This is a genomic window from Pseudomonas fluorescens, assembly GCF_002837185.1.
Classification (GTDB): domain Bacteria; phylum Pseudomonadota; class Gammaproteobacteria; order Pseudomonadales; family Pseudomonadaceae; genus Aquipseudomonas; species Aquipseudomonas fluorescens_AM.
Window position 1 is genome coordinate 1 of record NZ_KZ478009.1, and the last position, 80,829, is coordinate 80,829.

Genomic DNA, 80,829 nt, shown 5'->3' on the forward strand with positions numbered 1-80,829 from the left:
CCTACGACCGCCAAGGCAACCTCCTCAGCGTCGAAGACGGCCACTGGGCGCTGGCTTACGAGTACGACAAACAAAACCGCCTCACTGCTGAGCACCAGGGCTGGGGCACCTTGCGCTATGGCTACGATGCCTGCGGGCAATTAAAAGATCTGCGCCTGCCCGACAACAACCGCCTCACCTTCAACCACGATAAAGGCGGCCATCTCGCCACCGTCGAACTCAACGGTGACGTGCTCACCTCGCATCTATTCAACGCTGGTCGCGAACACCAACGCCAACAAGGCCAACTGCTCAGCCACTACCACTACGATGACCAAAACCGCCTGCACGCCCACGCCGTCACCCAGCAAGGAAACCACCTTTACCAACGCCAATACGACTACGACAAAGCCGGCAACCTCACCCGCCTGCTCGACACCCGCAAAGGCGAACACCGTTACCGCTACGATCCGCTCCAGCGCCTGACCCGCGCCGATCACTCGCAGGATGTGCAGGAGCGTTTCGGCCACAACCCCGCCGGTAATTTACTCATGCAAGACAGGCCGGGCCCGGACATCGTGGCGGGTAATCGGTTGATGATCCAAGGCGATCACCATTACGACTATGACGCCTTCGGCAACCTGATCCGCGAACGGCGTGGCAAAGGTCATTCACTCGTCACCGAGTACCGCTACGACTGCCAGCACCGGCTGATCGGCGTCACCAAGCCCAACGGCCAAACCGCGAGCTATCGCTATGACCCGTTTGGTCGGCGCATCAGCAAAACCATCGAAGAGAAAACCACGGAGTTCTTCTGGCAAGGCGACAAGCTGATCGCCGAACACCACGCCGATCACCATCGCAGCTACCTCTACGAACCGGACAGCTTCCGTCCGCTGGCACTGCTGGAAGGCTTCGGGCCGGAAGAGACCAAGCCCTACCACTACCAACTCGACCACCTCGGCACACCGCAGGAACTTACAACGCCCGACGGCGAAATCGTCTGGTCCGCCCACTACCGCGCCTACGGCGAAATCAGCCGCCTCGACGGCGGCAAAGTCGACAACCCTCTACGTTTCCAAGGCCAGTACTACGACCAGGAAAGTGGTCTGCACTACAACCGGCATCGCTACTACCACCCGAATATCGGTCGTTACCTGACGCCCGATCCGGTGAAGCTGGCGGGTGGGATCAATGGGTACCAGTACGTGCCCAACCCTACAGGCTGGGTAGACCCTCTAGGTCTGAACAATTGTCCAGGTGAAAACAAGTGCCAGCAGAGTAGTCGTGAAGGTCCAGAGGCACTGCCGCAGGCTAATGAATACAGCACACCCACACCTAAGAGCCCAAATGCGCGACCTGATATGGGCTACCACAAGGAGACCTATGCCAGTAAACCTGTAAATCCGGAAGAAACCGTTCATAAATGGGAAGAGTTTTTGGGACCTCCCCCTCATACGAATACCAACCCACGAACAGGCAAACCTGATAAAGACAGAATTGTTTCCAGCGATGCAAAAAGAAGCATCCGTTACGGCGCTCATGAAATGAACAGCAAGCCAAGCAAGCATCATTATCATGAGGAAACATGGACACTTGAACTGAAGACCAACACGATGAATATAGACAATACTGTCGTACGGGTCCCATTAACGAAGAAGTGAAATGAAAATACGAACGACTGACGTTTTTTCCGTCCAAGACACTTTATGTGTGGAGTTCAGCTCGCTTTTTGGAAATGGCATAGCTTTCTGGCATGGCACCAAGCCCAACATCGGTGATGTTTTGGATGTGGAATTAGAATTGGATGAAGTATTTTCCTGGAAGGAAAATATTGATCTTTCTTCTGACACAACGCCAAAAATCACGGTAAACGATGGCATACAGATAATAACTGGCGAGCTTATTAACGATGCAGACGGCTGTGCAGTACTAAAGATAGGGGATTCAGTAATCCTCGTAGAGCTAGACCAGCCAATGCCGCACGAGCTCGGCTTCGTTGATGTCAGAGCTACCGCCATTCATCTTTACCCAACTAATATCTAAAAATTTTAGACACTCAAACATCCAATCATCGGCTTGCCCCCTCGACAGTGAGCCGAATGACCAGCACAATCGGCTCACCATATGAGCCGAATAACCCCTACATTCGACTCAGTACCTAGGTACTCCTTCCATGGATCACCCCCGCTGGATCTGGCAACACCTCGACTGGCCCCATTTCCACTGGCAGCCCGGACGCTTGGCTGCTTTGCTGCGCGAATGCAGTCACTCCCAGGGCAAACTCCTGGGCATGCTCGGCTCCGCTGGTCAGGCAGCCAGTGCGCAGAACGAACTGGACGCGCTGCTGCAAAACATCCTGACCTCCTCCGCTATTGAAGGCGAGCAACTGAATGTCGGCTCGGTGCGGTCCTCCCTGGCGCGACGGTTAGGCCTGGAGGCCACGAAAGCCGGTCAGGTAAGCCGCCGTAGCGAAGGCCTCGCTGATCTGATGATGGATGCCACCGAGCAATTCGCCAAACCGTTCACCTATTCGCGTCTGATGCATTGGCACCATTTGCTGTTTCCAACTTCGCAAGCGAGCGTTTCCACGCGCGCGATGAATGTCGGGGAGCTGCGGGGGGATGAGCAGATGCAGGTGGTATCGGGCCGTCTTGACCACCCTACCGTGCATTTTGAGGCGCCGCCACGCGCGGGGCTGAAGCAGGCGCTCGATGACTTTCTTGAGTGGTTCGAACTGAGCCGCAGTCAACCTGAACTGGACCCCTTCATACGTGCCGGCGTTGCGCATTTCTGGTTTATCACGCTTCACCCGTTCGATGACGGCAATGGTCGCCTGACACGCGCCATCACTGACTTGGCCTTGGCCCAGGGCGACCATCACGCGATACGCTTTTATGCGATGTCAGCCAGTATCCTTGAGGACCGCCAGGGCTATTACAACGCATTGGAGTCCAGCCAAAAGGCCACGCTCGATATCACGGATTGGCTCGAGTGGTTTCTGAGAACGTTGTTGCGCAGCCTGCACCAGGCAATGACGCGGATAGATCGTGTGTTGAGCAAGACGCGATTCTGGGACCATCACCGCAGCGCTGCTTTGTCTGTCGAACAGACCAAGGTGCTCAACCGCCTGCTCGACGGCGGTGAAAGGGGTTTCGAACAGGGCATCAGCGCCGCGCAGTACCAGGCGGTGGCCAAGGTATCCAAGGCAACGGCCACGCGGCACCTGGCTGACCTGCTGGAAAAAAACTGCCTGATCCGTCTGCCCGGAGGCGGTCGCAGTACGCGTTATCAGATTAATACTGCGGGCGAGTAAGCCCCCACTCATTTGCCCCAATCCCCCATGTCTGCTAGTGTCGCGCCGGTTTACCGTCTACCGGAATTGCCGCCATGGCCCGCAAAAAAGTTGCACTCGATTTCGAACAATCCCTCGCCGACCTGCAAACCCTGGTCGAGCGTCTGGAGAACGGCGAGTTGTCGCTGGAAGACTCGTTGACGGCGTTTGAGCAAGGCATCGGCCTGACGCGTGACTGCCAGAGCGCGTTGGCGCAGGCTGAGCAAAAAGTGCAGGTGTTGCTTGAGCGCGACGGGGAGTTGGCCGAAGAACCTTTCGATGCGGAACAACCCGAATGATCGATGCGTATCAGGCCAGTAGCCAAGCCCGGGTAAATGCGGCGCTGGAGCCCTTGTTTGTTGCGCCGAGCCCGGAAATGAAGCGGCTTTACGAGGCCATGCGCTACAGCGTGATGAATGGCGGCAAGCGTGTGCGCCCGTTGCTGGCGTACGCCGCGTGTGAAGCGCTGGGGGCGCCGGCCGAACAGGCCAATGGCGCGGCCTGTGCGGTAGAACTGATTCACGCCTATTCCCTGGTACATGACGATCTGCCGGCGATGGACGATGACGATCTGCGTCGCGGCCAGCCGACCACTCATAAAGCCTTTGATGAAGCCTATGCGATCCTGGCCGGTGATGGCCTGCAGAGCCTGGCGTTCAGCGCATTGCTGGACCCGGCGCTGAGCAGCGTCAACGCCGAGATCCGCCTGCGCATGGTCACCGCCCTGGCCCTGGCCGCAGGCCCGGCCGGGATGGTCGGCGGGCAGGCGATCGATATGGGTTCGGTCAGCCTCAAGCTGGATCAACAAGCCCTGGAACACATGCATCGTCACAAGACCGGCGCGCTGATCGAAGCCGCCGTGCAACTGGGCGCCCTGGCCAGTGGCCGGGCTGAAGCGGGGCAATTGGCGGCGCTGCAAACCTATTCACGGGCGATCGGCCTGGCCTTCCAGGTGCAGGACGATATCCTCGACGTGGAAAGCGACACCGCGACCCTGGGCAAACGCCAGGGCGCCGATATCGCACGGGACAAGCCGACCTATCCTGCGCTGCTCGGGCTTGCGGCCGCCAAGGCCTACGCCCTGGAACTGCGCGATCAAGCCCTGGACGCCCTGCGACCTTTCGACGCGGCAGCTGGGCCGTTGCGTGATCTGGCGCGGTATATCGTCGAACGTCGCCACTGACTCGTGCGGCCATAAGCGCCGCAAATTGGCCAAGTTCGCCCCTCTGCGTGGGCAGTTTGCAATGCTTGAGGTAAACTGCCGCCTCTTCTATACCTATAACGATTCGCCTGATGCCCACGACGTTCCTAGAGATTCCCCGCAAGCGCCCGTCCACGCCTTTGCTCGACCGTGCTGCCACGCCGGACGGCCTGCGTCGACTGGGTGAAGCCGAGCTGGAAACCCTGGCCGATGAACTGCGCCTGGAATTGCTCTACACGGTCGGCCAGACCGGTGGGCATTTCGGTGCCGGGCTGGGCGTGATCGAGCTGACCATCGCCCTGCACTACGTATTCGACACCCCGGACGACCGGCTGGTGTGGGACGTGGGCCACCAGGCGTATCCGCATAAAATCCTTACCGGCCGTCGCGAGCGCATGGCCAGCCTGCGCCAGAAGGACGGTATCGCCGCCTTCCCACGCCGCTCGGAAAGCGAGTACGACACCTTTGGCGTCGGCCATTCCAGCACGTCCATCAGCGCAGCGCTGGGCATGGCGATTGCGGCCCGCCTGCAAGGCAGTGAGCGCAAGGCGATCGCGGTGATCGGTGATGGCGCGCTGACTGCGGGCATGGCCTTCGAAGCGCTGAACCATGCACCGGAAGTGGATGCCAACATGTTGGTGATCCTCAACGACAACGACATGTCGATTTCGCGCAATGTCGGTGGCTTGTCCAACTACCTGGCGAAAATCCTCTCCAGCCGCACCTACGCCAGCATGCGCGAAGGCAGCAAGAAAGTGCTGTCGCGTCTGCCCGGCGCGTGGGAAATTGCCCGTCGCACCGAAGAATATGCCAAGGGCATGCTGGTGCCCGGCACCTTGTTCGAAGAATTGGGCTGGAATTACATCGGCCCTATCGACGGCCATGACCTGCCCACCCTGATCGCCACGCTGCGCAATATGCGTGACCTCAAGGGCCCGCAGTTCCTGCATATCGTCACCAAGAAAGGCAAAGGCTTCGCCCCGGCGGAAGTCGACCCGATCGGTTACCACGCGATCACCAAGCTCGAACCCCTGGACGCCCCCGCCGCAGCGCCGAAAAAGGCCAGCGGCCCGAAGTATTCCGGCGTGTTTGGCGAATGGCTGTGCGACATGGCCGCCGCCGACCCGCGCCTGGTAGGCATTACCCCGGCGATGAAGGAAGGCTCCGATCTGGTGGCCTTCAGCGAGCGTTTCCCGCTGCGCTATTTCGACGTGGCGATTGCCGAGCAGCACGCGGTGACCTTCGCCGCCGGCATGGCCTGTGAAGGCGCCAAACCGGTGGTCGCGATTTACTCGACCTTCCTGCAGCGCGGTTATGACCAATTGGTGCATGACGTGGCGGTGCAGAACCTCGACGTATTGTTCGCCATCGACCGCGCCGGTCTCGTCGGCGAAGACGGCCCGACCCACGCCGGCAGTTTCGACCTGTCCTACCTGCGCTGCATCCCCGGCATGCTGGTGATGACGCCGAGCGACGAGAACGAATTGCGCAAGATGCTCAGCACCGGCCACCTGTACAACGGCCCCGCCGCCGTGCGCTATCCGCGCGGCAATGGCCCGAATGCGGTGATCGACAAAGACCTGGAGGCGATTGAAATCGGCAAGGGTATCGTGCGTCGCCAGGGCAGCAAGGCGGCCTTCCTGGTGTTCGGCGTGCAACTGGCCGAGGCCCTTAAAGTCGCTGAGAAAATCGATGCCACCGTGGTCGACATGCGGTTCGTCAAACCACTGGATGAAGCCCTGGTGCGCGAGATTGCCGGTAGTCACGAGCTGCTGGTAACGGTCGAAGAAAACGCCATCATGGGCGGCGCCGGTGCGGCGGTCAGTGAGTTCCTGGCACGGGAGAATATCCTCAAGTCGGTGCTGCACCTGGGCTTGCCGGATGTCTACGTCGAACATGCCAAGCCAGCGCAGATGCTGGCTGAGTGCGGGTTGGATGAAGCCGGCATCGAAGCGTCGGTGCGCCAGCGTTTGGCGCTCTTGAATCCGTAACCGGATCCAAGTGTGGGAGGGGGCTTGCCCCCGATAGCGGTGTATCAGTTGTAGCTATTGTGACTGAACCACTGCAATCGGGGGCAAGCCCCCTCCCACATTTGATCTGTGCAACCTTGAAACGCTATGGACAGCCCATGAAACGCCTGTACGTTGCACTGCTGCTTCTGCCTGCCTCGAACCTGCTCGCCGACACCCGCGACCAGGCCTTGAAGCTCTCCGACGTGCTCATCAGCGCCAACCGCCAGGTACAGGCGCGTAACGACAGCAGCGCCGCCAACACCGTATTCACCCGCGCCGATATCGACCGCCTGCAGCCCGGCAGCGTCACCGACCTGCTCAGCCGCGTGCCCGGCGTGCAAGTGGCGCCCACCGGTGGCCGTGGCAGTCTGCCGGGCATCTACATTCGCGGTACAAAATCTGCGCAGAGTCTGGTGCTGGTGGACGGCCAGCGGATCGCCAATACCACCTCGGGCGACAGCGGCCTGCAATACCTCAACGTCGACCAGATCGAGCGTGTGGAAGTGCTGCGCGGCTCACGTTCGGTGATTTACGGCAGCGATGCGATTGGCGGGGTGATCCAGGTGTTTACCCGGCGCAACGCCGAGCAAGGCTTGCAACCGCGCTTGAAACTGGGCGTTGGCAGCAATCAGACCTGGGAGCGCAGCCTGGGCCTGTCGGGCGGCGATGAACAGACGCGCTTCAACCTGGGCGCCAGCCTGGATGAAACGGCCGGCATCAACTCGACCCATCAGTCGTTTCCCAGCGACGGCGACCACGACGCCTACCGCAATCAGTCCCTGAGCCTGAACCTCAGCCACTCGTTCAGCGATGCGCTGGAGCTGGGCTTCAACCTCTTGGATAACCGCGGCAAGTCGGAGTACGACAACAGCTTCGGGCGCTACGACTTCGCTACCGGGCAAAGCTTCGGCCAGAAACCCTACACCGATTACACCGTCAGCAGCGCCAGCGGCTATGTCGCCGCCACCCTCAGCGAAGCCTGGCAGTCGCGCCTGGAGGTGGGCCACAGCGAAAACCGTGACACCAAGCGCGATACCCTCAGCGATGATTTCAGCGTGTTCAACACCTACCGCGATTCGGTCAACTGGCAGAACGACCTGACGCTGAACGAGCGCAACAGCCTGATCGTCGGTGGCGACTGGTACCAAGACCGCTTCCACGGTTCCACCGCGTTTACCGAAGACAGTCGCTGGAACCGTGCCGCTTTCGTGCAGCATCGCTTTCATGCTCAATGGTTTTCCACCGAACTGGGCCTGCGCCGCGACCAGAACCAGCAGTTCGGCGGTCAGAACAGCTGGAGCGGCACCCTGACAGTGCCGATCAACCCTGACAATGACGTGTTGTTCAGCTACAGCGAAGGCTTGCGTGCGCCAACCTTCAACGATCTCTATTACCCCGACACGCAGTACAGCAATCCCAACCTGCAGCCTGAGACGTCAAAAAGCTACGAGGTGCAATGGCGCAGCCAACTGGCGCAGAGCACGCGCCTGGAAGCCTCGCTGTACCGCACCGACCTGAGCGATGCGATCATCCTCGACGCAGGCAAGCCTCAGAACGTAGCGTCGGCGCGAATCAATGGTGTTGAAGCGGCGCTCAAACAAGAGTTGTTTGGCTGGCAGGGCAACCTGGGCGTGTCGCTGATCGACCCGCGTGACCGCGACAGCGGCCATACCCTGGCGCGTCGCGCACGGCGCACGTTGAACCTGGACCTGGATCGGCAGTTCGATAAGGTCGGTGTGGGCGCGAGCTGGCAGGCGATCAGCAGCAGTTACGATGACGAAGCCAATCGTAATCGTCTGGGCGGGTATGCGTTGCTGGGGCTGCGCAGCCGTTGGGCGTTGAACCGCGAAGTTTCGTTGTCGCTGAAGGTCGATAACGTGCTGGACACGTCTTATGCGCGGGCGAAGTACAGCTACCTCGAGGGGTATCAGAATTATCGCGAAGCAGGCCGGACGTGGATGCTCGGGGTGACCTGGGCACCTGAGATTTGAGTTGTCTGAAGCGGCGTCATCGCAGGCAAGCCAGCTCCCACATTTGACATGCATTCCCCTGTGGGAGCTGGCTTGCCTGCGATAGCGATGTCAGAGGTTCGGCGCAATCACCTGACACAACCGCGCCACCGCCTCCAGCATCTGCCCACTGGGCCGCTCCAGGCCCTTGTCCGGTACCAACCGAACGCGCTCGAACAGGGTCGGCCAGACCTTCCAGGCCTCGCGCTGCGCCTGATCGCCTACCAGGATCAGTTGCGGATCACGCTGCAACACTGACTCGATACTGACCTGCGGCGCTGGCAGCTTGAGGTCGTCGAACACATTACGCGCCCCGCACACTTTCAACGCATCACTGATGATCTGCTCACCGCCCACGGTGTACAGCGGTTGGTTCCAGACCTGGTAAAACACGCGCAACGGCTCGGCGCGCTGATAGCGCTGGCGCAGTTCGGCGAGGCGCCGGCGCAGTTGGTCGGCCAACCCCAGGCCGGTGTCGGCTCGGCCCAATTGCTCGGCAATGGCCTGGACCTGGCGGGTCAATTGTTCGAGGTTATGGGGTTCGGCAACGTACACCGGGACATTCAGGCGCTGCAACTGCTCGCGCTGGGCCGGGCCGACGCTGCCGGGCCACAGCAGGATCAGGTCGGGCTTGAGGCTGAGCAGACGCTCCATGTCCAACTGGCCGTAACGCCCCACCGACGGCACGTTAACCAGCGCCGCCGGACGGTCGCCGCCATCGAGCACACCGACCACTAAGCCAGCGGCACCCAATTCGACCACGATTTCAGAGAGCGACGGCGCTAGACTGACAACGCGCTCGACCGCCCAGACCTGAGTGCTGAACACCAGCAGCAGCGCCAGCCAGTGGCGTCTCATCCCAGCTGACGCGGAATGCGATAGAGGTAAAACAGCACCGTCGTCGACAGCGCCAGCAAGAACAGCGGCACCGCTTCCAGGCCGACGAACACCGCCAACGCGCCGATCCAGGCCGGTAGCGCAGCCACCAGCAAGGCCGTGCGTCGGCGCGCCGCAAGGGTGATCCAGGCGGCGGGCTCTTCGGCAGTATCGAGGGCTTTGGACGTGGCGATCAGCGCGTGTTTATAGCCATGAAAATAACGCAGGCTGAGAAACATCGAGGCCACGCCGGCGATAAACAACGGCATGGCCAGTACGGGAAGCAAGGACCCGGCACGGCCGAACACCAGGTTGATCACAAACAATGGGAGCAATGCCAGGGCCAGGTACTGCCACCAGTTGAAGGACAGTCGCCGTTTCACCTGGCCGCGGGTCACGCGCGGTCGGCCTCGCCCTGATGCTCGTTGCCCATCATGTGGTCGAGCTTGCTGGCTTTGGTGGCCAGGTACAGTTTGTTATGCGGGTTGTGCCCGGTATGCAGCGGCACGCGCTCGGCCACAGTGATGCCCATTTCGGTCAAGGCTTTGACCTTGCGCGGGTTGTTGGTCATCAGGCGCAGCGACTTCACGCCCAGATGCTCGAGCATCGGCAGGCAGATGGCGTAGTCACGCTGGTCGGCGGCAAAGCCCAGGCGCTCGTTGGCCTCCACGGTGTCGGCACCGCCATCTTGCAATTCATAGGCGCGGATCTTGTTCAGCAGGCCGATGCCACGGCCTTCCTGACGCAAGTAAAGCAGCACGCCACGGCCCTCACGGGCGATAGCCTGCAACGCGGCTTCCAATTGCGAACCGCAGTCGCAACGCTGGCTGAACAGCGCGTCGCCGGTCAGGCATTCGGAATGCACGCGGCCCAGCACCGCTGCACCATCAGCGATATCGCCCAGGCTGAGCACAACGTGCTCGCGCCCGGTGGCCTCTTCGAGAAAGCCATGCATGGTGAATGTGGCAAAGGGGGTAGGCAGCTTGGAAGCGGCGACGAAAACGACGGGCACCGTGTGCTCCTGATTTCAGATTTCACAGAGGCAGGCATTGTAACAGCCTGTTCCTACACACGCTTAAGCTGAATTATCGCTGATAAAGATCAATGCGTTCGATTGGCCTTCGGCTTGGTTCTATGCAGGTCAGAACGGATACGGCTGCTTCCAGCGTTGAAAGATCGGTTTCAACTCGCCGGTTTTCACCAGCACGCCCATGCGCTGGTCATACAAGGTCCTCAGTATCTGCCCACGTTCGTTATCGGCAAAGCCTATGTAGAGCGGCAGTTGCGCGAGGTGGGTGAGTGTGAACCGCGACGGATCAGCGGCCTGACTGAGCACATACTCGGCTTCGGTGCGCGACTCGATGTAGAAGTCTGCATGGCCATGCTGCAGCATCGACAGGATACCGTCGCGGCGCTGGACCTGGTTGAAGCGACGCACGTTCGGCAGGTATTTCTCGTATTTGTAGCCACGCACCCAGGCCAGGCGGTAATCGCCGAGCGTCGCCAGGCTCGGCGTGGGCATCGTTACCAGGCCAAGGGCGTAGATCTGATCGGAGTCAAAGTGCCAGCGCGGATAAAGCACGTGCTCAGCTTCGTCGCGGTAGGAACCGACCCAACCGTCAACCTCGCCGCGCTGGGCCAAGCCGACCGAGCGGGTATAGGGCGCGCTGCGGATTTGCAGGGCGACGCCGGCCGGTTCGAAAACCCGACGTAACACGTCCCAGGCCAGGCCGCTGCCATCATTGTTGGTGTAGTCGCTCCACTCTTCGCTGACCAATATGATCTTGCCGGGCACTGGGGCTTCATGCGCCTGAAGCACAGTGGAAAAGACACACAGCATGATCGGCAGCCAGCGGCGCACACTCATTGTGAGGGGCTTCCTACGTGGAGATATTCATATGAAGGGTAGCGCAGGACGCCAGCTACGGCAGCTCGCGAAAATGCTGATAGCCGCGCACGACCGGTGTAATGTCTTGGCCATGCGCGTCGAGCAGTGTCACGCCCTGCCCCGCTTCGACCCGACCGATCACATGAACCGGCCAGCCGCCGGCCCGCAACGATGCCAGTTCGGCCGGCGGCAAGGTGAACAGCAGCACATAGTCATCGCCGCCACTCAATGCGGCTACGTGAGCCTCGTCGCGATCGACAAACGCCAGCAATGCCGCAGACAACGGCAAGGTGTCGCGTTCGATCAACAGGCTGACAGCCGATGCCCTGGCGATATGCCCGCAATCGGCCAGCAGCCCGTCGGAGATATCCATGGCCGAAGTCGCTTTACCCCGCAGCGCCAGCCCCAAGGCCAGCTGCGGTTGCGGTGACCAGTAGTGGGCGAGCAGCGGCTCGGCGATGGCCGCTTGCGCGCTGCGCTGGCCCAATACCAGCGGCAAGGCACCGGCCGCGTTGCCCAATTCGCCACCGACACACAGCAAATCACCTGGCCGTGCACCGCCGCGCGTCAAGGCCAGCCCGGCCGGCACGCGACCGAATACGGTCAAGGTCAGGCTCAGCGGCCCGCGCGTGGTATCGCCGCCCACCAGGCCCACACCGCAGCGTAGCGCCATGGCGTTCAAACCTTGGGCATAGCGTTGCAACCAGTCGGCTTCGACGGCCGGCGTGGTCAGGGCAAGGGTAAACGCGAGGGGATGGGCGCCCATGGCGGCCAGGTCGCTCACCGCCACGGCCAGCGAGCGCTGGCCGAGCAGGAACGGGTCACACGGGTCGGCAAAATGTACGCCGGCCACTAACGTGTCAGTGGAGACTGCCAGTTGCTCCCCGGCGGGGAGCGCCAGCAAGGCGCAGTCGTCGCCGATCCCCAGTGCAATGCCTTCGCCGCCTTGCGCGCAGGGCGCGGCGGCGAAATAGTTGCGGATCAGCTCGAACTCACCCATCGAGGACTCAAGCGCGACTTAGCGCTTGTGTTCCTTCACTTCGGCTTCACGCAGGCGCGGGGCCAGCTTGTCGAGCACGCCATTGACGAACTTGTGGCCGTCGGTCGAACCGTAGACTTTCGCCAGTTCGATGCCTTCGTTGATCACCACGCGGTACGGTACGTCGACGCGCTTGAGCAGTTCCCAAGTGGACAGGCGCAGCACGGCCAGTTCAACCGGGTCCAGCTCCTCGAGGGTCAGGTCCAGGCAGGGTGCCAAAGCCTTGTCGATCTCGTCCAGGTTGGCCGGCACACCGTGCAGGATGTCGTGGAAGTAGCTCTGGTCGGCGAAGGTGAAATCGTTATCGACGCGAAATTGCGCTTCGATTTCGTTCAGCGCAGTGCCGGCCATGTGGCGCTGGTACAGCGCCTGGGTCGCCAGCTGGCGCGCCGCACGACGCTTTTCGCTTTTCGAAGGCTTGCCGGCGTCGGCTGGACGCTCGTCGCGCGGGTTGAAACGATCGCTCTCGTCGGAAATCACTTGGCCTCCAACTGCGACAGCAGGCTGACCATTTCCAGGGCGGACAGGGCAGCTTCAGCGCCTTTGTTACCGGCCTTGGTGCCGGAACGTTCGATGGCTTGCTCGATGGAATCAACGGTCAGCACGCCGAAAGCGACGGGCACGCCAAACTCCATGGACACCTGGGCCAGGCCCTTGGTGCATTCGCCGGCCACGTATTCGAAGTGCGGGGTACCGCCACGAATGACCGCGCCCAGGGCGATGATTGCCGCGTATTCACCCTGCTGGGCAACTTTTTGCGCAACCAGTGGAATTTCGAAGGCGCCAGGGGCACGGATAAGGGTGATGTCGCTCTCGCTCACACCGTGGCGAACCAGGGCGTCAACGGCACCGCTTACCAGGCTTTCAACCACGAAGCTGTTGAAGCGGCCAACCACCAGGGCATAGCGGCCTTTGGGGGCGATGAAGGTACCTTCGATGGTCTTCAGGGTCATTCGACAAATCTCTTAAAGAGCCGGGACGCGAAAAGTGCGTCCCTCAGTGATGATTTAACCGCGAACAAGGGGCAAAAATCGCCAGCCTTTATTCGGAGGGCACGTATTCTACAACTTCCAGGTCGAATCCGGATATCGCATTAAATTTCATCGGTGCGCTCATCAGGCGCATTTTGCGTACACCGAGGTCGCGCAGGATCTGCGAACCGGCACCGACGATGCTGTAGGTAGTCGGTTTTTTCACCGGCACGTGGTCGGCTGTTTCGCGGATATGCGCCAGCAGTACATCGCCATCCAGCGGGTGGCCAAGCAACAGCACCACGCCACTGCCCGCCTCGGAAACCGCGGCCATGGCGGCGCGCAGGCTCCAACGCCCGGGTTGCTTGACCATCAACAGGTCGCGTAGCGGGTCCATGTTGTGCACGCGCACCAGGGTCGGCTCTTCGGCGCAGATGGTGCCCAGGGTCAGGGCCATGTGCACATCGCCTTCCACTGAATCACGGTAGGTCACCAGATTGAATTGGCCCAGTTCGCTGTCCAGCGGCTGCTCGGCAATCCGCTGAACGGTACGTTCGTGGATCATGCGGTAGTGGATCAGGTCGGCAATGGTGCCGATCTTGAGGTTGTGTTCGGCGGCAAAGGCTTCGAGCTCACTGCGACGGGCCATGGTGCCGTCGTCGTTCATCACCTCGCAGATCACTCCGCTGGGCTCGAACCCGGCCATGCGCGCCAGATCGCACGCGGCTTCGGTGTGACCGGCACGCGCCAGGGTGCCGCCCGGCTGGGCCATCAAAGGGAAGATGTGGCCCGGGCTGACGATGTCTTCGGCCTTGGCGTCTTTCGCAGCGGCGGCCTGCACGGTGCGGGCGCGGTCAGCGGCGGAAATGCCGGTGGTGACGCCGGTGGTGGCTTCAATCGATACGGTGAACTTGGTACCAAACCCCGAGCCATTGCGCGGCGCCATCAGCGGCAGCTTGAGCAATTCGCAGCGTTCACGGCTCATGGGCATGCAGATCAGCCCACGGGCGTGCTTGGCCATGAAGTTGATGTGCTCGGGCTTGCACGCCTCGGCGGCCATGATGATGTCGCCTTCATTCTCGCGATCTTCGTCATCCATCAGGATGACCATCTTGCCTTGGCGGATGTCTTCAACCAGTTCTTCGATGCTATTGAGCGCCACGCGGCACCCCCTTGGTCAGGATTTCAGGTAGCCGTTAGCGGCCAGAAAACTTTCGGTGATGTTGCCTGATGCAGGCTCTGCGGCCTTTTCGCCCATCAACAGGCGCTCCAGGTAACGGGCAAGCAAGTCCACTTCCAGGTTCACCCGCCGGCCTGGCTGGTAGGAGGCCATGATGGTTTCGCTGAGGGTGTGGGGAATGATGGTCAGTTCGAATTCGGCGCCATTGACGGCGTTCACGGTCAGGCTGGTGCCGTCGACGGTGATCGAGCCTTTATGGGCGATGTACTTGGCCAGCTCTTTCGGCGCACGGATACGAAATTCCACGGCGCGTGCGTTTTCGCTACGGGCCACCACTTCGCCAACGCCGTCGACATGGCCGCTGACCAGGTGGCCGCCCAGGCGCGTGGTCGGCGTCAGGGCTTTTTCCAGGTTGACCGGGCTGCCGGCCGCAAGATCGCTCATTGCAGTGCAGTCCAGGGTCTCGCGGCTGACATCGGCGGCAAAGCCATTACCCGGCAGCTCGACGACGGTCAGGCACACACCGCTGACGGCGATGCTGTCGCCCAGCTTGACGTCGCCCAGGTCGAGCTTGCCGGTTTCAACCAGCAGGCGAATGTCGCCGCCTTTGGGGGTCATTGCACGGATGCTGCCGATGGACTCGATAATACCGGTGAACATGTCGTTCTCCTGAAAGCGGGGGGCTGACGCTCAAGCGCAGGCCCGGAATTATACGCACGCTGGCGCAAGCGGGACGGCGGTGACTCGCCAGTCGTCGCCCACAGCGCGCATGTCAGTGATCTTGAGTTGGGGAGCATCGGCCAGCTTCTCAAGCGGCCAGTCCAGCAAAGGCCGGGCAGCGGAGCCGAGGAACTTGCCGGCGACAAAAATCACGTACTCGTCGACCAGCCCTTGCTGGGCAAACGCGCCCGCCAGGCTCGGGCCGGCTTCCACCAGCACTTCGTTGACGCCACGGTTGGCAAGCGCCACCAGTGCCGAACGCAGGTCGACCTGGCCCTCCACACCCGGTACCACCAGGCACTCGGGGCCACGGGGGAACTGGTTTTCCGCGGTCACGCACGTGATAACCAACGCCGGGCCCGCCTTGAAGAACGGCGCATCGAGCGGCACCCGCAGACGGCCGTCGATCAACACACGCAGCGGCGGGCGCGACATGGCCAGGGCGGTGGTCTCTGCATCCAGGCCCAGCTCGGCGGCGCGCACGGTCAGGCGGGCACCGTCGGCCAGCACCGTATCGGCACCGGTCAGCACCACGCTCGCTTCGGCGCGCAGGCGCTGCACGGCGGCACGCGCGGCGGGGCCGGTGATCCATTGGCTTTCGCCGCTGGCCATGGCGGTGCGCCCGTCCAGGCTCATCGCCAACTTGACCCGCACAAACGGCAGGCCGTGTTCCATCCGCTTGAGAAAGCCTGGGTTCAGCGCTCGCGCTTGAGCTTCCAGCACGCCGCTGCGAACCTCGATGCCGGCCTGGGCCAGGCGCTGCATGCCGCGCCCGGCCACTTCCGGGTTGGGGTCCTGCATGCCTGCCACCACACGCGCCACACCGGCTGTCACCAGCGCATCGGCGCACGGCGGCGTACGGCCATGGTGGCTGCAGGGCTCGAGGGTGACGTAGACCGTCGCGCCACGGGCCTTGTCACCGGCGGCGCGCAAGGCGTTGGGTTCGGCATGGGGCTCGCCGGTGCGCTCATGCCAGCCTTCGCCGACAATCTGCCCGTCACGCACAATCACGCAGCCCACCCGTGGGTTGGGGTGAGTGGTGTACAGGCCCTTGCGCGCCAATTCGAGGGCGCGGGCCATGTAATGGGCGTCGAGAATTGCCTGTTCAGAGGTCATTGTTTGGAGGGCTCACGGGCCAGTCGGTCGATCTCTTCGCGGAACTCATTGAGGTCCTGGAAGCGTCGATACACCGAGGCGAAACGGATATAGGCGACTTCGTCGAGCTTTTGCAGCTCGCCCATCACCAACTCGCCGACCACCAGGCTCTTGACCTCGCGCTCGCCGGTCGCGCGCAGCTTGTGCTTGATATGCGCCAGCGCCGCCTCCAGCCGCTCGACACTCACCGGGCGTTTTTCCAGGGCGCGCTGCATACCGGCGCGCAGTTTGTCTTCGTCGAAAGGCTGGCGGCTGCCGTCGGACTTGATCAGACGTGGCAATACCAGTTCGGCGGTTTCGAAGGTGGTGAAACGTTCACCGCAGCCAGAGGCCAGGCATTCGCGCCGGCGACGCACTTGATCGCCCTCGGCGACCAGACGCGAGTCAATGACCTTGGTGTCGTTGGCACCGCAGAAGGGACAGTGCATGGTTGGCAGGCAACAAATAAAGGGAGGGCCATGGTAGCGCATCCCCGTCGCAAGACAAGCCATAGCCTTTACGGTATATAGGCAGGCTTATATGTTTCTATTTTTTAAGCCACGGATTTTGCCCTCTCTGGAGCCGTACATGCAGTTACGACCACTTGCTCTCCTCGCCCTGTTCAGTTTTCTGGTCGCCTGCAGCAGCGAAGCCCCCAAGCCGGCCGCGCCTCAGCCAACACCCGCACAAGAGAAAAAAGTCCCCGGCATCGAAGACCTCGGCCCCCTGCCCGCCTACCAGCGGGAAATCAGCGGCAACCTGACCAATGTGCCGGCCGGCGCCGAAGTCGAGTTGGCGCTGCTGGTGATCGACGAGCGCTCGCGCCCGCAGCAGTTGCTCGCCAGCAGCGTGCTGACCGGCAATGGCAAGCCCCTGGCCTTTCGCCTGCGCTTCAACCCCGAAGCGTTCCCGGCCGGTGCACGGGTTGAATTGCGCGGTCGCGCCAGCCAGTCCGGCCAGTTGATCCTGCACCTGCCCGCCGTGCGCATCACCCAGGCGATCACCCAGACCACCGGCCCCCTGCAACTCGTCAAGGCGCCATGACGCCACCGCTGCACCTGCAACGCGCCCTGAGTGAACTGATCGGCGACGCACACTTGGTGCCCTGCCCGCTGCCGGGCACCGAGCTGTCGTTGTGGTTGCTCGACGCCGACAACATGGACCGTGCCTTCAGCCAGGAAGAAACCCGGCGCATCCTGCATGAACCGCCCTACTGGAGCTTCTGCTGGGCCAGCGGCCTGGCACTGGCGCGCTATCTGGCGGCGAACCCCGAATGGGTGGCGGGCAAGCGCGTGCTGGATTTCGGCGCCGGCTCCGGCGTGGCCGCGATTGCGGCCGCCAAGGCCGGGGCATTGGAGGTGGTGGCGTGCGACCTTGACCCGCTGGCGCTGGCGGCTTGCCGGGCGAATGCCGAGCTCAATGCTGTGGCACTGAGTTATTCAACCGATTTCTTTGCAGAGGCTGATCGTTTCGACCTGATTCTGGTGGCCGACGTGCTTTACGATCGCGCCAACCTGCCGCTGCTGGATCAGTTCCTGACCCGTGGCCGCGAAGCGCTGGTGGCGGACTCGCGGGTACGCGATTTCCAGCATCCGGATTATCGGCGGCTGGACATCCTCGAGGCGCTGACCCTGCCGGACCTGGCCGAGCCGTGGGAGTTTCGCAAGGTGAGCCTGTACCATTCGCGGCGCCCTTAAGGCCATCGCGGGCAAGCCCGCTCCCACAGGGGAATGCAGTTCAAAATCGGCGAACGGGTTCGTCTGCCAAAGCGGTCTCGAGTCCACGATGCTTTCGGCCAACCGCGCCAGCCCTTATAGTTGCCCCCATTCCCGCTTTATTCGAGACGCCTCATGAGTGAGCCCACGCCGTACATCTTCGACGTCACCACCGCCAACTTCGAGCAGGCGGTGATTCAGAACTCTTTCGAAAAACCTGTGCTGGTGGACTTCTGGGCCGAGTGGTGTGCGCCGTGCAAGGCGCTGATGCCGATGCTGGCGCAGATTGCCGAGAGTTATCGCGGTGAGTTGCTGCTGGCCAAGGTCGATTGCGAAGCCGAGCAGGACATCGTTGCGCGTTTCGGTATTCAGAGCCTGCCGACGGTGGTGCTGTTCAAGGACGGTCAGCCGGTGGATGGGTTTGCCGGGGCGCAGCCGGAGTCGGCGGTGCGAGCGATGCTCGAGCCCCATGTGCAGATGCCGCCACCGGCTGCGGCCGATCCACTGGAGCAGGCACAAGCGCTGTTTGCCGAGGGCCGCATCAGCGATGCCGAAGCCCTGCTGGTAGCGCTGCTGGGCGAAGACAACACCAACGCCGCCGCGCTGATCCTGTACGCGCGTTGCCTGGCCGAGCGCGGTGAACTGGATGAAGCCCAAACCGTGCTGGACGCCGTAAAAGGCGACGACCACAAGGCCGCTCTCGCCGGAGCCAAGGCGCAAATCACCTTCCTGCGCCAGGCTGCCGACCTGCCGGACGCCGCCGACCTGAAAAGCCGCCTGGCGCAGAACCCGCAGGATGACGAAGCGGCCTATCAGTTGAGCATTCAACAACTGGCGCGCCAGCAATACGACGCCGCGCTGGAAGGCCTGCTCAAGCTGTTTATCCGCAATCGCAGCTACAGCGAAGGCTTGCCACACAAGACCTTGCTGCAGGTGTTCGAACTGCTGGGCAACGATCACCCGCTGGTCACGGTGTACCGCCGCAAATTGTTCGCCGCGCTGTACTAACCCTCGCCCTGTAGGAGCGAGCTTGCTCGCGAAGGCCGTCAACGATAACGCGAACATCCTGGATGAACGCGGCGCCTACGCGTTTTTCGCGAGCAAGCTGGCTCCTACAAAGCGTCGATCCAGGTGTACAGCGGCGTGTCTGCGCCGCTGGTCACTTTCACTTTGGCGCTGTGGCGCAGGCGCACCAGCAGGCGCTTGCCCGCGGCGGCATCGCCGGCCAACCCTTCCAGTTGATCGAGCAATTCCAGGCCGCTGAGCTGCCCGGCGTTGCGTAACAGATCCTGGGCGTTCTGCCACAGATCCTCACTTTGCCTGACCGGTACCGCCGTCGACTCGGCCGGCACCGGGGCGGCCTGCAATTGTGCGCCCAGTCGCGCCCAATCGCCGTCGTCCAGTTCCAGGGTCAAGTCCACCGGCAGGTCGCCGACGGTTCCACGAATTCGCAACATCGTCCTTACTCCCGCATTTTTTCTGACGGACATGCTCCCATGCAGCTTGCGCAACGCCAAGCGGACGGTCAAACTCTCGGCACTATTGTTATAAGATCACATAACAAAACTTTCATCTGTGGAGTCCTGTCATGCGCCGTCTGCTGCTTGCTTTGCCGTTTGCCCTGCTGCCTCTGGCTGTCGCTCACGCCCATGAAGATCATGATCATGAGCATGGCAGCCTCGGCGCTCACGAACACGGTGTGGGCCGTCTCAATGCAGTGCTGGACGGCCAGAGCCTGGAGCTTGAGCTGGACAGCCCGGCGATGAACCTGGTGGGTTTCGAACATGTCGCGACCAGTGCCGCCGACAAAGCCAAAGTCGCCGCCGCGCGCAAACAGCTGGAAAGTCCGCTGGCACTGTTCAACGTGCCCAAGGCCGCCGGTTGCGTCGTCAGCGCCCAGGCACTCAACAGCCCGCTGTTCGGCGACAAGCCCGAGGCCGATCATGATGGCGACAACGGCGATGATGGCGATGACAATGACCATGCCACCGACGGCAAAGGCGCTGCCGCCCATGAGCATCATCATGACCACAGCGACATCCATGCCCACTACCAGTTCACCTGCGCCAAGCCAGAGGCACTGAGCAACCTGGACCTGAGCCAAGTGTTCAAGACCTTCCCTGCCACCCGGAAAATTCAGGTACAACTGATCGGCCCGAGCGGCCAGCAAGGTGCTGACGCGACCGCCACTGCAGCCACCCTGAAGTTCTGAGTTGACATGACCGAAGCATTGATCGAACTGTCCGACCTGGGCTTCAACTGGCCCGGTCACCCCCAGTTGCTGGACATCCCCGCGTTCCGCCTGGAGCCGGGGCAAACCCTGTTCCTCAAGGGTCCGAGCGGCAGTGGCAAAACCACCTTGCTCGGGCTGCTTGGCGGTGTGCAGAAACCCAGCCGAGGCAGTATCCGCCTGCTCGGCCAGGAGCTGACCGAACTGTCTGCCGGTGCCCGTGACCGTTTTCGCGTAGACCACACCGGCTACATCTTCCAGCAGTTCAACCTGCTGCCGTTTTTGTCGGTGCGCGAAAACGTCGAGCTGCCTTGCCACTTCTCCAAACTGCGGGCACAGCGCGCGGCCCAGCGCCACGGCAGTGTCGACCAGGCCGCAGCGACCTTGCTTGCGCACCTGGGTTTGAACGACCCGGACTTGCTCGAGCGCCGCGCCGATTCGCTGTCCATCGGCCAGCAACAACGGGTGGCCGCCGCCCGCGCGCTGATCGGTCAGCCGGAACTGGTGATCGCCGACGAGCCCACCTCGGCTCTGGACTACGACGCCCGCGAGGCATTCATCCAGCTGCTGTTCGCCGAATGCCGCGAAGCGGGTGCCAGCCTGTTGTTTGTCAGCCACGACCAAAGCCTGGCCCCGCTGTTCGACCGCAACCTGTCGCTGGCCGAACTCAATCGCGCCGCCACGCCCGCAGAGGTTTGAGATGTATCTGTTTCGTCTGGCCATGGCCAGCCTGGCTAACCGCCGCTTTACCGCCATCCTCACCGCCTTCGCCATCGCGCTTTCCGTCTGCTTGTTGCTGGCGGTGGAGCGCGTGCGCGTTGAAGCGCGCAACAGCTTCGCCAGCACCATCAGCGGCACCGACCTGATCGTCGGGGCGCGCTCGGGCTCGGTGAACCTGCTGCTGTACTCGGTGTTTCGCATCGGCAACGCCACCAATAACATCCGCTGGGACAGCTACGAGCACTTCGCCGCCAACCCCCAGGTGAAATGGGCGATTCCGATTTCCCTGGGCGATTCCCATCGCGGTTACCGCGTGATGGGTACCAACGAGTCCTACTTCGAGCATTACCAGTACGGTCGCAAACAGAACCTCGAACTGGCCAGCGGCCGCGCCTTTGCCACCGACCCGTTCGAAGTGGTGCTTGGCGCCGAGGTCGCCGACGCCCTGCACTACAAGCTCGGCGACAAGCTGGTGCTGGCCCACGGCGTGGCGGTGGTCAGCCTGGTCAAGCACGATGACAAGCCCTTCACCGTGGTCGGCATCCTCAAACGCACCGGCACGCCGGTGGACCGCACGCTGCATATCAGCCTCGGCGGCATGGAAGCGATCCACATCGACTGGCACAACGGTGTCCCGGCCCAGGGCAAAGGCCGTATCAGCGCCGATCAGGCGCGCAATATGGACCTGACCCCGCAAGCCATCACCGCGTTCATGCTCGGTTTGAACAACAAGATTTCCACCTTCGCCCTGCAACGGGAAATCAATGAATTCCGTGGCGAGCCGATGCTGGCGATTCTGCCGGGCGTGGCATTGCAAGAGCTGTGGAGCATGATGGGCACGGCCGAAAAAGCCTTGTTCGTGATCTCGTTGTTCGTGGTGCTGACCGGTTTGATCGGCATGCTCACAGCGATTCTCACCAGCCTCAACGAACGCCGCCGAGAGATGGCGATCCTGCGCTCGGTGGGCGCACGGCCTTGGCATATCGCAACACTTTTGATCTTCGAGGCCTTCGCGCTGGCGCTGTCCGGCGTGGTGGCAGGTCTTGGTTTGCTGTACCTGTGCATCGGCGCATCGCGCGGTTATTTGCAGGCCAACTACGGGCTGGACCTGCCGATGGCATGGCCGAGCGAATATGAATGGACGTTGCTCGCCGGTATCCTGGCGGCGGCGCTGTTGATGGGCAGCGTGCCTGCATGGCGTGCCTATCGCCAGTCGTTGGCCGATGGGCTGTCGATTAGGCTGTAGAACTGCAGCTGCAGGTTTTTAGCTGCAAGCTGCAAGCTGCAAGCAAATCGGCTTTTACTTGTAGCTTGCAGCTTGTAGCTTGCCGCTTGCAGCTACCCACTAAGGAGTCTTCATGCATCGTGCCCTGTTTGCCCTGTTGCTGCTGGTGGCCGTACCTGCCTGGGCCGAGGAGCAGCCCCGGGATTTGTCCTGGCAGGAAATGATCCCGCCGGATGCGCCACCGGAAGTGCCCAATATGAAACCGCTGCACGACCTGTCGAACATGGCCGATGCCTTGTCCGTCGAGGCCGCGCCCGCCGCCAAACAGGACTTGCCCAACGCGCCGGTGGTGCAGAGCCTCGACGGCCGGCACATTCGTTTGCCGGGGTATATCGTGCCGCTGGAGGTGAGCGAAGAGGGCCGCACCACCGAGTTCCTGCTGGTACCGTATTTCGGCGCGTGCATCCATGTGCCGCCACCGCCGTCGAACCAGATCGTGCACGTGAAAAGCGAAGTCGGCGTGAAACTCGACGAGCTGTACCAGCCGTACTGGATCGAAGGCGCGATGCAGGTCAAGCCGTCGTCCAGCGAATTGGCCGACGCCGGTTACCAGATGGATGCCGAGAAGATCTACATGTACGAGCTGGAGGAATAATCCCTCCCCTCAAACACACCGAAGATCAAATGTGGGAGGGGGCGTGCTCCCTCCCACAGTTTTTTGCGGCGTGGTTAGCCTTTCATTGAGCTGAGTCAAAAGATCGAGCGGAACGATCTTTACCATTGGACGTACAACTTTTAACGTCCTTCTGGAGCTCCCATGAACAAGTCTCTGCTCGGCGCGTCCCTCTTCGCGCTCGCCCTCGTCGTCCCTGTCGCCCACGCCCACCAGGCGGGCGACATTCTGGTTCGCGCCGGTGCAATCACCGTGAACCCGAAGGCCGACAGCAGCAGCGTCAAGGTTGACCAGGGCCCATTGGCCGGCGCCAACCTGGGCGGCAAGGCGACCATGAGCAGCGACACCCAACTGGGCTTGAACTTCGCCTACATGATCACCGATCACGTCGGTATCGAACTGTTGGCCGCCACGCCGTTCGAGCACGATGTAAAGATCAAGAACACCGCCCTCGGCGCCGCCAACGGCAAGCTCGGCACGCTGAAACACTTGCCGCCGACCCTGAGCGTCGTGTACTACCCGCTGGACCACCAATCGGCGTTCCAACCGTATGTGGGCGCCGGCATCAACTACACCTGGATCTATGACGAACACGTCGGCAGCCGCGCCGAGCAAGCCGGTTTCAGCAACTTCAAGGCCGAAAACTCCTGGGGCTGGGCCGCGCAGATCGGCGCCGACTACATGATCAACGACAAATGGATGATCAACGCCCAGGCGCGCTACATCGACATCAGCACCAAGGCGACTGTGGATAACAACGCGTTGGGCCAGGGCACTCGGGCCAAGGTCAATGTGGATGTCGACCCGATGGTCTACATGGTGGGTATCGGCTACAAGTTCTAAATAACACGGCATAACAATGTGGGAGGGGGCTTGCCCCCGATAGCAGAGTGTCAGTCAAAGACTTATTGACTGGTCCACCGCTATCGGGGGCAAGCCCCCTCCCACATTTGGTTTTGCAGTGTGTCAGGTGTGGCGGTAGAACCGGTCGAGCAACGCCGGCAACCCCGCCCGCCATGCCCGTGGCTTGATGCCAAAGGTATGCAGGATTTTCTTGCAGGCCAGCACCGCGTGCTGGGGTTCATCCGCCGCATCCGGCCGCGCTGCGTGAGCCTGGGCGGTCGGTGACTCGATGGCCAGGGGGTGGAAGTTGCGCGCTTCGGTGAGGATCGCCTGGCCCAGCGCCAGCGGCGTGGTCGCCTCGTGACCGGCGTAGTGATAGGTGCCCCACAGCGGCGCCGCGCAATCGAGTTGCTTGAGCACGGAAATGATCACCCGCGCCGCATCGTCCACCGGCGTCGGGTTGCCACGACGGTCGTCGGCCATCAACAACTCATCCGGCTGTTCGGCCCGGGCCAGGAAGCGCCCGAGGGTGCCGTCGACGCTGTCATCGAGCAGCCAGCCGAACCGCAGCAGCACATGCTGCGGGCAGGTGGCGCGTACGCTCTGCTCGATACGCCACAACGCCTGGCCGCGCAGGCCCAGGGGCACCGGCTCGTCTTTTTCGCTGTAGGCGGTGGCGCGTGAACCATCGAACACGCGGTAGCTGGACGGTTGCACCAGGGTAATGCTGTGGTGCTGGCACAGTTCGGCCAGGCGTTCGATGGCAAACTCCTGGGAAGCCAGGCGGGTTTCGCTGACGGCTTCGGCCTGGAACCAGTCGAAATAGTAGGCGAGGTTGATCAAGGCGTCGGGACGGGTGTCGTCGAGCAATTGGGTGAGACTCGCGGCATCCCAGCCGTCTTGGGGCGGTTTGGGGGCGAGGAAACCGATGTCTTCCTCTGCACCGAGGCGAATCAGCGCCTGCCCGAGGGCATTCCCGCCGCCCAGTAACATAAGGCGCATTCGCATAGATTGAGCAGGCCCGGTCTGTTTGGAACGATGGTTGTTGTCGGCAGGCGCGTGAGCCTTGCCGTAGGTTTATTCCAGAATCGTTGCATTTTGCGGGTTTGTAGCGCAACCGTCACGGACAAAGTAGGTGTTTGCAACTTGTTGGAGCGGCCGGCATCAATCACTACATGAACCTTCCCGACTCAACAGACAAGGCACTGGACGGCTTCCACCCCGCCGTCAGCACCTGGTTTCGCAGCACCTTTCCCTCGGTGACCGACGCGCAGGCCCAGGCGTGGCCGCTGATCCGTCAGCGCCGTTCGACGCTGATCGCCGCGCCGACCGGTTCGGGCAAGACCCTGACCGCCTTTCTCGCGGTGCTGGACGACCTGGTCCACCAGGGTCTGACCAACGGCGGCCAACTGCCCGATGAAACCCTGGTGGTCTACATTTCGCCGCTCAAGGCGCTGTCCAACGATATTCAACTCAACCTGCAAAACCCGCTGGCCGGCATCACCGAGCATCTTGAACAATCGGGCCTGCCGCCGTTGGTGATCCGCACCGCGGTGCGCACCGGCGACACCCCGCAAAAAGACCGTGCACAGATGCGCAAGCGCGCGCCGCATATCCTGGTCACCACCCCGGAATCGCTGTATGTGCTGCTCGGCTCGGACTCGGGCAGGCAGATGCTCGCCAGCACGCGCACGGTGATCGTCGATGAAATCCACGCGATAGCCGCCGGCAAGCGCGGCAGCCACCTGGCGTTAAGCCTGGAGCGCCTGCAAGCCTTGTGCGCCGAGCCGCTGACGCGCATCGGCCTGTCGGCCACGCAAAAGCCCATCGACGCGGTGTCGCGGTTTTTGGTCGGTACCGGCCGCGAGTGCGCCATTGTCGACATCGGCCACGCCCGCCCGCGCGACCTTGCTATCGAAGTGCCGCCGGTGCCGCTCTCGGCGGTGATGGCCAATGACGTGTGGGAACTGGTGTACGACCGTCTCGCCGAGTTGGCGCGCGAGCATCGCACCACGCTGATATTCGTGAACACCCGGCGCCTGGCCGAACGCTTGGCGCGCCACCTGAGCGAGCGCCTGGGCGAGACGGCGGTGGCCGCCCACCATGGCAGCCTGGCCAAGGAAATGCGCCTGGACGCCGAGCAACGCCTCAAGGCCGGTGCGCTGCAAGTGCTGATCGCGACCGCGTCACTGGAGCTGGGGATTGATATCGGCGATGTGGACCTGGTCTGCCAGATCGGCTCGCCCGGTTCAATCAACGGGTTTCTGCAACGGGTCGGCCGCTCCGGGCACCAGGTCGGCGGTACGCCCAAGGGCCGCCTGTTTGCCACCACCCGCGACGACTTGATCGAATGCGCAGCCCTCCTCGACTGCGTGCGCCGTGGCGAGCTCGACACCTTGCACATCCCCGTGGCGCCGCTGGACGTGCTGGCCCAGCAGATCATCGCCGAGGTCAGTGCGCGCGAATGGTCGCAAGCGCCCCTGCTGACGCTTATCCGCCGCGCCGCGCCGTATGCCGTGCTGGACGAGCGCCATTACCAGGCGCTGCTGCACATGCTCGCCGACGGCTACAACGGCCGCCAGGGTATGCGCAGCGCTTACCTGCACCGGGACGCCGTGACGCACACCCTGCGCGGCCGCCGTGGCGCCCGGCTCACGGCCGTGACCAGCGGCGGCACCATCCCCGACAACGCCGACTACAGCGTGCTGCTCGAACCCCAGAGCCTGAACATCGGCAGCGTCAACGAAGACTTTGCGGTGGAGAGCATCGCCGGCGATATTTTCCAGCTCGGCAATACGTCCTACCGCATCCTGCGGGTGGAAGCCGGCAAGGTGCGCGTCGAGGACGCCCACGGTCAGCCGCCGACCATTCCGTTCTGGATGGGCGAAGCGCCGGGGCGCAGCAACGAGTTGTCGGCGGCGGTGGCCCGTTTGCAGGGGCAGTTGGACCACCTGCTCGGCGCCAGCCCGGGTGACCTGCAACCGGCGCAGACGTGGCTCACCGACACCCTCGGCCTGAACCGCGCCAGCGCCGAACAACTGTTGGATTACCTGGCCCGCACGCGCCTGGCCCTCAGTGCCTTGCCGTCGCGGGACACCTTGATCATGGAGCGGTTTTTCGACGCGTCCGGCGGCACCCAGTTGATCATCCACACGCCGTTTGGCAGCCGCATCAACCGCGCCTGGGGCCTGGCCCTGCGCAAGCGCTTTTGCCGCACGTTCAACTTCGAGCTGCAAGCGGCGGCCAGCGAAAATGCGATTGTGCTGTCGCTGTCCACCAGCCACAGCTTCGCGCTGGATGACGTGTGGCGTTACCTCAACAGCAACAGCGCCGAACACCTGCTGATCCAGGCCGTGCTGGATGCGCCGCTGTTCGGCGTGCGCTGGCGCTGGAACGCCGGCGTGGCGCTGGCATTGCCGCGCTACACCGGCGGGCGCAAGGTAGCGCCGCAGATCCAGCGCATGAAAAGCGAAGACCTGATCGCCAGTGTGTTTCCCGACCAGATTGCCTGCCTGGAAAACCTCGCCGGCGAACGCGAAGTGCCCGACCATCCGCTGGTGGAACAAACCCTCGATGACTGCCTGCACGAAGCCATGGACAGCGAGGGCTGGCTGGCCCTGTTGCGGCGCATGGAAGCGGGCGACGTGCGCATGGTCAGCCGTGACCTGCCCGCGCCCTCGCCGATGGCCGCCGAAATTCTCAGCGCGCGCCCCTACACTTTTCTCGATGACGCGCCATTGGAAGAACGCCGCACCCAGGCGGTGCTCAACCGCCGCTGGAGCGACCCGCAGAGTACCGACGACCTCGGCGCACTGGATACCGAAGCGATTGCCGGCGTACGCGAGGAGGCGTGGCCCGCGCCCCAGGGGCCGGATGAAATGCACGAAGCGCTGATGAGCCTGGCTTGTATTGCAGAGCAGGAGGTCACGCCGCAATGGGCCGAATGGTTGCAGACGCTGAACAAGGCCGGACGCGCTTATCCATTGCCCAACGGCCTGTGGGTAGCCGTGGAACGCTTGAGCTGTCTGCAGGCAATCTACCCGCACAACCTGCCGCTGCTGCCAGGTTTCGACGAGCCCTGGACATTCGATGAGGCCTTGGCGGAAGTGCTGCGCGCGCGCCTGGGCGGTTTCGGCCCATTGACGCTGCCCGAGATTGCCGCGCCCCTGGCGTTGCCCCCCGCCACCGTGGCCCAGGGGTTGACGCGGCTGGAGCAGGAAGGCTACGTGCTGCGCGGGCACTTCAGCCCAGGCTGTAGCGCTGAGCAATGGTGCGAACGGCACCTGCTGGCGCGTATTCATCGCTACACGGTCAAGCGCCTGCGCCGGGAAATCGAACCGGTGGCGCTGCAGGATTTCATGCGTTTTCTGTTCGACTGGCAGCACCTTTCCGACAGCACGCGCGGCCAGGGCAGCGCGGTGTTGCCGCAAATAGTCGCCCAGTTCGAAGGCTACGCCGCCGCCACGTCGGCCTGGGACAGTGACCTGCTCAGTGCGCGTATCAAGGATTACGCCTCGACCTGGCTCGACGACCTGTGCCGCAGCGGCAAGCTGGTGTGGACGCGCCTGAGCCACAAAGCCGGCGCCATCGCCTTGCGCAGCACGCCGATCGTGCTGTTACCGCGCAGCCAGGTGCCGTTGTGGAGCGGGCTGACCGAACAGACCGACAGCACGACGCTGTCGCCCAAGGCGCAGAAAGTCCATTTGGCCCTGCGCGAACAGGGCGCGCTGTTCTTCGATGAACTGGTGCATGAAGCCCATCTGCTGCGCAGCGAGCTGGAAACCGCCTTGCAGGAGTTGGTCGGCGCGGGGTTGGTGAATGCCGACAGCTTCGCCGGGCTGCGCGCCCTGACCACGCCCGCCAGCAAACGCCAGGCGCGCAGCAGCCGGCGTGGACGCGGCGCCTTTATCGGCGGCATGGATGATGCCGGGCGCTGGGCACTGATACGTCGCGCGCCAGGCGAGCCCGGTGCGCATTCGGCCGAGACGCTGGAGCATGTCGCGATGACCTTGCTGCGCCGCTATGGCGTGGTGTTCTGGCGCCTGCTCGAGCGCGAGGCGGACTGGTTGCCGAGCTGGCGGGAATTGCTGCGCACCTACCAGCGCCTGGAAGCGCGGGGCGAGATTCGCGGCGGGCGGTTTGTCAGTGGCTTGGCGGGGGAACAGTTTGCACTGCCGGAGGCGATCCCGTTGCTGCGTGAGGTGCGGCGCCGGCCCCATGACGGCAGCTTGATCGCAGTGTGCGGGGCCGACCCGCTGAACCTTGTCGGCACGCTGCTACCGGGAAGCAAAGTGCCGGCGGTGAGTGGCAATCGGATCGTGTACCGGGATGGCGTGCCGGCGGGGGTGATGGTGGGCGGTAAGCAGCAGGTGTTGCTGGAGGTGGATCAGCAGGCGATTCAAGAGAAATTGCTCAGGCGGTGAGTTTGAGGGCCTCATCGGGGGCAAGCCCCCTCCCACACTGGATGTGTGAACACAGTTCCAATGTGGGAGGGGGCTTGCCGCCGATGGCGCCGGTTCAGGCACCACAATCACTCGGCACGCGGCTGCTCGGTCATCTCCACCTCATGCTCCTGCCCCACCCGCTTGGGCAACACAACCTGCTGTGGATAAGTCTGCGCGAAATGCACTTCATCGCAGTTATCCACAAGCTTCTTCAAGCGCTGGTTAAACGCACGACTCACCGCATACTGCCCACCCGACACAGTACGGAACTGCGCCGTCAGCACCACGCCGTTGAGGTCCATCTTGTCGACGCCGAACACCTCCAGCGGCCCTTGCAGGTTGTACTTGAGGAACACGTCGTCGCGAATCGACTGGCCGGCCTCGCGGATCAGTTCCACGGCTTTGTCCACATCGGTGTCGTAGGTGAACTGCACCGAGAAGAACGCGTAAGCGAACTGGCGCGACTGGTTGGTGACCGCCTTGATCTGCCCGAACGGCACCGAATGCACGAAGCCCTTGCCATCGCGCAGGCGCAGGGTGCGGATGGTCAGGCCCTCGACGGTGCCGGCATGGCCGGAGTCGAGCACCACCCAGTCGCCGATCGACAAGGTGTCTTCGATGATGATGAACAGGCCGGTGATCACGTCCTGCACCAATTGCTGCGAGCCAAAACCGATGGCTAGGCCGACCACACCGGCCCCCGCCAGCAGCGGCGCGACGTTGATGCCCAGGTTGGCCATGGTGGTGATCGCACAGATCACCACCAGGATGATTTTCACGGCGTTGCGCAACAGCGGCAGGATGGTTTTCACACGGGTACTGGGCTGGCGGCTGGAGCGCTTGTTGACCGGCGGTTTGAGCGCTTCCTGAATCGCTGTATCGAGCACCACCCAGAACAGCCACGTCATCAACAGGATCAGGCCGATGCTGCTGAGGGAATCGCTGATTGCCCGGCCTATTGAGTTGCGCTGGGCAAACTCGAACAACGACACGCCCCAGATACGCCCGAGAATTTCGATAAAGGCGATGGCCATGACGATGCGCAATATCGCGTGCAACAGGCTGAGGAAGCGCTCCTTGTAGGCGCTGCTACGCTGGATCGCCACCTGGCTGCGAGACTTGAACAGGTGTTGCAGCACAGTGCTGAGGAACACCGTGCCGATCAGCAGGATGGTGGTGAACAGGGCACAGCGCAGGGCCTTTTGATTGTCGTCGCCCGCACCGATCAGGTTGATTGCCGATACCAGCACCATCAGCAGAATCGGCCAATACCAGAGCCCGGAAAATACTCGCAATGATTGCTGCAACGCCGGTTGTTTGAGCCGCTGGGCCAGCGGCCGATTGCGGATCAGATGCGCAACCGGACGCCGCAGGCGCACCACCAGCACGCCAAAGATCACCGTCGCAAACAGGCCGGTAAACACCGCGATACTGCTGGTGATATTGCCACCGAGCTGACGGGCGATCTGCGGACTGGTCAGCGCATCGCTGAGGGCGGCCAGGAAGCCAATCAGGAACAGCGGCTTGGGACAATAGCCGCAAATTATCCGCACCGCCGGGCGCTTGTGGCCGACGTTGAACATGACGATGACGCACAACAGCATCGAGGTGGAGAAAATGCCGCTACTGGTGGCGTAGGCAAAACACAGCGCCAGCGCCCGGCCCACGGAGGTGGCTAAAAAGTGGCTGACATACAGCGTCAACGGCAGGCAGATAATGGCCGGGAGGGTATAGGGCACCACATACCCGAGCACCGCCAGCAGGCGCGCGCGGCGCTGGAAAAAACCACGCAGGCCCAGGCGCCGCACGATCAGGCGGCCCAACAGCGTCAACACGGCAAAGGCACCGATCCACACAGCGGACAGCAACAGGAAATCCCCGGCCACGCTCCATGGCGAGCGCGCCGCCGTCTGGTCGACCAAACGCCCGACTTCATTCGCGGCCCGGTCGGCCCGCAGGCGCCACTCGTCGATGAAATTCTGATTGAGGTCCAGCTTCTGTTGCACATCATCGATGCTGGAACTGATGGCCCCGAGCAGGCCGCCCTCCACCAGCAACTCCGGCTTGGCCGGGGCTTCGGGTTCAGGCGCGGTGGCCGCGGCTTGCAGTGCGCCGTTGCCGCACAACAGCAGCGCGCCGAGCAGTAATGCAGTCTTTAGATTCAGCAAAACACCGGGCTCCTTCAGGGGGTCTGTAAGGAACTGACGGGTTTGAGCCGTGATCGTTCCCCTGATTCGCCCGGCCCCTCTCCCACACCCTGGCCTCTACCGCCTGCGCTACCGCCCGCTCTACCGCCTGTAGAAATGTGGAAACTTTCGGCCAAAGATCGTAGTCATCCCAAAACGCGGGGCAATCGACCCTGGATCAACGGGAGTAAGCATGGCGGCGATTCACATCGGCATTTCCGGCTGGCGCTATACGCCCTGGCGGGGCGATTTCTACCCCGAAGGCTTGACCCAGAAACGCGAATTGCAGTTTGCGTCACGCGCCGTCAACGCGATCGAAATCAACGGTTCGTTCTACGCGTTGCAAACCCCCAAGCGCTACGCCGAGTGGTATGCCGACACGCCCGAAGGGTTCATGTTCAGCGTCAAGGCCCCGCGCTATATCACCCATATCCTGCGCCTGCGCGATGTGCACAAGCCCATGGCGAACTTCTTCGCGTCCGGGGTGCTGGAGCTCAAAGACAAGCTTGGGCCGATCCTCTGGCAGTTCCCGCCCAGCTTCAAGTTCGACCCGCCCCTGTTCGAAGCCTTCCTGGCCGAACTGCCCACCACCACCTTGCAGGCCTCCGCCCTCGCCCATCAGCATGAGCCACGCCTGAACGGCAAAGCGAGCATGAAGGCCTACGGCAAGCAGCCGTTGCGCCATGCGGTGGAAATTCGCCACCAGAGCTTTGCGGTGCCTGAGTTTGTGCAGTTGCTGGACAAGTACGGCGTCGCCCTGGTGGTGGCGGACACTGCTGGCAAGTGGCCGTATGTCGAAGACGTCACCGCCAACTTCCTGTACCTGCGCCTGCATGGCGACAAGCAGTTGTACGCCAGTGGCTATACCGACGAAGCCCTCAAGCGCTGGGGCGACCGCATCGAGCGTTGGCGTCACGGCAAACAGCCTGCGGATGCGCATTTGATCGCCCCGCAGCACAAGCCACGCGCGCGCAAACAGCGCGACGTATTCTGCTTTTTCGATAACGACATCAAGGTGCGTGCGCCTTTCGATGCCCGTCAATTGTTACAGCGTTTCGGTCTGGACAAGCACTTGGCGACAGCGCCGGGGCAATTGCCGGAACCTGGAGTGCTGCCATGACACAGCCGGAGTTGATCCCCATCACACCCACTGCCCCCATTACTCGCTTTACCGTGCTGACGGTGAATATCCACAAGGGTTTCACCGCCTTGAATCGGCGTTTCATCCTGCCCGAGTTGCGTGAAGCGGTGCGCAGCGTTGGCGCCGACATGGTGTTCCTGCAGGAAATCCATGGCACCCACGAACAGCATCCGCAGCGCTACAGCGACTGGCCGAAGATGCCGCAGTACGAGTTCCTCGCCGACAGTATCTGGCCGCAGTTCGCCTACGGGCGCAACGCGGTCTATCCCCATGGCGACCACGGCAATGCGCTGCTGTCGAAATTCCAGATCATCCGTCACGACAACCTCGACATCTCCCAGAGCGGCCATGAAAACCGCGGCCTGCTGCATTGCGTTCTGCGCCTGCCGGGCAGCGGGCAGCAAGTGCATGCGATCTGCATCCACCTGGGCCTGCGTGAAGTGCATCGCCAGCAGCAACTGCGCTTGCTGGAGCAGCGCATCAGCGAGATTCCGGCCGACGCGCCGGTGGTGGTCGCCGGCGATTTCAACGACTGGCGCCAGCGTGCCGACCTGAGCCAAAGCGGCCTTGAGGAAGTCTTCGTGCAGACCCAGGGCAAACCTGCACGCACGTTTCCCGCGCGCCTGCCGTTGTTGGCGCTGGACCGCATCTACGTGCGCAATCTGAAGGTGCATAACCCCCGGGTGCTGACCACACGCCCCTGGTCCCATTTGTCTGACCATGTGCCGCTGTCGGTGGAGATTGAGCTATGAACGTTGCTGTAGAACATATCGCCACCGACCAGCCGCCGGATGATGCCAAGGCGCGTGACCTCGATTACGGCTGGCAGAGCGGCAACCGCATCGAGTTGCTGGAAAATGGCGAGGCCTACTTTCCCAAGGTGTTCGAGGCCATGCACGCGGCGCAGCGCGAGATTCTGCTGGAGACGTTTATCCTCTTCGAGGACAAGGTCGGCGTTGAGCTCAAAGGCATCCTGATCGAAGCCGCGCAGCGCGGGGTGAAGGTGGTGGCCAGCCTGGATGGCTTTGGTTGCGGCGAACTGAGCCGCGCATTTTTGCGCGAGCTGGCCGAGGCCGGGGTGGTGGTGCAGATGTTCGATCCGGCCTCGAAGACGCTGGGTATCCGCACCAACTGGTTCCGTCGCCTGCACCGCAAAATCGTGGTGGTGGATGCCAGCGTGGCGTTCATCGGCGGTATCAACTTTTCCGCCGACCATCTGGGTGACTTCGGCCCTGAAGCCAAGCAGGATTATGCGGTGCAAATCGTTGGCCCGGCGGTGGCCGACCTGCACCACTTCGCCCTGGCGCAAAGTGGTCGCCAGGTGCGCACGCGGCGTGGATGGCGGCGGCGCCAGCAACGTCCGACGCCATGGGCAACGTCTGACGAAGACGGCCTGGTACGCCTGATCTATCGCGACAACGTGCAGCATCGCGATGACATCGAAGAAGCCTATATCCACGCGTTGAGCAAAGCCCGTACGCGCGCCGTGATTGCCAACGCGTATTTCTTCCCCGGTTACCGCCTGCTGCGGGAAATCCGCAACGCCGCGCGCCGTGGCGTGCACGTGCAATTGATCATGCAGGGCCAGCCGGATGTGCTGCTCGCCAAGCTGGCGGCGCGCATGCTCTATGACTATCTGCTCAAGGACGGCGTGGTCATTCACGAGTATTGCCAGCGCCCGCTGCACGGCAAGGTGGCCTTGGTGGACGAGGACTGGAGCACCGTCGGTTCAAGCAACCTGGACCCGTTGAGCCTGGCATTGAACCTTGAAGCCAATGTGTTGATCCGCGACCGGGCGTTCAATCAGCAGTTGTACGAAAGCCTGGAAGCGCTCGCCAGGGACCATTGCCAGACCATGCCGGCAAAACGCAAACCGCGCCTGTGGTTGTGGCGCCTGACCGTGGGCTTCCTGGTATTTCATGTGATGCGTCACTTCCCCGCCCTGACCGGCTGGCTGCCGGCACACAAGCCGCGTTTGAAACCTATTGAGAGTCCGGCCCATGACGTCTGAAAAAAGCGGCTCCCGGTTCCAGCGCTGGAAGAAGCCCCTGACCCTTGCGTTCTTCCTGCTGCTGATCGTGCTGTTCACTTTGCTTGCCCGACGCATCGACTGGAGCGAAGTGGTACAGACGTTGAGCGAATTCAAGGTGCGCACCCTGCTGATCGCCGGCGCGCTGACGGTGTGCAGCTTTATTGTGTATGCCTGCTTCGACCTGATCGGTCGCACCTACATTCGCCAGCCCTTGCGCTGGAAGCAGATCCTGCCGGTGGGCATCATCAGCTACGCGTTCAACCTCAACCTGAGCGCGTGGGTGGGCGGCATCGCCATGCGTTATCGGCTGTATTCGCGACTGGGGGTGAGCACCGGCAATATCGCCAAGATCCTGGGGCTGAGCCTGGCAACCAACTGGTTCGGCTATATGGCGTTGGCCGGAGCGGTGTTCAGCAGCGGCCTGGTCACCATGCCGCCGGGCTGGAAAGTCAGCACCACGGCATTGCAAGGCATCGGTGCGCTGTTGGTGCTGGCGAGCCTGGGCTACCTGGTGGCGTGCCAATTTTCGAAAAAGCGCGCGTGGACGATTCGCGGCATGGAAATCAACCTGCCGTCGCTGCGCATGGCGTGTTTGCAGTTGCTGCTGGGCGCGTTGAACTGGTCGCTGATGGCGGCCGTGATTTTCACGCTGTTGCCGGCGAAACTGGATTATCCGCTGGTGCTGGGGGTGCTGCTGATCAGCGCGATTGCCGGAGTGCTCACGCATATTCCTGCCGGGCTCGGCGTGCTGGAAGCGGTGTTTATCGGGCTGCTGCAGCATGAGGCGTCACGCGGCAGTTTGCTGGCGGGATTGATTGCCTATCGGGCGATCTATTTTATCTGCCCGTTGTTGATCGCGCTGGTGATGTATTTGGGGGTGGAGGCGAAGGCCAAGGCGTTGCGGGTGAAGAAAACACCCGCTTAGCGGGTTAGCGCGATTGAATGATGCTCAGCCGTTCACCCACTACCATCTCAGTGATCCAATCCACCAGGATCGAGGTGTACGCCTGCTGCGACACCGGATCGCTCAATGAGTGGTCGGCGCCGTCGATGATGCGGTGGGTCAGCGAATGGGTCTGCTGGCACGCCGCGCGGTAACTCATGATGGTGGCGTGGGGCACGTGGTCGTCGGTTTCCGATTCGACGATCAGTACATCTCCGGTGAATTTCGCGCAGGCATGCAAGGCACGATTGGTTTGAGCATGAACCAGCGTGCTGCGGTAATCCATCAGGTCGGCTTTATCCAGCTCACGCTTGGGCTTGAGCCACTCCTGGTCCCGGTACAGCGCAGGCACCCGCAACGCCAGCCAGCGCACCGGGCGCAATGAGGTGAGGATCGCCGCCAAGTAGCCGCCATAGCTGGTGCCCACCACCGCTACCGCCGAGGTGTCGATCGCCGGGTGGGCCAGCAGCCGGTCGTAGGCGGCCAACAGGTCGCGCAGGTTGTCTTCACGGGTCACGCGGGACAGCGGGATACCGGTGCCGGCATGGCCGCGAAGGTCGAAGGTCAAACACACGCAACCGAGCCCAGCAATGCCCTTGGCCCGTTCCAGGTCGCGTTCCTGGCTACCGCCCCAGCCGTGCACGAACAACACGCCCGGCACTTTGGATTTAGGGCTCAGGAAGGTCCCGCTCATCTGTTCGTCGTCTATATCGATCGCAATGCTCTCGCTTCTAGCCGTCATAAGAATCTACCGTCACATATTTGAGGAGAAAGTCGCTGTTTTCAGCGGGACCTCGGTACACCTCGATGGCACCCGCCGGCAGTGTCTGATCCACGTAGGTTTCCACCGAAGACACCTGAATCGCGCGCAGGCCGGGATGGTTGATGAAACTCTGCAGCGCTGCGACCTCCGCGCTGCTGGCCCCGCCCATGCGCCAGGATTGCTCCAGCACGCCACTACGGCGTTGACCTTCGCTGTCCAGGCCCTGAGCGATGTCGTAGTTGCGCCGCGAGGCGTAAAAGCCGGGGTAGGCTTCATCGGCAGCCCTGTCGAAGACCTGCGCTTGCCTGACGGCTTCACGTACATCGTCAGGCAGATCCAGCCTGAGCAGGTCATCATAGTTGCCGGGCACCGCCAGCAGCTTGGAACCGCCATAGACCTCTTCGCCCAGCCCGTCCCGGGTCAGGTATTGCTCGCCGCAGTAGCTGAACAGGTGATCACCAATAAAGCTCTGGCCCACACTGTGAGTGACTACGTCCTGCAGGTCTTGTTCCAGCACCACCCCATCGTTGAACATTGCGGCGGCTTCGGGACGCGCCAGCAGGGCATCGAATTCGTCGAGGCTGCGGATAACCTGTTGCCCGCGCCCCGCGCAGGCGTGCACGGGCTTCAAGCGAATCGGCCCGCTGTAGAGCAAGCGGGTAGCGGCGGGCCGTGCATCTTCCAGCGCAAAGACGCTCAAGCCATCGAGGACGACATCGCGCACCCGCTCACAAAACAGCGGCGACCAGCCTTGCGGCGCCTTGGCTTGCGGGCTTGACAGGCCATGAGTGATGGCTTTGGTACAAATGAACGCGTGCTCGACATACCCCCCCCACAGGTCTTGCGGGCCTTTGATGTCGAGCGCTTGTGCCTGAGCGGCCCCCACCAGCGTTTGTGTGGGCAGCAGGTACAGATCGCGGCCGGCGTGCTTGAGCGGATCGTAGCTGCCGCCGAATTTGAGCCCCAGTATCTGCGCCAGCCAGCGCGCCAGGGCGCGATTGGTCTGGACTTCATGTTGCGGTGCGCCCTCTCGTGTTGAGTGAGCGACCACCCACTTTTTACGTGAAATCGGGGTCATGCGTCCCCCTGGACATCCGGCCATGTGTGTAGGGCAAGCGTAGCAGGGATCAGGCCAAGGTCGTGTTGAGGAGCAGCGCTTGATATTCAGTCAGTTGCCGCAAACGCGATAGCACTTAGCCTGCGCCATTCTGCACGACGCTGCGCCGGGCACGCGGCGTTCTGCACGATTCACACACCGAAGCGGTTGCGGTAGTCACTGGGGGTCAGGCCGGTGATTTTCTTGAAGGTGGCGCGAAAGGCGCTGGGGTCCTGGTAGCCCACCGTCCAGGCGATGTGGTCGATGGTGCCGTTGGTGAACTCCAGCATTTGTCGCGCCTTGCCCACGCGCAGGTGCTGACAGTACTCGGTAGGTTTCAAACCGGTGGCGCTGCGAAAGCGGCGCAGCAAGGTACGTTCTTCAAGGCCCGCCTCTTGTGCCATGGCCGCGATGGACACCTCCACCGCGCCGCTGGCTTGCAGCCAATGCTGAACCTTGAGAATGGCAGCGTCACCATGCCCGAGGATCGGTGCGAAGTTGCTGCCGCATTGGCTGGCGCTGTCACTGTGTTCAATCACCAGAAAACGCGCGGTATCAGCGGCGATGCTCGGCCCCAGCAAACGCTCGACCAGGCGCAGCCCCAACTCGGACCAGGCCATCAGCCCGGCGGTGGTGATCAGGTCGCCGTCATCGACGATGGGTTTATCCGCTTCCAGGCGCACGGCCGGAAAGCGAATGGCGAAGCTGTCGGCGGACGACCAGTGGGCGGTGGCGCTACGCCCATCCAGCAGGCCGCTGCGCGCGAGCATGATCGACCCGATGCACACGCCCGCGAGCACAGTGCCCGCCGCGTGCTGCTGGCGCAGCCATTCGAGCAACGCCGGGGGCGTGTGTTCTTCGCTGAATTCGCCCACCGAGGGAGGCACTAGCACGGCAGCCAAAGGGTGGTCGGGGCCAGGCTGAGTGTCGAACCCCCGCACAGGCTTGCCCTGGGTATCCACCTGCCAATGGCTGACGCGCAACGTCGGCAACTGCGGCGATTGGTGCTCGGCGGCAATGCGATTGGCGACGCCAAACAAATCGGTCAAGCCATGCACGGCGGCCAACTGCGCGCCCTGGTAGATCACTATGCCCAGTTCAACCACGGCCATTGTCAGTTTTCCCCCCGTTATTGTCGGTGCAGCCAATGTCCGGCGTCGGCGCCAGCTAAGATACTGGGCCCATCTACCCATCAGGAGGCAACCCACATGGCCAAGCAAGCACTCATCCTAATCGATATCCAGAACGACTACTTCCCCCAGGGCAAGTGGCCGCTTGACGGTGTTGAAGCCGCCGCGGATAAAGCTGCGCAGGTGCTGCAGGCCTTTCGTCAGGCCGGGGATGCCGTGATTCATGTGCGTCATGAGTTCGCAGGCGATGACGCGCCGTTCTTCACAGCGGGATCCGAAGGTGCGCGTTTGCATGCCAAGGTGCTGAACCAGGGCAATGAGCCGGTGGTGCTCAAGCACTTTGTGAATGCATTTCGCCAGACCAATCTGCGCGAATTGCTTGAACAGCGCAGCATTACCGACGTGGTCGTGGTCGGCAGCATGAGCCATATGTGCATCGACGCCGTGGTGCGGGCGGCGGCAGACCTGGGCTACAAGGTCACGGTGATTCATGACGCATGCGCTACCCGCGACCAGGAGTTCAATGGGCAGGTGATTCCCGCCGCGCAGGTGCATGGCGCGTACATGGCTTCGCTGGCCTTCGGGTATGCGGGGGTGGTGTCGACAGAAGAATATTTGCAGGCCCAAGCGGCGGCTTGACCGCCGCTCGGCGCGGTCAGCGAGTGGCTATGATGAACAGACGCGGGAATGGCAGCAGCACCGTGCCATCGACCAGGGCTGGATAGGCCTGGGCAATCCGTGCCTGGTACTCCTGCAGAAAAGCGGCTTTTTCGTCATCGTTCAGGGGTGCCAGGAAGGGCCGCAGCGCTGAAGCCTTGAACCACTCCACCACTGCCGCGTGGTCCGCCAACGGATGGTGGTAGGTGGTACGCCAGACATCAACGGTGCTGCAATGCCGGTTCAGCAGTTCGAAGTAATAGCTCGCCGAATGCCGCTCGTTATGCCTGACCGCGCCGATCTTCGCGGCCCATGGGCCCTCGGCCGCAACTTCACGGGCGAGCCGGTGGGCAGGCTCGTCGAGGTTGTCCGGCGTCTGTACCGCCAGCGTGCCACTGGGTGTCAGTTGGTTGACCAAGTGCGGATAGAGCGTGGCGTGGTCAGGCAACCATTGCAGGGAAGCATTGGCGAGAATCACGTCAAACCGCTGCGCCGGACGCCAGGCGCCGATATCCGCCAGTTCGAAGCTCAAGGCCGGCAGGCGCTTGCGGGCGTCACGCAGCATGTCATCGGAGCTGTCCATGCCGGTAATGTGAGCGTGTGGAAAGCGTTCGGCCAACACTTGGGTGGAATTGCCGGGGCCACACCCTAAATCGACGGCCGTGCCCACATCGGTATTGGGAATCGCGGCCACCAGATCGCGGACGGGGCGGGTGCGCTGCTGCTCGAACATCGTGTACTGCTTGGCGGACCAGGTCATCGGGGTTTCTCCTTCTCTTGGTGGTTAAGCATCGCCCATAAAAAAACCCCGAAGCCAGGGCTATCGGGGTTTTTTTTGGGTTCTGGGGTTTTAAACCCTAGAACGGAATATCGTCATCAAAGCTGTCGAAATCCGGAGCCGGCTGCGGGGCGGCCTGTTGTGGCGCGGGACGCGACTCACGCTGAGGCTGCTGGCTTGGCTGCGGACGCGATTGCTGTGGACGTGGTGCCGAGTTGGACATGCCGCCCTGGCCCTGTTGGTCGCCCTGTGGACGGCCGCCCAGCAATTGCATGGTGCCTTGCATGTCGACCACGATTTCAGTGGTGTAACGCTTGATGCCGTCTTTTTCCCACTCGCGGGTTTGCAGTTTGCCTTCGATGTAGACCTGCGAACCTTTGCGCAGGTACTCACCGGCGATCTCGGCCACTTTGCCGAACATCGACACGCGGTGCCATTCGGTTTTCTCGACCTTCTGGCCAGTCTGCTTGTCGGTCCACTGTTCGCTGGTCGCCAGACTCAGGTTGGTCACGGCGTTACCGTTAGGCAGGTAGCGAACTTCGGGATCCTGGCCGCATGTACCGACCAATATGACTTTGTTAACCCCACGGGCCATAACGTTCTCCTAGGCTGGGCGCGCTGTCGGCACTGGGTTGACCAGGTGCTCGAGCGTCGCGCGATCCAATAATTCGGTGTCCAATTTGATGTAAATCGCAGCTTCTTCTGCGACCACTACTGCGTCCGTTACTCCAACGACGGCCTTCAGGCGCTCGGCCAAGCCAGCTTCGCGCATCGCTTCAGGCGATAACGGCAGGCGTAGGCTCGTCACATACGGAGGTTCGCGCATGGTAACAGCAAAGACCAGCCAAAGTGCAGCCAGCCCGGCGCATCCGAGGAACACAACCGACAAACCGCCATGCTGGAACATCCAGCCGCCCATGATTCCGCCCAGCGCCGAACCGAGGAACTGGCTGGTGGAATAAACGCCCATTGCCGTGCCCTTGCCGCCAGCCGGTGAAACTTTGCTGATCAGCGACGGCAATGACGCCTCCAGCAGGTTGAACGCGGTGAAGAACACCACCGTGCCGACCACCAGCGCCCGCAAGCTGTCGCCGAACTGCCAGAAGAATAGTTCAGTGAGCATCAATGTCGCGACGGCGCCGAGCAGAACTCGTTTCATTTTGCGTTTCTTCTCGCCGTAGATGATGAACGGAATCATGGCGAAGAACGAAATCAACAGTGCGGTAAGGTAGACCCACCAGTGCTGCTCCTTGGGCAAACCGGCTTTCTGCACCAGCGCCAGGGGCAAGGCGACGAAGCTGCACATCAGCATTGCGTGCAACACGAAGATACCTAAATCCAGGCGCAGCAGGTCCGGATGCTTGAGCGTCGGCAACAGCGCCTTGCGCGCGACGCCGGACTCACGGTGCTGCAGCGTGCCGGTCGAGCGCGGCACCATGAAGGCCACGATCACGATCCCGAACAACGCCATGCCGCCGGTGGCCAGGAACAACCCGTGCAGGCCGAAAGCGCGAGTCAGCAGCGGGCCGACCACCATCGCCACGGCAAACGACAAACCAATGGTCATGCCGATCATGGCCATGGCCTTGGTGCGATGTTGTTCGCGGGTAAGGTCCGACAGCAAGGCCATCACCGCAGCGGAAATCGCCCCGGCGCCTTGCAGGATCCGTCCGGCGATCACGCCCCAGATCGAATCGGACTGCGCCGCGAGCACACTGCCGAGGGCGAACACGATCAACCCCAGGTAAATCACCGGGCGACGGCCAATACGGTCGGAAATGATGCCGAAGGGTATCTGGAAGATCGCCTGGGTCAGGCCATAGGCGCCAATCGCCAGGCCGATCAATGCGGGGGTCGCGCCTGCGAGATCCATTCCATAGGTCGCCAGCACCGGCAACACCATAAACATGCCCAGCATACGGAAGGCGAACACCAGGGCCAGACCGCTTGCCGCTCGGGTCTCGCCGCTACTCATGCGTTCGCTGTGGGGATCGTGCATGGAAAAACCTCGTGTGAACCGGCGGCGATTCTACCAGTCCCATCGATTGAGAGGGTATATGCGGCGCTTTGCCGCGCAGCTTTCATGTAAGGCTGCAAGCGGCCTTTTGACAGTGTATATTCATCCAGTCTTTAGCCGTATACTCCGGCATTATTTACGCCCGCCGTGCGAGGCCATCTTGGACAAGATCCTGATTCGTGGGGCTAGAACCCACAACCTGAAGAACATCGACCTGACCCTGCCCCGGGACAAACTGATCGTCATCACCGGCCTGTCCGGTTCGGGCAAATCGTCCCTGGCGTTCGACACGCTGTATGCCGAAGGCCAGCGGCGCTATGTGGAATCGCTGTCGGCCTATGCCCGGCAGTTCCTGTCCATGATGGAAAAGCCCGACGTCGACACCATCGAAGGTTTGTCGCCGGCCATTTCCATCGAGCAGAAATCGACGTCCCATAACCCACGCTCCACCGTGGGCACCATTACCGAAATCTACGATTACCTGCGTCTGCTGTATGCACGCGTGGGTATTCCGCGCTGCCCGGACCACGATATTCCGTTGGAAGCCCAGACAGTCAGCCAGATGGTTGACCTGGTGCTGACCCAGCCGGAAGGCGCCAAGCTGATGCTGCTGGCGCCCGTCATCCGCGAGCGCAAGGGTGAACATCTGTCGGTCTTTGAAGAGTTGCGGGCGCAAGGTTTCGTGCGCGCTCGCATCAACGGCAAGCTTTATGAGCTGGATGAAGCGCCGAAGCTCGACAAGCAGAAGAAGCATTCCATCGACGTGGTGGTTGACCGTTTCAAGGTGCGTGCCGATCTGCAGCAACGTCTGGCGGAATCCTTCGAGACCGCGTTGAAGCTGGCCGACGGTATTGCCCTGGTCGCGCCGATGGACGATGAGCCGGGCGAAGAGATCATCTTCTCCGCACGCTTTGCCTGCCCGATCTGCGGCCATGCCATCAGCGAGCTGGAACCCAAGCTGTTTTCCTTCAACAACCCGGCCGGCGCCTGCCCGACCTGTGACGGCCTGGGCGTCAAGCAGTTCTTCGACATCAAGCGCCTGGTCAATGGCGACCTGACGCTGGCGGAGGGGGCGATTCGTGGCTGGGACAGGCGCAACGTCTACTACTTCCAGATGCTGGGGTCGTTGGCGTCGCACTACAAGTTCAGCCTCGAAGTGCCGTTCAACCAACTGCCGGCGGACCAGCAGAAGGTCATCCTCAACGGCAGCGGCTCGCAGAACGTCGACTTCAAGTATCTGAACGACCGTGGTGACATCGTCAAGCGTTCCCACCCGTTCGAAGGCATCGTGCCGAACCTTGAGCGCCGTTACCGCGAGACGGAATCGGCCAGTGTGCGTGAAGAACTGGCGAAATTCCTCAGCACCCAACCTTGCCCTGATTGCCGTGGCACTCGCCTGCGCCGTGAAGCGCGGCATGTGTGGGTTGGCGAGAAGACATTGCCGGCGGTGACCAACCTGCCAATCGGCGATGCCTGTGAGTACTTTGGTGTGCTCAAGCTGACCGGCCGTCGTGGGGAGATTGCCGACAAGATCCTCAAGGAAATCCGCGAGCGTTTGCAGTTCCTGGTCAACGTTGGCCTGGACTATCTGTCCCTGGACCGCAGCGCCGATACCCTGTCGGGCGGCGAGGCCCAGCGGATTCGCCTGGCCAGCCAGATCGGCGCGGGACTGGTGGGCGTGTTGTACATCCTCGATGAGCCATCAATCGGCTTGCATCAACGCGACAACGATCGCCTGCTGGGTACGCTGAAACACCTGCGGGATATCGGCAACACGGTGATTGTGGTCGAGCACGACGAGGACGCCATTCGCCTCGCGGATTACGTCGTCGATATCGGCCCGGGAGCTGGCGTACATGGCGGGCATATTGTTGCCGAAGGCACGCCTGCCGAGGTGATGGCTCACCCGGACTCCCTGACCGGTAAATACCTGTCTGGCCGGGTAAAAATCCAGGTGCCGGCCAAGCGCACGCCGCGCAACAAGAAGATGGCGTTGCACCTCAAGGGCGCTCGTGGCAACAACTTGCGCAATGTGGATCTGGAAATACCCCTGGGCCTGCTGACCTGTGTGACCGGGGTGTCCGGCTCGGGCAAGTCGACGCTGATCAACAACACGTTGTTCCCCCTCAGTGCTACCGCCCTGAACGGCGCCACCACCCTGGAAGCAGCGGGCCACGACAGCATCAAGGGCCTGGAGCATCTGGACAAGGTGGTCGACATCGACCAGAGCCCGATTGGCCGTACGCCGCGGTCCAACCCTGCGACTTACACCGGGCTGTTCACGCCGATTCGCGAGTTGTTCGCCGGTGTTCCGGAGTCCCGCTCACGCGGTTACGGGCCGGGCCGGTTCTCGTTCAACGTCAAGGGCGGCCGCTGTGAAGCCTGCCAGGGCGACGGCTTGATCAAGGTCGAGATGCACTTCCTGCCGGATATCTATGTGCCGTGCGACGTGTGCAAGAGCAAGCGCTATAACCGCGAAACCCTGGAAATCAAATACAAGGGCAAGAACATCCACGAAACCCTGGAGATGACCATCGAGGAAGCTCGGGTGTTCTTCGATGCGGTTCCGGCGTTGGCGCGCAAGCTGCAGACGTTGATGGATGTAGGCTTGTCTTATATCAAGCTGGGGCAGTCGGCGACCACGCTGTCGGGTGGTGAAGCGCAGCGGGTTAAACTGTCGCGTGAGTTGTCCAAACGGGATACGGGCAAAACCCTGTATATCCTTGATGAGCCAACCACTGGCCTGCACTTTGCCGATATTCAGCAACTGCTGGACGTACTGCATCGCTTGCGCGACCACGGTAATACAGTGGTGGTGATTGAACACAACCTGGATGTGATCAAGACCGCCGACTGGTTGGTCGACCTGGGACCGGAAGGCGGCTCCAAGGGCGGGCAGATCATTGCGGTCGGTACGCCGGAGCAAGTCGCCGAGATGTCGCAATCCCATACTGGCTACTACCTGAAGCCGCTGCTGGAGCGCGACCGGGCCTGATTTATCGGGCCCGATAAAAAGCCCCTGTCACCTCATCGGCGGCAGGGGCTTTTTCGTAGCCGGAATCAGAACTGCGATTGCAGGTAGTTTTCCAGGCCAATCAGCTTGATCAGACCCAACTGCTTTTCCAGCCAGTAGGTGTGATCTTCTTCGGTGTCATTCAATTGCACCCGCAGGATCTCGCGAGTGACATAGTCGTTGTGCTGCTCGCACAGCTCAATGCCCTTGCAGAGAGCGGCACGGACCTTATATTCGAGACGAAGGTCGGCAGCGAGCATTTCCGGCACTGTGGTGCCCACATCCAAGTCGTCGGGACGCATGCGCGGCGTGCCTTCGAGCATGAGGATACGACGCATCAGTGCGTCAGCGTGCTGCGCCTCTTCTTCCATCTCATGGTTAATACGTTCATAGAGCTCGGTAAAGCCCCAGTCTTCGTACATACGCGAATGGATGAAATATTGGTCACGAGCTGCCAGTTCGCCCGTCAGCAACGTGTTGAGGTAATCGATTACGTCGGGGTGACCTTGCATCGCCCTACATCTCCCTGCTTGAAAGTCTGTAGTTTGAACCATGCTGACCTGAAGGTCACGGGATCAACGGCAGAAAAGCGAAGATTTCCGGAGAAAAGTAGCTGAAATAACGCAAAAACCGCCCAAATGAGGGCGGTTCTGCTTATCGTTTAGAGTCAGTTAAGCGATACACCCAGTGCATTTGCGATTGCTTCTCCATAAGCGGGATCCGCTTTATAGAAATGCTGCAACTGACGCTGGACCACATCACTGGAAACACCGCCCATCGCGCCGGCAATGTTGCTGGTCAGCAGCGCTTTTTGCTCGTCATTCATCAAGCGGAACAGTGCACCGGCGTGGCTGTAGTAATCCGTGTCTTCGCGATGATCATAACGATCAGCTGCACCGCTCAAGGCCAGTGCAGGCTCAGCGTACTGTGGCGCCTGCTTTGGCGCATCCGCGTAGCTGTTTGGCTCATAGTTCGGCGCAGCGCCACCATTACTGCCAAAGGCCATCGAACCGTCACGCTGGTAGCTGTTGACCGGGTTCCGTGGAGCATTCACCGGCAGTTGCTGATGATTGGTGCCAACACGGTACCGGTGAGCATCTGCGTAGGCAAAGACTCGACCTTGCAGCATGCGGTCCGGCGACAGGCCAACGCCTGGAACCATGTTGCTTGGGCCGAAAGCGGCCTGCTCCACTTCGGCGAAATAGTTCTGCGGGTTGCGGTTGAGTTCCAGCTCGCCCACCTCGATCAGTGGGAATTCTTTTTGCGACCAGGTCTTGGTTACGTCAAACGGGTTTTCGTAGTGAGCGTTCGCTTGAGCCTCGGTCATGATCTGGATGCAAACGCGCCATTTCGGGAAATCACCACGCTCGATGGCGCCGAACAGATCGCGCTGGGCATAGTCTGGATCGGTACCCGCCAGGCGCGCGGCCTCAGCTGGCGCCAGGTTCTTGATGCCTTGCTGGGTCTTGTAGTGCCATTTCACCCAGTGACGCTCGCCTTTGGCATTGATCAGGCTGTAGGTGTGACTGCCGAAGCCGTGCATGTGGCGATAGCCATCGGGGATGCCACGGTCCGAGAACAGGATGGTGACCTGGTGCAGCGCCTCTGGGGAATGCGACCAGAAGTCCCACATCATCTGTGCGCTTTTCAGGTTGCTTTGCGGCAAGCGCTTTTGGGTGTGGATGAAATCCGGAAACTTCAGCGGATCACGGATGAAGAACACAGGCGTATTGTTGCCAACGATGTCCCAGTTGCCTTCCTCGGTGTAGAACTTCAAGGCGAAGCCGCGTGGGTCGCGCTCAGTGTCAGCGGAACCACGCTCACCTCCTACAGTGGAGAACCGCAGGAAGGTCGGGGTTTGCTTACCCACTGACTCGAACAGCTTGGCGCTGGTGTAGTGAGTAATGTCCTGGGTGACTGTGAACGTACCGTAGGCGCCCGAACCTTTGGCGTGTACACGGCGCTCTGGAATATTCTCACGATTGAAGTGAGCGAGCTTCTCGATCAGGTGAAAGTCGTCGAGCAGCAGCGGGCCACGAGGACCGGCGGAACGGGAATTCTGATTATCCGCAACGGGAGCGCCGCTGGCGGTGGTAAGGATTTTATTCTGGCTCATGCGCAATCTTCCTCAGGTGAGACTTGAAACTGCCGGCTAATCGGCTTGGTGGAAGTATTAATCAACAGCATGACACCCACAAATTTATTAAATTGCAGGCTTCAATAGAAAATTACTACCAAACAAGCCGGCGTCCATCATGCCCACCGTCGCCTCGGGAAACTTGTACCTATCGCGCTTTTATGACGCGCACAAAAAACCGGGCACTAGGCCCGGTTCTTCGTTGCAGACTGTCGTCTTACTCGGCGCTTACAGCTTCGCCGGCAGTAGCACGATCAACCAACTCGACGTACGCCATAGGCGCGTTGTCGCCAGTGCGGAAGCCGCACTTGAGGATGCGCAGGTAGCCACCCTCACGGGTAGCGTAACGCTTGCCCAGGTCGTTGAAGAGCTTACCAACGATAGCTTTCGAACGAGTACGGTCGAAAGCCAGACGGCGGTTAGCCAGGCTGTCTGTCTTGGCCAAAGTGATCAGCGGCTCAGCAACGCGACGCAGTTCTTTAGCTTTCGGCAGTGTAGTTTTGATCAGCTCGTGCTCGAACAGCGACACCGCCATGTTTTGGAACATGGCCTTGCGGTGCGAGCTGGTACGGCTCAGGTGACGACCACTTTTACGATGACGCATGGTTCATTCCTTACCAAACTCACGTTCGGTGATTACGACGATCAGGCAGTCGCCTTGTCGTCCTTCTTAAGACTTGCAGGCGGCCAGTTGTCGAGGCGCATGCCGAGGGACAGACCGCGGGAGGCCAGAACGTCCTTGATTTCAGTCAAGGATTTCTTGCCCAGGTTCGGAGTCTTCAACAGTTCTACTTCGGTACGCTGAATCAGGTCACCGATGTAGTAAATGTTTTCCGCCTTAAGGCAGTTAGCCGAACGTACAGTCAGTTCCAGATCGTCAACCGGGCGAAGCAGGATCGGATCGATCTCGTCTTCCTGCTCGATTACCACTGGTTCGCTGTCACCTTTGAGGTCGACGAACGCAGCCAACTGCTGTTGCAGAATGGTTGCAGCGCGGCGGATAGCCTCTTCAGGATCCAGAGTACCGTTGGTTTCCAGATCAATAACCAGCTTGTCCAGGTTAGTACGCTGCTCGACACGGGCGTTTTCCACCACGTATGCGATACGGCGAACCGGGCTGAACGAAGAGTCAAGCTGCAAGCGACCAATGCTGCGGCTTTCGTCTTCATCGCTCTGACGCGAGTCGGCCGGTTCATAACCACGACCACGAGCTACAGTGAGCTTCATGTTCAGGGCGCCGTTAGACGCCAGGTTAGCGATTACGTGATCGGGATTAACGATCTCGACATCATGATCCAGCTGAATATCGGCAGCGGTAACCACCCCCGAACCCTTCTTCGACAAGGTCAGCGTAACTTCGTCACGGCCGTGCAGCTTGATAGCCAGACCTTTAAGGTTCAACAGGATTTCAATTACGTCTTCCTGTACACCTTCGATGGCGCTGTACTCGTGGAGCACACCGTCAATCTCGGCCTCGACTACTGCACAGCCGGGCATTGAGGACAACAGGATGCGGCGCAGCGCGTTGCCCAGGGTGTGGCCAAAACCACGCTCGAGAGGCTCGAGAGTAATTTTAGCGCGGGTTGGACTGACAACCTGCACATCAATGTGGCGGGGTGTCAGGAACTCATTTACCGAAATCTGCATGGATGCACCTATTTTCTAGCCCTTACTTGGAGTAGAGCTCGACAATCAGGCTTTCGTTGATGTCGGCGGACAGATCACTGCGAGCAGGAACGTTCTTGAAAACGCCCGACTTCTTCTCAGTGTCTACTTCTACCCATTCTACGCGGCCACGTTGGGCACACAGATCGAGAGCTTGGACAATGCGAAGTTGGTTTTTTGCTTTCTCGCGAATCGCGACCACGTCACCAGCACGAACCTGGTAAGACGGTACGTTAACGGTTTGGCCGTTTACGCTGACGGATTTGTGCGATACCAGCTGACGGGATTCGGCGCGAGTCGAACCAAAGCCCATACGGTATACAACGTTGTCCAGACGGCATTCGAGCAGTTGCAGCAGGTTTTCACCGGTTGCACCTTTCTTGCCAGCAGCTTCTTTGTAGTAGCCGCTGAACTGACGCTCGAGAACGCCGTAGATACGACGGACCTTCTGCTTTTCACGCAGTTGGGTGCCGTAATCGGACTGGCGACCGCGGCGTTGGCCGTGGATACCAGGTGCTGCTTCAATGTTGCACTTCGATTCGATCGCGCGCACGCCGCTCTTCAAGAAGAGATCGGTGCCTTCACGACGAGCGAGTTTGCATTTTGGACCAATGTAACGAGCCATTCTTTACAATCTCCTGGATTACACGCGGCGCTTCTTCGGCGGACGGCACCCGTTGTGCGGGATTGGCGTCACGTCGGTGATGCTGGCGATCTTATAGCCACAGCCGTTCAAAGCACGGACAGCAGACTCACGACCTGGACCTGGACCTTTGACGTTAACGTCGAGGTTTTTCAGGCCGTATTCCAGCGCAGCTTGACCAGCACGTTCAGCAGCTACTTGAGCAGCAAACGGGGTGGACTTGCGGGAACCGCGGAAACCCGAACCACCGGAGGTAGCCCAAGAAAGCGCGTTACCTTGACGGTCGGTGATGGTCACGATTGTGTTGTTAAAAGAAGCATGGATGTGGGCGATGCCATCAACCACTGTCTTTTTAACTTTTTTACGAGGACGAGCAGCAGGTTTTGCCATGATAATTTTCCTGTCGATTCGCGTGGGCGATTACTTGCGGATCGGCTTACGCGGACCTTTACGGGTACGCGCGTTAGTCTTGGTACGCTGACCGCGCACTGGAAGACCACGACGATGACGCAGACCACGGTAGCAACCGAGGTCCATCAAACGCTTGATTTTCATGTTGATTTCGCGACGCAGGTCACCTTCAGTGGTGAACTTCGCCACTTCGCCACGCAACAGCTCAATCTGCTCGTCGCTCAGATCCTTGATCTTTGCGGCTGGGTTTACCCCAGTGTCTGCGCAAATTTTCTGCGCAGTAGTGCGACCAACACCATAGATGTAGGTCAGCGAGATAACAGTGTGCTTGTTATCTGGAATGTTAACGCCTGCAATACGGGCCATTCAGTGGGACTCCAATTGACAGCTACCTACGCCCCGGAAGCCAAGAAATAGGGCGCGAGATAATATCGCTGTAATAACAAATAATCAACCCGGCAGCGCACTAGCTGCCGGGCTTCAAGCGGATCACACTCAGCCTTGGCGCTGTTTGTGACGCGGTTCCGCGCTGCAAATTACTCGAACAACACCTTCGCGGCGAATAATCTTGCAGTTGCGGCACAGCTTTTTCACCGATGCACGAACTTTCATCACCAACTCCTCGAACCTTATGGGGTACTCAGCGCAACATGCCGCTGCCGTAGCCCTTCAGGTTGGCTTTCTTCATCAGGGATTCGTACTGGTGCGAAACGAGGTGCGATTGTACTTGGGACATGAAGTCCATCACAACCACGACCACGATCAGCAACGAGGTCCCGCCAAGGTAGAACGGAACGTTTGCCGCAACCACCAGGAACTGGGGAAGCAAACACACGGCCGTCATATATAGAGCACCGAACAGGGTCAAACGAGTCAGAACGCCATCAATGTAGCGTGCAGACTGCTCACCCGGACGAATACCCGGAATAAAGGCACCGGACTTCTTCAGGTTTTCCGCTACGTCTTTCGGATTGAACATCAACGCCGTATAGAAGAAGCAGAAGAAAATAATCCCTGCACTAAACAGCAGAATATTCAACGGCTGACCAGGAGCGATCGACTGAGAGAGGTCCTGCAGCCAGCCCATATTTTCAGACTGACCAAACCAGGTACCCAACGAAGCCGGAAACAGCAAGATGCTGCTCGCGAAAATTGCCGGAATAACGCCGGCCATATTCACCTTCAGCGGCAAGTGGCTGGTCTGCGCAGCAAAGACCTTACGGCCCTGCTGACGCTTGGCGTAGTGAACAGCAATACGACGCTGACCACGCTCAATGAACACCACGAAACCGATAATCGCTACTGCCAGCAAACCGATGGCAACCAGGGCGAAGATATTGATATCACCCTGACGCGCAGACTCGAAAGACTGCCCAATTGCTCTCGGAAGACCGGCGACGATACCTGCGAAAATCAACATCGAGATACCGTTACCAACACCACGCTCAGTAATCTGCTCACCCAGCCACATCATGAACATCGCACCAGCCACAAACGTGGATACCGCGACGAAATGGAAGCCAAAGTCACCAGTGAACGCAACGCCCTGCCCTGCCAGGCCAACGGACATGCCGATAGCTTGAACCAGAGCGAGGACGACAGTGCCGTAGCGGGTGTACTGGCTAATCTTGCGACGGCCAGCTTCACCTTCCTTCTTCAACTGCTCCAGCTGCGGGCTGACGGCGGTCATCAGTTGCATGATGATCGATGCCGAAATGTACGGCATGATCCCCAGTGCAAAGATGCTCATCCGCTCCAGCGCGCCGCCGGAAAACATGTTGAACAAGCTAAGAATGGTCCCCTCATTCTGTCGAAACAGGTCTGCGAGTCGGTCCGGGTTGATACCTGGAACCGGGATGTGTGCGCCTATTCGGTAGACGATAATCGCCAGGAACAGAAAACGCAGACGAGCCCAAAGTTCAGACATACCGCCTTTGCCGAGCGCTGAGAGAGCACCTTGCTTAGCCATTTATTCCTCGAACTTGCCGCCAGCTGCTTCGATAGCCGAACGCGCACCTTTGGTGGCGCCGATTCCCTTGCCGATAGTGACAGCGCGAGTCACTTCACCGGACAGCATGATTTTCACACGCTGTACGTTGACGTTGATCACGTTGGCATCTTTCAGGGTCTGCACAGTAACGATGTCGCCTTCCACTTTAGCCAGCTCGGACAGACGCACTTCTGCGCGGTCCATGGCTTTCAGGGATACGAAACCGAACTTAGGCAGGCGACGATGCAGCGGCTGTTGACCGCCTTCAAAGCCTGGAGCAATGGTGCCACCGGAGCGGGAGGTCTGACCTTTGTGGCCACGGCCACCGGTCTTACCCAAACCACTACCGATACCACGGCCCGGACGATGCTTTTCGCGACGGGAACCCGGCGCTGGACTCAGATCATTGAGTTTCATCGATTAACCCTCTACACGCAGCATGTAGTAAGCCTTGTTGATCATCCCGCGATTCTCGGGAGTATCCTGGACTTCTACAGTGTGACCGATGCGACGCAGACCCAGACCTTTAACACACAGCTTGTGGTTAGGAATGCGGCCGGTCATGCTTTTGATCAGCGTTACTTTAACGGTAGCCATGATCAGAAGATCTCCTTCACAGTCAGGCCACGCTTGGCAGCGATGGACTCAGGAGATTGCATAGCTTTCAAACCTTTGAAAGTGGCGTGAACCACGTTTACCGGGTTAGTCGAGCCGTAGCACTTGGCCAGAACGTTCTGAACGCCAGCAACTTCGAGGACAGCACGCATAGCGCCGCCAGCGATGATACCGGTACCTTCAGAAGCAGGCTGCATGTACACCTTCGAAGCGCCATGGGCGGACTTCATTGCGTACTGCAGGGTAGTGCCGTTCAGATCAACCTGGATCATGTTGCGACGAGCAGCTTCCATTGCCTTCTGGATCGCGGCAGGCACTTCACGTGACTTGCCACGGCCGAAGCCAACACGCCCTTTACCATCACCCACCACGGTCAACGCGGTGAAAGTGAAGATACGGCCGCCTTTAACGGTTTTGGCTACGCGGTTAACTTGAACCAGCTTCTCAATGTAGCCTTCGTCGCGCTTTTGGTCGTTATTTGACATAACTTAGAACTCCAGCCCAGCTTCACGAGCAGCATCAGCCAGCGCTTTAACGCGGCCGTGGTACTTGAAGCCAGAGCGGTCGAAAGCCACTTGCGAGACGCCCACGGCCTTAGCACGTGTAGCGACCAGCTGGCCAACCTTAGTGGCCGCGTCGATGTTGCCGGTGGCACCATCACGCAGTTCTTTATCCAAAGTCGAGGCGCTTGCCAGGACTTTGTTGCCGTCGGCCGAGATGACCTGGGCGTAGATGTGCTGCGACGAGCGATACACGCAGAGACGCACGACTTCGAGTTCGTGCATTTTCAGGCGTGCTTTGCGAGCGCGACGCAGTCGAGTAACTTTTTTGTCGGTCATTTGCTATGCCCTACTTCTTCTTGGCTTCTTTACGACGGACGACTTCGTCCGCGTAGCGCACACCTTTGCCTTTGTACGGCTCTGGTGGACGGAAGTCGCGGATCTCAGCGGCCACCTGACCTACCAGCTGCTTATCGATGCCCTTGATCAGGATATCGGTTTGGCTAGGGGTCTCAGCGGTGATGCCTTCCGGCAGTTCGTAATCCACTGGGTGCGAGAAGCCAAGGGCCAGGTTCAAAACCGTGCCTTTTGCTTGCGCTTTGTAACCAACACCGACCAGCTGGAGCTTACGCTCGAAGCCTTGGCTTACGCCTTGGACCATGTTGTTTACCAACGCACGCGTGGTACCGGCCATTGCGCGAGTTTGTTGATCGCCATTGCGAGCAGCGAAACGCAGCTCACCAGCTTCTTCAACGATCTCAACGGACGAATGGATATTCAGTTCAAGAGTGCCCTTGGCACCCTTCACCGAAAGCTGTTGGCCTGCGAATTTGACTTCGACACCGGCTGGCAGCTTAACGGGGTTCTTAGCGACGCGAGACATGCTTATCCCCCCTTAGAACACAGTGCAAAGAACTTCGCCGCCGACACCGGCAGCGCGCGCAGCACGATCCGTCATCACACCTTTGTTGGTGGAGACGATAGACACGCCCAGACCGCCACGAACTTTCGGCAGATCTTCAGCGGACTTGTACTGACGCAGGCCTGGACGGCTAACGCGCTTCACTTCCTCGATGACCGAACGGCCTTCGAAGTATTTCAGCTCGATGGACAGCAGTGGCTTGATTTCGCTGCTGATCTGATAACCCGCAATGTAGCCTTCGTCTTTCAGGACTTTGGCAACAGCTACCTTCAACTTGGAAGATGGCATGCTTACGACGGACTTTTCAGCCATCTGGGCATTACGGATACGAGTTAGCATGTCCGCTAACGGGTCCTGCATACTCATGGGCTAGACGCTCCTAATACAAAAAAATTAGCCTTGCGGCTACATATGTCGCCGAGAATCTTCCGAGCGTAAAAAACACGGGCTCAGGCGAGCCGCGTATTTTAGACACAGTCCGGAAATGAAACAAGCCCCAAAAGGGGCTTGTTCCAGATTCAAGGCCACCGGCGGTCAGTATCTTGCGAACCCGACCACCTTGGCGTTGAAAGTACTTACCAGCTGGCTTTAACCAGACCTGGGACGTCACCACGCATTGCCGCTTCACGCAGTTTGTTACGGCCAAGGCCGAACTTGCGGTAAACGCCGTGTGGACGACCGGTCAGGCGGCAGCGGTTACGCATGCGCGAGGCGCTTGCGTCACGTGGCTGCTTCTGCAGAGCAACTGTAGCTTCCCAACGCGCTTCTGGACTTGCGTTCAGATCAACGATGATTGCTTTCAGTGCTGCACGCTTCTTGGCGTACTTGGCAACCGTGAGCTGACGTTTCAGCTCGCGGTTTTTCATGCTCATCTTGGCCATGGTCCTACTCCAATCAGTTGCGGAACGGGAATTTGAAAGCACGCAACAGGGCGCGACCTTCATCATCGTTCTTGGCAGTGGTGGTCAGGGTGATGTCCAGACCGCGGAGAGCATCGATCTTGTCGTAGTCGATTTCCGGGAAGATGATCTGCTCTTTCACGCCCATGCTGTAGTTACCACGACCATCGAAGGACTTGGCATTCAGGCCGCGGAAGTCGCGAACCCGAGGCAGGGAGATCGACAGCAGACGATCCAGGAATTCATACATACGCTCACGGCGCAGAGTCACTTTGACGCCGATCGGCCAGCCTTCGCGGACTTTAAAGCCAGCGATGGATTTCCGAGCGTAAGTCACAACGACTTTTTGACCGGTGATCTTTTCCAGGTCAGCAACAGCGTGCTCGATGACTTTTTTGTCACCGACCGCTTCGCCCAAACCCATGTTCAGGGTGATTTTGGTAACGCGTGGAACTTCCATCACGTTCGAAAGCTTAAGTTCTTCCTTAAGTTTCGGTGCGATTTCTTTCCAGTAAATCTCTTTTAGTCGTGCCATGGTCTTCTACCTAGCAGTGTTCAAGCATCAACCGCTTTTTGGGTCGACTTGAAGACACGAATTTTCTTGCCATCTTCTACTTTGAAACCAACGCGGTCAGCCTTGTTGGTTTCGCCGTTGAAAATGGCGACGTTAGAAGCGTCCAGTGGAGCTTCTTTTTCGACGATACCGCCTTGCACGCCCGACATCGGGTTAGGCTTGGTATGACGCTTGACCAGGTTCAGACCACCGATAACCAGACGGTTATTAGCGAGAACCTTAAGCACCTTACCGCGCTTACCTTTGTCTTTGCCGGCGATCACGATGATCTCGTCGTCACGACGAATCTTTTGCATGTCGGATCTCCTTACAGCACTTCTGGGGCGAGCGAGACGATCTTCATGAACTTCTCAGTACGAAGTTCACGGGTCACTGGCCCAAAGATACGGGTGCCGATAGGCTCTTGCTTGTTGTTCAGAAGAACAGCAGCGTTGCCATCAAAGCGGATAATGGAGCCATCAGCACGACGTACGCCGTGACGAGTGCGGACTACAACAGCAGTCATCACTTGGCCTTTTTTCACTTTACCGCGAGGAATTGCTTCCTTGACGGTCACTTTGATGATGTCACCGATACCAGCGTAACGACGATGGGAGCCACCCAGCACCTTGATGCACATAACGCGGCGAGCGCCGCTGTTATCGGCCACATCGAGCATGGATTGAGTCTGAATCATATAATTTCTCCGACCCCTAGTCCTTAGACTTCCACAGCGCGTTCGAGAACATCAACCAGCGCCCAAGACTTGGTCTTGGCCAGCGGACGAGTTTCACGAATAGTGACCTTGTCGCCGATGTGGCACTGATTGGTTTCGTCGTGCGCGTGCAGCTTAGTCGAACGCTTAACATATTTACCGTAGATCGGGTGCTTAACGCGACGCTCGATCAAAACGGTGATGGTTTTGTCCATCTTGTCGCTGACAACACGGCCAGTCAGCGTACGGACAGTCTTTTCGGCTTCAGCCATGATCACTTACCTGCCTGCTGGTTGAGCACAGTCTTCACGCGAGCGATGTCACGCTTAACTTGCGAGAGCAGATGAGACTGCCCCAACTGGCCAGTTGCTTTCTGCATACGCAGATTGAACTGGTCGCGCAGCAGGCCGAGCAGTTGCTCGTTCAGCTGCTGTGCGGATTTTTCACGAAGTTCATTCGCTTTCATCACATCACCGTCCGTTTAACAAAGGAGGTGGCGAGCGGCAGCTTTGCAGCAGCCAGGGCGAAAGCCTCACGCGCCAGCTCTTCAGAAACGCCCTCGATTTCATACAGGACTTTGCCTGGCTGAATCTGGGCTACCCAGTATTCCACGTTACCCTTACCTTTACCCATCCGAACCTCGAGAGGTTTTTTGGAGATCGGCTTGTCCGGGAATACACGGATCCAGATCTTGCCGCCACGTTTTACGTGACGGGTCAGAGCACGACGCGCTGACTCGATCTGACGAGCGGTGAGACGACCACGAGCTACAGACTTCAGCGCGAACTCGCCGAAGCTGACTTTGCTACCGCGCTGAGCCAGACCACGGTTGTGGCCTGTCATCTGCTTGCGGAACTTCGTACGCTTAGGTTGCAACATTTGGCGTACCCCTTACTTAGCAGCTTTTTTACGAGGCGCTGGTGCTTGTGGTTTCAGTTCTTCTTGGCGACCACCAATTACTTCGCCTTTGAAGATCCAAACCTTTACACCGATCACACCGTAGGTGGTGTGAGCTTCGTAGTTGGCATAGTCGATGTCGGCACGCAGGGTGTGCAGTGGCACACGACCTTCGCGATACCATTCAGTACGTGCGATTTCAGCACCGCCGAGACGACCGCTCACTTGGATTTTGATGCCTTTGGCACCAATGCGCATGGCGTTCTGTACAGCGCGCTTCATAGCGCGACGGAACATTACGCGACGCTCCAGCTGCTGAGCTACGCTCTGCGCAACCAGCATACCGTCGAGCTCCGGCTTGCGGATCTCTTCGATATTGATGTGCACAGGCACACCCATTTGCTTGGTCAGGTCCTGACGCAGCTTCTCAACATCTTCACCTTTCTTCCCGATAACGATACCTGGACGAGCAGTGTGGATGGTGATACGTGCGGTTTGCGCCGGGCGATGGATATCGATACGGCTTACGGACGCGCTTTTTAGTTTGTCTTGGAGATACTCACGCACCTTCAGATCAGCGAACAAATAGTCCGCATAAGTCCGGCCGTCTGCATACCAGACGGAGGTGTGTTCCTTGACGATTCCCAGGCGAATGCCAATGGGATGTACTTTCTGACCCATCTCTTCGACTCCGTTACTTGTCAGCAACCTTGACAGTGATATGGCAAGACCGCTTGACGATGCGATCAGCACGGCCTTTGGCACGTGGCATGATGCGCTTCAGCGAACGCCCTTCGTTGACGAAAACGGTGCTGACCTTCAGGTCATCAACGTCTGCGCCTTCGTTGTGCTCGGCGTTGGCTACGGCCGACTCCAGCACTTTCTTCATGATCTCGGCGGCTTTCTTACTGCTGAAAGCCAACAGGTTGAGCGCTTCGCCCACCTTCTTCCCGCGGATCTGGTCGGCGACCAAGCGGGCTTTCTGGGCGGAGATTCGAGCGCCCGACAACTTAGCGGCTACTTCCATTTCCTAACCCCTTAACGCTTGGCTTTCTTGTCTGCCACGTGCCCACGATAAGTGCGGGTACCGGCAAACTCGCCCAGTTTGTGGCCGACCATGTCTTCGTTAACGAGAACTGGGACGTGTTGACGACCGTTGTGTACTGCGATGGTCAGACCGACCATTTGTGGCAGGATCATCGAACGACGCGACCAGGTCTTAACTGGTTTGCGATCGTTCTTTTCCGCCGCCACTTCGATCTTCTTCAGTAGGTGAAGATCAATAAAAGGACCTTTTTTCAGAGAACGTGGCACTGTCGTATCCCTCTATTTACTTGCGACGACGGACGATCATTTTGTCGGTACGCTTATTACCACGAGTCTTCGCGCCCTTAGTCGGGAAGCCCCATGGCGATACCGGATGACGACCACCAGAGGTACGACCTTCACCACCACCGTGTGGGTGGTCAACCGGGTTCATGGCAACACCACGAACGGTTGGGCGAACGCCACGCCAGCGTTTGGCACCAGCTTTACCCAGCGAACGCAGGCTGTGCTCGGAGTTCGAGACTTCGCCCAGGGTCGCACGGCATTCAGCCAGCACTTTACGCATCTCACCAGAACGCAGACGCAGGGTCACGTAGACACCTTCACGAGCGATCAGCTGAGCCGAAGCACCAGCGGAACGAGCGATTTGCGCGCCTTTACCTGGCTTCAATTCGATGCCGTGTACGGTGCTACCAACTGGAATGTTGCGCAGTTGCAGAGCGTTGCCCGGCTTGATCGGTGCCAGGGCACCTGCGATCAGCTGGTCGCCAGCGCTCACGCCTTTAGGGGCGATGATGTAGCGACGCTCGCCATCTGCGTACAGCAGCAGAGCGATGTGAGCAGTACGGTTTGGATCGTATTCAATACGCTCGACAGTGGCGGAGATGCCATCTTTGTCGTTGCGACGGAAATCGACCAGACGATAATGCTGCTTATGGCCACCACCGATGTGACGAGTGGTAATGCGACCATTGTTGTTACGACCACCAGTCTTCGATTTTTTCTCGAGCAGCGGTGCGTGAGGAGCGCCTTTATGCAGCTCCTGGTTGACCACCTTGACCACAAAACGGCGGCCAGGGGAAGTCGGTTTGCATTTAACGATTGCCATGATGCACCCCTTCCTTACTCAGCACTGCTGCTGAAATCGAGATCTTGGCCTGGCTGAAGGGAGATAACTGCCTTCTTCCAGTCATTACGCTTGCCCAGACCGCGAGCAGTGCGCTTGCTCTTACCCAGAACATTCAGGGTAGTAACACGCTCTACTTTCACGCTGAACAGGCTTTCGACGGCCTTCTTGATTTCCAGCTTGGTTGCGTCAGTTGCAACCTTGAAAACGAACTGGCCTTTCTTGTCAGCCAGAACCGTAGCCTTTTCGGAAACGTGCGGGCCAAGCAGAACTTTAAATACGCGTTCCTGGTTCATCCCAGCAGCTCCTCGAATTTCTTCACGGCCGACACGGTGATCAACACCTTGTCGTATGCGATCAGACTAACTGGATCGGAACCTTGCACGTCACGTACATCAACGTGTGGCAGGTTGCGAGCAGCCAGGTACAGGTTCTGATCAACAGCTTCAGACACGATCAAAACATCGGTCAGGCTCATGTTGTTCAGTTTGCCCAGCAGATCTTTGGTTTTTGGACTTTCAACAGCGAAGTCCTGAACCACGACCAGACGATCGGTACGCACGAGTTCAGCAAGGATGGAGCGCAGTGCTGCGCGGTACATCTTCTTGTTGAGCTTCTGCGAGTGATCCTGTGGACGAGCTGCGAAAGTGGTACCGCCGCCACGCCAGATTGGGCTACGGATAGTACCGGCACGAGCACGGCCAGTGCCTTTCTGACGCCAAGGGCGCTTACCGCCACCACGTACGTCGGAACGGGTCTTTTGCTGCTTGCTACCTTGACGGCCGCCGGCCATGTAGGCCACGACTGCTTGGTGAACGAGCGTCTCGTTGAATTCGCCGCCAAATGTCAGTTCGGAAACTTCGATCGCTTGAGCGTCATTTACATTTAATTGCATGTCAGCTTCCCCTTAACCGCGAGCCTTGGCCGCTGGACGTACAACCAGGTTGCCGCCAGTAGCGCCAGGAACAGCACCCTTGACCAACAACAGATTGCGTTCAGCGTCGACGCGCACTACTTCGAGGGACTGCACGGTCACGCGCTCAGCGCCCATATGACCGGACATTTTTTTGCCCTTGAATACACGACCAGGAGTCTGGCACTGGCCAATAGAGCCCGGGACGCGGTGGGAAACGGAGTTACCGTGAGTGTTGTCTTGACCACGGAAATTCCAACGCTTGATCGTACCCTGGAAGCCTTTACCCTTGGACTGACCGGTTACATCAACCAGTTGACCAGCGGCGAAGATTTCAGCGTTGATCAGATCGCCAGCCTGGTAGTCGCCGTCTTCAAGACGGAACTCCATGACGGTGCGACCAGCTGCAACGTTTGCTTTAGCGAAGTGACCTGCTTGAGCAGCAGTCACGCGCGAAGCACGACGCTCGCCGACAGTGACTTGCACTGCACGATAGCCATCGGTCTCTTCAGTTTTGAACTGGGTGACGCGATTCGGTTCGATCTCAATGACCGTGACCGGAATGGAGACACCTTCTTCGGTGAAAATACGGGTCATACCGCATTTACGACCGACTACACCAATAGTCATGTTGTAAACCTCATGAGTGTACGGGGCTTTCACCCGCTATGGCCGCCCATTTCAGAGCGTTACACGACTAAGACCCAAGTCTTAGCCGAGGCTGATCTGTACTTCCACACCGGCCGCCAGATCAAGCTTCATAAGTGCATCAACGGTTTTATCCGTTGGCTGGACGATGTCCAGTACGCGCTTATGAGTGCGGATCTCGTACTGGTCACGCGCGTCTTTGTTGACGTGCGGGGAGACCAGAACGGTGAACCGCTCTTTACGGGTAGGCAGTGGAATTGGACCACGCACTTGAGCACCAGTACGTTTCGCGGTTTCCACGATTTCCTGGGTGGATTGGTCGATCAGGCGATGGTCAAAAGCCTTCAACCTGATACGGATTTGCTGATTTTGCATTGGATTTCAGACTCCGGCTGCTATTCCCAGCGAGCGCAATACGCCCGTTAAAAGGAGGCGCAATTCTATAGACGGCCCTGATAGGTGTCAACCCAATAAAAAAGGCCCCCGCTGAGCGGGGGCCTTTTCAAAACATCAGAGCTATCTCAGAAGAGATAATTACTCGATGATTTTAGCTACAACACCAGCACCAACGGTACGGCCGCCTTCACGGATTGCGAAACGCAGACCGTCTTCCATAGCGATGGTTTTGATCAGGGTGACAACCATTTTGATGTTGTCGCCTGGCATTACCATTTCTACGCCTTCCGGCAGTTCGCAGTTACCAGTTACGTCGGTAGTACGGAAGTAGAACTGTGGACGGTAGCCTTTGAAGAACGGAGTGTGACGGCCGCCTTCTTCTTTGCTCAGCACGTACACTTCAGCTTCGAACTTGGTGTGCGGCTTAACCGAACCTGGCTTGACCAGAACCTGGCCACGCTCAACGTCGTCACGCTTGGTACCACGCAGCAGAACGCCGCAGTTCTCGCCAGCACGACCTTCGTCGAGCAGCTTACGGAACATTTCAACACCGGTGCAGGTGGTGACGGTAGTGTCACGCAGACCAACGATTTCCAGTGGATCCTGAACCTTGACGATACCGCGCTCGATACGACCAGTTACAACAGTACCGCGACCGGAGATCGAGAATACGTCTTCGATTGGCATCAGGAACGGCTTGTCGATAACACGGACTGGATCTGGGATGTAGCTGTCCAGAGTCTCAACCAGTTTACGAACGGACGTGGTGCCCATTTCGTTATCGTCTTTGCCTTCCAGAGCCATACGAGCAGAACCGATGATGATCGGAGTGTCGTCACCTGGGAAGTCGTAAGTGCTCAGCAGGTCGCGCACTTCCATCTCAACCAGTTCCAGCAGCTCAGCGTCGTCTACCAGGTCAGCCTTGTTCAGGTAAACCACGATGTACGGAACGCCAACCTGACGGGACAGCAGGATGTGCTCACGGGTTTGTGGCATCGGACCATCAGCGGCCGAGCAAACCAGGATTGCGCCGTCCATCTGGGCAGCACCGGTGATCATGTTCTTCACATAGTCAGCGTGACCTGGGCAGTCAACGTGAGCGTAGTGACGGATCAGCGAGTTGTATTCAACGTGCGCGGTGTTGATGGTGATACCACGAGCTTTCTCTTCTGGTGCGCTGTCGATTTTATCGAAATCAACGATTGCGGAACCGAATACTTCGGAGCAAACGCGAGTCAGAGCAGCAGTCAGAGTGGTTTTACCGTGGTCAACGTGACCGATGGTGCCAACGTTGACGTGCGGTAGGGAACGATCAAATTTTTCTTTAGCCACGACAATTAACTCCTTGCCTAAAGGACTGAATCAGCCTTGTTTTTTGGATACAGTTTCAGCGATGTGCGCCGGAGCTGTGTTGTATTTTTTGAATTCCATAGAGTAGCTTGCGCGACCCTGGGACATGGAGCGAACGTCGGTCGCATAACCGAACATCTCACCCAACGGAACCTCGGCGCGAATCACTTTGCCGGAAACCGTGTCTTCCATACCCAAGATCATGCCGCGACGACGGTTAAGGTCGCCCATGACATCACCCATATAGTCTTCAGGTGTAACAACTTCTACCGCCATGATTGGCTCAAGCAACTCACCACCGCCCTTCTGGGCCAGTTGCTTGGTTGCCATGGAGGCAGCCACCTTAAACGCCATCTCGTTGGAGTCGACGTCGTGGTAAGAACCGTCAAAAACGGTTGCTTTCAGGCCGATCAGCGGATAGCCGGCAACAACACCGTTCTTCATCTGCTCTTCGATACCCTTCTGGATAGCAGGGATGTATTCCTTAGGAACAACACCACCTACTACTTCGTTCACGAATTGCAGACCTTCCTGACCTTCGTCAGCAGGAGCAAAACGGATCCAGCAGTGACCGAACTGACCACGACCGCCGGACTGACGAACGAACTTGCCTTCGATTTCACAGTTCTTCGTGATGCGCTCACGATAGGAAACCTGAGGCTTACCGATGTTGGCTTCGACGTTGAACTCACGGCGCATCCGGTCAACCAGGATGTCCAGGTGCAGCTCGCCCATGCCGGAGATGATCGTTTGACCAGTCTCTTCATCAGTCTTGACGCGGAAAGATGGATCTTCCTGAGCAAGCTTGCCCAGAGCGATACCCATTTTTTCCTGGTCATCCTTGGTCTTTGGCTCTACGGCAACCGAAATAACCGGCTCCGGGAAGTCCATGCGAACCAGGATGATTGGCTTGTCAGCGTTGCACAAGGTTTCACCGGTGGTGACGTCCTTCATGCCGATCAAGGCCGCGATGTCACCAGCGCGCACTTCCTTGATTTCTTCACGGGCGTTTGCGTGCATTTGCACCATACGACCCACGCGCTCTTTCTTGCCTTTAACCGAGTTGATCACGCCGTCGCCGGAGTTCAACACGCCCGAGTAAACGCGGACGAAGGTCAAGGTACCCACGAATGGGTCAGTGGCAATTTTAAATGCCAAAGCGGAGAACGGTTCTGCGTCGTCTGCGTGACGCTCCAGCTCGATAGTCTCGTCATCCGGGTCAGTACCCTTGATGGAAGGAATATCAACCGGTGCCGGCAGGTAGTCGATCACAGCATCGAGAACCAGGGGAACGCCCTTGTTCTTGAACGAGGAACCGCAAACAGCCAGGACGATTTCGCCAGCGATAGTACGCTGACGCAGAGCGGCCTTGATTTCCGCGTTGGTGAGTTCTTCACCTTCGAGGTACTTGTTCATCAGCTCTTCGTTGGCTTCAGCCGCAGCTTCAACCATGTTGTTGCGCCATTCGTCAGCCAGTTCCTGCAGTTCAGCAGGGATAGGCTTGCGAACAGGAACCATACCTTTGTCAGCGTCGTTCCAGTAAACAGCTTCCATGGTCAGCAGATCGATCTGGCCTTGGAAATTGTCTTCGGAACCGATAGCCAACTGGATTGGCACCGGGGTGTGACCCAGACGCTGCTTGATCTGACCGATCACGCGCAGGAAGTTCGCACCGGCACGGTCCATCTTGTTTACGTAAACAAGACGTGGAACACCGTATTTGTTGGCTTGACGCCATACGGTTTCCGACTGAGGCTCAACGCCCGAGGTACCGCAGAACACAACGACAGCGCCGTCGAGTACCCGCAGGGAACGTTCAACTTCAATGGTGAAGTCTACGTGGCCCGGGGTATCGATTACGTTGAAGCGGTGCTCATCCTTGTACTGCTTCTCGGAACCTTTCCAGAAGGCGGTAATGGCAGCAGAAGTAATGGTAATACCACGCTCCTGCTCCTGAACCATCCAGTCTGTGGTCGCGGCGCCATCATGCACCTCGCCCATCTTGTGACTTTTGCCGGTGTAAAACAGTACGCGCTCAGTAGTGGTGGTTTTACCAGCATCCACGTGAGCGACGATACCGATGTTACGGTAGCGGCTAATCGGAGTAGTACGAGCCATAAAGCCCTCGCAAAATTAGTGAAGCTAAAATTAGAAGCGGTAGTGCGAGAAAGCTTTGTTGGCTTCAGCCATACGGTGCACGTCTTCACGCTTCTTAACAGCAGCACCTTTACCTTCAGCAGCGTCCAACAGTTCGCCGGCCAAACGCAGAGCCATAGACTTCTCGCCGCGCTTACGGGCGAAGTCTACCAACCAGCGCATTGCCAGAGCGTTACGACGGGACGGACGAACTTCAACCGGAACCTGGTAAGTAGCACCGCCTACACGGCGCGACTTCACTTCGACCAGCGGAGCGATGGCGTCGAGAGCTTTCTCGAAGATTTCCAGGGGGTCGCTGTTCTTGCGTTCTTTAACCTTTTCCAGCGCGCCATAAACGATACGCTCGGCAACGGCTTTCTTGCCGCTTTCCATCACGTGGTTCATGAACTTGGCCAGAATTTGGCTTCCGTATTTTGGATCGTCAAGCACTTCGCGCTTGGCTGCTACGCGTCTTCTTGGCATGGATAAGCCCTCAAACGGTCTTCAGGTTCGCTCGGAATCGGTGCCCTTTCGGGACGCCTCCGACCTTACTCTTATCGACTCAGAAAATAAGATGATTCAGTTTTACAAAAAGCCGCTACTACTTAGGCTTCTTGGTACCGTACTTCGAACGACCCTGGTTACGACCTTTAACGCCGGAAGTATCCAAGGAGCCGCGTACGGTGTGATAACGAACACCTGGCAAGTCTTTTACACGACCGCCGCGGATCAGTACCACGCTGTGCTCTTGCAGGTTGTGGCCTTCACCGCCGATGTACGAGGAAACCTCGAAACCGTTGGTCAGGCGCACACGGCATACTTTACGCAGTGCCGAGTTAGGTTTTTTCGGCGTGGTGGTATACACACGGGTGCATACGCCACGACGTTGCGGGCAGTTCTGCAGCGCAGGCACGTCGGATTTCTCGACGATACGCTTACGCGGCTGACGTACCAGCTGGTTGATAGTTGCCATCTACTAGCTCCACTGTTGTCTTGCGACGCTATTGTCTTGCAAGAAAAGCAAAATGGCAGGAACGAATTCCCGCCAAATTTAGGGGTACAAGAGTCTAAAGAGGATCTTGTCCCCAGTCAAGGCAAGGCCCCGACCTCCCCACTCGTCGAACCGGTGCATATATGCCTCGATCCGACGAATGGGGGTGTCAGGGCCCAGTCTCATCTATCGCAGAACTCAGTTACCGCTTGAGTTCAGCGCTTCGGTCAGTGCAGCTTCCACTTCACTGGCGCTTACGCGCAACGGCTTGTCAGCATCACGGCGGCGCTTGCGCTCGCTGTGGTAAGCCAAACCGGTACCAGCCGGGATCAAACGACCCACGACTACGTTTTCCTTCAGGCCGCGCAGGTAATCGCGCTTGCCGGTTACCGCTGCTTCGGTCAGTACACGAGTGGTCTCCTGGAAGGAGGCCGCCGAGATGAACGACTCAGTGGACAACGACGCCTTCGTGATACCCAGCAGCACGCGAGTGAACTTGGAAACGAATTTCTCGTCGTTCGCCAGGCGCTCGTTTTCTACCAGTACGTGAGTCAGCTCCATCTGGTCGCCCTTGATGAAACTGGAATCGCCGGATTCAGCGATTTCAACTTTACGCAACATCTGACGCAGGATGGTCTCGATGTGCTTATCGTTGATCTTCACGCCTTGCAGACGGTAAACGTCCTGGATCTCGTTAACGATGTACTTGGCCAGCGCGCTCACACCCAGCAGACGCAGGATATCGTGCGGATCGCTCGGGCCGTCGGAGATAACTTCGCCGCGGTTTACCTGTTCGCCTTCGAAGACGTTCAGGTGACGCCACTTCGGAATCAGCTCTTCGTACGGATCGCTACCGTCGTTCGGGGTAATGACCAGACGGCGCTTGCCCTTGGTCTCTTTACCGAAGGCGATGGTGCCGCTGACTTCAGCCAGAATCGACGCTTCTTTCGGACGACGCGCTTCGAACAAGTCGGCAACACGCGGCAGACCACCGGTGATGTCGCGAGTTTTCGAAGTTTCTTGCGGGATACGCGCGATAACATCACCGATCGCGATCTTCGCACCATCCGCTACACCGACCAGGGCGTTGGCTGGCAGGAAGTACTGAGCGATTACGTCAGTACCTGGCAGCAACAGATCCTTGCCGTTGTCGTCGACCATCTTCACGGCAGGACGGATGTCTTTACCGGCAGCTGGACGATCTTTGGCGTCAAGTACTTCAATGTTGGTCATACCGGTCAATTCGTCAGTCTGACGCTTGATCGTGATGCCTTCTTCCATGCCCACGTAGGTCACGGTACCTTTCATTTCGGTAACGATTGGGTGGGTGTGCGGATCCCACTTGGCAACGATTGCGCCAGCGTCGACCTTGTCACCTTCCTTCACCGAAATCACAGCACCGTACGGCAGCTTGTAACGCTCGCGCTCACGACCGTAGTCGTCAGCGATTGCCAGCTCACCGGAACGGGACACAGCAACCAGGTGGCCATCCACTCGCTCAACGTGCTTGAGGTTGTGCAGGCGGACGGTACCGCCATTCTTCACCTGAACACTGTCAGCTGCGGAGGTCCGGCTTGCCGCACCACCGATGTGGAACGTACGCATGGTCAGCTGGGTACCCGGCTCACCGATGGACTGGGCAGCGATAACGCCGACCGCTTCACCGATGTTCACCTGGTGGCCACGAGCCAAATCACGGCCGTAGCACTTGGCGCAGATGCCGTAGCGGGTTTCGCAGCTGATCGGCGAGCGAACGATCACTTCGTCGATGCTGTTGAGTTCGATGAACTCGACCCACTTCTCGTCTACCAGGGTGCCGGCAGGAACGATAACTTCCTCGGTACCTGGCTTGAACACGTCACGGGCAATCACACGACCCAATACGCGCTCACCCAGTGGTTCTACAACGTCACCGCCTTCAATGTGCGGTGTCATCAGCAGGCCGTGCTCGGTGCCGCAATCGATCTCGGTGACAACCAGATCTTGTGCAACGTCTACCAGACGACGCGTCAGGTAACCGGAGTTAGCGGTTTTCAACGCGGTATCCGCCAGACCCTTACGAGCACCGTGAGTGGAGATGAAGTACTGAAGTACGCTCAAACCTTCACGGAAGTTCGCAGTAATCGGGGTTTCGATGATGGAGCCATCCGGCTTGGCCATCAGGCCACGCATACCGGCGAGCTGACGGATCTGCGCAGCAGAACCCCGTGCGCCCGAGTCGGCCATCATGTACATCGAGTTGAAGGACTCCTGATCAACTTCGTCGCCATGACGGTCGATGACTTTCTCTTTCGAGAGGTTGGCCATCATCGCCTTGGACACTTCGTCGTTCGCCTTGGACCAAAGGTCGATCACTTTGTTGTACTTCTCGCCCTGGGTTACCAGGCCGGAGGCGTACTGGCTCTCGATCTCTTTCACTTCGTCAGTGGCAGCACTGATGATGCGAGCTTTTTCATCCGGGATAACGAAGTCGTTAACGCCGATGGAAACGCCAGAGATAGTCGAGTAAGCGAAACCTGTGTACATCAACTGGTCAGCGAAGATCACGGTCTCTTTCAAACCAACCACGCGGTAGCACTGGTTGATCAGCTTGGAGATCGCCTTTTTCTTCATCGGCAGGTTGACGACGTCGTACGACAGACCTTTTGGCACAACCTGGTACAACAGCGCACGGCCGACGGTGGTGTCGACGATACGAGTGTTGCTCACGCTGCCGCCGTCACGGTCGTTGACGGTTTCGTGGATCCGCACTTTGACCTTGGCGTGCAGTGCGGCTTCGCCGGCACGGAACACACGGTCAACTTCTTGCAGGTCAGCGAACACACGACCTTCGCCTTTGGCGTTGATCGCTTCACGGGTCATGTAGTACAGACCCAATACAACGTCCTGCGACGGAACGATGATTGGCTCACCGTTGGCTGGCGACAGAATGTTGTTGGTCGACATCATCAACGCACGCGCTTCCAACTGGGCTTCCAGTGTCAGCGGTACGTGCACGGCCATTTGGTCGCCGTCGAAGTCGGCGTTGTACGCAGCACAGACCAGAGGGTGCAGCTGGATAGCCTTACCTTCGATCAGTACCGGTTCAAACGCCTGGATACCCAGACGGTGAAGGGTCGGTGCACGGTTGAGGAGAACCGGGTGTTCGCGAATCACTTCAGCGAGAACGTCCCAAACTTCTGGCAGTTCGCGCTCGACCATTTTCTTGGCCGCTTTGATGGTGGTCGCGAGACCGCGCATTTCCAGCTTGCCGAAGATGAACGGCTTGAACAGCTCGAGTGCCATCTTCTTGGGCAGACCGCACTGATGCAGACGCAGGGTCGGGCCTACGGTAATTACCGAACGACCGGAGTAGTCAACACGCTTACCGAGCAAGTTCTGACGGAAACGACCCTGCTTACCCTTGATCATGTCAGCCAGGGATTTCAGAGGACGCTTGTTGGAACCGGTGATCGCACGGCCACGACGACCGTTGTCGAGCAAGGCGTCGACGGCTTCTTGCAACATACGCTTTTCGTTGCGCACGATGATGTCCGGAGCGGACAGATCAAGCAGGCGCTTCAAGCGGTTGTTACGGTTGATCACGCGGCGGTACAGGTCGTTGAGGTCGGACGTCGCGAAACGACCACCGTCCAACGGTACCAGCGGACGCAGGTCTGGCGGCAGAACCGGCAGAACGGTCAGCACCATCCACTCTGGCAGGTTGCCGGAACCCTGGAAGGCTTCCATCAACTTCAGACGCTTGGACAGCTTCTTGATCTTGGTTTCGGAGTTGGTTTGCGGAATTTCTTCGCGCAGACGACCAATCTCGTGCTCCAGGTCGATAGCGTGCAGCAGTTCACGGACAGCTTCGGCACCCATGCGGGCATCGAAATCATCACCGAACTCTTCCAGCGCTTCGAAGTACTGCTCATCGTTCAGCAGCTGACCTTTTTCAAGGGTGGTCATGCCTGGATCGATAACGACGTAGCTCTCGAAGTAGAGAACGCGTTCTATATCACGCAGGGTCATGTCCATCAGCAAGCCGATACGGGACGGCAGCGATTTCAGGAACCAGATGTGGGCAACCGGCGAAGCCAGTTCGATGTGCGCCATGCGCTCACGACGAACCTTGGCCAGCGCAACTTCAACGCCGCACTTCTCGCAGATCACACCACGATGCTTCAAGCGCTTGTACTTACCGCACAGGCACTCGTAATCCTTTACCGGGCCAAAGATCTTGGCGCAGAACAGGCCGTCACGCTCAGGTTTGAACGTACGGTAGTTGATGGTTTCCGGCTTTTTAACTTCACCGAACGACCACGAACGGATCATCTCAGGCGATGCCAGTCCAATACGGATGGCGTCGAACTCTTCGACTTGACCCTGGTTTTTCAGCAAATTCAGTAGGTCTTTCAAGGCCTTTCCTCCTGGCGGAGCAGAGAGCGGGCCAAACGGCCTCGCTCTCGATTCGCGTCACGTGTTATTCGGTTTCCAGATCGATATCGATGCCGAGGGAACGAATTTCTTTGATCAACACGTTGAAAGACTCGGGCATGCCCGGCTCCATACGGTGATCGCCGTCCACGATGTTTTTGTACATCTTGGTACGACCGTTCACATCGTCCGACTTCACTGTGAGCATTTCTTGCAGAGTGTATGCAGCACCGTATGCTTCCAGTGCCCAGACCTCCATCTCCCCGAAACGCTGACCACCGAACTGAGCCTTACCACCCAGCGGCTGCTGGGTAACCAGGCTGTACGAACCGGTAGAACGAGCGTGCATCTTGTCGTCTACCAAGTGGTTCAGCTTCAGCATGTACATGTAGCCAACAGTAACCGGGCGCTCGAACTTGTTGCCGGTACGGCCGTCGAACAGCTGCATCTGGCCGCTTTCCGGCAGGTCTGCCAGTTTCAGCATGGCCTTGATTTCGCTTTCCTTGGCACCGTCGAACACCGGGGTAGCCATTGGAACGCCGCCGCGCAGGTTCTTCGCCAGATCCAGGATTTCCTGGTCGGTGAAGGTGTCCAGCTCTTCGTTGCGACCGCCGATCTCGTTGTAGATCTCGTGCAGGAACTTACGCAGGTCAGCGACCTTGCGTTGCTCTTCGATCATACGGTTGATCTTCTCACCCAGACCCTTGGCCGCGAGGCCCAGGTGGGTTTCAAGGATCTGACCAACGTTCATACGCGAAGGTACGCCCAACGGGTTGAGGACGACGTCGACCGGGGTGCCATTGGCATCGTGCGGCATGTCTTCAACCGGCATGATCACGGAGACCACACCTTTGTTACCGTGACGACCGGCCATCTTGTCGCCCGGCTGGATGCGGCGACGGATTGCCAGGTAAACCTTGACGATTTTCAGCACGCCTGGAGCCAGGTCATCGCCCTGCTGCAGTTTGCGCTTCTTGTCTTCGAACTTGTCGTCCAGCAGACGGCGGCGATCAACGATGTAGGCCTGGGCCTTCTCGAGTTGCTCGTTCAGAGCATCTTCAGCCATGCGCAGTTTGAACCACTGGCCATGCTCGAGACCGTCGAGGATTTCGTCGGTGATGTCCTGACCTTTCTTCAGACCTGCGCCGCCTTCAGCCTTGTGGCCTACCAGAGCGGAACGCAGACGTTCGAAGGTCGCGCCTTCAACGATACGGAACTCTTCGTTCAGATCCTTGCGGATCTCGTCGAGTTGGGTCTTCTCGATGGACAGTGCACGAGCATCACGCTCAACGCCGTCGCGGGTGAAGACCTGTACGTCGATGACAGTACCCTTGGTACCGGTAGGTACGCGCAGGGAGGTGTCTTTAACGTCGCTGGCTTTTTCACCGAAGATGGCACGCAGCAGTTTCTCTTCCGGAGTCAGTTGGGTCTCGCCTTTCGGAGTGACCTTACCGACCAGAATGTCGCCTGCGCCAACTTCAGCACCTACGTAAACGATACCGGCTTCGTCCAGCTTGTTCAGTGCAGCTTCACCCACGTTAGGGATGTCTGCAGTGATTTCCTCTGGCCCAAGCTTGGTGTCACGTGCCACACAGGTCAGTTCCTGGATGTGGATCGTGGTAAAGCGATCTTCTTGAACAACTCGTTCCGACAGGCAGATGGAGTCTTCGAAGTTGTAACCGTTCCAGGCCATGAACGCGATGCGCATGTTCTGACCCAGTGCCAGCTCACCCATATCGGTGGACGGGCCGTCGGCCATGATATCGCTACGCTGAACGCGGTCACCCTTACGCACCAGCGGACGCTGGTTGATGCAGGTGTTCTGGTTCGAACGGGTGTATTTGGTCAGGTTGTAGATGTCGACACCAGCTTCACCGGTTTCAACTTCGTCATCGGCAACACGAACCACGATACGGCTGGCATCAACGGAATCGATCACGCCACCACGACGAGCCACGACGCAAACGCCGGAGTCACGGGCTACGTTACGCTCCATGCCGGTACCTACCAGCGGCTTGTCGGCGCGCAGGGTCGGTACAGCTTGACGCTGCATGTTGGAACCCATCAACGCACGGTTGGCGTCATCGTGCTCCAGGAACGGGATCAGCGACGCTGCAACCGACACGACCTGCTTGGGCGATACGTCCATCAGGGTGACGTCTTCCGGCGCCTTGACGGTGAACTCGTTCAAGTGACGAACAGCTACCAGCTCGTCGATCAGGACTTTCTTGTCGTTCATCGTGGCCGAAGCCTGAGCGATCACGTGATCAGCTTCTTCGATGGCGGACAGGAAGACGATTTCGTCAGTGACCAGACCCTCTTTCACAACACGGTACGGGCTCTCGAGGAAACCGTACTGGTTGGTGCGCGCATAAGCGGCCAGGGAGTTGATCAGACCGATGTTCGGACCTTCCGGCGTTTCGATCGGGCATACACGACCGTAGTGCGTCGGGTGTACGTCACGGACTTCGAAGCCTGCGCGCTCACGGGTCAGACCGCCCGGGCCCAGTGCGGAAACACGGCGCTTGTGGGTGATCTCGGAGAGCGGGTTGTTCTGGTCCATGAACTGCGAGAGCTGGCTGGAACCAAAGAACTCTTTCACCGCCGCAGCCACTGGCTTGGCGTTGATCAGGTCTTGCGGCATCAGGCCTTCGCTTTCAGCCATCGACAGGCGCTCTTTGACCGCACGCTCAACACGTACCAGGCCAACGCGGAACTGGTTCTCTGCCATTTCGCCTACGCAGCGAACACGACGGTTACCCAGGTGGTCGATGTCATCGACGATGCCTTTACCGTTACGGATGTCGACCAGGGTCTTCAGTACCGCGACGATGTCTTCCTTGCACAGCACGCCCGAACCTTCGATCTCGGTACGACCGATACGACGGTTGAACTTCATCCGGCCGACCGCAGACAGGTCATAGCGCTCAGGGCTGAAGAACAGGTTGTTGAACAGGGTTTCGGCAGCATCTTTGGTTGGTGGCTCACCAGGACGCATCATGCGATAGATCTCGACCAGCGCTTCCAATTGGTTGCTGGTGGAGTCGATCTTCAGGGTGTCGGAGATGAACGGACCGCAGTCGATGTCGTTGGTGTACAGGGTCTCGATGCGAACGACTTGAGCCTTGGCGATTTTGGCCAGGATCTCGGTGTTCAGCTCGGTGTTGCACTCAGCCAGGATTTCGCCTGTCGCCGGGTGAACGATGACCTTGGCAGTAGTGCGGCCCAGGACGTAGTCCAGCGGCACTTCCAACTCTTTGAGACCGGCTTTTTCGATCTGGTTGATGTGGCGCGCGGTGATACGGCGGCCGGCTTCAACAATGACCTTGCCCTTTTCATCCTGGATGTCCAGGACGGCAATTTCACCACGCAGACGCGATGCGATCAGCTCCAGCTTGAGGGTTTCATCCTTCAGGCTGAATACGTTGGTGGTGTAGAAGGCATCCAGCACCTGCTCAGTGGTATAGCCGAGCGCGCGCAGCAGTACCGAGGCCGGCAGCTTGCGACGACGGTCGATACGCACGAACACGCAGTCTTTAGGGTCGAACTCGAAGTCCAACCACGAACCACGGTACGGAATGATCCGCGCGGAGTACAGGAGCTTGCCGGAGCTGTGCGTCTTGCCGCGGTCGTGGTCGAAGAACACGCCCGGGGAACGGTGCAGCTGGGAAACGATTACGCGTTCGGTACCATTGATAACGAAGGTACCGTTTTCAGTCATCAGTGGGATTTCGCCCATGTAGACTTCTTGCTCTTTGATGTCCTTGATCGCTTTGTTCGACGATTCTTTGTCGAAAATGATCAGACGGACTTTTACCCGCAAAGGTACGGCGTACGTAACACCGCGCAACACGCATTCTTTGACATCAAATGCCGGTTCGCCCAGGCGATAACCGACGTACTCCAGCGCAGCATTGCCGGAGTAGCTGATGATCGGGAAAACGGATTTGAAGGCCGCATGCAGGCCCACGTCGCGGAACTGATCTTTGGTCGCTCCCGCCTGCAAGAATTCACGATACGAATCCAGCTGGATAGCCAGAAGGTACGGGACATCCATGACGTCCGGCAACTTGCTAAAGTCCTTGCGGATACGTTTTTTCTCAGTATATGAGTAAGCCATCAGCGTTCCCCAGCTTGGTCACCTGCTTGTTTGGCCCTCCCGACGGGAGCAGCCAGAAAATCTTGCAAACCCCATGGTTTGCACCACCGCATCGGGTGGCTACAGCGCGTTAATGGCGGCGACCGAGTCGACAGCCAAGAACGGAAAAAGGCCGGTGGCAAGAGCCACCAGCCATCAGCCTTCAGCTTAAAGCTTGGGCTGGAGACGCAAGGTCGATGCTTACTTCAGCTCGACTTTAGCGCCTGCTTCTTCCAGAGTAGCTTTGGCTTTGTCAGCGGCGTCTTTCGACACAGCTTCCAGAACCTGGGCAGGAGCGCCGTCAACTACTGCCTTGGCTTCTTTCAGGCCCAGACCGGTCAGTTCACGTACTGCCTTGATCACGTTTACTTTCTTCTCGCCAGCTTCCAGCAGCATGACGTTGAATTCGGTTTGCTCTTCAGCAGCGACAGCAGCAACAGCTGGGCCAGCGGAAGCAGCGGCAGCGGAAACGCCGAATTTTTCTTCGAAAGCTTTGATCAGCTCAACAACCTGCAGAACCGACATTTCAGCTACGGCGTTGAGGATATCGTCTTGGGAGATAGACATTGCTGTATTTCCTGAATTGGGGGACGGCCTACGCGGCCATCGAAATAAACAAAAATACGCGAGAGAATTTGCTCAGCCTTAGGCTGCGGCAGCTTCTTTTTGCTCGCGAACTGCAGCCAGAGTACGAGCCAGCTTGCTGGTAGCGCCTTGAATCACGCTCATCAGCTGCGAAATAGCTTCGTTACGGGTCGGCAGTGTTGCCAGTACGTCGATTTGGTTAGCTGCGAGGAACTTGCCCTCGAACGCAGCTGCCTTGATGTCGAACTTATCCTGACTCTTGGCGAATTCCTTGAACAAACGGGCAGCAGCGCCTGGATGATCCTTGGAGAACGCGATCAGAGTCGGGCCAGTGAACACGTCGTTGAGAACACTGTATTCAGTGTCAGCAACAGCGCGCTTGAGCAGGGTGTTACGTACAACACGTACGTATACGCCAGCTTCACGAGCCTCTTTACGGAGTCCGGTCATAGCGCTTACTGTCACACCACGGGCATCAGCCACGACAGCGGACAGAGCAGCTTTGGCAGCCTCGTTGACTTCAGCGACGATGGCCTTCTTGTCTTCGAGATTAATTGCCACGGGTTTAACTCCTGCTTGTTACCGTTTCATCCGGCCTAAGCCTGATGTCGTTTTGGTGTCTGATTCGGTAAGGAACCGGGAGCACCATCTGCGTAGGCTTGTTGGTTTAAGACTTGCGTCGCCTACGGTCTTGGATAGCCCCCGCCAGGCAGGGACCCCAATCTTTCAATTGACGCAATCGCTCGCGCCAACCTGTGTCTTATACGTCCAGCGAGCCTTGGTCGATGACCAGACCTGGGCCCATAGTGGTGCTCAGGGTAACGCGCTTGACGTAGATACCTTTCGAGGAAGCAGGCTTGATACGCTTCAGATCAGCGATCAGGGCTTCAACGTTTTCCTTCAGCTTGACGGCATCAAAGCCGACTTTGCCAACGGAGGTGTGAATGATGCCGTTTTTGTCGGTGCGATAACGAACCTGACCAGCCTTGGCGTTTTTAACCGCGGTAGCTACGTCTGGCGTTACGGTGCCGACTTTAGGGTTAGGCATCAGGCCGCGTGGACCCAGGATCTGACCCAACTGACCTACAACGCGCATTGCATCCGGGGAGGCAATAACAACGTCATAGTTCAGGTCGCCGCCTTTCATTTCGGCAGCCAGGTCGTCCATACCAACGCGATCGGCGCCAGCGGCCAGAGCAGCTTCGGCGGCCGGGCCTTGGGTGAAGACAGCAACACGTACAGTCTTGCCAGTACCGTGTGGCAGCACAGTAGCGCTACGAACGACCTGGTCGGATTTACGTGGGTCAACACCCAGGTTCACAGCAACGTCAACGGACTCGCTGAACTTGACAGTCGACAGCTCGGTCAGCAGGGCAGCAGCGTCTACAAAATTGTAGGACTTGCCCGCTTCGATTTTGCCGGCGATAGCCTTTTGGCGCTTGGTCAGCTTAGCCATTACACACCCTCCACGTTAAGGCCCATGCTACGAGCAGAACCGGCGATGGTACGCACGGCTGCATCCATATCAGCTGCAGTCAGATCCGCGTTTTTGGTTTTCGCGATTTCTTCCAGCTGAGCACGAGTCACGGTGCCAACCTTAACGGTGTTCGGACGAGCGGAACCGCTAGTCAGACCAGCAGCTTTCTTCAGAAGAACCGAAGCCGGAGTCGACTTGGTTTCGAAAGTGAAGCTACGGTCGCTGTATACAGTGATGATCACTGGAGTCGGCAGACCTGGCTCAAGACCCTGAGTACGGGCGTTGAAGGCCTTGCAGAATTCCATGATGTTCACGCCGTGCTGACCCAGAGCTGGGCCGACGGGTGGGCTAGGGTTGGCCTGAGCGGCCTTCACTTGCAGCTTGATGTAAGCGGTAATCTTCTTGGCCATGAGGCACTCCAATTACGGGTTCAAGCGCCTCGAAAGGCTCCCCGGTTACTTGCGCGTTTATCCCAGTGACGACAAAACCCCACAGCCTAGGCTGCGGGGTTGGGATGCTTGCTCAGCTAGACCTTCTCGACCTGGCTGAACTCCAACTCTACCGGAGTAGAGCGACCGAAAATGAGCACTGCCACTTGGATCCGGCTCTTTTCGTAGTTAACTTCTTCGACAGTGCCGTTGAAATCAGCAAACGGACCATCTGTGACACGAACAACCTCACCCGGCTCGAACAACGTCTTCGGCTTAGGCTTGTCGCTACCGTCAGCAACACGACGCAGAATTGCTTCCGCCTCTTTATCGGTGATCGGCGCAGGCTTATCAGCAGTACCGCCAATGAAGCCCATGACGCGAGGAGTGTCCTTGACCAAGTGCCAAGTACCTTCGTTCATGTCCATCTGCACCAGCACGTAGCCAGGAAAGAACTTGCGTTCACTCTTGCGCTTCTGGCCATTCCGCATTTCAACCACTTCTTCAGTGGGAACCAGAATTTCGCCGAAGCCATCTTCCATGCCTGCCAGCTTTACGCGCTCCAGCAAAGAGCGCATAACATGCTTCTCGTAACCCGAGTAAGCATGCACAACGTACCAACGCTTAGCCACGGGACACCCTTAGCCAACAATCAAGGAAACAAGCCAGCCGAGCAGGGAATCGAGCCCCCACAACAGCAACGCCATAACCAGAACAACAGCCACGACAATCAATGTGGTCTGCGTGGTTTCTTGGCGAGTCGGCCAAACGACTTTACGAATTTCAGTGCGAGCTTCCTTTACCAGGACCGCGAAAGACTTGCCTTTGGTAGTCTGCAGGCCTACAAAGGCAGCTACAGCAGCAAGGGCCAGCAAAGCGAGAACGCGGTACAGGATCGGCGAAGCAGAATAGTACTGATTGCCGACAACGCCTACGACCACCAAGGCGACTACGGCGAGCCACTTGACCAGATCGAAACGAGAGCTTTGAGCTTCAGCCTTAGGAGTCATCTATGAAGATCCTGTGAAAAGAAAGCCAGACACACCACGTGAATCTGGCAGGTCAGGAGGGAATCGAACCCCCAACCTACGGTTTTGGAGACCGTCGCTCTGCCAATTGAGCTACTGACCTAAAACAAAATCAGGCCGACCATTATGCAGGCCTGAAAAAGACTTTACAACAACCAACCCCAACAGACTTGAAATCACTGACATCCAACGCCAGAAACAGCACGATACAAGCCGAGGCAGCTGTTAAAACAAAGGCAGATATTTTCATATCTGCCTTGTTATATGGAGCTCTTGAGCGGATTTGAACCGCTGACCTCACCCTTACCAAGGGTGTGCTCTACCAACTGAGCTACAAGAGCGAAACACCGTGCACAACCTGCAAACTTGGAGCGGGTAGCGGGAATCGAACCCGCATCATCAGCTTGGAAGGCTGAGGTTCTACCACTAAACTATACCCGCGGAGCTTGCAGCTCACGCTAAAATGGTGGAGGGGGAAGGATTCGAACCTTCGAAGTCGTAGACGTCAGATTTACAGTCTGATCCCTTTGGCCGCTCGGGAACCCCTCCTAAGCGAGCCGGCATTTTACATCACGCCGACCTTCTGTCAAGCATTTTCTCATTTAAATTATGAGGTTAGCTGCGTTGACTTCGCTTCGCATCAAAGGCCTTAAAGGTCTTCACTGCGAAGCGGGCGCCATTCTATGCAAACTATTCGAGAGTTGCAATGCCTTCGCACAGCATTATTTTATGTTTTAACTCATTGAATTCCTTAACAAGGTTTTCAAAGGGCAGATCATCCGCCAGGCGCCTGCTTTCAGGGGCCACTCGAAGCCAATAACCGGTAGCTTCAGGCATGTTCAGCAATTGGACCTTAACCTTTATATCCAGGCTGGTGAGGCGCTGTTCGACGGATTGCGCCTGACGCTGATCGGCAAACCCACCAATGTACAAGCAGGTATTTTGCGTGTCGGGCGATTTCGCACGATCCCTTCGGGCCACCGCCTCGGAAGACTCGCTCAGCAGTCGTATATCCTGCTGGGAGCCACGATAAAGACTCAGAGGAGTGACATCCTTGGCGCGCAACGGCGCCTCTTGCTGATGCCATATGTAATAGAAGACATTGAGGATCAGTAGAAGCAGAAACAACCAACGCATAAGCACCTCAGGCCAAAGGGCACGCCATTGCCAGGCCAATAAATACCAGATCCGGCACAAGCCGTGCCTGCGGCACAGTGTCAAAGACCAGATCAGCATCTCCGCCAGTCAGGAACACCGTGAAGTCATCCCCCCAATAACGCCTGGCAAGCTCGATCTGGGTAAGCACAAACCCCCTTAGCATCAGCGCACAGCCGCGCTCGACCGCCTCGGCCGTTGTATGCCCAGGCGACAGACGCTCCAGAGCGCGCTCAGCGGACGCATCGTCGTAGCGTATCTTGCGCGTATGGGTGCGCAGCTGGTTGCGCATAAGCGGCAGGCCAGGACAAATGAAGCCCCCCAAATGCTCGCCATCGACATCAATGAAATCTGCAGTCGCCGCCGTGCCAAAATCCAACACCAGGCAAGGGCCGGAGGCTAACTTATACCCGCCGAGGATCGCCAGCCAACGGTCCAGACCCAGCCGCTCGAAGTCGTCATAGCCATTTCGAACGCCCGCCATTTCCACCGCTGACGTTGCACACGAGACAGTAATGCCAAAAGCTTCGATCAATGTCTCGACCAGCTTGTCTGTTTCCTCCAGGGCGCGAACACTCACCAGCCGGCAACGCGTCAGCGACATGTCCGGCACCGCATTCAAACTCTCAATCAATGCGACATTCGAACCGACCACGCCCTCGGCGAAGGCGCCCACCCTGTCGACATTCAGCACTCGCCATTTGATAAAGCTATTCCCACAGTCGAGCTCAAGAATCATCACGCAACCTCAGGCTTAACTCACCACCGCTGTATGTTTTTTCGACACCATCAACGTCCAAGCGCAACGCACCTTGACGATCAACACCGAGCACCACTCCATCAACGCGATTCACACCCGCGATAAGTGATACCGCCCGCCCTTGCCACGCATGATTTCGCTCCCACTCCTCCTGGAGGGCCGCAAAGCCAGACGCCCTATGCCGATCGAGATAGTGCTGGAGCTGCAAGCTGACCCGGGCCACCAGAGCGTTACGGTCAGCAGCAGATCCCGCCTCAAGCTGCACCGACGTCCATTGCTGGTCAACCTCGGCGGCCCTCTGCATATTCACGTTGATCCCGATGCCGAGAACCACGTGACAGATATCTGCGGGGTCCCCAACCAACTCCAGCAGTATCCCCGCGATTTTCTTGCGCCCGACCAATACGTCGTTGGGCCATTTCAAGACGACATCCTGAACACCCGACTCTCGCAGAGCCTGAATGACCGCCAGGCCAACAACAAGACTCAGCCCTTCCAGTTGCCGGAGGCCATCCTCAATACGCAGTACCAGGCTGTAATAGATGTTTTGAGCGTATGGACTGACCCACTTTCGACCGCGTCTGCCCCGCCCGGCCATTTGCTGCTCAGCTAATACCAGGAACGGGACAGCCCGCGCGACATCAACCATGCGCAACGCCTCTGCGTTGGTGGAATCAATCGAATCGTAGATATGGACAGGCCACGACAACGACGGCGCACTTCGCAAAATCTCTTCAGCATTTAGAAACACCAGCGGCGATGCCAACTGGTACCCCTTACCACGCACCTTATGAATAGGTAGATTCAATTCGGCTTCAAGAAGCTGAAGCTGCTTCCACACGGCACTGCGACTAACGCCCAGGGCGGCACCCAGCGCCTCTCCGGAATGGAATCGGCCATCTTTCAGAAGTTCTAACAGCGTAAGCATGCAGGTATCGCCTCACAATGAGGCACGCATGATAGCCATGCGAAGAGGCATTGCATAGAAAGGCCGCACGCCCTCAGGCCGCGATGAACGCCCTTTATGCTTTTCGAGCGCCCAAAACAAAACCCCAACTGCTTTCGCAATTGGGGTTTCGGAATTTAATCTTGACGATGACCTACTCTCACATGGGGAAACCCCACACTACCATCGGCGATGCATCGTTTCACTGCTGAGTTCGGGATGGGATCAGGTGGTTCCAATGCTCTATGGTCGTCAAGAAATTCGGGTACTGAGTCGTGGCCTGATGGCCTCGCTTCAGCAAATTGGGTATGTGACAGCTGTCGGTGTTTTGTGAGTCTTCGAACTTTCGGTTCATCTCGTCTTCACACACCGCAATCTGATGCTCGTTAGAGT

General features: G+C 59.0%; 87 protein-coding genes, 4 tRNA genes and 1 rRNA gene. 22 read left to right on the forward strand and 70 right to left on the reverse strand.

Annotated features, from left to right (window positions below; translation table 11 throughout):
• The 7 genes from CIB54_RS19995 to CIB54_RS20025 all read left to right on the forward strand — a co-directional run.
• On the forward strand, positions 1 to 1,643 hold a 1,643-nt coding region (locus tag CIB54_RS19995; RefSeq protein ID WP_198557209.1), incomplete at its 5' end, for an RHS repeat domain-containing protein.
• A 1-nt stretch (position 1,644) separates the two neighbouring features.
• Positions 1,645 to 2,025 carry a hypothetical protein gene (locus tag CIB54_RS20000; RefSeq protein WP_101220753.1) on the forward strand — a complete coding sequence of 127 codons (381 nt, stop codon included), beginning with the start codon at positions 1,645 to 1,647 and terminating at the stop codon, positions 2,023 to 2,025.
• Positions 2,026 to 2,155: 130 nt separating this feature from the next.
• Positions 2,156 to 3,295, forward strand: a complete 1,140-nt coding sequence (locus CIB54_RS20005) for a Fic family protein (RefSeq protein ID WP_101220754.1) — start codon at positions 2,156 to 2,158, stop codon at positions 3,293 to 3,295.
• A gap of 74 nt (positions 3,296 to 3,369) precedes the next feature.
• Positions 3,370 to 3,612, forward strand: a complete 243-nt coding sequence (locus CIB54_RS20010; protein WP_003176346.1) for an exodeoxyribonuclease VII small subunit — start codon at positions 3,370 to 3,372, stop codon at positions 3,610 to 3,612.
• Entirely contained in the window at positions 3,609 to 4,496 is an 888-nt protein-coding gene (locus CIB54_RS20015; protein WP_101220755.1) for a polyprenyl synthetase family protein, read from the forward strand. Before CIB54_RS20010 ends, CIB54_RS20015 begins: the two co-directional genes overlap by 4 nt.
• A gap of 110 nt (positions 4,497 to 4,606) precedes the next feature.
• Positions 4,607 to 6,505 (forward strand): 1-deoxy-D-xylulose-5-phosphate synthase, encoded by a 1,899-nt coding sequence (gene dxs / locus CIB54_RS20020; protein WP_101220756.1) that lies wholly within the window; start codon positions 4,607 to 4,609, stop codon positions 6,503 to 6,505.
• Between the two features lie 137 nt (positions 6,506 to 6,642).
• Positions 6,643 to 8,517 (forward strand): TonB-dependent receptor domain-containing protein, encoded by a 1,875-nt coding sequence (locus CIB54_RS20025; protein WP_101220757.1) that lies wholly within the window; start codon positions 6,643 to 6,645, stop codon positions 8,515 to 8,517.
• 90 nt (positions 8,518 to 8,607) lie between these two features.
• On the opposite strand, the gene CIB54_RS20030 is transcribed toward CIB54_RS20025, so the two are convergent.
• The 11 genes from CIB54_RS20030 to nrdR form a co-directional block, all read right to left on the reverse strand.
• The gene (locus tag CIB54_RS20030; protein ID WP_101220758.1) at positions 8,608 to 9,393 is read right to left on the reverse strand and encodes a cobalamin-binding protein; all 786 of its coding nucleotides are present in this window, start codon (positions 9,391 to 9,393) and stop codon (positions 8,608 to 8,610) included.
• The gene (locus CIB54_RS20035) at positions 9,390 to 9,809 is read right to left on the reverse strand and encodes a nuclear fragile X mental retardation-interacting protein 1 (protein ID WP_065949063.1); all 420 of its coding nucleotides are present in this window, start codon (positions 9,807 to 9,809) and stop codon (positions 9,390 to 9,392) included. The genes CIB54_RS20030 and CIB54_RS20035 overlap by 4 nt, the downstream gene beginning before the upstream one ends.
• Positions 9,806 to 10,423 carry a GTP cyclohydrolase II gene (gene ribA / locus CIB54_RS20040; protein WP_065949064.1) on the reverse strand — a complete coding sequence of 206 codons (618 nt, stop codon included), beginning with the start codon at positions 10,421 to 10,423 and terminating at the stop codon, positions 9,806 to 9,808. The genes CIB54_RS20035 and ribA overlap by 4 nt, the downstream gene beginning before the upstream one ends.
• Positions 10,424 to 10,552: 129 nt before the next feature.
• Positions 10,553 to 11,278: a substrate-binding periplasmic protein gene (locus tag CIB54_RS20045; RefSeq protein WP_101220759.1), complete on the reverse strand. Its 726-nt coding sequence runs from the start codon at positions 11,276 to 11,278 to the stop codon at positions 10,553 to 10,555.
• A gap of 55 nt (positions 11,279 to 11,333) precedes the next feature.
• Positions 11,334 to 12,299 (reverse strand): thiamine-phosphate kinase, encoded by a 966-nt coding sequence (gene thiL / locus CIB54_RS20050; protein WP_065949066.1) that lies wholly within the window; start codon positions 12,297 to 12,299, stop codon positions 11,334 to 11,336.
• 18 nt (positions 12,300 to 12,317) lie between these two features.
• Complete coding sequence (gene nusB, locus CIB54_RS20055; RefSeq protein WP_065888385.1) at positions 12,318 to 12,818, reverse strand: transcription antitermination factor NusB; 501 nt, start codon at positions 12,816 to 12,818, stop codon at positions 12,318 to 12,320.
• On the reverse strand, positions 12,815 to 13,291 hold the full coding sequence (gene ribE / locus CIB54_RS20060) for a 6,7-dimethyl-8-ribityllumazine synthase (RefSeq protein WP_003194576.1): 477 nt from the start codon (positions 13,289 to 13,291) through the stop codon (positions 12,815 to 12,817). Before ribE ends, nusB begins: the two co-directional genes overlap by 4 nt.
• A gap of 88 nt (positions 13,292 to 13,379) precedes the next feature.
• A complete protein-coding gene (gene ribBA, locus CIB54_RS20065; protein WP_065949068.1) occupies positions 13,380 to 14,471 on the reverse strand; it encodes a bifunctional 3,4-dihydroxy-2-butanone-4-phosphate synthase/GTP cyclohydrolase II in 1,092 nt (363 codons plus the stop codon).
• 15 nt (positions 14,472 to 14,486) lie between these two features.
• The gene (locus CIB54_RS20070; protein WP_065949069.1) at positions 14,487 to 15,149 is read right to left on the reverse strand and encodes a riboflavin synthase; all 663 of its coding nucleotides are present in this window, start codon (positions 15,147 to 15,149) and stop codon (positions 14,487 to 14,489) included.
• Between the two features lie 48 nt (positions 15,150 to 15,197).
• Entirely contained in the window at positions 15,198 to 16,325 is a 1,128-nt protein-coding gene (gene ribD / locus CIB54_RS20075; protein ID WP_065949070.1) for a bifunctional diaminohydroxyphosphoribosylaminopyrimidine deaminase/5-amino-6-(5-phosphoribosylamino)uracil reductase RibD, read from the reverse strand.
• Positions 16,322 to 16,792 (reverse strand): transcriptional regulator NrdR, encoded by a 471-nt coding sequence (gene nrdR, locus CIB54_RS20080; protein ID WP_057010308.1) that lies wholly within the window; start codon positions 16,790 to 16,792, stop codon positions 16,322 to 16,324. Before nrdR ends, ribD begins: the two co-directional genes overlap by 4 nt.
• A 139-nt stretch (positions 16,793 to 16,931) precedes the next feature.
• Between nrdR and CIB54_RS20085 the strand changes: the two genes are divergently transcribed.
• From CIB54_RS20085 to trxA, 3 genes are all read left to right on the forward strand, one after another.
• Positions 16,932 to 17,387, forward strand: a complete 456-nt coding sequence (locus CIB54_RS20085; RefSeq protein ID WP_065949071.1) for a YbaY family lipoprotein — start codon at positions 16,932 to 16,934, stop codon at positions 17,385 to 17,387.
• A complete protein-coding gene (locus CIB54_RS20090; RefSeq protein ID WP_101220760.1) occupies positions 17,384 to 18,040 on the forward strand; it encodes a class I SAM-dependent methyltransferase in 657 nt (218 codons plus the stop codon). Before CIB54_RS20085 ends, CIB54_RS20090 begins: the two co-directional genes overlap by 4 nt.
• Positions 18,041 to 18,193: 153 nt before the next feature.
• Positions 18,194 to 19,066 (forward strand): thioredoxin, encoded by an 873-nt coding sequence (trxA, locus tag CIB54_RS20095; RefSeq protein WP_065949073.1) that lies wholly within the window; start codon positions 18,194 to 18,196, stop codon positions 19,064 to 19,066.
• Positions 19,067 to 19,170: 104 nt separating this feature from the next.
• Here trxA and CIB54_RS20100 read toward each other — a convergent pair whose 3' ends face one another.
• Positions 19,171 to 19,515 (reverse strand): hypothetical protein, encoded by a 345-nt coding sequence (locus CIB54_RS20100; protein WP_065949074.1) that lies wholly within the window; start codon positions 19,513 to 19,515, stop codon positions 19,171 to 19,173.
• Positions 19,516 to 19,646: 131 nt separating this feature from the next.
• Between CIB54_RS20100 and CIB54_RS20105 the strand changes: the two genes are divergently transcribed.
• The 5 genes from CIB54_RS20105 (at position 19,647) to CIB54_RS20125 (ending at position 23,749) form a co-directional block, all read left to right on the forward strand.
• Positions 19,647 to 20,270, forward strand: coding sequence for a DUF2796 domain-containing protein (locus CIB54_RS20105; protein WP_101220761.1), 624 nt, complete (start codon positions 19,647 to 19,649; stop codon positions 20,268 to 20,270).
• Positions 20,271 to 20,276: 6 nt separating this feature from the next.
• Positions 20,277 to 20,987, forward strand: a complete 711-nt coding sequence (locus CIB54_RS20110) for an ABC transporter ATP-binding protein (protein ID WP_101220762.1) — start codon at positions 20,277 to 20,279, stop codon at positions 20,985 to 20,987.
• Position 20,988: 1 nt separating this feature from the next.
• The gene (locus CIB54_RS20115; protein ID WP_065888397.1) at positions 20,989 to 22,254 is read left to right on the forward strand and encodes an ABC transporter permease; all 1,266 of its coding nucleotides are present in this window, start codon (positions 20,989 to 20,991) and stop codon (positions 22,252 to 22,254) included.
• A 112-nt stretch (positions 22,255 to 22,366) separates the two neighbouring features.
• Positions 22,367 to 22,888: a DUF3299 domain-containing protein gene (locus CIB54_RS20120; RefSeq protein WP_065949077.1), complete on the forward strand. Its 522-nt coding sequence runs from the start codon at positions 22,367 to 22,369 to the stop codon at positions 22,886 to 22,888.
• 162 nt (positions 22,889 to 23,050) lie between these two features.
• A complete protein-coding gene (locus tag CIB54_RS20125) occupies positions 23,051 to 23,749 on the forward strand; it encodes an OmpW/AlkL family protein (RefSeq protein WP_065888399.1) in 699 nt (232 codons plus the stop codon).
• 123 nt (positions 23,750 to 23,872) lie between these two features.
• Here the strand turns inward: CIB54_RS20125 and CIB54_RS20130 are convergent, their stop codons facing one another.
• On the reverse strand, positions 23,873 to 24,757 hold the full coding sequence (locus CIB54_RS20130) for a sugar nucleotide-binding protein (RefSeq protein ID WP_083217886.1): 885 nt from the start codon (positions 24,755 to 24,757) through the stop codon (positions 23,873 to 23,875).
• Between the two features lie 167 nt (positions 24,758 to 24,924).
• On the opposite strand from CIB54_RS20130, the gene CIB54_RS20135 reads away from it, so the two are divergent.
• Complete coding sequence (locus tag CIB54_RS20135) at positions 24,925 to 29,172, forward strand: DEAD/DEAH box helicase (protein WP_101220763.1); 4,248 nt, start codon at positions 24,925 to 24,927, stop codon at positions 29,170 to 29,172.
• A gap of 107 nt (positions 29,173 to 29,279) precedes the next feature.
• On the opposite strand, the gene CIB54_RS20140 is transcribed toward CIB54_RS20135, so the two are convergent.
• Positions 29,280 to 31,361 carry a mechanosensitive ion channel family protein gene (locus CIB54_RS20140; RefSeq protein WP_101220764.1) on the reverse strand — a complete coding sequence of 694 codons (2,082 nt, stop codon included), beginning with the start codon at positions 31,359 to 31,361 and terminating at the stop codon, positions 29,280 to 29,282.
• Positions 31,362 to 31,572: 211 nt separating this feature from the next.
• Between CIB54_RS20140 and CIB54_RS20145 the strand changes: the two genes are divergently transcribed.
• From CIB54_RS20145 to CIB54_RS20160, 4 genes are read left to right on the forward strand one after another with little or no spacing between them, the layout of a single operon-like run.
• Complete coding sequence (locus tag CIB54_RS20145) at positions 31,573 to 32,499, forward strand: DUF72 domain-containing protein (RefSeq protein ID WP_101220765.1); 927 nt, start codon at positions 31,573 to 31,575, stop codon at positions 32,497 to 32,499.
• Positions 32,496 to 33,272: an endonuclease/exonuclease/phosphatase family protein gene (locus tag CIB54_RS20150; protein ID WP_065949082.1), complete on the forward strand. Its 777-nt coding sequence runs from the start codon at positions 32,496 to 32,498 to the stop codon at positions 33,270 to 33,272. Before CIB54_RS20145 ends, CIB54_RS20150 begins: the two co-directional genes overlap by 4 nt.
• Positions 33,269 to 34,531 carry a cardiolipin synthase ClsB gene (gene clsB, locus CIB54_RS20155; RefSeq protein ID WP_101220766.1) on the forward strand — a complete coding sequence of 421 codons (1,263 nt, stop codon included), beginning with the start codon at positions 33,269 to 33,271 and terminating at the stop codon, positions 34,529 to 34,531. The genes CIB54_RS20150 and clsB overlap by 4 nt, the downstream gene beginning before the upstream one ends.
• The gene (locus CIB54_RS20160; protein ID WP_101220767.1) at positions 34,521 to 35,477 is read left to right on the forward strand and encodes a lysylphosphatidylglycerol synthase domain-containing protein; all 957 of its coding nucleotides are present in this window, start codon (positions 34,521 to 34,523) and stop codon (positions 35,475 to 35,477) included. The genes clsB and CIB54_RS20160 overlap by 11 nt, the downstream gene beginning before the upstream one ends.
• Positions 35,478 to 35,481: 4 nt before the next feature.
• On the opposite strand, the gene CIB54_RS20165 is transcribed toward CIB54_RS20160, so the two are convergent.
• From CIB54_RS20165 to CIB54_RS20175, 3 genes are all read right to left on the reverse strand, one after another.
• Positions 35,482 to 36,237, reverse strand: a complete 756-nt coding sequence (locus tag CIB54_RS20165) for an alpha/beta hydrolase family protein (RefSeq protein ID WP_101220768.1) — start codon at positions 36,235 to 36,237, stop codon at positions 35,482 to 35,484.
• Positions 36,227 to 37,336, reverse strand: a complete 1,110-nt coding sequence (locus tag CIB54_RS20170; protein ID WP_101220769.1) for a DUF3182 family protein — start codon at positions 37,334 to 37,336, stop codon at positions 36,227 to 36,229. The genes CIB54_RS20165 and CIB54_RS20170 overlap by 11 nt, the downstream gene beginning before the upstream one ends.
• Before the next feature lie 170 nt (positions 37,337 to 37,506).
• A complete protein-coding gene (locus CIB54_RS20175; RefSeq protein WP_101220770.1) occupies positions 37,507 to 38,466 on the reverse strand; it encodes a GlxA family transcriptional regulator in 960 nt (319 codons plus the stop codon).
• Between the two features lie 96 nt (positions 38,467 to 38,562).
• On the opposite strand from CIB54_RS20175, the gene CIB54_RS20180 reads away from it, so the two are divergent.
• A complete protein-coding gene (locus CIB54_RS20180) occupies positions 38,563 to 39,123 on the forward strand; it encodes a cysteine hydrolase family protein (protein ID WP_101220771.1) in 561 nt (186 codons plus the stop codon).
• A gap of 16 nt (positions 39,124 to 39,139) precedes the next feature.
• On the opposite strand, the gene tam is transcribed toward CIB54_RS20180, so the two are convergent.
• The 3 genes from tam to CIB54_RS20195 form a co-directional block, all read right to left on the reverse strand.
• The gene (gene tam / locus CIB54_RS20185) at positions 39,140 to 39,901 is read right to left on the reverse strand and encodes a trans-aconitate 2-methyltransferase (protein ID WP_101220772.1); all 762 of its coding nucleotides are present in this window, start codon (positions 39,899 to 39,901) and stop codon (positions 39,140 to 39,142) included.
• A gap of 97 nt (positions 39,902 to 39,998) precedes the next feature.
• Positions 39,999 to 40,514, reverse strand: a complete 516-nt coding sequence (locus CIB54_RS20190; protein ID WP_003232445.1) for a single-stranded DNA-binding protein — start codon at positions 40,512 to 40,514, stop codon at positions 39,999 to 40,001.
• Between the two features lie 9 nt (positions 40,515 to 40,523).
• Positions 40,524 to 41,918 carry an MFS transporter gene (locus CIB54_RS20195; protein WP_101220773.1) on the reverse strand — a complete coding sequence of 465 codons (1,395 nt, stop codon included), beginning with the start codon at positions 41,916 to 41,918 and terminating at the stop codon, positions 40,524 to 40,526.
• A 178-nt stretch (positions 41,919 to 42,096) separates the two neighbouring features.
• On the opposite strand from CIB54_RS20195, the gene uvrA reads away from it, so the two are divergent.
• Positions 42,097 to 44,931 carry an excinuclease ABC subunit UvrA gene (uvrA, locus tag CIB54_RS20200; protein WP_101220774.1) on the forward strand — a complete coding sequence of 945 codons (2,835 nt, stop codon included), beginning with the start codon at positions 42,097 to 42,099 and terminating at the stop codon, positions 44,929 to 44,931.
• Between the two features lie 65 nt (positions 44,932 to 44,996).
• Here uvrA and bfr read toward each other — a convergent pair whose 3' ends face one another.
• The 50 genes from bfr to rrf all read right to left on the reverse strand — a co-directional run bounded on the left by bfr (position 44,997) and on the right by rrf (position 80,693).
• Positions 44,997 to 45,461 carry a bacterioferritin gene (gene bfr, locus CIB54_RS20205; protein WP_065930320.1) on the reverse strand — a complete coding sequence of 155 codons (465 nt, stop codon included), beginning with the start codon at positions 45,459 to 45,461 and terminating at the stop codon, positions 44,997 to 44,999.
• A gap of 155 nt (positions 45,462 to 45,616) precedes the next feature.
• On the reverse strand, positions 45,617 to 47,065 hold the full coding sequence (locus tag CIB54_RS20210) for a catalase (RefSeq protein ID WP_065949091.1): 1,449 nt from the start codon (positions 47,063 to 47,065) through the stop codon (positions 45,617 to 45,619).
• Between the two features lie 238 nt (positions 47,066 to 47,303).
• Complete coding sequence (gene rplQ / locus CIB54_RS20215) at positions 47,304 to 47,690, reverse strand: 50S ribosomal protein L17 (protein ID WP_007918448.1); 387 nt, start codon at positions 47,688 to 47,690, stop codon at positions 47,304 to 47,306.
• Between the two features lie 41 nt (positions 47,691 to 47,731).
• Positions 47,732 to 48,733 (reverse strand): DNA-directed RNA polymerase subunit alpha, encoded by a 1,002-nt coding sequence (locus CIB54_RS20220; RefSeq protein WP_003176403.1) that lies wholly within the window; start codon positions 48,731 to 48,733, stop codon positions 47,732 to 47,734.
• Positions 48,734 to 48,755: 22 nt separating this feature from the next.
• Positions 48,756 to 49,376: a 30S ribosomal protein S4 gene (rpsD, locus tag CIB54_RS20225; RefSeq protein WP_003210056.1), complete on the reverse strand. Its 621-nt coding sequence runs from the start codon at positions 49,374 to 49,376 to the stop codon at positions 48,756 to 48,758.
• Between the two features lie 18 nt (positions 49,377 to 49,394).
• Positions 49,395 to 49,784 carry a 30S ribosomal protein S11 gene (gene rpsK, locus CIB54_RS20230; protein WP_002555466.1) on the reverse strand — a complete coding sequence of 130 codons (390 nt, stop codon included), beginning with the start codon at positions 49,782 to 49,784 and terminating at the stop codon, positions 49,395 to 49,397.
• Between the two features lie 30 nt (positions 49,785 to 49,814).
• Complete coding sequence (rpsM, locus tag CIB54_RS20235; RefSeq protein WP_003210063.1) at positions 49,815 to 50,171, reverse strand: 30S ribosomal protein S13; 357 nt, start codon at positions 50,169 to 50,171, stop codon at positions 49,815 to 49,817.
• A gap of 129 nt (positions 50,172 to 50,300) precedes the next feature.
• A complete protein-coding gene (gene rpmJ / locus CIB54_RS20240) occupies positions 50,301 to 50,417 on the reverse strand; it encodes a 50S ribosomal protein L36 (RefSeq protein ID WP_002555468.1) in 117 nt (38 codons plus the stop codon).
• A 28-nt stretch (positions 50,418 to 50,445) separates the two neighbouring features.
• On the reverse strand, positions 50,446 to 51,774 hold the full coding sequence (gene secY, locus CIB54_RS20245; RefSeq protein WP_003194637.1) for a preprotein translocase subunit SecY: 1,329 nt from the start codon (positions 51,772 to 51,774) through the stop codon (positions 50,446 to 50,448).
• On the reverse strand, positions 51,775 to 52,212 hold the full coding sequence (gene rplO / locus CIB54_RS20250; protein WP_003176407.1) for a 50S ribosomal protein L15: 438 nt from the start codon (positions 52,210 to 52,212) through the stop codon (positions 51,775 to 51,777).
• Positions 52,213 to 52,215: 3 nt separating this feature from the next.
• The gene (rpmD, locus tag CIB54_RS20255; RefSeq protein ID WP_003176408.1) at positions 52,216 to 52,392 is read right to left on the reverse strand and encodes a 50S ribosomal protein L30; all 177 of its coding nucleotides are present in this window, start codon (positions 52,390 to 52,392) and stop codon (positions 52,216 to 52,218) included.
• A gap of 2 nt (positions 52,393 to 52,394) precedes the next feature.
• Entirely contained in the window at positions 52,395 to 52,895 is a 501-nt protein-coding gene (gene rpsE / locus CIB54_RS20260; protein WP_003176409.1) for a 30S ribosomal protein S5, read from the reverse strand.
• Between the two features lie 3 nt (positions 52,896 to 52,898).
• On the reverse strand, positions 52,899 to 53,249 hold the full coding sequence (rplR, locus tag CIB54_RS20265; protein WP_017135964.1) for a 50S ribosomal protein L18: 351 nt from the start codon (positions 53,247 to 53,249) through the stop codon (positions 52,899 to 52,901).
• 10 nt (positions 53,250 to 53,259) lie between these two features.
• On the reverse strand, positions 53,260 to 53,793 hold the full coding sequence (rplF, locus tag CIB54_RS20270; RefSeq protein ID WP_003176412.1) for a 50S ribosomal protein L6: 534 nt from the start codon (positions 53,791 to 53,793) through the stop codon (positions 53,260 to 53,262).
• Between the two features lie 12 nt (positions 53,794 to 53,805).
• Positions 53,806 to 54,198: a 30S ribosomal protein S8 gene (gene rpsH / locus CIB54_RS20275; protein ID WP_003176413.1), complete on the reverse strand. Its 393-nt coding sequence runs from the start codon at positions 54,196 to 54,198 to the stop codon at positions 53,806 to 53,808.
• A 209-nt stretch (positions 54,199 to 54,407) separates the two neighbouring features.
• Positions 54,408 to 54,713: a 30S ribosomal protein S14 gene (rpsN, locus tag CIB54_RS20280; RefSeq protein WP_003176414.1), complete on the reverse strand. Its 306-nt coding sequence runs from the start codon at positions 54,711 to 54,713 to the stop codon at positions 54,408 to 54,410.
• Between the two features lie 13 nt (positions 54,714 to 54,726).
• Positions 54,727 to 55,266: a 50S ribosomal protein L5 gene (gene rplE, locus CIB54_RS20285; RefSeq protein ID WP_003176415.1), complete on the reverse strand. Its 540-nt coding sequence runs from the start codon at positions 55,264 to 55,266 to the stop codon at positions 54,727 to 54,729.
• Positions 55,267 to 55,286: 20 nt separating this feature from the next.
• Positions 55,287 to 55,601, reverse strand: coding sequence for a 50S ribosomal protein L24 (gene rplX / locus CIB54_RS20290; protein WP_003176416.1), 315 nt, complete (start codon positions 55,599 to 55,601; stop codon positions 55,287 to 55,289).
• A gap of 11 nt (positions 55,602 to 55,612) precedes the next feature.
• Positions 55,613 to 55,981, reverse strand: coding sequence for a 50S ribosomal protein L14 (rplN, locus tag CIB54_RS20295; protein WP_002555479.1), 369 nt, complete (start codon positions 55,979 to 55,981; stop codon positions 55,613 to 55,615).
• Positions 55,982 to 56,004: 23 nt separating this feature from the next.
• Positions 56,005 to 56,271: a 30S ribosomal protein S17 gene (rpsQ, locus tag CIB54_RS20300; RefSeq protein ID WP_003176419.1), complete on the reverse strand. Its 267-nt coding sequence runs from the start codon at positions 56,269 to 56,271 to the stop codon at positions 56,005 to 56,007.
• A gap of 2 nt (positions 56,272 to 56,273) precedes the next feature.
• Positions 56,274 to 56,465, reverse strand: coding sequence for a 50S ribosomal protein L29 (rpmC, locus tag CIB54_RS20305; RefSeq protein ID WP_002555481.1), 192 nt, complete (start codon positions 56,463 to 56,465; stop codon positions 56,274 to 56,276).
• Complete coding sequence (gene rplP, locus CIB54_RS20310; RefSeq protein ID WP_003176421.1) at positions 56,465 to 56,878, reverse strand: 50S ribosomal protein L16; 414 nt, start codon at positions 56,876 to 56,878, stop codon at positions 56,465 to 56,467. Before rplP ends, rpmC begins: the two co-directional genes overlap by 1 nt.
• 12 nt (positions 56,879 to 56,890) lie before the next feature.
• Positions 56,891 to 57,577: a 30S ribosomal protein S3 gene (gene rpsC, locus CIB54_RS20315; RefSeq protein WP_003176422.1), complete on the reverse strand. Its 687-nt coding sequence runs from the start codon at positions 57,575 to 57,577 to the stop codon at positions 56,891 to 56,893.
• Between the two features lie 13 nt (positions 57,578 to 57,590).
• Positions 57,591 to 57,923 (reverse strand): 50S ribosomal protein L22, encoded by a 333-nt coding sequence (rplV, locus tag CIB54_RS20320; RefSeq protein ID WP_003103908.1) that lies wholly within the window; start codon positions 57,921 to 57,923, stop codon positions 57,591 to 57,593.
• Between the two features lie 11 nt (positions 57,924 to 57,934).
• Complete coding sequence (gene rpsS / locus CIB54_RS20325; RefSeq protein WP_002555486.1) at positions 57,935 to 58,210, reverse strand: 30S ribosomal protein S19; 276 nt, start codon at positions 58,208 to 58,210, stop codon at positions 57,935 to 57,937.
• Between the two features lie 16 nt (positions 58,211 to 58,226).
• The gene (gene rplB, locus CIB54_RS20330; RefSeq protein WP_003176423.1) at positions 58,227 to 59,051 is read right to left on the reverse strand and encodes a 50S ribosomal protein L2; all 825 of its coding nucleotides are present in this window, start codon (positions 59,049 to 59,051) and stop codon (positions 58,227 to 58,229) included.
• Between the two features lie 14 nt (positions 59,052 to 59,065).
• The gene (rplW, locus tag CIB54_RS20335; protein WP_002555488.1) at positions 59,066 to 59,365 is read right to left on the reverse strand and encodes a 50S ribosomal protein L23; all 300 of its coding nucleotides are present in this window, start codon (positions 59,363 to 59,365) and stop codon (positions 59,066 to 59,068) included.
• Entirely contained in the window at positions 59,362 to 59,964 is a 603-nt protein-coding gene (gene rplD, locus CIB54_RS20340; protein WP_003176424.1) for a 50S ribosomal protein L4, read from the reverse strand. The genes rplW and rplD overlap by 4 nt, the downstream gene beginning before the upstream one ends.
• Before the next feature lie 12 nt (positions 59,965 to 59,976).
• The gene (gene rplC / locus CIB54_RS20345; RefSeq protein ID WP_003194649.1) at positions 59,977 to 60,612 is read right to left on the reverse strand and encodes a 50S ribosomal protein L3; all 636 of its coding nucleotides are present in this window, start codon (positions 60,610 to 60,612) and stop codon (positions 59,977 to 59,979) included.
• Between the two features lie 81 nt (positions 60,613 to 60,693).
• Entirely contained in the window at positions 60,694 to 61,005 is a 312-nt protein-coding gene (gene rpsJ, locus CIB54_RS20350) for a 30S ribosomal protein S10 (RefSeq protein WP_003186070.1), read from the reverse strand.
• A 159-nt stretch (positions 61,006 to 61,164) separates the two neighbouring features.
• On the reverse strand, positions 61,165 to 62,358 hold the full coding sequence (gene tuf / locus CIB54_RS20355; protein ID WP_003176426.1) for an elongation factor Tu: 1,194 nt from the start codon (positions 62,356 to 62,358) through the stop codon (positions 61,165 to 61,167).
• A 30-nt stretch (positions 62,359 to 62,388) separates the two neighbouring features.
• On the reverse strand, positions 62,389 to 64,494 hold the full coding sequence (gene fusA, locus CIB54_RS20360; protein WP_065949092.1) for an elongation factor G: 2,106 nt from the start codon (positions 64,492 to 64,494) through the stop codon (positions 62,389 to 62,391).
• 30 nt (positions 64,495 to 64,524) lie between these two features.
• Positions 64,525 to 64,995: a 30S ribosomal protein S7 gene (gene rpsG / locus CIB54_RS20365; protein ID WP_002555493.1), complete on the reverse strand. Its 471-nt coding sequence runs from the start codon at positions 64,993 to 64,995 to the stop codon at positions 64,525 to 64,527.
• A 118-nt stretch (positions 64,996 to 65,113) separates the two neighbouring features.
• The gene (gene rpsL, locus CIB54_RS20370) at positions 65,114 to 65,485 is read right to left on the reverse strand and encodes a 30S ribosomal protein S12 (protein ID WP_002555494.1); all 372 of its coding nucleotides are present in this window, start codon (positions 65,483 to 65,485) and stop codon (positions 65,114 to 65,116) included.
• Between the two features lie 216 nt (positions 65,486 to 65,701).
• Complete coding sequence (gene rpoC, locus CIB54_RS20375; RefSeq protein ID WP_065949093.1) at positions 65,702 to 69,901, reverse strand: DNA-directed RNA polymerase subunit beta'; 4,200 nt, start codon at positions 69,899 to 69,901, stop codon at positions 65,702 to 65,704.
• A gap of 64 nt (positions 69,902 to 69,965) precedes the next feature.
• Entirely contained in the window at positions 69,966 to 74,039 is a 4,074-nt protein-coding gene (gene rpoB, locus CIB54_RS20380; protein WP_057724824.1) for a DNA-directed RNA polymerase subunit beta, read from the reverse strand.
• A 219-nt stretch (positions 74,040 to 74,258) separates the two neighbouring features.
• Entirely contained in the window at positions 74,259 to 74,624 is a 366-nt protein-coding gene (gene rplL, locus CIB54_RS20385) for a 50S ribosomal protein L7/L12 (protein WP_003176432.1), read from the reverse strand.
• A gap of 78 nt (positions 74,625 to 74,702) precedes the next feature.
• Entirely contained in the window at positions 74,703 to 75,203 is a 501-nt protein-coding gene (gene rplJ / locus CIB54_RS20390) for a 50S ribosomal protein L10 (RefSeq protein ID WP_101220775.1), read from the reverse strand.
• A 199-nt stretch (positions 75,204 to 75,402) separates the two neighbouring features.
• Complete coding sequence (gene rplA / locus CIB54_RS20395; RefSeq protein WP_003176434.1) at positions 75,403 to 76,098, reverse strand: 50S ribosomal protein L1; 696 nt, start codon at positions 76,096 to 76,098, stop codon at positions 75,403 to 75,405.
• The gene (rplK, locus tag CIB54_RS20400) at positions 76,098 to 76,529 is read right to left on the reverse strand and encodes a 50S ribosomal protein L11 (protein WP_003176435.1); all 432 of its coding nucleotides are present in this window, start codon (positions 76,527 to 76,529) and stop codon (positions 76,098 to 76,100) included. The genes rplA and rplK overlap by 1 nt, the downstream gene beginning before the upstream one ends.
• A gap of 116 nt (positions 76,530 to 76,645) precedes the next feature.
• Positions 76,646 to 77,179: a transcription termination/antitermination protein NusG gene (nusG, locus tag CIB54_RS20405; protein WP_003176436.1), complete on the reverse strand. Its 534-nt coding sequence runs from the start codon at positions 77,177 to 77,179 to the stop codon at positions 76,646 to 76,648.
• A 9-nt stretch (positions 77,180 to 77,188) separates the two neighbouring features.
• Positions 77,189 to 77,557, reverse strand: coding sequence for a preprotein translocase subunit SecE (secE, locus tag CIB54_RS20410; protein ID WP_053138319.1), 369 nt, complete (start codon positions 77,555 to 77,557; stop codon positions 77,189 to 77,191).
• A 45-nt stretch (positions 77,558 to 77,602) separates the two neighbouring features.
• Positions 77,603 to 77,678, reverse strand: a tRNA-Trp gene (locus CIB54_RS20415).
• Between the two features lie 162 nt (positions 77,679 to 77,840).
• Positions 77,841 to 77,916 (reverse strand) — tRNA-Thr (locus tag CIB54_RS20420).
• A 26-nt stretch (positions 77,917 to 77,942) separates the two neighbouring features.
• A tRNA-Gly gene (locus tag CIB54_RS20425) sits at positions 77,943 to 78,016 on the reverse strand.
• Positions 78,017 to 78,039: 23 nt separating this feature from the next.
• Positions 78,040 to 78,124, reverse strand: a tRNA-Tyr gene (locus tag CIB54_RS20430).
• A gap of 141 nt (positions 78,125 to 78,265) precedes the next feature.
• Positions 78,266 to 78,712 (reverse strand): hypothetical protein, encoded by a 447-nt coding sequence (locus tag CIB54_RS20435; RefSeq protein WP_065949094.1) that lies wholly within the window; start codon positions 78,710 to 78,712, stop codon positions 78,266 to 78,268.
• Between the two features lie 7 nt (positions 78,713 to 78,719).
• Positions 78,720 to 79,469 carry a pantothenate kinase gene (locus CIB54_RS20440; RefSeq protein ID WP_101220776.1) on the reverse strand — a complete coding sequence of 250 codons (750 nt, stop codon included), beginning with the start codon at positions 79,467 to 79,469 and terminating at the stop codon, positions 78,720 to 78,722.
• On the reverse strand, positions 79,459 to 80,418 hold the full coding sequence (birA, locus tag CIB54_RS20445; RefSeq protein ID WP_101220777.1) for a bifunctional biotin--[acetyl-CoA-carboxylase] ligase/biotin operon repressor BirA: 960 nt from the start codon (positions 80,416 to 80,418) through the stop codon (positions 79,459 to 79,461). Before birA ends, CIB54_RS20440 begins: the two co-directional genes overlap by 11 nt.
• Before the next feature lie 159 nt (positions 80,419 to 80,577).
• Positions 80,578 to 80,693 (reverse strand): 5S ribosomal RNA (gene rrf, locus CIB54_RS20450).
• Positions 80,694 to 80,829 lie beyond the last annotated feature (136 nt).

Excerpts from the sequence above, each read along its gene's own strand:
- CIB54_RS20000 (WP_101220753.1), top strand. The coding sequence starts at position 1,645 with ATGAAAATACGAACGACTGACGTTTTTTCCGTCCAAGACACTTTATGT.
- CIB54_RS20005 (WP_101220754.1), top strand. The coding sequence starts at position 2,156 with ATGGATCACCCCCGCTGGATCTGGCAACACCTCGACTGGCCCCATTTC.
- CIB54_RS20010 (WP_003176346.1), top strand. The coding sequence starts at position 3,370 with ATGGCCCGCAAAAAAGTTGCACTCGATTTCGAACAATCCCTCGCCGAC.
- CIB54_RS20015 (WP_101220755.1), top strand. The coding sequence starts at position 3,609 with ATGATCGATGCGTATCAGGCCAGTAGCCAAGCCCGGGTAAATGCGGCG.
- dxs (WP_101220756.1), top strand. The coding sequence starts at position 4,607 with ATGCCCACGACGTTCCTAGAGATTCCCCGCAAGCGCCCGTCCACGCCT.
- CIB54_RS20025 (WP_101220757.1), top strand. The coding sequence starts at position 6,643 with ATGAAACGCCTGTACGTTGCACTGCTGCTTCTGCCTGCCTCGAACCTG.
- CIB54_RS20030 (WP_101220758.1), bottom strand. The coding sequence starts at position 9,393 with ATGAGACGCCACTGGCTGGCGCTGCTGCTGGTGTTCAGCACTCAGGTC.
- CIB54_RS20045 (WP_101220759.1), bottom strand. The coding sequence starts at position 11,278 with ATGAGTGTGCGCCGCTGGCTGCCGATCATGCTGTGTGTCTTTTCCACT.
- thiL (WP_065949066.1), bottom strand. The coding sequence starts at position 12,299 with ATGGGTGAGTTCGAGCTGATCCGCAACTATTTCGCCGCCGCGCCCTGC.
- ribE (WP_003194576.1), bottom strand. The coding sequence starts at position 13,291 with ATGACCCTGAAGACCATCGAAGGTACCTTCATCGCCCCCAAAGGCCGC.
- CIB54_RS20070 (WP_065949069.1), bottom strand. The coding sequence starts at position 15,149 with ATGTTCACCGGTATTATCGAGTCCATCGGCAGCATCCGTGCAATGACC.
- ribD (WP_065949070.1), bottom strand. The coding sequence starts at position 16,325 with ATGACCTCTGAACAGGCAATTCTCGACGCCCATTACATGGCCCGCGCC.
- nrdR (WP_057010308.1), bottom strand. The coding sequence starts at position 16,792 with ATGCACTGTCCCTTCTGCGGTGCCAACGACACCAAGGTCATTGACTCG.
- CIB54_RS20085 (WP_065949071.1), top strand. The coding sequence starts at position 16,932 with ATGCAGTTACGACCACTTGCTCTCCTCGCCCTGTTCAGTTTTCTGGTC.
- CIB54_RS20090 (WP_101220760.1), top strand. The coding sequence starts at position 17,384 with ATGACGCCACCGCTGCACCTGCAACGCGCCCTGAGTGAACTGATCGGC.
- trxA (WP_065949073.1), top strand. The coding sequence starts at position 18,194 with ATGAGTGAGCCCACGCCGTACATCTTCGACGTCACCACCGCCAACTTC.
- CIB54_RS20100 (WP_065949074.1), bottom strand. The coding sequence starts at position 19,515 with ATGTTGCGAATTCGTGGAACCGTCGGCGACCTGCCGGTGGACTTGACC.
- CIB54_RS20105 (WP_101220761.1), top strand. The coding sequence starts at position 19,647 with ATGCGCCGTCTGCTGCTTGCTTTGCCGTTTGCCCTGCTGCCTCTGGCT.
- CIB54_RS20110 (WP_101220762.1), top strand. The coding sequence starts at position 20,277 with ATGACCGAAGCATTGATCGAACTGTCCGACCTGGGCTTCAACTGGCCC.
- CIB54_RS20115 (WP_065888397.1), top strand. The coding sequence starts at position 20,989 with ATGTATCTGTTTCGTCTGGCCATGGCCAGCCTGGCTAACCGCCGCTTT.
- CIB54_RS20120 (WP_065949077.1), top strand. The coding sequence starts at position 22,367 with ATGCATCGTGCCCTGTTTGCCCTGTTGCTGCTGGTGGCCGTACCTGCC.
- CIB54_RS20125 (WP_065888399.1), top strand. The coding sequence starts at position 23,051 with ATGAACAAGTCTCTGCTCGGCGCGTCCCTCTTCGCGCTCGCCCTCGTC.
- CIB54_RS20130 (WP_083217886.1), bottom strand. The coding sequence starts at position 24,757 with ATGCGAATGCGCCTTATGTTACTGGGCGGCGGGAATGCCCTCGGGCAG.
- CIB54_RS20135 (WP_101220763.1), top strand. The coding sequence starts at position 24,925 with ATGAACCTTCCCGACTCAACAGACAAGGCACTGGACGGCTTCCACCCC.
- CIB54_RS20145 (WP_101220765.1), top strand. The coding sequence starts at position 31,573 with ATGGCGGCGATTCACATCGGCATTTCCGGCTGGCGCTATACGCCCTGG.
- CIB54_RS20150 (WP_065949082.1), top strand. The coding sequence starts at position 32,496 with ATGACACAGCCGGAGTTGATCCCCATCACACCCACTGCCCCCATTACT.
- clsB (WP_101220766.1), top strand. The coding sequence starts at position 33,269 with ATGAACGTTGCTGTAGAACATATCGCCACCGACCAGCCGCCGGATGAT.
- CIB54_RS20160 (WP_101220767.1), top strand. The coding sequence starts at position 34,521 with ATGACGTCTGAAAAAAGCGGCTCCCGGTTCCAGCGCTGGAAGAAGCCC.
- CIB54_RS20165 (WP_101220768.1), bottom strand. The coding sequence starts at position 36,237 with ATGACGGCTAGAAGCGAGAGCATTGCGATCGATATAGACGACGAACAG.
- CIB54_RS20170 (WP_101220769.1), bottom strand. The coding sequence starts at position 37,336 with ATGACCCCGATTTCACGTAAAAAGTGGGTGGTCGCTCACTCAACACGA.
- CIB54_RS20175 (WP_101220770.1), bottom strand. The coding sequence starts at position 38,466 with ATGGCCGTGGTTGAACTGGGCATAGTGATCTACCAGGGCGCGCAGTTG.
- CIB54_RS20180 (WP_101220771.1), top strand. The coding sequence starts at position 38,563 with ATGGCCAAGCAAGCACTCATCCTAATCGATATCCAGAACGACTACTTC.
- tam (WP_101220772.1), bottom strand. The coding sequence starts at position 39,901 with ATGACCTGGTCCGCCAAGCAGTACACGATGTTCGAGCAGCAGCGCACC.
- CIB54_RS20190 (WP_003232445.1), bottom strand. The coding sequence starts at position 40,514 with ATGGCCCGTGGGGTTAACAAAGTCATATTGGTCGGTACATGCGGCCAG.
- CIB54_RS20195 (WP_101220773.1), bottom strand. The coding sequence starts at position 41,918 with ATGCACGATCCCCACAGCGAACGCATGAGTAGCGGCGAGACCCGAGCG.
- bfr (WP_065930320.1), bottom strand. The coding sequence starts at position 45,461 with ATGCAAGGTCACCCCGACGTAATCGATTACCTCAACACGTTGCTGACG.
- CIB54_RS20210 (WP_065949091.1), bottom strand. The coding sequence starts at position 47,065 with ATGAGCCAGAATAAAATCCTTACCACCGCCAGCGGCGCTCCCGTTGCG.
- rplQ (WP_007918448.1), bottom strand. The coding sequence starts at position 47,690 with ATGCGTCATCGTAAAAGTGGTCGTCACCTGAGCCGTACCAGCTCGCAC.
- CIB54_RS20220 (WP_003176403.1), bottom strand. The coding sequence starts at position 48,733 with ATGCAGATTTCGGTAAATGAGTTCCTGACACCCCGCCACATTGATGTG.
- rpsD (WP_003210056.1), bottom strand. The coding sequence starts at position 49,376 with ATGGCTCGTTACATTGGTCCAAAATGCAAACTCGCTCGTCGTGAAGGC.
- rpsK (WP_002555466.1), bottom strand. The coding sequence starts at position 49,784 with ATGGCAAAACCTGCTGCTCGTCCTCGTAAAAAAGTTAAAAAGACAGTG.
- rpsM (WP_003210063.1), bottom strand. The coding sequence starts at position 50,171 with ATGGCCCGTATTGCAGGCGTTAACATTCCAGATAACAAGCACACTGTT.
- rpmJ (WP_002555468.1), bottom strand. The coding sequence starts at position 50,417 with ATGAAAGTTCGTGCATCGGTGAAAAAGCTGTGCCGCAACTGCAAGATT.
- secY (WP_003194637.1), bottom strand. The coding sequence starts at position 51,774 with ATGGCTAAGCAAGGTGCTCTCTCAGCGCTCGGCAAAGGCGGTATGTCT.
- rplO (WP_003176407.1), bottom strand. The coding sequence starts at position 52,212 with ATGAAACTCAATGATCTGAGTCCAGCGCCGGGTTCCCGTCGCGAAAAG.
- rpmD (WP_003176408.1), bottom strand. The coding sequence starts at position 52,392 with ATGGCTACCGTTAAAGTAACGCTGATCAAAAGCATGACCGGCCGCATT.
- rpsE (WP_003176409.1), bottom strand. The coding sequence starts at position 52,895 with ATGTCAAATAACGACCAAAAGCGCGACGAAGGCTACATTGAGAAGCTG.
- rplR (WP_017135964.1), bottom strand. The coding sequence starts at position 53,249 with ATGACCGACAAAAAAGTTACTCGACTGCGTCGCGCTCGCAAAGCACGC.
- rplF (WP_003176412.1), bottom strand. The coding sequence starts at position 53,793 with ATGTCTCGCGTCGCTAAGAACCCCGTTAAGCTGCCAGCCGGTGTCGAA.
- rpsH (WP_003176413.1), bottom strand. The coding sequence starts at position 54,198 with ATGAGTATGCAGGACCCGTTAGCGGACATGCTAACTCGTATCCGTAAT.
- rpsN (WP_003176414.1), bottom strand. The coding sequence starts at position 54,713 with ATGGCCAAGATGAGCATGAAAAACCGCGAGCTGAAACGTCAGCTCACG.
- rplE (WP_003176415.1), bottom strand. The coding sequence starts at position 55,266 with ATGGCACGACTAAAAGAGATTTACTGGAAAGAAATCGCACCGAAACTT.
- rplX (WP_003176416.1), bottom strand. The coding sequence starts at position 55,601 with ATGCAAAAGATTCGTCGTGACGACGAGATCATCGTGATCGCCGGCAAA.
- rplN (WP_002555479.1), bottom strand. The coding sequence starts at position 55,981 with ATGATTCAGACTCAATCCATGCTCGATGTGGCCGATAACAGCGGCGCT.
- rpsQ (WP_003176419.1), bottom strand. The coding sequence starts at position 56,271 with ATGGCTGAAGCCGAAAAGACTGTCCGTACGCTGACTGGCCGTGTTGTC.
- rpmC (WP_002555481.1), bottom strand. The coding sequence starts at position 56,465 with ATGAAAGCGAATGAACTTCGTGAAAAATCCGCACAGCAGCTGAACGAG.
- rplP (WP_003176421.1), bottom strand. The coding sequence starts at position 56,878 with ATGTTGCAACCTAAGCGTACGAAGTTCCGCAAGCAGATGACAGGCCAC.
- rpsC (WP_003176422.1), bottom strand. The coding sequence starts at position 57,577 with ATGGGTCAGAAAGTACATCCCATTGGCATTCGCCTGGGAATCGTCAAG.
- rplV (WP_003103908.1), bottom strand. The coding sequence starts at position 57,923 with ATGGAAGTAGCCGCTAAGTTGTCGGGCGCTCGAATCTCCGCCCAGAAA.
- rplB (WP_003176423.1), bottom strand. The coding sequence starts at position 59,051 with ATGGCAATCGTTAAATGCAAACCGACTTCCCCTGGCCGCCGTTTTGTG.
- rplW (WP_002555488.1), bottom strand. The coding sequence starts at position 59,365 with ATGAACCAGGAACGCGTATTTAAAGTTCTGCTTGGCCCGCACGTTTCC.
- rplD (WP_003176424.1), bottom strand. The coding sequence starts at position 59,964 with ATGCAATTAAATGTAAATGACGCTCAAGCGATCGAAGTTTCCGAACTG.
- rplC (WP_003194649.1), bottom strand. The coding sequence starts at position 60,612 with ATGACTATTGGTGTAGTCGGTCGTAAATGCGGTATGACCCGTATTTTC.
- rpsJ (WP_003186070.1), bottom strand. The coding sequence starts at position 61,005 with ATGCAAAATCAGCAAATCCGTATCAGGTTGAAGGCTTTTGACCATCGC.
- fusA (WP_065949092.1), bottom strand. The coding sequence starts at position 64,494 with ATGGCTCGTACTACTCCGATTAGCCGCTACCGTAACATCGGTATCGTC.
- rpsG (WP_002555493.1), bottom strand. The coding sequence starts at position 64,995 with ATGCCAAGAAGACGCGTAGCAGCCAAGCGCGAAGTGCTTGACGATCCA.
- rpsL (WP_002555494.1), bottom strand. The coding sequence starts at position 65,485 with ATGGCAACTATCAACCAGCTGGTACGTCAGCCGCGTAAGCGTATCGTC.
- rpoB (WP_057724824.1), bottom strand. The coding sequence starts at position 74,039 with ATGGCTTACTCATATACTGAGAAAAAACGTATCCGCAAGGACTTTAGC.
- rplL (WP_003176432.1), bottom strand. The coding sequence starts at position 74,624 with ATGTCTATCTCCCAAGACGATATCCTCAACGCCGTAGCTGAAATGTCG.
- rplA (WP_003176434.1), bottom strand. The coding sequence starts at position 76,098 with ATGGCTAAGCTGACCAAGCGCCAAAAGGCTATCGCCGGCAAAATCGAA.
- rplK (WP_003176435.1), bottom strand. The coding sequence starts at position 76,529 with ATGGCCAAGAAGATTACCGCTTACATCAAGCTGCAAGTGAAGGCCGCT.
- secE (WP_053138319.1), bottom strand. The coding sequence starts at position 77,557 with ATGACTCCTAAGGCTGAAGCTCAAAGCTCTCGTTTCGATCTGGTCAAG.
- CIB54_RS20435 (WP_065949094.1), bottom strand. The coding sequence starts at position 78,712 with ATGCGTTGGTTGTTTCTGCTTCTACTGATCCTCAATGTCTTCTATTAC.
- CIB54_RS20440 (WP_101220776.1), bottom strand. The coding sequence starts at position 79,469 with ATGATTCTTGAGCTCGACTGTGGGAATAGCTTTATCAAATGGCGAGTG.
- birA (WP_101220777.1), bottom strand. The coding sequence starts at position 80,418 with ATGCTTACGCTGTTAGAACTTCTGAAAGATGGCCGATTCCATTCCGGA.